Below are 115,343 nucleotides of genomic sequence, written 5' to 3'. Positions count from 1 at the left end.
CATTGGCAAAACTGCCCGCTAAAGATAATTCAGGAGTATTCAAAATCATATCCTCAATAATTACTCTGGCCATTTGTTCGTCATCTATAATAATACATTTCATAAATTAGGTTTTAAAGTTGGGAAGTAAAAATTAGCATCGATTTTAAGATTTTATCAAAATCGTTTTTTCTTTTTAAGTCAGAATTCCTTAGATCTTGCTCAAAAAGAACGGCAAGCTCATAGGATTTCTCTAAGCCTAACACACTAATTTTATGCTTCAATTTATGAACGTTTTCTGCACATTCTATATAGTTCTCCATAGAAATATTTTTTTTGTACACCTCTACTTCTGAGATCAGTTCATTCTTGATTACTAATATTAGTCTTTCTCTATAATTTAAATTATCCCCGCAAATTTTATTTATCTCGGTAACGGTAGGTTGTTCTTTCATACCTGTTAATTATTTCTAGGTAAGGTAAAGAAAAAGGTACTTCCAATATTTGGCTTACTCTCTAGCCATAACTTTCCATTATAAAAATCTATGATTTTTTTCACTATGGAAAGTCCTATTCCAGTTGCTGCTTGATCATTTTCTATTTTTTCAAAAATTTGAAAGATCTTTGTATGATACTCCTGAGGTATTCCTCTACCACTATCTTTTTTGGAAAATATCCAAAATGCACCATCTTCTACTACATCGATTTCTATTTCACCAAAAGGTTTATCAATACTTTTTATCGCATTTTGAATTAAATTTTGGAATAACTGCTGAAACCTAAATTTGTCTCCTTTAATAATAGGTAAGGTTTTATTTATAGTAACATTAATATGTTCGGGAATATGGAGTGTTTGAATGATATCTTTGGTTAAGATATTTAAATCTACAGGATAGCTGTCTATAACGGCTTGGTCTATTGTAGGGGAATTTAAGATCCCATCTATTTGGGCATCCATTTTTTCAACATTTTGCAATAAAAGCTTAAACTGTTCTTTACCTGCTAAATTAATCATTTCAACATTGTCTTGAAGTAACCAGTTGGCAAAAACCCAGGGATTTTTTAGTTCTATGTTAGCAGTGGTTAGGCAATTCCATTCCTTACTATTAAATTTTTGGGCTTGAACTATTTTCATTTTCTATTTTTTTAAACTGAAGTAGAATGTGGTTCCTTTTCCTAGCGTGCTTTCCAACCAAATATCACCTTTATATAAATCGACAATCTTCTTAACTATACTTAATCCTATACCTGTGGATTTATCGTGATTCCCTAATGATTTAAATATCGTAAAGATCTTTTTATGATCCTTTTCTGCAATTCCAATTCCGTTGTCTTTTATCGAAAAAATATAATGAGATTCATTTTCTAAATAATCTATCTCGATTAGCCCTTTTTCCTTATCAATATAATTTACCGCATTGCTAATTATATTTTGAAATAGTTGTTGCAGCCTTGTAAAATCTCCTTTAAGGATTGGCAGTTTTGAAATGATTTTAATTTCAATATGCTTTGGAATATATATAGAAGCTATAATATTATCTATGGTGTTATTTAAGTCGATATCATCATGTGAGAGTTCTATATTATTGGAAATGCTGGAATATTTTAAAATATTTTCTATCAAGTAATCCATTTTTTCTATTTGGTCTTGCATTAAATCAAGATTTTCCAAGCTTTCCTTTCCTAGTTTTTCATTCAAGTCTTCTTTTGTCCAAGTTAAAAGAGCAGAAATATTTCTTAATGGAGATTTTAAATCATGAGAAACTATGTGAGCATACTCATTTAATTGATCATTTTGTTGTTCTAAACTTTTTAATAGTTCTTCTTTTTGCAATTCTAGTTTTTTCTGATCGGTAATATCAAGATGGATTCCTATAGAGCCTATTACCTTCCCATGAACATCATAATTTGGAGCGCCACTTAATAGCCAATGCCTAAGTTCATTGGTTTTGGTTCGAACTGTGATCTCATAAGAATCGGAAATTCCCTTATTACGTTTATTAATAATATCTTGAGCTCTTTTTTGATCTTCAGGTAATAACATTAAACTGGTAGCTTTTTGATTTAGCAATTCTTCTTCAGAAAAACCACTAATTTCACAAAAGTTTTGATTTACATACCGAATTGAGCCTTCAGTATCAATTTCCATTAAGCCCAGTTTCATATTAGCAATAATATTGCTATATTTTTCCTTTTGAGCTTTAAGACTTTCTTTATAATTTTTCTGGATGGTCACATCTTCATAACTCCATAAATGCCCTTTATAAGCACCATTATTGTATATAGGAATATAATTACGTTCATAAATTTTCCCATTTACCAGTTCAAGTTCATCGCCAATAACGATCTCCTTTTTCTCCAACAACTCTTTTATCCTCTTTACAAATGATACCGGATTTTTAAAGAAGCGCTTTGAGTTTTCCGCTGCATTTGAACAATCACTTCCTATAAGATCATTTGGAGATGCATTAATGGAGAACATCTTGCAGAATTGTTTATTGGTAAGGGTTATTTTTCGATGCTCGTTTTCCAGTAAAACACCTACTTGTAGATTGCTAATTAAAGTTGAAAGCCTGTTTTCAGACTCCTTTAATTTTTCTTTTGCTACTTTTTCTTTGGTGATATCTTGTATAGTAGCTACTTGATATTCTATGTTTCCCTGTTCATCTCTAATTGCTGTCACAATTGTTTTAGCCCATATGACTTTATTGGTTTTTGTTATATATCTATTCTCTAAACTAAATGTATCTATTTCTCCGATAAATAACTTTCTCAGGAATTTTTCAAACTCCGTTTTGTCTTTGGAATGAGTAAGATCTTGGAGCCTAATATTTTTAAATTCTTCCTGAGAATATTCAAGTATGTTACAGAGTGCATGGTTGGCGATAAGCAATCCAAGTTGATGCTGAGAGGAAAGGGAAATTCCGATTGAAGAATTATCCATAATTAATTTTAGCTGCTTTTGCTGAGCTATCACCATCTCTTTAATGGCTGTTTCTTCTGTGATATCTCTTGCTATACCTTGTGCTGCTATTGGTTTGCCCTCACTATTATATATTAGACATGCATTTATTTGGACAATTTTTTCTTTTAGATCTTTGGTGATAATAACTGCTTGATAATTGGAATAAGATCCTAATTCCAGCAATTGTTTAAATGCACGTATAGTATAATTTTTATAACCTTTCTTTAGTAATTTAAAGAGGTTAATAGTTTCAAGTGTTATATTATAGCCTATTAAATTAATGGCAGCCTCATTCATTTTAATAACATTCCCTGTAAGATCCATTACTATATAGGCATCTATAATATTTACAAAAACCCCTTCAAGTTCAGATGATTTTTCATCAAGTAATTCCTTTAGTTGATTGTTGGATTGGGTCAAGGCATTGGAAATACTATAAAGTTCATTTGATTTTGCCTCAAGTATTTTTTCCGCTTCTTTACGAGCGACCTTTTCTCGATTAAGAGCTCTTTTTAATATTTCATTTCTTTCGGTCAAGTCCATGAGGTTATGAAATTAAAAATCTCACTTTAGTTCCATCTTCCTTTAATTTTATGTAGGTAATATTTGAATCCTGATCATAATGTTCAAATGTTTTATCCATTAATGCCTTGGCAAACATGTACATGGCATTATTGGAATGATAAATCATTTCCAGATAATCATCCTTGAATTTTATAACTTCAAAAGTTGGAAGATCTGCACCTGGATAGAGTTTTTTAACTTGAACATGAATATGATCTTGTACGGAGGCAAGCATAGTAAATGGCGAAGAGTAATGTTTAAATATATCTGGATGGATTCTTAAAAGGGTATTAAAAAAATAACAACCATAGGTATAAATTAAATCTTCTTTAGAAATATTTGTTTTTTCACTTAGATGTATAATTAATTGTTGCATTTCAAAAAAATCATACACTCCCACAGAAGTATATGCTCCTTGGGATTTTAATTTTGATTCGGTAATTATAAAGTCTACGGTTTCCAAACCAAATAAGGTTTCTACCATTTCTAAAAATTCTGTAAAAACAATTCCTTTCATTATTTATATTTTATCAATTCATTTATTGTCCAATAATCGAAGACCACTCTAATTTTTTCCACATAATCCTCATATTTTAGGGGCTTAACTATGTAACCTGATATCCCAATTTTATAACATTCCATTAAATCTTTGTGATTTCCAGAGGTAGTTAGGATGATTACAGGAATCTGTCTAAGGTCTGAGTTAGATTTTAACATTTCTAGAAACTCTATTCCATTTATTTTTGGCATATGTAAATCCAGTAAAATAATGTCGGGTAATTGATTGGTTTGCTGTAATGCCTCCATTGCTTCTTCTCCATTGGTCGCTTCAATAATATTATGTGGTAAATTGAGGCCTGTAATTGCCCTATTCATTTTCATAACCTCTATGAAATCGTCTTCAATAAGAAGAATATTTAATTTCATTTTCATTTTAATAAGAATAAGATATGTTATAAAAATCTTTCTTTAATAATAAGGCTCCTGTTTTTATCGCTGAAATTATTAATAAGCATCGATGAAAGTTCCTTCTCTATCGATGAATGTAATTTTTTTTTTTAGATAATTTTATTTAGTTGAAGTGTGTTAAAAAGAAAAACCTACGTAAATGATGTTTAACATTAGAATGATTAATTCAAAAATTGAATAAACTATATCTGTAAAGCCACTTAGATGTAATATTTGCCTAAACCTCAATATGGTCGTGGCAGTAAAATCAAATTCCTGGAAGACCACGTAGCAGACGGAGTAAAAAATGTCATGAAAAAATCGATTGACTATCAGCACCCCATGTGTTTACTCACCAAAGCACATCCTAGTTCGATATTGCAGATTATGTGGAACTGCGCATTCCCGAAAAATCAAACGAACAAACAACAAGGAAACACTTAAATGGGGACACATCGCAATACATAATACAAAAAGGAATCTCGTGGACACCTACCATAAGATCAGGAAAAACACCTGCAATTATACCTCAATTGTGATAGCAGGCATTACAGCGAGTGGATACTAAATAGATACCAATTATTTTCTCAATCAATTGGCAAAAAGCTGACTTGACACAATTAAATAAGAGAAAAAAAGGTTTATATTTAAACTTAGTGTGAAATACATAAAGTTATTTCAACGAATATTTATAATATGAGCCCTATTCGGTGACCTTTTAACACTATAATTATAATAAGTCTCTATTAACAAGGGATGACAGATTGGAGGTAACTTAACCTCCACTGTCAACGTTAGCTAGCTTATTCATTTACTAAAAACCTTATAAAGCTCGAATGGCATGTAATCCTTTTGCACCTAGACCTCCATAAAAATAAATTTGTCTATCCGTAAAGTATCATAAAATGATAAACAACGTCATTCTGTCCCAACCCTTTGGGAGTTCCAGAATCTCAAAACACTAAGAATCAATGTAATAAATTGAGACCATGAAATATCCCAACGCTACGGGAAAGGGTAACGAAACAACTACATGACAATAAACGGAGAGACATAAATAAAAAACACATGACTATCTGCCCTATACATTAGCTTTACATAAAAATGAAAGCAAAACAGCAACAGTAAATCCATTATAAGCTCTAAGGAAACCTTCTAACGAAAGACAATATTTAGAAGAAGAATTTGAAAAAATTGTTGGAAGAAAAACCCCTTTTATTAATGCAAGATTACGCAAATTGAGTATAAAATGTTTCTTACTTTTGATAAAACATTAGAAATGAACAAAGCCATCTATATTGCCACGACAGAACCCAACAGTGGCAAGTCTATTGTCTCTCTGGGATTGATGCAATCGCTATTGGGAAAGGCAGCAAGGGTAGGCTATTTTAGGCCCATTATTGACGATTTCGAGCCAGGAAAAATAGACAACCACATCAACACCGTCTCCACCTATTTTAATTTGGATATAAAGTTTGAAGATGCTTATGCTTATAGAAGAAGCGACGTTATTCGAAAAAAAAATGAAAACAAAGACGATGAGATTATCAGTAAGATAATTGAAAAGTATAAAGCCATTGAAGAGCGTTTTGATTTTGTCCTGGTAGAAGGCACCAGTTTTACGGGCGAAGGGTCTATTATAGAATTCGACATAAATGTACTAATTGCGAAAAATTTAGGAGTTCCCGCAATTATACTGGCTACAGGCACTGGCAAAACATTGGAAGAACTTGTAGGGAACTTGCAAATGGCTTTTGATTCTTTTAAAGAGAAAGGTGTGGAAGTTTTGTCTGTAATTGCCAACAAAGTTGAACCAAAAAACGTAGATCTGGTGGTTTCTGAACTGGAAACATACTTGCCTTCCGAAGTAATTGTAAGTGCAATTCCGTTAAATCCTATATTGGCAAATCCTTCCATCAAGGAAATTGTGGACACCTTGGATGCCAAGGTGCTTTTTGGCGAAACTTATATCAACAATCAAGCTGGTAATTTTAGTGTAGGTGCTATGCAACTGCGCAACTATCTCATCCATTTAAAAGAAAATGGCCTGGTAATTACACCTGGCGATAGGGCAGATATTATCTTGGGAGCTCTGCAAGCGCATGTTTCAGGCAACTACCCATCTATATCGGGGATTGTACTTACGGGGGGATTGATACCTGAAGATTCAATCATCAAACTTATTGAAGGACTTTCGGAAATTGTTCCAATTATTTCGGTAAAAGGAGGAACATTTTCAGTTACCAATTGTATTGGGAACATAAAATCGCAGATTTATGCTCAAAATACAGAAAAAATAAATACCTCCATCAATGACTTTGAAAGGTATGTTAAGGTAGATGCGCTGGTTGAACGCCTCATAAGGTTTAAATCCAACGGGATTACGCCCAGAATGTTTCAGTACAACTTATTAAAAAGGGCAAAATATAACAAAAAGCACATTGTTTTGCCCGAAGGATTGGACGAACGTGTTTTAAGGGCAACCAAGCAGCTAATAGATTTGGATGCCGTAAAAATCACATTGCTTGGAGATAAAAACCAGATAGAAGAAAAAATGGTATTGCTCGATATTGCTTTGGATTTGAACCGTATTAATATTATTAGCCCCATTGAATCTGTTCATTTTGAAGTATATGCAAAAACCCTTTATGAACTTAGGAAACACAAAAACGTTAACCTTGCCATGGCTAAAGATTTAATGGAAGACGTTTCCTATTTTGGATCGATGATGGTGTATATGGGAGATGCAGATGGGATGGTTTCTGGAGCCATTCATACTACGCAGCACACTATTCTCCCAGCACTTCAATTTATAAAAACAAAACCCGAAGCTTCCATCGTTTCTTCAGTGTTTTTTATGCTTTTGGAGGATCGCGTTTCAGTATATGGGGATTGTGCCATCAATCCGAATCCTACATCAGAGCAATTAGCGGAAATTGCCATTTCATCTGCAGCTACCAGTTTGGCTTTTGGAATAGAACCTAAAATAGCAATGCTCTCTTATTCTTCTGGCACTTCGGGGGTTGGAGAAGATGTGGAGAGGGTGAGAAAAGCAACAGAAATAGTTAAAAACAAAAGACCAGATCTCAAAGTTGAAGGCCCTATTCAATATGATGCGGCGGTAGATATAAAAGTGGGTAAACTAAAACTTCCAAATTCTGAAGTAGCAGGACAAGCCAATGTATTTATTTTTCCAGACCTTAACACGGGAAACAATACTTACAAAGCGGTTCAAAGAGAAACCAAAGCATTGGCCATTGGGCCCATTATTCAAGGTTTGAACAAACCCGTTAACGATTTAAGCCGAGGCTGTACCATAAATGATATTTTTAATACCGTTATCGTAACGGCTATACAGGCACAAGACGTTCAAAATAAAAAATAAGCATGAATATATTGATAATCAACGCTGGGAGCTCCTCCATAAAATTTCAGTTAATACAAATGCCTTCCGAAACATTGCTTTGTAGTGGATTGGTAGAACGTATTGGTCATAAAGATGCCATTCTAAATTATAAAACAAAAACTGCCCACCTTCAGGAAACAGATAACATAAAGACGCACAGCCAAGGGCTGCACAAAATTGTGGATTTATTGCTGGATGAGAAAAATGGAGTAATTCAGGATACCAGCGAAATCGAGGCAGTTGGTCACCGCGTGGTACATGGAGGAAATTCATTTTCAAATACCACTATAATAACTGCTGAAGTAAAGAAAAAAATTAAAGAATATGCTGCTTTGGCCCCATTGCACAATCCTGGTAATCTTGAAGGTATCCTAGTTGCTGAAGAATTTTTTCCTTCGGCACAACAAATTGCGGTTTTTGATACTGCTTTTCATCAAACCATTCCAGAGAAGGCTAAAAAGTACGCAATTCCAAACCATCTTTATCAAGAACAGGGCATACAGGTATATGGTTTCCATGGAACGAGCCACCAATATGTTTCTGAAAAGGCGATTGAATATTTGGGACTCAAAACATCCAAAATAATAAGCGTTCATTTGGGCAACGGCTGTAGTATGACGGCGGTTGTGAATGGAAAAAGCATAGATCACAGTTTGGGGTTCACTCCTTCCAATGGATTAATAATGGGAACCAGAAGTGGCGATATAGATCATGCCATCATTTTTCATTTGGTCAATAATTTGGGCTATGGTTTGGATGAGGTCAAAAACCTGCTCACTAATAAAAGTGGAATGTTGGGACTAACTGGACACGCAGATTTAAGGGAGATCGAGGCTGAAGCTGAAAAAGGTAATAGAAATTGCGTCCTAGCCCTAGCAATGAACGCTTATCGCATTAAAAAATATATTGGTGCTTATGTTGCCGCAATGAACGGTCTGGATGCCATTGTTTTTACTGCTGGAATTGGCGAGAATTCAAGTACGATTCGAAAACTGGTATGTACAGATATGGACTACTTTGAAATTGAATTGGATGAAGTTAAAAACGAAGTTAAATCCAAAGAGTGGCGGGAAATCCATACCCCTTCTTCCAAAGTTAAAATATTGGTTATCCCCACCAATGAGGAACTGGAAATTGCAAAACTATCCTTTGAGCTGCTAAATTAATTCCTTCTACTCCTAGTGCCACTGCTTATATTGGAGCTACCTCTTTTTGTATTGTTTTCATTATGGTAGTCCCGTATATTATCATTTCTATAACCCGTACATGTTTGCTACGGTCTAAATTTATATGGTGGAATTGGAGTGGCAGCACTTTAACACGCACCCAAATACCATTTTCCAAATACAAATAATTGCTCAGCGAAATCATAATAGATGGAGTGTTCTGGGAAGTACACATAACGCACCTCTTCTACCCTATTGGGATAAAACCATGGTAGTGGAGGATGGTTTGGTCTTGAGGTTACAACTATGGGACCACAACTTGCCATGATCAAAATAAATATTAATAGTAACTAAAGAAACTTAATATTTTTCCTGACAAATCATTTTATACTATAAAGAAAATGTATGGATAATCCATTGCAAATGACTTGGATCATTTTGAATGATGCTACTTTCAAATAATTTTGAAAATATATAATCTTGATTATTTTAAAATGAGCACAATAGCGCCTAAGCTTTTAAATCTTAAGACCTCATGAAGTTAGAGCCCGTTCAGAAGAAATTATGGAAACCATGGAGGTAGCTGTGATGATGGGAGGTGAGCCTGCCGTGGTATATGGTTGTGAGGCGATGGAAGCTTTCAATCAATTTATAGTATTGAAAAACTAATGAACAACAGCAACAAACCATTTGCTAATAAAACAAAGGACAAAAAACCCAAATCACCTTCAAAATAATTTTGGTTATACATGTTGTTCATTGTTGTCCTATTTGTTTTTTTACCGTTTTAAATTCTACATCGACTAAAGAAATAAGTTGGTCCTATTTAGAAAAAAGGGTTGTTGCCACAATGCGGGATTGAGAAAATAGCGATCGTAAATAAAGAAGAAGCAGAAATATATATCAAGAAAGAGCCACTTAAAAACCATTTTAACTAAGCTACCAAAACACAATCTTTATAAAATAAATGCTAAAGACACATTATAATGAAAACAAAAGTTTTATACGACGACAATATGCATTTTGAACACCAACAATGGAAAGGGGAACTCGATTTTTGGAAAGACGAGTTGAAATCTTTTAACAATAGGTTAAGTGAACTAGTAACACGTTGGGAAGATAAGCAAGTGCTAGCACAACTAGAGCACTATCAAAATCAATTTATCCTTCATGGAGGTGTTATTGAAGATTTAGAAGAAACCATTGAAAAACATGATATATATATTGCTGGAAGAAGCAAAACCGCTACAGATGCCCTAGATACACAATTGGCAAAACAACATATTGAGTTTAGAAATCACATAGAAACGCAAAGACATATTTATGCCGAACTTAAAAAGGAGTTTTTTAGGTTTCTTGAAAAGTACATGTAGCACCTCATTCTGGCTTTTACCAAAGGAAATTTTTAAAACCAAATGCAAACATACCCAGAACTCATTGCATTAATCGGTTCCTACATGCTTGGTGTTTTTAATTGGCACAGGCGTAGGGCTTATTATTGGTTTAGAACGAGAGTTTGATAAACTTAAAGAGAAAGGATTTGCAGGCATTCGCACCTTCCCTATTGTAACCATTCCAGGGTTTTCTTTGGGAAACCTCACAGCGCAATTTACTACTTGGTTGGTCATTATTGGCTTGGGCTGTTTTATTTTGTTTTTGGCCCTGTACCATTTTTCACAAAAACATGAAGAATATGGTCAAGGCCTCACCACCAATTTAGCATTAATAGCCATCTTTATATTGGGCGTAATGGTGGCCGCAGCATTCTATAGAGAGGCAGTAGCTACGGCTGTTGTTATAGTAACTTTACTTTCCCTTAAAACCAGATTTCATACGGTTATAAGTAATATTACTTCCGAAGAACTCTTTGCCTTTATAAAATTCTCAATAATTGCATTGCTGATACTTCTTTTTTTACCAAACAAAACTTTTGGCCCAAATGGTTTATTGAATTCTTTTGAAATAGGTTCCACCATCGTCATGGGTTCTCTTATAAATTTTATTGGCTACTTTTTGGTAAAATTTGAAGGTTCTAAAAAAGGCATTACAATAACAACCATTCTTGGCGGACTCATATCCATCACTTCAGTAGCGTGGCACTATGCCTCAAAAAAGCATGGAATCGCCAGAATTGGCTAATAAATATAGCACAGGTATAATTGTGGCCTCGGCAATTATGTTCCCAGACTTGCCCTTATATGAAATTTTAAAATATATAGCGATACCCTTTGGATTATTAACCTTGGCTTGTATAATAGCCACTTTACCATTAACTAGAAAGGATGATAATAAACCCGATATCAATATTAAGCTTGGCAATCGCTTAAACATACTAAATGCTATTGGGTTTGGTGCAATATATCTGCTTATTCTTTTTACGGTTTTCTATAGCAATCAATTTTTTGGAGAGCGTGGTTTGTACTATTCGGCATTCATTGCAGGCTTGGCAGATACCGATGCCATTACCATTAGTTTGGCAAAGTTTTCCTTGGATGGTGAAAAGCTGCAACTTGCTGCATCGGTTATCATACCTGCTACCATGAGCAATATGTTGGTTAAACTTGGTATAGTGATATTTATTAAAAAAAAACAGGCAAAATGGTGGGCTATGCTTTTGGAAGTGTTATTTTAATTGGCATACTATATATACTGGCTAGTACCTAGCATGCCCCATGCTATTTGATTTAAAAGTATCTTCCCCAAAAATTCGTCAACATACAACAAAAAATATCCTTTCTGATCCTGTCCAATAACAAATCAACTGTTTTTACAAGGATCCGATTTTGTGGATAAAACTTTCGATTCAAAATAATTGTACAAGAAAAATGGCAAATATGATCGTTGTAATATATATGGATTATGGGTCATCCCCATTTGCTCTTTCCTAAAGTCTTTTTTACAGTCAGTTCATATAATTTTTTTGGGCTATTTCTAAGTAAGGTCAAATTCAATTTATGCCAAGAGAAAGATTTAAATCTTAAACTCAGCTATAATTACGTATGTAAGCATGTAAAATGACCAGGGTCATTTACAATATTTTCATTACTTGATATATTTACGTGCAGAAATGTATGGAACAGGTAAAAGCGGGGTATTTCTGAAGAGATACCGTTGTTGTGGTTTCAATGAAGTGCAGAAACATGTGGAAGCCATAAAACATACAAGTACAAAAGGAGAACCGCAGTGTATGTTCGATGTCGTAAAACACTTATAAATAACTGAATATTAATAAATTAAGATGAATTATTAACTATAAAAATTATTAAAAAAATGAAAGCATTAGTTTATTATGGCGAACATAAAATCGCTTTAGAAGAAAGACCAAAACCAACAATTATTAAACAAACAGATGTAATTGTAAAAGTTTTAAAAACAACTATTTGTGGTACCGACCTAGGCATCTACAAAGGAAAAAACCCAGAAATTGAAAGTGGACGTATTCTTGGACATGAAGGGGTTGGAATTATTGAAGAAGTTGGAGATAGTGTCTCTCAATTTAAAAAAGGAGACAAAGTTTTGATTTCATGTATTACTTCCTGCGGTTCTTGTGAATATTGCAAGAAACAAATGTATTCACATTGTAAAAATGGGGGGTGGATTTTAGGATATATGATAGATGGAGTCCAAGCAGAATATGTTAGGATTCCCTATGCAGATAATAGTTTACATAGAATTCCCGAGAACATCGATGATGAAATAGCTGTTTTGTTAAGTGATATTCTACCAACAGGTCATGAAATTGGTGTCCAGTACGGAAATGTTAAACCCGGAGACGAAATTGCCATCATTGGAGCCGGTCCCGTTGGAATGTCTGTACTTTTAACAGCTCAATTCTATTCGCCTTCCAAAATAATCATGATCGATATGGATGAGAATAGATTGCAGTTGGCAAAAGAATTAGGAGCTACGCATACCATTAATTCTGGAACAACCAATGCAGAAGAAGCCGTTAAAAAGATTGTTGGCGCAGAGGGTGTGGATGTTGCAATTGAGGCGGTTGGAATTCCTGAGACTTGGAATATTTGCCAAAATATTGTGAAACCAGGTGGGCACCTTGCAAACGTAGGAGTACATGGCAAAAAGGTAGATTTTGAAATTCAAAAGTTATGGATTAAAAACCTTACCATTACCACCGGACTTGTAAACACAAATACAACTCCTATGCTTTTAAAAGCCACTTCTACCAATAGTTTGGATTTGAAAAAAATGATCACCCATCATTTCCCACTTAGTGATCTGGAACATGCTTATCAAGTGTTTTTAAATGGTGCAGAAGAAAAAGCTTTAAAAATCATTATTAACAATGAATAACTAATGTCAACATTGGTAACCGTTCGGCAAGCCTTAGAGGATAAAGCACCAGAACTTATTTTAAACCACGGTAAAAATTAGTTTCTGGTGTTTGGGCCCTCTTGAGGATCCAGGATTTGATGAAAAAATGATAAAATATGATAAGTCGAAAATCAAGAGCCTCGGAGCCGCAGGCCCATGAGGTATGTCCCGATAATTCTCGAGAGAAACTACTTTTAAAAAAATCGATGCAAGCCTCAGGAAATTAAGCCCCCAATGAGGGATTAAATGCCCACATGAGGACAGTAAAGTGGATATTGAAAAATCTGTATCTCGAGCAGGGGGTAAAGCTCAATTAAAGACATACCGAAAAATAGCTGGAAATTTAAAACCTGACTGTGCCCAATTTGAAGAACTAGAAACATTTGCTCGCCTTGGCATCCACCTAGCTAAGAAAACCTCGAAAAACAATTGAGCGTGGAAAAAGAATATGAGCAATTTTTTAACAGTCCCAAATACAACCTGTTTCTGTACCAGAACAACTGCTTGTCCCGCTTGCGCTAATAAATGGCCTTTTTGATTGTATTCCCCGCCATAAAATAACCGTGGCAGAAACCTATTCTTAATTGCATCTTCAAAATTAGTTTTGGAGCTCCCTAATATTTCAATCACTTTTAAAACAGGCATAACTTCTTGTTTTCATTATCAACATGAAGTAAAAATATAGTCAGTACAAACAACACAAAATGACCCCGGTCAGACAGTAAAATAATAAGGTACTGACAGGCATCATTTCAAACCTCTTGTACTAGAAGTACTTTTGGAACTATATAAACTGAAAGATCCAAAAAGATGAAGGCACAAATTAAAAAATTTGATGAGATTGGTATTAAGGATGTAGCTATGGTTGGGGGCAAAAATGCATCTTTGGGGGAAATGTACAATCAGTTAACTTCAAAAGGAGTTCGTATTCCCAATGGTTTTGCAACCACCTCGTTTGCATTCTGGGAATTCCTAAAAGAAAATGAAATTCAAACACGTATAGAAAATGTCTTGACCCAACTGGATCGGGAAGCGTATTCCAATCTTGAAGAAATAGGAAAAAAAGCACGTAAACTTATTTTAGGCGCAACCTTTTCAACAGTTTTTTCCGAAGAAATTTTCAATGCATATAGCATTTTATGCGGTGAAGATTTAAAAGAGGTTGCGGTAAGAAGCAGTGCCACGGCGGAAGACCTTCCCGAGGCAAGTTTTGCGGGACAGCACGACACCTATTTAAATATAAAAGGAAAAGAAGCCCTTCTGGAAGCGGTAAAAAACTGTTTTGCATCGTTATATACCAATCGCGCCATAAAATATCGGGAAGACAAAGGGTTTAAACATGATACTATTGCTTTATCAGTGGGGGTGCAAATCATGGTGCGCTCAGATAAAGGATGCTCGGGAGTAGGTTTTACCATCGATCCAGAATCAGGGTTTGAAAATATAATGCTGTTGTCCGGGATTTGGGGACTCGGCGAAAACATTGTTCAAGGGGTTGTTACCCCAGACGAGTTCTATGTTTTTAAACCGAGTTTGGCACAAGGGAAGTACCCCATTGTTCAGAAGAATTTGGGCGACAAAAAACTAACCATGGTGTATGCCGATAAAAAAGAAAATACAAGTATTGTAAATATAAAAACCCAAAAAGATAAACAGCGAGCATTTGTATTGTCTAACTATGAAGTAATCGCTTTAGCAAAATGGGCTATAATTATAGAGCGCCACTACCAAAAACCAATGGATATAGAATGGGCAAAAGACGGTATCACCAACGAATTGTTTATTATCCAGGCACGCCCGGAAACTGTGCACAACATAAGAAACAAGAACATTTTTATGGAGTACAAACTCTTGAAAAAAGGAAAAGTATTGTCCCAGGGAAATGCAGTGGGTTCCAAAATAACGCATGGAACGGCCCGTCTTCTTGATTCCCCAAAAAATGTAGGCCATTTGTCCCCAGATACGATTATTGTTACAGATACCGTAACCCCAGATTGGGACCCGTTACTAAAACAAGTTGCTGGTATTGTAACCAACAAAGGAGGCAGAACAAGCCACGCAGCCATTGTGGCGCGAGAATTAGGTGTTCCGGCAATTGTTGGTTGCGCAGATGCAACAACTACTATTAAGGAAAACGAGACGATTACCGTTTCCTGTGCAGAGGGGAAAACAGGGTATATCTATCAAGGAGAATGTGCCTTCACTAAAATCGAAATTGACTTTTCCAATATTAAAATGCCGGCGACGGAAGTAAAAATGATCCTTGCCGATCCTGATAATGCTTATCAATTGGCAGGGTACCCCAATAACGGGGTGGGGCTTCTCCGAATGGAATTCATTATTACCCATAAGGTTAAAGTGCATCCAATGGCATTGGTGAAATTCGATAAACTAAAAGAGGAGACGGTAAAGAAAGAAATTGAAAAAATTACTGAAGCATATCCAGATAAGGAGGACTATTTCGTGGATAAACTATCACAGGGCATAGCAACCATTGCCGCTGCGTTCTATCCAAAAGAAGTTATTGTAAGATTGAGTGATTTTAAAACCAATGAATATGCAAACCTTATTGGTGGAGAAGATTTTGAACCTATAGAAGAAAATCCGATGCTCGGGTTTAGGGGAGCATCCAGATATTATAATGATCTGTACAAAGAAGGTTTTGCATTGGAATGCAAAGCGATCAAACAAGTAAGGGACGAAATGGGCCTTACCAACCTTAAGGTGATGGTGCCATTTTGCAGAACTGTGGAAGAAGGTAAAAAAGTACTGGCTGTAATGGAAGAAAATGGCTTAAAACGAGGGAGCCATGCTTTGGAAGTATATACAATGATAGAAATTCCAAGTAACGTGATTTTAGCTGAAAAATTTTCCGGAATTTTTGATGGTTTCTCAATTGGTTCCAATGACCTCACACAGCTTACTCTTGGTATTGATAGGGATTCAGAATTAATGATGGATCTTTTTGATGAAAACAATGAAGCACCTAAACAGATGATCAAAATGGCCATACTCGCTGCTAAAAAAACCAATACTACAATTGGGTTGTGCGGACAAGCACCCAGTGACTATCCTGAATTTGCCTCTTTTTTGGTAAAAGAAGGGATTGATAGTATTTCCTTTAATCCAGACGCTTTGTTACAGGGTATTGAAAACATCAATAAAGCGGAAAACATAGGTGAATGATAAAAGCTTTGTCCCCAGTTTAGAAAAATAGATTTTTTTCCACAATAGATTATTATTAACATTTTAAATTTAAAAAAGATGAAATCACTAAAACTTATCACCTTGATACTGTTTGTAATTCTATTTTCATCCTGTGTTAGTATTCAAACCACACTTCGACAAGCCCGATAGCATCGGGAATGTGTGCCAAAAAACTACTTTTTGGTATGCCTTTTTTCCAGCACTTCAACAATATCTTTTAGACCAAAACCTTTGGCTTTTAATAATATCATATAATGAAAAAGTAAATCTGCACTTTCATTCAAGAAAAGATCATCATTATCATCCTTGGCCTCAATAACAGTTTCTATAGCCTCCTCACCCACTTTTTGGGCAATCTTGTTCATTCCATCATCAAAAAGGGAAACCACATAACTAGCATCCTCTTTTGCTCTCAATTCAAAAGCTATCTCACTTTTCTTCTTACGATCTGCTATAATTCCTTCCAGTTCAGAAAGAAATCCAAAATTGGAATTGTTCGTTTCTCCCCAGCAAGTATCTGTTCCTTTGTGGCAAGTTGGACCATGCGGAATCACAGAAATCAATAAAGTATCATTGTCGCAATCATTCTTGATATTCACTACTTCAAGAAAATTTCCACTTTCCTCCCCTTTCGTCCATAAGCGGTTTTTGGTCCTGCTGAAAAATGTAACTTTATTACCTTGATTGGTTTTTAAGTAGGCTTCCTCGTTCATATATCCCAGCATCAACACATTTTTCGTGTTATTATCCTGAATAATTACAGGTACCAGACCATCTTTATTTTTATTGAAATCTATTTCCATAGTTTTATATTTTCTTCTGAAAGTAAAATTTTTGTGTTCTAAATTCTTATAATATTAGTTTGCACTGAAACAAGTTACCATTGACGTATTTTCAAAAATTCACAAATTCTAGACCCTGAAACCAGTTCAGGGTGACGCTGAGAAATTGTCGTCATGCTGCCCCGATACTTCCTATCGTGTGGACACATCTTTATGAATCGTCCACCCTTCCATGGCCGCCTTAAAATATTTCAGTCCTATCCATAGGGTCGTTATGCCGGGATGCCTTTTGCTTTCATAGCCTTTCCATCCGCCAAGTCTAGCTATCGCCCAAACATATCTTTTTAGCCCTTTTTCCTTGTACGGGTTTTTTTGTTTCCCTGTCCTACCTTCCAGTCTTATTATCTGGTGCTCTAAAAACGCTTGCTCTTCTTCCGTGAAACAGCTATCGGCGCTCATCTCTCCTTCTGGTACTGCATACGCCAGCCGCATCAAGAACAGTTGGATGATGACCTCCATTATCAACAAGCTCAGTTTTCTTACCGATGACCCATGCTCCAGCTCTGACGCCTCGATATTGTAGCCCTCTTTTTTCAATATCTTGAACACCTCTTCTATCGTCCACCTCCACTTATACCATTCCACGCACATTTCTGCCATTTCCAGGGTCTCTATGGGCAGGCTTGTCAATAACCTCCAGCACACCCTGCCCGGCCCGGCCCGGTTAGCCTCTTTGGCCTCCACCAGATATAGTTTTATGCTGGGCGCCACTGCCTTGCTGGCCGCCCTGGTCCTTTTCAGTTCTACCTCTTTATATCTGATTTCAATTTTTGCGGTCCTTTTTTTCCTTCTGGTCTTTGCACAGGCATCCACCTGTACCTCATAGGACCCTTGACAGGGCTGGTCCGCCAGGCAGCTGAACAATTTTGACCCATCCGCCAAGGCCCTATCCGCACGGGCCCTTATCAATAGATCTGTTCGTGCATCTGGTATGCTTGCAAACTGTTCGTAGATATCCCCTTCCCTATCTTGTACGATCACCATTCCCGCTACCACGTCCCTTAGTGAGGCCTGTGTGTTTTTGGACACCTCTATCCACTTATAGGACTCTTTTTCTTCCATGGGCAGCTTGCCGTACTGTCTTTCATGCTTTGATTTGAAGTCCAAGGACCTGTTCCAGATCTTAATATCAGAATAGCCGTAGGGGGTGCCGCTCACGGCATCCAAGACCAAACTTGGGTGGACAAAGAACCCCAGTCCCTGGGAATTCTTCGCATTGGTCGTGCCCACAAAGCCATCTTTGTTGATCCTATTACCATGGCTGCTTAGGTTGACCTCCGTGGTATCTTGGATACAGACAACAAATTTGCCCGCACAAGCCATCTGGCAATTATGTACCAGGTTCTCTACTATATCTTCTTCACTGACCCTATCGTTCTGCAAAAAACGGTAAACGGCCTTTGCGTCTGATTCGTTCCTGCTGAGCTGACGGATCGAATGGACGCTCTTGCTGAACAGGTCCGATAAAATCTTGTTGCCCCGATAAACCAAACGTTTATCCCCTAAGCCTGTGAACCCCCTTCTCATTTTTTGAGTAAAATTAATGCTAATCCCTTAAACTAGTAAATAATTGTGTCCACACGATAGGATACTTCGGGGGTTTCAGCATCTCCTTTAAGAATTGAAAAATATCATCAATTTTATACGCTAAATACACTTTTTAATCAAACAGATGAATCCAATTAGATATTATTGTCAAATTTAAAGCCTTACTGGAATTCCGTTTTTCCTCAACTCTTCTTTTAAATCCTTTATTTCGATCTCCTTAAAGTGAAAAACACTCGCAGCCAGAGCAGCATCTGCCTTTCCTTCTATAAATGCATCACAAAAATGCTGCATATTTCCAGCTCCACCGGAAGCTATTATCGGGATATTCAATTCTGTAGATAATTTGGCAAGGGCTTCGTTTGCAAAGCCATTTTTTGTGCCATCATTGTTCATGGAGGTGAACAAAATTTCCCCCGCTCCACGTTCTTCAACTTCTTTAGCCCAATCGAAAAGGTTCAACTCTGTGGGCACCTTCCCTCCTACCAAATGCACGATCCATTCTCCCTCAATCAATTTCGCATCTATCGCCACAGTAATACACTGGCTCCCAAATTTAGCAGTTAATTGATTGATCAAATCCGGGTTTTTCACCGCAGAAGAATTAATGGAAACTTTATCTGCTCCATTTTGAAGTAAAATATCCACATCTTCAACAGAAGAAATCCCACCTCCAACCGTAAAAGGAATATTGATTTTTTCGGCAACCTTTAAAACCAAATTAGCCAAGGTTTTTCGTCGTTCTTCGGTAGCCGAGATATCCAAAAACACCAATTCGTCTGCTCCCGAAGCTGCATAAATAGCCGCTAATTCCACGGGATCTCCAGCATCCCTAAGATCTACAAAATTTACTCCTTTTACGGTTCTTCCATTTTTGATATCCAAACAAGGAATTATTCTCTTAGTTAACATAGGTTTTGAATTATTTAGAATTCAGAATAAAGGATTCCAATTGCTTCAAACTGATTTTGTTCTCATAGATAGCTTTACCAATAATAGTGCCTTCACAGCCCATTTCTGCAAGTCTTGGAAGTTCCTCAAAAGTTGAGATTCCGCCGGAAGCGATCAACTTAATCGTGTTTTTATTATCAGATGTTTCAGCAAGGATCTTCTCATAGAGATCAAAAGAAGGGCCTTCTAACATGCCATCCCTAGAAATATCGGTACAAATCACATACTGCAAGCCATCCTTTAAATAGGCCTCAATAAAAGGAACTAGTTCTTCTTTAGACTCTTCCAACCACCCACTGATTGCCACTTTTTCGTCTTTTGCATCGGCACCTAAAATTATTTTATCACTTCCATATTTCCCGATCCATGAAAGAAACAGGTTTCTATCCTTTACTGCGATGCTTCCTCCGGTAATTTGCTGTGCGCCACATTCAAAAGCGATTTCCAGATCTTTGTTGGATTTTAATCCACCTCCAAAATCAATTTTAAGATTGGTGTTGTTCGCAATTTGTTCCAAAACCTTATGATTCACGATATGGCTGGACTTCGCACCATCCAAATCTACAAGATGGAGGGATTCAATGCCATGGGCTTCAAACTCTTTGGCAACCTCTAATGGATTCTCATTATATATCTTTTTGGTATTGTAATCTCCCTTAGAGAGCCTCACGCATTTACCGTCTATGATATCTATTGCTGGAATAATTCTCATTTACTTTTAAATTATAGTTCTAAAAAATTCTTTAAAATCTGCTCTCCTGCATCACTGCTTTTTTCAGGATGAAACTGTACTCCATAAAAATTACCTTTTTTCAAGGCAGTACTATATTTCAATCCATACTCGGAAGTTGCAATTGTTTCTTCACATTCGGGTACGTAAAAGCTATGCACCAAATACACATATTCGAGTTCTTTAATATCCTTGAATAAAGGAGAATGCAAATCAGAAATTTGATTCCATCCAATTTGTGGCACCTTAACCGAATTGTTGAATTTTATAACGGGAACATCAAAAATGCCCAATCCGGTGGTATCTCCTTCTTCAGTTTTAGTGCACATTAATTGCATTCCCAAACAGATCCCCAATACAGGCTGCTTTAAAGTGGGAATAAGCAGATCCAATTTAGATTGCTTTAGCATTCTCATTGCACTGCTCGCCTCTCCCACTCCTGGAAATATCACTTTATCGGCAGTTTTAATTTCTTGCTCGTCACTGCTTAAAACTGCTTCAAAACCCAATCGCTGAATAGCAAACTTGATGCTTTGGATATTTCCTGCTCCGTAATCTATAATTACTATTTTCATTGTTGTTACTTGATCTAGGCTTCTCACCTATTAAAATTTATAGCATCTATTTCTGTCCTAATAGTTCTTTCGTTATCCTGAGACTCGTGATAAAAAATTTACCTAGCGTAGGTTTTTGACGTTATATTCAATTTTCTAATGAAATAGATGCTGAAACAAGTGCAGCATGACGACAATACCGCATCGTCACCCTGAACTGGTTTCAGGGTCTATTAATTGCAAATAAATAAAAATACATCAATGGTAATTCATTTCAGGGTCTCAATGTACTTTATGAGATTCTGAAACAAGTTCAGAATGACGTTATTTAGCACTTTATGATAGTTTACGGATATACATTTGATTATAACATTCCTTTTGTTGAAGGAAGGATCATCTTTTCGGTATCCCTTTTTACCGCCATTTTAATAGCCTTTGCAAATGCTTTAAAAATTGCTTCTATCTTATGATGTTCGTTGATGCCTTCTGCTTTGATATTCAGGTTTGCTTTAGCTCCATCTGCAAAGGATTTGAAAAAATGAAAAAACATCTCTGTTGGCATTTTCCCTATCATTTCCCTTTTGAATTCAGCATCCCAAACCAACCAGTTTCTTCCGCCAAAATCGATTGCTGCCTGGGCTAGACAATCATCCATTGGTAAACAGAAACCATAGCGTTCAATCCCAAGTTTGTTCCCTAGTGCCAAACTAAAAGCTTCTCCAAGAGCAATGGCAGTATCTTCGATCGTATGATGTTCATCTACTTCTAAATCCCCTTTCACTTTAATCTCCAAATCCATTTGGCCATGGCGGGAAATTTGATCCAGCATATGATCGAAGAAATCCAATCCGGTCGAAATGTTGGATTTTCCTGTCCCATCCAAATTAAGACGGATAAAAATATCCGTCTCATTGGTTTTTCGGGATATTTCCGAAGAGCGTTCTTTCAGTTTTAAAAATTCATAGATTTTTTCCCAACTGGAAGTTTTGAGGGCTATCGAATTATCGATTTGTTTCTGCCCATTTTTCAGCTCATCGGCGCCAAGTTTTTCATGCGTATCAATAAAGATCCCTTTCCCACCAAAATTAAGGGCAAATTCCATATCTGTCATTCGGTCTCCAATCATATACGATCCAGCAAGATCATAGGCATCGTTATTCAGATAATTTTCTTCCAATAAACCAGTATTGGGTTTTCTGGTTGGGGAATTGTCCTTTGCAAAAGTTCTATCCATGAGCACCTCATTAAAAACCACACCTTCATTTTCGAATGTTTTTAAAACGAAATTCTGAATGGGCCAAAAAGCGGTTTCCGGATAGGCGTCGGTGCCCAAACCATCTTGGTTCGTTACCATTACAAATTCGTAATCCAGTTCCTTTGCTATTTTGGACAAATAGAATAATGCCTGAGGATAGAATTCCAGCTTTTCTAAAGTGTCTATTTGATAATCTTCCGGCTCATGAATCAATGTCCCATCCCGATCTATAAAAAGTATTTTTTTCATGTTGTTTTCTTCTTGTTTTAAAATGATAAATTGAACTGTCACATCGAGCGGAGTCGAGATACTTTAAAACCCTTCGCCTACCCTCAGGGTGACAAAACGGACAATTTTAAAAATTTAATTCAAACTTTTCAAAACCTTAATCAATTTCAAATTTTCCTCTTTTGTTCCTATGGTAAATCGCAAGGTATTTTTACAAAGTGGTTGGGTAGTTCGGTTTCGAATCACCACTCCTTTTGCAAGAAGTTGATTATATCTTTTTAAAGCATCATCTACCTTAACAAGTAAAAAATTGGCATCAGATTTAAATATTTTCTCAATATATTTAACTTCAAGTAATGCTTTATATAAAACCTCTTTTTCTAGCTTTATATCAGCTACTTCCATATTTACTTCTGGGATATTTTGAAGCCGGTACAAAGCCCTGTTCTGAGTTAATTCATTTACATTGTATGGCGGCTTGATCTTGTTTAAAATTGCCATGATCTCTTCGGAAGCATAACAAATCCCCAATCTAATTCCTGCCATTCCGAATGCTTTGGATAGCGTTTGGGTAATAATCAAATTAGGATATTTATTTAGTTCTTCTATCCAACTAGCCTGTTCAGAAAAATCGATATAAGCTTCATCCAAAACTACAAGGCCTTCAAATTTTTCTACTATTGCAGTAATTTTATTTCTCCTAAAAGAGTTTCCGGTGGGGTTATTTGGGGAACATAAAAAGATCAATTTCGTATTTTCATTTACACTTTTAAAAATCTCATTTACGTTAGGCTGAAAATCTTCTGTGAGCAAAACTTCCCTGCTTTCCACATTATTGATCCCAGCTAAAACATTGTACATCCCATAAGTTGGGGGTAATGTGATTATATTGTCTATCCCAGGTTCACAAAAAGCCCTAAATATAAGGTCCAAAACCTCATCGCTACCATTTCCCAACAAAATATTATTTATAGGAATCTTTTTTATTTCTGAAAGCTTCGCTTTTAATTTCTTTTGCTGCGGATCTGGATACCTATTCACGCCCGTTTCATTCGGATTTTCATTGGCATCTAAAAAGATCATTTTTGATCCCTCAGCAGTATATTCATCCCTGGCTGAAGAATAGGCTTTTAAAGCCAAAACGTTAGGTCTCACCAACTTGTTTGTTTCGAAAACTTTTTCCATTATTCCTTCAGCTTGTTAAGTCTTAGGGTCACTGCATTTTTATGTGCCTGTAGCCCTTCGGCTTCGGCCATTATTTCTATTGAAGGACCAATATTCTTGATTCCTTCTTCAGATATTTTCTGAAAAGTCATGCTTTTCATAAAACTATCTAAGTTAACTCCGCTATATTGTTTAGCAAAACCATTGGTTGGTAAGGTATGGTTTGTTCCAGAAGCGTAATCCCCAGCGCTTTCCGGCGTATAATTCCCGATAAACACGGAACCTGCGTTTGAAATATTTTCAATATAAAATGCATTATCTGCGGTGCAAACAATAAGATGTTCTGGACCATATTCGTTGATTATTTCCATCGCCAGTTCTTTACTTTTTAAATAGATAAGTTTAGAATTCGCAATGGACTTTCGAGCCATGTCTTTTCTTGGTAATGCCTCTAACTGTATTTCCAGTTCCTGCTCCACAGCTTCCAACATTTTTTCTGAAGTAGAAATAAGGATTACTTGGCTATCTGCCCCATGTTCTGCTTGGCTAAGAAGGTCTGATGCAACAAAGGCAGCATCGGCACTATCGTCTGCCACCACAAGTAGCTCAGAAGGTCCTGCCGGCATATCTATCGCTACATGGAACTTCGTAGCCAATTGCTTTGCAACGGTCACAAACTGATTCCCGGGACCAAATATCTTATAAACCTTCGGAACAGTTTTTGTCCCAAATGTTAGAGCTGCAATAGCTTGGATCCCACCAATCTTGAAAATTTTATCTACTCCACAAAGTGTGGCGGTATACAGGATAACCGGATTTATCTCTCCATCCTTATCTGGCGGGGTACACAATACGATCTCTTTACAACCAGCGATGTTGGCAGGAGTAGCGAGCATTAAAATAGTTGAAAATAACGGTGCACTTCCACCAGGAATATAAAGCCCAACTTTTTGGATAGGCCGTTTTTCTTGCCAGCATTCTACTCCTTTGGTAGTGGTCACTTCAATTTTTGGAGTTTTTTGTGCCCTATGGAATTTTTCAATATTTGATTTTGCCAACTGAATTGCATTCTTCAATTCAGAACTTACAACGTTCTTGGCCCCCTCAATTTCTTCAGAAGAAACCTTAAAACCTTCCAACTTCACGCCGTCAAAAAGATCGGTGTACTTTGCAACGGCAACATCTCCTTTCGCCCTTACCTCAAAAAAAATATCATTTACGGTTTGCTCGATATCTTCCAAAGTTTGGGTTGGCCTTTTTAATAATTCCTCCCAAGCTTCTTTTTTAGGATTATATAATTTGTTCATGATCCTTTTAATTAATTATAATACCATTTTTTCAATTGGGGCTACCAAAATCCCTTCGGCTCCAAGCTCTTTTAGCTCATGTATAATTTCCCAGAATTTATTTTCCTGAATTACGGTATGGATGGAACTCCAGCCTTTTTCTGCTAAAGGAAGTACCGTAGGACTTCGCATTCCAGGCAGTAATTTAATGATCTCTGCTAATTTAGCATCTGGCGCGTTCAAAAGTATATATTTTGAAGTCCGCGCATTAAGCACCGATTTTAACCTAAATTGAAGTTTTGCTAAAATCTCTTTTCTTTCTTCCGAAATATTAGGAGCAACAGCAAGAACCGCTTCACTTTTCATCATTACCTCTACTTCTTTCAAATTGTTTTTGAACAAGGTATTTCCACTGGATACAATATCACAAATGGCATCTGCCAAGCCAATATTTGGCGCAATTTCTACAGAACCATTAATGATGTGCAGATCTGCCGTGATTCCTTTTTTCTTCAAGAATGAATTTAAGGTATTTGGATAGGAAGTAGCAATCCGCTTCCCCTCCAGATCTTCAATTCCATTATATTTCATAGATTTTGGTACTGCAATGGAAACCCTGCACTTAGAGAAACCTAATTTTTCTGCTTGGATAATATCATGGCCTTTTTCTTCCAATACGTTCTCGCCCAAAAAGGCAATATCCACAACTCCATCCCTAAGATATTGTGGAATATCCCCATTCCTTAGGTACAATACTTCTAAAGGGAAATTAGGGGAAGTAGCTTTAAGCTGTTCTTTTCCATTATCTATCGAGATTCCGGCATCTTTCAATATTTTCAGGGAATCTTCATTGAGCCTTCCTGCTTTTTGAATTGCAATTCTTAATTTTTCTTTGCTCATCTTTAAATTTTGAATAATTATTGATTTGAAAACCAAACAGGAAACAAAAAACCCGTTCGATTGCTCAAACGGGTTTTTATATATGTTGAATTTACTACATATCAAATCACCTCGCCAGAGCGCAGTAGTGAAAATGATGATGATGTAGTTGAATTGTTTTCATTTATAAACGCAAATCTAGCATATTTTATTAGAAACAAAAATTCGTTTCGAATATTTTATGATTTGATTACAGCAATCCTAGTTATTTCCTAATATTAAAGGCATTCCATCGCCACCAGATCCTATTACTACCACCTTGGCATTAGGCGATTTAGCTAACTCTACAGTTGCTTGGATCCCTTTTTCTCGTAAGATCTTGTCGTTCAACGAAGCACTTAGGATTTCATTGGCCTTGGCTTTTCCTTCAGCATCAATACGTTGTCTTTGTGCCTCTTGGGTAGCTTTGGTCAATCTAAACTCATATTCCAATGATTCTTGCTCTTGCCTCAACTTTCGCTCAATTGCTTCCTTAATGTTTTGTGGAAGGGAAACATCCCTTACCAACACCTCATTAACTTGCACATATTGATCTTTTAAAAGCAACCTGGTTTCATCCAAAATTTCCTTTTGAATCGCTTCACGCTTACTTGCATACAATTGTTCTGGAATATACCTACCAACTACGGCACGTGCTGCAGATCGAACAGCTGGTTGCAATACTCGCTGCACATAATTCTCTCCTTTATCTTGGTGCAATGCTCCTAGATCTTCATATAATGGTTGATACCAAACCGAAGCATCCAACTTAATTTCCAATCCATTAGAGGACAATACTTGCATATTCTCTTCTAAAGATTGTTGACGCACCTCATATACAAAAACCTTGTTCCAAGGGGCAACCACATGAAATCCTTCTCCCAATGGTGGTTGATCTGTTACAACTCCGCCTCCAAAGGTTTTATATAAAACACCAGCTTCACCGGAATTGATTGTAACTGTAGATTTAGCTATTAAAATAATTAAAAAAACTACAAAAATTAAAATTGGCAACCCAATCTTTGGTAATTTATCCATAAATAAAAATTTGTGATTACTAAATTAAACCGAAATACTTTCTTGTAAACCACTCGGCACTAAGGCTTAGCATCAATAGGATTAGTAAATATTTCCAATCGATTAAAGGTACGGTTTTTTCACGGCTTTTTTGCACAGAAACAAAGCGTTTATCTTGAATTAGGTTCGTAATTAAATCTTTTTGTTGATCTAGAAAATAAAGCTGACCTTGATTATTTTTAGCCAAGAAATCCAACTTAGTAAAATTAGCAGATGTGTGTTGCTGTTCCACATTAAATTCCAGTACAGTAAAACTTCCTTTTTTCTGGATTCCGGAGCTTCCTTCCCTTATGTTAAATTGATATTCTCCCGGTGCGAGATCTTTTATTTCCACACCATAGAAATTTGAGTTTGGCAACATTTGGGCTTCAAAACTCTTTTCTTCGGAAGGGTTATATATCTGAATGGTTAGATCAGCATCCGCATTAAAAACATAGTTTTCATCGAAATACTGGGCAGTAATAACTATTTGGTCATTTTCCAAATAAATGGGTTCCGATTCATACGTCAACCGATCGCGTTTTTTATTTGAAGATAAATACTGAATATACTTTCCCATAAATTCATCAAATTTTTCAAAACTTTGATGTGTTCTATAAATTGCTGATCGCCACTTCCATATATTCTCACCAAACAACACTCCTGTTTTTATGGTATTGTCCTGAAAAACACCTAATAAAGCTTGCTTTGTATTAACCCCTTCAATTTTTTGATATAGTAAGATATTGGAGTTTTCTGAATCTATATCTAAAGTTCCAAAAACATCTTCCAGGGGTGGCAATTTACCGAAGCCGAAATCTTCAAATTGAAATTGAAGATAGTTCCCATTATATATTGGAAACAAATCTTGGGTTTGATTGGAGGCACTTTTAGAAAAGTTCCGCTGAAGGGAATTAAGGAAAACCCAATCTGTTTGAGTACCCGTAACTATAAATTTGTTGATTTTTTGCTTATCTGCTTCAGTGATTAAGCTATTGAACTTATTGTTCGGCTGGTATAATATAATTAATTGAAAACCAGTTAATTCTAAAATATTAATATTATCTACATCTTTCAAAATCACCTCCCTTTGCTCATTCTTTTCGATGGATTTTTTTAGTGCTCCCAGATCGGGATGAGAAATATCGGACACCAGCAAGATCTTCGATTTTTCATCGATCACTTCAACCGCAAAACTCCTTTTATTATTAAAGCGGTTCTTTTCATTTTCCGAAGAAGAAATGGAAGCTTCATAAATTATGGTTCCAATTTGTTTTGCCGTTAAAGTTGTGGTAATAATTTCAGAAGAGCGGTCTTTATCAAAATCTACGGTTTTACTGAATAAAACATTTTTTCCCGCTTTTAGCTGAAAATCCCCTTTTAGGGTTTTATTTCCGGAGTAATTTAAAATTACCTCTACAGGGAACTTATTATTTAAAAATGCATATTTGTTCACATTGAGGCCAGCGATGTAAAGATCTAAGGTTGCTGTGGTGTCCCCAACTATAATGGGAAGGATTTTTATGCTTTCATTTGTTTTAAAAAATTCATAATCTTGCCCATAAGTAGAATTTCCATCGGAAAGAATTATCAATGCCGAGGGAGTGGATTTATGGAGCTTATTTAATTGATTGAGGGCATTATGGATATTTGTTTTCTTCTCATTAAATTGGTAATTATCTCCAGTATTTTGGTTTAATTCCTCCCCAAAGCCATATTCAGTAATATTGAATCGTTCAGCTAGTGCATCATTTTTTTTCAAAGACTCCACAAAAGAACCAACGCTATCTGCCTTTTCTAAATTTGCAATCGAGGCAGATTGATCTACTACCAGAATCAAATCTGGCTTTTCAATTTCAAATTCCAGTTGTTTTATTTGAGGGTTTATAAGCAATAATAACAATATAAAAAGCGTCAGAAACCGTGCAATGGCTAGAAAATAGGTTTGCTTACCGTTTTTTTTACTTCGGAAGAAATAGCTAAAAAAAACAAAACCCAGCGAAAAAATTGCAGCTAGGCTTATATATAAAATTGTCGCTATTGGCATTTATAAAAATTGAATTCAGCTAATAAATAATTTCATTTACCTGTCAAAAACCTAAATGCACATCCTTTGGTTCCAACAAGGCACTTTACAATTTCGTCACCCTGAACTGGTTTCAGGGTCTAAGCCCCGACTTATTGGGATGCTCAAACCCCCGAAGCATCGGGGCAGCATGACGACAATTCCGCATCGTCATTCTGAACTTGTTTCAGAATCTCATAACAGTATAAATCATTAAAACAAATTGAGACCCTGAATTAAATTCAGGGTGACGAGATAATTATTATGACAAAAAACGGATATACTTAAATTTTATTTACCAAAAAAACCAATTTTCTATATATTTCATGAGAATTGATTTATATTCTTAATATCACTAGGTAAGCATCCCACCATTTACGTGAATTACTTGGCCTGTCACATAACTACTAAGGTCACTTGCCAAGAAAACACATGCATTTGCAATATCCTCTGGAGTTCCACCCCTTTTTAACGGAATGGATTCCCTCCATCCTTGGACAGTTTTCTCATCCAATTTTTCGGTCATTTCTGTTTCTATAAACCCAGGAGCAATTACATTGGTCCTAATGTTTCGAGATCCTAACTCTAATGCCATGGATTTAGAAAACCCTATGATTCCTGCCTTAGAAGCTGCATAATTTGCCTGACCAGCATTTCCTTTAACCCCTACTACAGAACTCATATTGATGATACTTCCCGAACGTTGTTTTAACATGGTACGCTGCACTGCTTTGGTCATATTAAAAACCGACTTTAAATTCACTTCTATTACAGCGTCAAAATCCTCTTCGGTCATTCTCATCAATAAATTATCTTTGGTAATTCCTGCATTGTTGATCACGATATCTATCGCACCAAAATCCTCTGCAACATTTTTAATGAGCTCTTGAGCTTCTTCGTAGTTTGCTGCATTCGATTTATAACCCTTTGCTTTCACACCAAGGCCGTTTAATTCTTTCTCCAACTCATTCGCCGCGTTTATAGAAGAGGCATAGGTAAAAGCCACATTTGCTCCATGCTTTGCAAACACTTCGGCAATACCTTTCCCAATACCCCTACTACCTCCAGTGATAATAGCATTTTTACCTTCTAGTAACTTCATATAAAAATTTCTTTTTTAGTTGATTCAAATATAGTAAAACCCAAAAGCAATAAAATAAAAAAACCTCTTGAAATTACTCATTTAATGAGAAATCAAGAGGCTTTTTTAAAATATAGTGACGTTTACTTAATTATGCATTCACAGTTTTAAGTACTTCAGCAACTTTCTTTCCAATTTCAGCTGGAGAATCTACAACGTGGATTCCGTTTTCACGAAGAATCTCTTTTTTAGCCTGTGCAGTATCTTCACTACCACCCACTATTGCTCCTGCATGTCCCATGGTACGACCTGCTGGTGCAGTTTCTCCCGCGATAAATCCAATAACTGGTTTTCTGTTCCCATTGGCCTTGACCCATTGTGCAGCATCTGCTTCCAACTGACCACCAATTTCACCAATCATAACGATACACTCGGTCTCATCATCATTCATCAACAATTCCACTGCTTCTTTCGTAGTTGTTCCAATAATTGGATCCCCACCAATTCCAATTGCAGTAGAAATTCCCAAACCTTGTTTTACAACCTGATCTGCAGCTTCGTAAGTAAGAGTTCCAGATTTGGAAACAATTCCTACTTTTCCTTTTTTGAACACAAAACCAGGCATAATTCCAACTTTTGCTTCTCCTGGAGTAATTACCCCTGGACAGTTAGGCCCAACAAGTCTACATGACCTATTTTGAATATAATTATTTGCTTTGATCATATCTGAAACCGGAATACCTTCAGTAATTGTAATAATTACTTCAATCCCAGCATCTGCAGCTTCCATAATGGCATCTGCAGCAAAAGCTGGCGGCACAAAAATAATGGAAACATTGGCTCCCGTTTCTTTTACAGCTTGTGATACCGTATTGAAAACAGGCTTGTCCAAATGAGATTGTCCACCTTTTCCTGGAGTTACCCCTCCAACAACATTGGTTCCATACTCTATCATTTGTTCAGCATGAAATGTACCTTCACTTCCCGTGAAACCTTGAACTATTATCTTTGAATCTTTATTGACTAAAACGCTCATAATTGTTATAATTTTTTGCTTTGCAAAAGTATGTTTTTAAATAGAAACCTTAAAGCCTTTTTAAAAGTTTGTTCCCATAAAGGAACTAAGGTTTTCCGAAGAATCATCTGCTGGTTGGCTCATTTGGTATCCTTTGAACATTTTTCCGTCCTTAATTTCCCAGATAGCAACCATATGCGCTAAAGGAATTTCTTCGTCCGGATTCTCAATGGTTTGTGTAAAATAGGTAATCCTTATGGTAACCGTTTTATCATCTTGCAGCAAATGGCTGATTACAGGTCGTAAATATTCAAAAGATTTCGCCATTTCAGCACAAATTCCTTCCAGCTTTTTTACATTCATTTTATTAAAACCTGCACTGCTGTTCCAATATAATTCGGCATCGGTATGAAAATGCTTGGAAACTTGCGAGGGATCTTTATAAAATTCCGAAGTATAAAAAGATTCTACAAGTTGTTTTTCGCTCAAACCCATGATTTTCTATTTTAATTTATCTATGATTCCCGGAAGCATTTTTACGGCTGCCATCTGTCTTAATTTTGTCCTGAATTCCTGTGCTGGCGATCCCCAATAACTGGTATTTTCTTCAGTAGTTTTGGAAACCCCACATTGAGCCATAAGAACGCTGCCTTTTTTAATGGTAACATCGCTTCTAATTCCAACCTGTCCCCAAATACTTACTTCATCTTCCACTATAACACAACCGGCAATACCTGTTTGCGATGCAATAAGGCATTTTTTACCTATAATGGTATCATGACCTATTTGAACCTGATTATCCAGTTTGGTTCCAGCCCCTATGAAAGTATCTCCAGAAACACCTTTATCTATTGTACATAAAGCTCCAATTTCCACATCATGGTCTATAACCACGCGGCCTCCAGAAAGCAGTTTATCGTATCCGCTGGGCCTGCTTTTAAAATAGAACGCATCGGCCCCCAAAACAGTACCTGCATGAATAATTACATTATTGCCAATAATAGTGTTATCGTAAATACTTACATTGGAGTGAATCCTACAGTTATCACCTATTTTCACATCATTGCCTATAAAAACGTTAGGCTGAATAATGGTATTTTTTCCTATTTGAGCTGAATCTGCGATCTTAAAATCAGATTTTTCAAAAGGTTTAAAATATTCGGTGAGCTTATTAAAATCCCGAAAGGGATCCTCTGAGATAAGCAGCGCTTTTCCCGGAGGGCATTCCACTTCTTTATTGATCAAAATAATAGTTGCGGCAGAATTCAATGCCTTATCATAATATTTTGGATGATCTACAAAAACAATATCCCCCTCTGTAACTACATGGATCTCATTCATTCCAAACACCGGAAAATCAGATTCGCCAACATACGTAGCGGAGATGATTGTAGCTATTTGTTGAAGCGTATGCTTCTGAGGAAATTTCATATATTTTTATAGTTTATGTGATGTTGTGACGCAGTAACGTTGTGATGTTGTGACGCAGTAACGCTGTAACGTTAATTTGATCCATCTTTCCAGGTTCACTTTGCACTTTCTCTCTTCACTCTTCACTCTTCACTCCTTCACTCTTCACTCTTCACTCCTTCACTCTTCACTCCTTCACTCTTCACTCCTTCACTCTTTCACTCTTCACTCTTTTACCCGCTCCTTATAAGTTCCCTTATCTGTCTCTATTTTAATCTTGTCCCCTTCATTGATGAAAAGTGGCACATTTACCTCTGCCCCGGTTTCCACCGTTGCAGGTTTTGTAGCATTGGTAGCTGTATTTCCTTTTACTCCCGGTTCTGTATGGGTAACCTCAAGGACAACACTTGCCGGCATATCTACAGTAAGGGGCATGTTGTCTTCAGTATTGATCAATACGGTAACAACCTCACCTTCTTTAAGAAGTTTAGGCATATCCAGGGCAGTTTCCAATAAACGTATTTGTGTATAATCTTCAACGTTCATAAAATGATAAAATTCCCCATCGTGGTATAGGAACTGAAATTTATGAGTCTCAACTCGCACGTCTTCAATTTTATGCCCTGCAGAAAACGTATTGTCCAACACCTTTCCAGAGGTTACACTTTTTAATTTAGTTCTAACAAAAGCAGGTCCTTTCCCTGGTTTTACGTGTAAAAATTCTACTACCTTATAGATGTCATGATTATAACGGATACATAACCCATTTCTAATATCACTTGTACTTGCCATTGCTTTTTAATTTAATTTGATGAACTAAAATATCCTTTCATAATTCCACGTTGGGAGTTCTTGATAAATTCCAAGATCTCATCACGCTCCGCCGTTGCTTGCATCTCTGCTTCAATTATGGCAACTGCCTGAGAATTGTTATAATTTTTTTGATACAAGATCCTGTAGATATCTTGTATCTCCCTAATCTTTTCAACATTAAAACCACGGCGCCTTAGACCTATGGAATTTATACCTACATAAGAAAGTGGTTCCCGTCCTGCCTTCACGAAAGGCGGCACATCTTTTCTAACCATAGATCCACCAGTTACAAAAGCATGGTTTCCAATGCTACAATATTGCTGTATAGCAGCCATTCCTGCTAAAATCACATAGTCCCCAACATTAATATGTCCCGCTAATGTACTGTTATTGGAAAAAACGCAATTATCCCCTACCACACAGTCATGCGCAATGTGGCAATAAGCCATAATCCAACAGTTCTTACCAATCACGGTTTTCATTCTATCTGAAGTTCCACGGTTTATGGTCACACATTCCCGAATAGTTGTATTGTCCCCTATTTCGGTTGTGGTTTCCTCGTCATTGAATTTCTTGTCCTGTGGTACTGCGGAAATTACTGCTCCTGGAAAAATGCTGCAATTTTTCCCGATCCTGGCACCTTCCATAATAGTTACGTTAGAACCTATCCAGGTACCTTCCCCTATCACCACATTATTATGAATGGTGGTAAAAGGCTCTATCACCACATTTTTTGCGATTTTTGCTCCAGGATGTACATAAGCTAAAGGCTGATTCATACTGACTTATTTGTTTTTTACGATTTGAGCCATCAATATAGCTTCTGTTACTAATTTACCGTTTACATAGGCATATCCCTGCATTTGGCAAATTCCTCTTCTTATTGGCGCCAATAGTTCTAGTTTAAAGATCAATGTATCTCCAGGGACCACTTGCTGTTTAAATTTTACATTATCTATTTTCATGAAAAATGTAAGATAGTTTTCTGGGTCGGGAACAGATTTCAACGCCAGGATCCCACCTGTTTGCGCCATTGCCTCCACTTGTAAAACTCCTGGCATCACCGGTTTCCCCGGAAAATGTCCAACAAAAAATGGCTCGTTCATCGTAACGTTTTTCATCCCAATGACACAAGTTGGGGAAAGGGAATAAATTTTGTCCACCAACAAAAATGGCGGACGATGCGGCAAAATATTCATGATATCGTTAACATCCATCAAAGGAGCCTTGTCAAAATCTATTTTAGGTACATTGTTCCTGCGTTCGGTCTTTATTATCTTCGATAATTTCTTGGCGAACTGGGTATTGACTTCATGACCGGGTTTGGTAGCAATCACCTTTCCCCGGATACGGGTTCCAATTAAAGCCAGATCCCCAAGCACATCCAACAATTTATGTCTTGCTGCTTCATTTGGATAGTGCAAAGTAAGGTTATCCAGGATTCCATTGGGTTTTACAGAGATATTGTCCTTTTTAAAGGCATCCCTTAGTTTGGACATGGTTTCCGGGCTCAATTCTTTATCTACATAAACAATGGCATTATTTAGATCACCTCCCTTAATAAGGCCATGCTCCAATAATGTTTCAATTTCATGTAAAAAACTGAACGTACGTGCATCTGCAATCTCCGATTTAAAATCGGACAATTTATTTAGAGAAGCATTTTGGGTGCCTAGGACTTTGGTGCCAAAATCTACCATAGTGGTCACCTGATACGTATCTGATGGCATTACAATCAATTCACTGCCAGTAGCTTCGTCCTTATAAGAAATAACTTCACTTACAATAAATTCGTCCCGATCAGATTCCTGAGCAATTATTCCTGCTTCTTCCAAAGCTTCAACAAAAAATTTGGAAGAACCATCCATGATTGGAGGTTCAGATGCATCGAGCTCTATAATAATATTATCTATTTCCAGGCCTACACAAGCAGCAAGCACATGCTCTGAAGTTTGGATAGTTATTCCATCTTTTTCAAGATTGGTGCCGCGCTGTGTATTTACCACATAAATAACATCTGCATCGATGGTTGGTTGGTTATCCAAATCCATTCTTTTAAAAACATAGCCCGTGTTTTCAGGGGCAGGTTTAAAAGTAAGGGTTACTTCTTTTCCAGTATGAAGTCCAACTCCTTTTAGAGAGATCTCATTCTTTATAGTTTGCTGTTTTGAAATGATTTCAGCCATGCTATATTTTTTTTTCTATTTTATTCAATCTATTAACTATTTTGGGAAGGTTCTTAAAGTGGACATACGACTTGTTGAAATCTCCATATCCAAATGCGGGCGAGCCCTGTACAATTTCATCGTCGCCAATATTTCTTCCAATTCCAGACTGTGCCTGGATTTTTACTCTGTCCCCAATTGTTAAATGGCCTGCAAATCCAACTTGCCCACCAATCAAACAATTCTTGCCAATTTTCGTGGAACCAGCAATCCCCGTTTGTGCCGCAATCGCAGTATCATTTCCAATTTCCACGTTATGCGCAATCTGTATTTGGTTATCCAGCTTCACACCTTTTCTAATTATAGTAGAACCTAAAGTTGCCCTATCTATGGTTGTTCCTGCTCCAATGTCCACATTATCTTCTACAATAACATTTCCTATTTGAGGCACCTTATTGTACTCTCCATTATCACTGGGGCTAAAACCAAAACCATCGGCTCCCATCACAACCCCCGCATGGATCACACAAAATTTTCCTATAATAGTTTCAGAATAGATCTTAACTCCCGGAAAAATAACAGTATTATTTCCAATAACAACATTATCACCTATATAAGTGTTGGGAAATATTTTTACATCGTTTCCAATTTTCACGTTTTCACCTATATATGAAAAAGCTCCTAAGTAAATATTCTCACCATAAGTTGCAGATTCAGCAATAAAATGAGGTTGCTCTACCCCAATTTTAGTCAATTTCACCTGATTGTAATACTCGAGCAAGGTAGAAAATGCTTTATAAGGGTCTTTAACCCTGATCAATGTAGTATCGATTTCTTGATCTATGCTGAAATCATCACTAACTATGGCTATAGTTGCATTAGTAGAATAGATATAAGAGGTATACTTAGGGTTGCTTAAAAATGTTAGCGAACCTTCGGTACCTTCTTCAATTTTTGCCAACTTATCCACTTCTGCTTCCGGATCCCCCTCGACAGTACCATTTAATAACTCGGCTATTTGTGCTGCAGTAAATTTCATTCTGGCAAAAGTAAAAAAAATTGTTAATGTATGGTCTTAGGATAACAGATATAATATTTAGTGACTTCTGTGGACAGCGCGACCAGGTTTAATTGGTCTGAAGCCTTCGCCACATCACTGATTTTGCCATTTCTATGCAATATCTGAATATTATCATTCTCGCTGGAATAGGCCACATTGGAAATCTCCCCACTAAACACGAAATAACTTGCTTCCTCTTCGGTTATATTATATTTCTTCTGAAGTGGCAGTGCATACTTCTTGAGTTTCCCTGGATCGATCTTTTTCTTTTTCAATTTCACTTTTAGCAGATCCCTATTCAACAACATCTTACATAAATTGCTGAGTACAAAATCTTCATGTTCCATCCATTCTTTCATTGCTGAAACAATATCGTAGTCATCCAGTTTTGCAAATGTTCCTAAGGTATCTGAATCGAACTTATCTATAGTTACTTTATTATGTAAGAAAAAAGCCAGGGCGGGGCTACCAGCCAGGTTTTCTCCAAGATCGATCAATTCTTTCGCTCTTTTTAATACCCTTATCAGGAGTTGTTCCGCGGCAACCCCGGTTTTATGGAGATAGACCTGCCAGTACATAAGCCTTCTTGCCACCAAAAACTTCTCTACAGAATAAATCCCCTTTTCCTCGATAACCAAGTGATCGTCCACCACATTGAGCATAGTGATTATACGTTCGCTATTTATGTTCCCTTCGGGCACTCCCGTATAAAAACTATCCCTTTTTAGATAATCCAACCTATCCATATCCAATTGACTGGATACTAACTGATTCATGAACTTTCTGGAATAGCTACCTTTAAAAATTTCAATTGCCAAAGTTAAACTTTGGTTAAATTCAGCATTCATTTCCTCCATAAACAAGAGCGAAATACACTCATGCGAAACCCCTTCTACAATACTATGCTCCATTGCATGGGAGAAAGGTCCATGCCCAATATCATGCAACAAAATAGCTATTTGCAAAGCTTCTTCTTCCTCTTTATTGATCTCAACCCCCTTAAACCGAAGAATCTCTATTGCCTGCTGCATTAAATGCAAGCCTCCCAATGCATGGTGAAATCTAGTATGATGAGCTCCCGGGTACACCAAATACGACATTCCCATTTGCGAAATACGGCGCAATCTTTGAAAGTAGGGATGTGCAATAATCTTAAAGATCCGTTCCGATGGAATAGTAATAAAACCGTAAATTGGATCGTTAAATATTTTGAGTTTTGTTTTGTTGGCCAAGCTTAAAATTCTTTACAATTATAACAAATATACATATATGATGTCCAAAAAGGGCAGCTCCTAAACTAATAGCCAGATAACGGTAATTATATGAGAACCGTATTCGCTTATAAATTCAATTTAAATGAATAAAATAAAAATACTTTGGGCAGATGATGAAATCGACATGCTAAAGCCACATATCATCTTTTTAGAATCCAAGAATTACGAAGTAACTACATGTAAAAGTGGTACCGAAGCAATAGAACAAATAGATACCCAGAATTTTGACATTGTATTTTTGGATGAGAACATGCCTGGATTAACCGGCTTGGAAACCTTATCTGAAATAAAGGAAAAGCGTGCCGACGTCCCCATTGTGATGATCACCAAAAGTGAAGAAGAATATATCATGGAAGAAGCTATTGGCTCTAAAATAGCCGATTACCTTATAAAACCTGTAAACCCTAATCAGATTTTATTGAGCTTGAAGAAGAATCTCGACCACTCCCGGTTGATTACCGAAAAAACCACGTCCAACTATCAGCAGGAATTCCGTAAAATTTCCATGGATATGAACGATATAAACTCGTTTGAAGGTTGGGCAGAACTATACCAGCGTTTAATTTATTGGGAATTGGAATTGGAAACGATTGAAGATAGCGGGATGTTCGAAATCCTGGAGTCCCAAAAACTGGAAGCCAACAATCAATTTTGCAAGTTTGTGGATAAAAATTATCCACATTGGTTCGAAGAAAATGCCGATGCCCCCATCATGTCCCATAGGTTGTTCAAGGAAAAGATAGTTCCAGAAATCAGTAAAACCCAGCCTACCATACTTATAGTAATAGACAACATGAGGTACGATCAATGGAAGGCCTTCGAACCCACCATTAACCACTATTATAAAAAAGACCAGGAAACCACATTTTACAGCATCCTTCCCACCGCCACACAATACGCGAGAAATGCCATTTTTAGTGGCCTGATGCCAAGCGAAATGGAAAAGCAATTCCCTCAATATTGGTTAAACGATACAGAGGATGGCGGAAAAAACATGTTTGAAGCAGAGTTTTTGGAGGCTCAGCTAAAAAGATTGAGGTTGGATATAAAATCTGAATACCATAAAATTACCAGCCTTAAAGCCGGAAAACGTTTGGTAGAAAATTTCAAAACTCAAAAAGATAACGATTTAACGGTGGTGGTCTATAATTTTGTAGATATGCTTTCGCATTCCAAAACCGAAATGGAGGTCATCAAGGAATTGGCATCCAACGATAAATCCTACAGGTCCTTGACCCAAAGTTGGTTCAAGAACTCTCCTTTGCTCGAAATCATTCAGCAAGCACAACAATTGGGATTCAAATTGATCTTGACCACAGATCATGGAACCATCAATGTAAAGACCCCTTCTAAAGTAATAGGGGATAAAAATACCAGCCTCAACCTAAGGTATAAGACTGGAAAGAGCCTTACCTATGATAAAAAAGAGGTTTTGGAAGCAAAAGACCCCAAGAAAATCCACTTGCCAAGCATCAATATGAGCAGCTCATTTATTTTTGCAAAAGGCGACTCCTTTTTTGCCTACCCAAACAATTACAATTATTATGTTAACTATTTTCGAAATACCTACCAGCATGGAGGGGTTTCCATGGAGGAAATGATCATCCCGTTTGTGGTCTTATTGCCTAGATAAGAATAAATTACATATCTTTACAGAGCCTTAAATCTAATTTTGAATGACGTTAACCTACGAGCTATCAGAAATTGATAGAATAGCTATGCGATTACTTTCCGAAGTTAATAGCAAAACGCTGTTATTTTATGGGGACATGGGAGCGGGTAAAACTACTCTTATCAAAGCGCTTGTAAAAGCCCTTGGCGCGCCAGACTTGGCGTCCAGCCCTACTTTCTCACTAGTTAACGAATATCAAACAGATCAAGGAAAGATCTTTCATTTCGATTTTTATAGGATTGAGGACGAAATGGAAGCCCTGGACATGGGGATCGAGGATTATTTGAACCTCGACACCTGGAAATTTATTGAATGGCCTCAAAAAATAGAAAAACTATTGGATGGGGATGTTCAAAAATTGGAGGTTTTGATCCAAAACAATGGTGCCCGAACGTTAAAGTTTTGTTAATTAATTCGACAAGGCGTCGGAAACCTGCGTGAACAGTATTGTAAGAAAATTAATACAAAATGAGCCCGCAAAAAAGGTGGGATTTTAAAAATTTCGTAATTCAGCGAACGAGGGTGATTTTTAGCTTATTTTTGACAGGTAAAATTGTTGAAAATACAGGCTATTTTTGCCTCAAAAAAAGGTGCAAAGGTACGATTAATGCGGTTAGTGTAAGCATTTTATAAAATTATAGGTTTGTTTCAGAAATCAATACGAAACCAACATTTAAAACCTATAATTTATGAAAATTAAAGCTATCTTATTCGCCGCAGCCATTTTTGGCGCAACTTTTTTTGTAACTTCAACTACAGAAAACGATAATAGTAATAATGACACAATTCAAAAAGAAGCCGTTCTTAGGTCGAAAATCCGTATTCCTACTAACGGGTAGTTTAATTGGGTTTTCAATAGCTTTTTCACCTTATATCTTTTATTTATACGAAATTTTCCCAAGCGGTCCCGTTTGGGAAAATTCTTTTTTTACCTACGAAAGTAAGTATTATGAAGATGTAATGACCGCTATGTGGACCTATTTTGGCAAAATCACTCCATTATTCCTTCTTTTAATTTGGTTTTTCACCTGCAAGCATTGGTGGTATCATTCTATTTTGATCCCTATTTCAATGTATGTTTATCAAATTATAAGCACAGTTTATGATGATGTTTATAAGGTTAAAGATCCAATGGATATCGATGGTTTGATATATTTAGCTCCATTCTTTTTTGGGATTTTGGTTATTGTATATCTTGTTCGAATACAAATCTTCGATAGGATCTACGGGATAGATCTTAGTGAATTGAATGAAACCGATGTGACTATTTTTTCCAAATCGATGTCCACCAGGGAACAAAAGGAATTCGATGATGTAAAACATAAAGGTTTTAACTTTAGGCCCGAGCCCACAGAGGATTACTACCAAAAACTTTAACTAAAAATTCCTCCACGGCTCTAGCTCGGGGATGGTTGGTTTCAAGAAATTTTTTATTTAAAAACACCTCCTAAATTGCCCAAAAATGTTGTAATTTGAATCTTTTGTACAACCTTAGGCATGATAGAAAAACCAACTCCATTTACCAAAGAACAGTTAATTCCGCAGGAAGAAACCCTGGAAATCTATAAGAATAAAGGCGAGCTGTTTATTGGCATCCCAAAGGAAACTTCGTACCAGGAAAAAAGGGTTTGTTTAACTCCAGATGCCGTTGCGGCCATTACCGCACACGGGCATCGGGTGATCATAGAATCCAATGCCGGAAAATGGGCCCGGTTTAGCGATAAGGATTACTCCGATGCCGGTGCCGAGGTTACCAAAGATACAAAAAAAGTATTCTCCTGCCCTACCATTCTTAAAGTAGAGCCCCCTTCCAGCGAGGAACTGGAAATGATAAATACTCAAACCACCATAATTTCTGCCTTGCAGTTAAAGACCCAGTGCAAGGAATATTTCCAAAAACTGGCTGCCAAACGTATTACCGCATTGGGCTTCGAATTTATTAGGGACGAAGATGGATCGTACCCTGCGGTACGGGCTTTAAGCGAGATTGCCGGAACGGCTTCGGTATTGATCGCTTCAGAAATTATGAGCAACTATACCGAAGGAAATGGGTTGATGTTTGGAAACATCAGTGGGGTGCCTCCCGTAGAAGTGGTGATTTTGGGAGCGGGAACCGTGGGGGAGTTTGCTGCCCGATCTGCCGTAGGATTGGGAGCAAATGTAAAAGTTTTTGATAGCAGCCTTACCAAATTGAGGAATATCCAAACAAATATTGGCAGGACGCTTTACACATCTACCATTCAGCCTAAAAATTTAACGAAAGCTTTAAAACGTTGCGATGTATTAATTGGTGCTATTCGGGGCAAGAACCGCTCTCCTATTCTAATTTCAGAAGCAATGGTACAGAGCATGAAAAATGGCGCTGTAATTATTGATGTAAGTATAGATATGGGTGGCTGTGTGGAAACAAGTGAAATTACAACACACGACAAACCGATCTTTAAGAAACACGGAGTAATACACTATTGTGTGCCCAACATTCCATCCCGATATGCCAGAACTGCTTCAGTTTCAATAAGCAATATTTTTACGCCTTATCTTTTGCATATCGCAGAACAGGGTGGTCTTGAAAATACCTTGAGATATGATAAAGGTTTGCGAAATGGATTGTACTTTTACCACGGAATTTTAACCAACAAATCTATTGCAGACTGGTTTGATCTTTCTTACCGGGATATCAATTTACTTATATTTTAATTTATGAATTTTATTCAAAGACTTGGGTTTTTCTCTGTGGGTCTTATCATGGGAATTGGCATATTAATGTTTTTTCTTGGAGGAAAAAAGGCTTCTTGCGATTACTCTCCAAATGCCAGGACACTTAAAAACATCAGGAATAAAGAGCGTGTTTTTTCTGAAACTGTACTTACCTATTTCGCCAACCATAAATTGGACACTGCTGTTGTTTCAACCATCTTAAAAAGCGGAAACGTGGATTTTGGAAAAAGTGACACTAAAAAAGAACCCTGTAAGGTCTATTTCATTTCTGAAGAGCTGGAAATGGGGGAATTCGAGTTGGAAATTGAAAACTGTTTGGAGAAAGCAGTTATTAAATCTGTACAAAGAGTAAAGTAGGGATCCCTCCTTGTCATCCCCTCCTAAATCCTCCCCGAAGGGGAGGACTTAAAATCAATGCTATTTTTAAACAAAAACCTTAATATTTAAATGTCATTTCGAGCGGAGTCGAGAAATCTGCATCTTGAATTGTGGGAGTTCTCAATCGCTCAAAAAGCTCATTTCGAAATGACTTGGGTTGTCATTTCGAGCGGAGTCGAGAAATTTCAATGGAGCAGAAACTCTTTGAAAAGAGATCATGTGATTGTAACAAACTTCGACAGGCTCAGTTTGACAAATGAACAAAAATGTCATCCTGAAGGGAGCGCAGCGTACTGAAGGATCCCAACCCAGCAGAATCCTTTACATTGAGATCCCTCCTGACGGGATGACAACCAACAGTCATCCCCTCCTAAATCCTCCCCAAAGGAGAGGACTTAAAATCAATGCTATTTTTAAACAAAAACCTTAATATTTAAATGTCATTTCGAGCGGAGTCGAGAAATTTCAATGGAGCAGAAACTCTTTGAAAAGAGATCATGTGATTGTAACAAACTTCGACAGGCTCAGTTTGACAAATGAACAAAAATGTCATCCTGAAGGGAGCGCAGCGTACTGAAGGATCCCAACCCAGCAGAATCCTTTACATTGAGATCCCTCCTGACGGGATGACAACCAACAGTCATCCCCTCCTAAATCCTCCCCAAAGGAGAGGACTTAAAATCAATGCTATTTTTAAACAAAAACCTTAATATTTAAATGTCATTTCGAGCGGAGTCGAGAAATTTCAATGGAGCAGAATCTTTTTCTAAAGAGATCCCTCCTATCATCTGGATGACAAAGAACTATCATCCTCTCCTAAATCCTCCCCAAAGGAGAGGACTTAAATCAATACTATTTTTAAACGAAAACCTTAATATTTAAATGTCATTTCGAGCGGAGTCGAGAAATTTCAAAGGAGAAGAATCACAGAATATACCAGTTACAATATCTGCGCTGTATGGTCTTTGGTTTTAACTTTCGTAATAATATCCTCGATTACCCCTTTTTCATCAATGACAAACGTAGTTCTATGAATTCCATCGTATTCTTTTCCCATAAATTTCTTTGGTCCCCACACCCCATAGGCGTCAATCACTTTCTTGTCTTCATCGGCCAATAAAGGAAATGGCAAATCATATTTATTTTTGAAATTAGCCTGTCTTTTTTCGCTATCGGCACTTGCACCCAGAATTTGATAGCCTTTTTCCTGAAACTGTTCCCAATTATCCCTTAAATTACACGCCTCTGCCGTGCATCCAGGAGTGCTGGCTTTTGGATAGAAAAATAGGACAACTTTCTTGCCTAAATAATCTGAAAGCTTTATAACATTTCCATCCTGATCTTTTACTGAAAATCCCGGAGCCTTATCTCCTACTTTTAATTTTATCATTATTCTTATTTTAGCCATAAATTTAGGCATTATGAATAAACAAGAAAAGGTGCAGTTCGTTATAGATACGTTAAATGAAATTTATACTGAAGTTCCTATTCCTTTAGATCATAAAGGTCCTTACACATTATTGATTGCAGTGCTTATGTCTGCACAATCTACAGATGTAAAAGTGAACCAGATTACTCCATTGTTGTTTGCAAAGGCAGATAATCCCAATGCGATGATTAAACTTTCGGTGGAAGAAATTCGGGAAATCATAAAGCCTGTTGGTTTGTCTCCAATGAAAGCAAAAGGAATCTACGGGCTTTCCCATATTCTAATAGATAAATACAACGGAGAAGTCCCTATGAGCTTTGAGGCTTTGGAGTCTTTGCCCGCCGTTGGCCATAAGACCGCGAGTGTAGTGATGTCTCAAGCTTTCGGGATCCCGGCATTTCCAGTGGACACGCATATCCATAGATTGATGTACCGATGGAATTTAACCAATGGCAAAAATGTGGTTCAAACCGAAAAGGATGCAAAAAGATTATTTCCCAGGGCGCTCTGGAACAAGCTCCATCTTCAAATAATTTATTATGGTCGCCAATATTCCCCAGCTAGGGCATGGAATTTAGAAAAAGACATTATCACAAAAACTATTGGGAGAAAGCAAGTCCTTGATGAATATTACAAGAAGAAATAAAAGATATATATCTATTGTTTTAAGAAGGAGATCCTGCGATTTGTGACAAACTTCGACAGGCTCAGTTTGACAAATTAACAGAAATGCCATCCTGAAGGGAGCGCAGCGTATTGAAGGATCTCAAAGTAGCAGAATTGCCTCAAAAGAAGATAGCCCTCCTGAGATCGGGATGAAAATGAGGTGTCTTTTCGAGCGGAGTCGAGAAATCTCAATGAAGCAGAATCTTTTTCAAAAGAGATCCCAGCAATCGGGAGGTTAGGTTGACAACTAACTGTCATCCCCTCCTAAATCCTCCCCAAAGGGGAGGACTTAAAATCAATGCTATCTTTAAACGAAAACCTTAATATTTAAATGTCTTTTCGAGCGGAGTCGAGAAATCTCAATGAGCAGAATCTTTTTCATAAGAGATCCCTCCTAGCGTCGGGATGACAAAGAACTATCAAAAAGAGCATATGCGGTTTTTCACAAACTTCGATAGGCTCAGTTTGACAAATGAACAAAGATATCATCCTAAAGGGAGCGCAGCGTACTGAAGGATCTCATTGGAGCAGAATTGCCTCAAAAGAAGATAGCCCTCCTGAGATCGGGATGAAAATGAGGTGTCTTTTCGAGCGGAGTCGAGAAATCTCAATGAAGCAGAATCTTTTTCATAAGAGATCCCAGCAATCGGGAGGTTAGGTTGACAACTAACTGTCATCCCCTCCTAAATCCTCCCCAAAGGGGAGGACTTAAAATCAATGCTATCTTTAAACGAAAACCTTAATATTTAAATGTCTTTTCGAGCGGAGTCGAGAAATCTCAATGAAGCAGAATCTTTTTCATAAGAGATCCCTCCTATCGTCGGGATGACAAAGAACTATCAAAAAGAGCATATGCGGTTTTTCACAAACTTCGATAGGCTCAGTTTGACAAATGAACAAAGATGTCATCCTAAAGGGAGCGCAGCGTACTGAAGGATCTCATTGGAGCAGAATTGCCTCAAAAGAAGAGATCCCTTCAAGTTCGGGATGACATTTGAATAGAATTGTTCCAGCATCTCAATGAGTTGTTAAAAACCCTTAAACTCCTGATACCTCGCGACAGGGTACACCAGGCGGTAAAATGCTTTACTTGATGCAAAACTGGATATACATAAGAAATTTTAAAAGTATTTGGGAGTAAAGCATAAAAAAGACCTATTTAAAATAGGCCTTTTTTATGCTAATTTAAGATCGTATCGAAGCTCAACTGCTTGTATTTAGTGATTCGCAGGGCTTTAGAATAATTTAAAAGAAACTGAAGGGTTTCCTTTTTGGGGTTTAATTTGTTCAATTGTTCTTCTTTCGAAGATTTTGTGTAAAGGTGCTCCATTTGCTTAACTTTAAGTTAGTATAAATGAAGAACGTATTTAAAACAATCTTATTGTAAATTAATTTGTTAAAATGAGGTTATGTTTTTCAATTAATTTTCTCAAATTAATTAGGGCATAGCGCATTCTTCCCAAAGCAGTATTAATGCTTACTCCGGTACTCTCTGAAATCTCTTTGAAACTCATATCTTTATAGATCCGCATCGTTAAAACTTCCAATTGATCTTCTGGAAGCTCTTTGATCAATTCCTGAACATCGCATTCAATTTGATCTTTAATCAGCTGCTTTTCGATATTTAGATCATCATCGCTAAGTACCGAGAAAATATTAAAATCCCCGGTGTTCTGAAACTTGGGCATTCGCTTGTTCTTTCTAAAATGATCTATCACCAAATTATGTGCAATACGCATTACCCAAGGCAAAAACTTACCTTCTTCATTGTATTTTCCCCTTTTTAGGGTATTGATGACTTTTATAAAAGTATCCTGAAAAACATCTTCAGAAATATCCTTATCAAAAACCTTCGAATAGATGAAACTGTAAATACGTTGTTGATGTCTATTTATTAGAGTGGAAAGGGCATTTTCATTTCCTTGAATATACTCTTGCACTAGCGCAGCATCAGTTGCCTTAATGTAATCCATAATAGTTACTTTGTTATCGGGTATATAAGAATACCTTCAGGTTAGGTTTTTAACTTACAAAAGTAACTTTATGCAATAGGCAATAGATTTTTGGGATGTTCGTTGATGCTCCAAATATAGCAACATATATTTTACTTAAGCAAACTAAATGCCGATTATTTAACAAATCATATAGAATTTGTTCACTTTTTACACTGATTCTTATTGAGTACCTTTGCGTTTTATTTCGACAAAATAATTTCATGGCTGTAGATATTTCAAAGGTTAACCCCAAAGAAAACATAATAATCAAAGGTGCAAAACTTCATAATCTAAAAAATATTGATGTTGTAATACCGAGAAATAAATTAGTGGTAATCACCGGGCTTTCGGGTTCCGGGAAATCTAGTTTAGCTTTCGATACGCTGTATGCTGAAGGACAGCGCCGGTATGTAGAAAGTTTATCCTCTTACGCAAGACAGTTTCTTGGAAGATTGAACAAGCCAAAAGTAGATTATATAAAGGGAATTGCTCCTGCCATCGCTATTGAACAAAAAGTAAATTCAACGAATCCCCGTTCTACCGTTGGCACTTCTACAGAGATCTATGATTATTTTAAATTATTATTTGCTCGTATAGGCAAAACCTATTCCCCTGTTTCTGGGGATGAAGTTAAAAAAGACACCGTAACAGATGTTATAAATTATGTAAAGTCCTTTCCTGAAGGCGAAAAAATGCTGCTGCTCTCCCCTATCCATTTAGAAAATGGCAGGATACTGAAGGAGAAATTGAATGTCCTCTTACAACAAGGCTATAGCAGAATAAAGGTGAAGGAGAATGTGGTAAGAATAGATGAAACTACCCTGGATAATTTAAATGCTGAAGATGTTTCCTTGGTTGTAGACAGAATTGTAACCAAAGATGATGAAGATTTTCAGAATAGATTGGCTGATGCAACCCAAGCTGCATTTTTTGAAGGAAAAGGGGAAATCTACCTTCAAAGTCTATCTGATAATAAATTAAGGCATTTCAGCAATAAGTTCGAACTCGATGGAATCTTGTTTTTGGAGCCCAATGTGCATCTTTTCAGTTTTAATAATCCTTATGGTGCTTGTCCCAAATGTGAAGGTTATGGGGATGTCATAGGAATTGATGAAGATCTTGTTGTTCCAAATACAGCCCTGTCGGTATACGAAAATGCAATATTTCCCTGGAGAGGTGAAAGCATGAGTTGGTATCGGGATCAATTGGTGAACAATTCACATAAATTCAATTTCCCAATCCATAAACCCTATTTCGAATTAACTCAGGAGCAAAAAGATCTTATCTGGAATGGGAATTCCCATTTTGAAGGATTAAATACATTTTTCGAATTCCTGGAATCTAAAGCTTATAAGATTCAGAATAGAGTAATGTTATCCAGGTACAGGGGAAAAACCAGGTGCAGCGTTTGTAAAGGAAAGAGACTGAGGCCAGAGGTGAATTATGTAAAAGTTGGTGGGGCTACCATTACCGATCTTGTTGAAAAACCTATAGACAAGGTTCGGGAATTCTTTAGTGGGCTTCAGCTTAATGAGTATGATACCCAAATTGCAAAGCGCCTTTTAGCTGAAATTAATAATCGACTGCAATTTCTTTCGAATGTTGGATTGGATTATCTCACATTAAATAGAAAGTCAAATTCCCTCTCTGGAGGAGAATCGCAACGCATCAACTTGGCGACTTCTCTGGGAAGCAGCCTTGTAGGATCCATGTATATTCTAGATGAGCCATCTATTGGATTGCATCCAAGAGATACCAAGAAATTAATAGAAGTACTCAAAAATCTTAGGGATTTAGGGAATACAGTAATTGTGGTTGAACACGATGAGGATATCATGCGCGAAGCCGATGAAATAATTGATATAGGACCCGAAGCCGGAACGCATGGTGGTGAAGTGGTTGCAACTGGTTCCTTTGAGGATATATTAAAAGCTAATTCACTGACCTCTAAATACTTAAACAACACCATGCGGATTGAAGTGCCGAAGAAAAGGAGAACTTCCAAACAATTCGTGAAAATTATTGGAGCTAGGGAAAACAACCTTAAAAATATAGATGTAACATTTCCATTGGGAGTCTTTACTGCTGTTACTGGAGTTTCTGGAAGTGGTAAAAGTACCTTGGTTAAAAAAATACTGTATCCTGCATTGCAAAAAAGCATTGGGGGCTATGGTGAAAAAGCAGGACAATTTACAGATATCGAAGGGGAATATAAAAACACCAAATCTATAGAATTTGTAGATCAAAATCCTATAGGAAGATCTTCCAGATCCAATCCTGTTACCTATATCAAGGCTTACGATGATATCAGGAACCTTTTTGCCAATCAGAAACTATCTGTTATTCGCGGATTTAAGGCAAAACACTTTTCTTTTAATGTAGATGGAGGAAGATGCGAAACCTGTAAAGGAGAAGGAGAAGTGACCATAGAAATGCAATTTATGGCCGATGTTCATCTGGAATGTGAAACTTGTAAAGGAAAACGTTTTAAGAAGGAAGTATTAGAAGTTCAATTTGCAGACAAAAATATAGATGACATTCTAAAAATGACCATTAATGATGCTATTGACTTCTTTACTAACAACGATATTTCAAAAATCACTAAAAAGCTGCAGCCTCTGCAGGATGTTGGATTAGGATATGTGCAACTGGGTCAGAGTAGCTCTACCCTTTCTGGCGGGGAAGCCCAAAGAATAAAATTGGCTTCGTTTCTTGTTAAGGGAACAACCAAGGATAAAGCGCTCTTCATTTTTGATGAACCAACTACCGGTTTGCATTTTCATGATATTCAGAAATTATTGAAATCTTTTAATGCGCTTATCGAAAAGGGGCATTCCGTAATTGTAATAGAGCACAATATGGATCTGGTAAAATGTGCCGATCATATCATAGACCTCGGATTGGACGGTGGAGAAAATGGAGGATATCTAATTGCTGAAGGAACACCGGAAGAAATTGCCAAGAATAAGAAGTCCTATACTGCTCCTTTTCTAAAAGGGAAATTATAGAAATCAATCATTTAGTATCTGGTAAAGATTATAGATCGCTTGGCTATTAGAAACAAGAACAAAGACTTAATTGTAGCTAACTGATAATGCAATGAAATTTATATGATGATTTTTTTAATGTGTTCTAACCAAAATAGTATCAAAAGCATGCCCTTAAATACACCCGATGGAATGAGCTAGGGAAGCTGGTTAGCAGCTTCTAATCATTATCAATATTAGTTACTCGCAGATTTCCGAGATTTTTATCCGACGACACTCTTGGCTCTGCGAGATGGGCCTCGGAGGATCAAACCCTTAACTAGGGATTAAATCCATTAATATTTTGATTGAATTTATAACACAAGGGAAAATACCCATATTTTGGCACGTAGTTTGTAATAGTTGAAGCATCAACCACCAACTAAAATTAATCTGTTTAACCTAAAATCGCCCCTATGAAAAATATAGCACTTTTATTTTCGATGCTTTTCGTTGGATGGTCGGCTTCTGCCGGTGCTACTGATAATTCTAGTTCGATTCCATCTAACAACTATGGGGAGTCGTTTATTTTTGTTGAAGGCGGCGTTGAATTTGCAGTTTATCCAAATGGGGAATTCGATTTTTATTACGATCCGCAATTTTCAAGGAATGCAGGTCGGATCTCGCCCCCAAGAGGAAATATCAGTTATAATTCAGGTTATAACTACGACCCTTATGTACAGTATGATGATTATGGTGCTGTAATTCAAATTGAAAATGTGCCTGTATATTACGATTACTACGGAAGAATAATCCAAGCTGGTAATATCTTTATAGATTATAATAGATACGGAAATGTTTCTAGGATTGGAGGTTTAAATATTAGGTATAACAGCTTTCATAGACCTGTACATTACTCAGGATACATAAATGCATATAATTCCAGATATGTATACCAACCTTGGCATAAATATTATGCAAGGCCCCACAGTTCTTATAGAGTTGTATACTATGAGCCTTATAGGGCATATTATGAGCCAATAAGAGTTAATTATACACAGTATGTAACATATTATCAAAGCAATAATTATCAACATAAGAGCAAACAAGATTATTATAGACCAAGTAATAGTAATGTTGCGTATAACAATGGAAGAAGGACTTCAGAGGTAAGAAATATTCGTTCTACATCTGGTAGATCTTCGGTTGACGCAAGCAGTAGAAATAATTATGCCGCTTCAAGAAATAGTTCAGCTCGTTCTAGTAGAGGTGCAAGTAGCAACAAATTGAGGGAAAGAAGTTCTAATTCCAGAAGTACTTCCAGGAAAGAAATTTTCAATAATGAGCAACATGAAGCTGCGGTGAGATCCAATAGAAATTCCTCTGGTGTTGCAACTAGAGCTACCAGCACTATTAATGAAGGAAGAACTATTTCCACACAAAGAAGTTCTAACGGGCGTACGAATGTTGCCACAAGTAGACAGCAGGATTCACGAACAGTAAATAGCGCTCCTGAAACTAGAAAAAGCAACGCTGTAGCTACCCGAACAAGTTCCCCTAACAGAACGGTTACGGTACAAAGAGGAAGAACTTCAAGTGCTTCAAGAGCTGCCACAACCCGGCAGTCACAAAATAACAATAGACAGGAAAGCGTTCGAGAGAGTACAGACGCACAAACCTCAAGATCAGGAAGATCTTCTTCTTCCGGTGATGATGCACGAAGTTCTGTAAGAAAAAGATAAGTTTAAATTTTTTGGTTGGTTAGTTAGAAAATCCCTACGGATATTGAAAAATGTCGTGGGGATTTTCGTTTTGCCCTCATTGAGGGCTTTTTCAATCCAAATATCCTCTCAAGGTAAGGAAGGATTTTAAATAGAAAATTTCTATTCCTTTGAGATTCTTCACTATGTTCAGAATGACATTTGACTTTCTTTGTCATTCCAACAAAGGGGAAATTATATTTCTTGAAGTGCTTTTTTAATGCCACGAATTCACGAATATTTTAAAAAAAAGGTCATTTCGAGATCCGTGATAAAAAATTATCCAGCGTAGGAAATTGACGTGTTCTTTATATAAGCTGATGGGATGCTGAAACAGGTTCAGCATGACGACAATTCCCCATCGTCACCCTGAACTGGTTTCAGGGTCTTGGATTCACAAATAAATAAAAACACGTCAATGGTAGCGGAGTCGGGAACTATTTTTATAACGAATTGCTGCTTCATTTAGAACGACATTTCTCTCATTTGTCATCCCGACGCTAGGAGGGATCCCAGGGAAACCAATAACTCCGTTGAGGTCCTTCAGTGCGCTACGCTCCCTTCAGGATGACAGGGCTGCGTACATTGTTATTTCGACAAAGGAGGAATCTCAGGGAAAAACCAATAACTTCATTGAGATTCTTCACTGCGCTACGCTCCCTTCAGGATGACATATTATTGTCATTCCGACAAAGGAGGAATCCCTATTATATCGAAGTGTTTTTTTAATGCCACGAATTCACGAATATTTAAAAAAAAGGTCATTTCGAGATCCGTGATAAAAAATTATCCAGCGTAGGAAATTGACGTGTTTTTTATATAAGCTGATGGGATGCTGAAACAAGTTCAGCATGACGACAATTCCGCATCGTTACCCTGAACTGGTTTCAGGGTCTTGGATTCACAAATAAATAAAAACACGTCAATGGTAGCGGAGTCGGGAACTATTTTTATAACGAATTGCTGCTTCATTTAGGATGACGTTCCTCATTTGTCATTCCGACGAAGGAGGGATCCCAGGGAAACCAATAACTCCGTTGAGGTCCTTCAGTGCGCTACGCTCCCTTCAGGATGACATATTATTGTCATTCCGACAAAGGAGGAATCCCAGGGAAACCAATAACTCCGTTGAGATCCTTCAGTGCGCTACGCTCCCTTCAGGATGACAGGGCTGCGTACATTGTTATTTCGACAAAGGAGGAATCTCAGGGAAAAACCAATAACTTCATTGAGATTCTTCGCTACGTTCAGAATGACAAAAAATGTTAAACCGATGCGGCACTGAATGATGAGCGCATCAGGAACCTTTTAGATGAAATTTGCACACGCATATATTCTTACTTATTACCTATATATTTTCTTACCAACCGATTTATATCTTCAGAAAAACCAAATCTAAGCGCCACAAATCCATAAATAGCGGTTACTGATATAGATTTCAGAATGATATTTATGATTGGATGGAATTGAAATTCCCAAAAGTAGAAGGTGGCAGTTAAGACTGCTGTAAACAACAGGATATAAACTGTTTTTAAGGTAAAAGGTTGCATCTTAAATTTATTGAGAACAATCAATAATTTTGAAACATTATAAACTGAAAAAGCCAAAAAACTGGCAATTGCAGCACCAAGAATTCCATATGCCGGGATTAGAAGCAGGTTAAAAACAAATGCAACAATCGAGAGTATAATTCCAAATACAAGCACCAATCTGTAATAATCGGAATTAAAGAGAATACTGTTATTATTGCCCAGCATATTATCAAACAACTTCACAACCGCCAAAAGCAAAATAATCACCGTGCTTATTTGATATTCCTGGGGAATCAATAAATAAAGCTGATTGATATTTACAATGATCAGCACAAAAATTATTGCACTTATAACCAACAAGGTCAATGAACTTCGCTTGTATAAATTTTCCAATGACTTTTTATCGTTATTATTTAACAAACTTGCTGTAAGCGGATGAATAATTTGATGCATCGCCTTTTGGGGCACCGAAATCACCGTAGCAATATAAACTGCAATTCCGTAAATCGCCACATTTTCAATTGGTAGGTAATGTTCAATCATCACCTTGTCCAGATCCAGTAAAATTGTTGCCACAGATCCCGCAATTAAAATAAGGGCTGAATACTTCAAAACTGTAATTAAATTATTTGGAAGTGAGAAATTAAATTTCGGCTTGTATAAAGAGAAAGCATAGACTTGCATCGAAATCGCCCTTAATACGAATACCAAAACCATAGCATATATAAAATATTCCACTGTAATTATTGAGAAGTAAACCAAGAATAATAACAGAGTGATGCAAAGCCTATGAAATACTTCTTTCATAAAATTACCAAATACGCTCTGATAGTTAATTTTTGACCAAGCGAAGAAAACTTCGAAATAGGCAGTTGCAAAGGCTATGATAAAGATAAGCCAGATATAAGGCTGTACGAGCTGGTTACCCGCTTCAAAGTACGCCAACAACCATTTATAGCTAAAAACTCCTATAAGACCCAATAAAATTGAAACTCCACCAGGTAAAAGTAGTATCAGGTTTAATAATTTATCCTTTTCTTCTTTTGTTTTATAGGAGGTGTAAAATTTTACAAGGGTATTGTGAACTCCAAAAGCCATAAATGGCCAAACCAAGTTGGCTGCAGACAGCAAGAAGCTAACAAGTCCATAATATTCCTTTTCCAAAAAATAGGTGAACAAAAAGAGCGTATTTATCGCCCCGATCCCAAACCCAAAATAGGTGGTGATCATGTTTTTAAAAGACTGCTTAATTATAACTCCCATTGGTTAAATCTACTCTTTTAAAATTTTAGCCAATTCCCAGGCAAGCTTCTTTCGACTATATTTTTCAATGTTTACGGAGTTAACATTTAATTGCTGGGTTTTGTATAATTTATACATACTCAAAATATGGGCTTTTAAACCCGCTTCCTCCAGATACCCAAAATAAGTTCCCGCATTGGTTTCCTTCAATATGTTATTTACGTCCCAATCTTTTGGCCCCAATGCCAAAATAGGGCGTTTTGCGGCCATATACTCAAACAGCTTCCCCGGAATAATCCCTTTGGTTTCAGGACTATCAATTTCCATTAAAAGCAATACTTGTGATGTTTGCTGAATTCCATTGGCTTTTTTATGGGAAACATAACCCGGTAATTCTAAATAAGTCTCTAATCCATGAGCTTTAAGCGAAACTAAAACATCTTTACTTACCGTCCCCACTAATTTCAAAACAAAATCTTTTTTAAAATCTTTATTTTCTGAAGTCAGTTCTTGTAGAACTTTCCACAGGTTTTCAGGGTTTCTGCCAGAAAGTAAAGATCCTATGTGCGATAAAGTGAATTTTTGATCCAGTTCCGAAGAAACCCCAGTACTGGAATCATACCCATTAGTAATTACAGTTACCGGTGTATTGGTTTTTGATTTGAATTCTTTTTGGGTTGAAAAACTTGTGGTAATTATATGATCTGCGGAAGTTAAGACCTCCGTTTCCAAAGCAATATGTTTAGCTTTGGCTGAAGCAGATAATTTCAACTTTTTATGATATCCTATTTCTGTCCAAGGATCCCGAAAATCTGCGAACCATTTTAAACCTAACTTTTTCTTCAAACCAAGGCCAATAAGATGAAGACTATGTGGCGGCCCAGTGGTCACAATGGTATCTATATTATTTTCTGAAAGATAATTGGAAAGGTACTTTACCGATGGCTTGATCCAAAATTTCCGCGCATCCGGGATAAAGAAATTTCCACGGATATATAAAAACAGCTTTTGAAGAAAATTTTGAGTATTCTCTTCTTTAATTATCCCGCTGCTAATAGTGGAAGTCTCCTTTTTAGAGAAGAACTTGGCTAAAAAGTAGGGTTCAAAAATGGTTTTTTTTAGTATGGTTATCCCTTTTGGAACCTCTTCTAAAAGGCTTTTATCGAGAATTGGATAATCCGGGTTCTCCGGAATATAAACAATAGGTTCTATATCAAAATCTTGTAAATATTTTACAAATTTCAACCAGCGTTGCACCCCAGGACCTCCAGCCGGTGGCCAATAATAAGTTATAATTAAAACTTTTTTCATAGGGGAAGTTTAGATCGATCCTTTATAAAGATAAAGAGATACCTCTCTTTTGAGCTAAAAAGTTCTCGACTGCGCTCGAACTGACAAAACAACATAATTTAATTGTTTTAAAACCAATAGAATAAAAATCATAAATATTTATATACTGACTTCTAAAAATCAGTTACTCCTTCTTCCTAAAGGAAAGGAATATTCCGCCAAGAGTTAGGAGCCCAAGCAAAATTGAACTGGCAAGTGCAATACTGCTTCCCGTTTTAATAACCTGTGGCTCGAATTTAAAAGTAATTGTGTGCGCTCCAGCAGGAACTTGCATTCCCCTTAAAACATAATCTACATTATAATGGGGTGTTTCTTTTCCATCCACAAAAGCTTGCCAGCCATGCTCATAATACATTTCAGAAAACACTGCAAATTGGTCTTTTGAAGAAACAGATTCATAAACCAATTCATTTGGTTGTTGGGAGATCAACTTTATGCTGGCAGTGGAATCTTGTGCTTTGCTCACCTTAATTTCCGGCGTTTTAAATTCAGAATTAATGACCGCAGTAGATTTTAAATCGGTTTCTGCCAGGCTTAAAATCTCTTCATCTGGAGAATTCACCCATTTTATGTTTTCAACAAACCAAGCATTTCCAAAGGCATTGGGATTTTCTTGTGCAATGGGCCCTTCTTCTGTTGGCACTATAATATATGTGACATTAAGCATATTTAACACCGACATGTTGTTTTTCGAAATATAAAAATCGAACAAATCCTGCATTCTGCCAGGCTTAGCCGCATGATAGCCCCCAATGGAATTATGAAAATAGGAAGTCCTACCCGTATTAAAAGGGCTTTCCGCAAGATCGAAAACCCTATAATGGCCTTGATCTTCTAAAATCATATTATCTGCAGCAGTTTTCTGGAAAGGTTTGTTCATCACCCTTGCGGCAACAAAATCTTCGTTATTCACATATCTTCTGTCCACACCTACTAGATCGAATAAAATTAAAAAGGCAAAACCAAGGATAATTAAGTTCTTGTTCGCGAGCTTTTTTAAATAGGCGTATATAAAACCTGCAGCAATCAACACCAAAATAAGGGATCTAATGGCATCGGCAGTGAAAATGGCCATTCTATCTTCTTTCAAAGCCCGAACGAATTCTATTCCCATTTGCTCTATATAAACCGAGTCACTCCCTCCACTAAAACTAAATAATACCGACTTCAGAACAAGTAATACTAATGCTAAACCACCTGTGATTATAGTTGCCCATTTTAAAGCATGAAGTTTTTCTTCCTCATCTTCAAAATTATTGAAGAGTTTATGCAAACCAAAAACTGCAAGGATAGGAATACACAATTCGGCTATAACTTGAATGGAAGAAACCGCACGAAACTTATTATAAAGCGGTACAAAATCTATGAAGAACTCAGTTACAAAACCAAAATTCTTCCCCCAAGATAAGATGAGGGATAAAATCGTTCCTCCTACGATCCACCATTTTAATCTTCCTTTAATCAAGAATAATGCAAACACAAACAAGAAGATCACACTGGCCCCAATATAAGCCGGTGCTCCAACAAAAGGCTGTTTTCCCCAATAGGTTGGCGCATTCCCTGCAAAATCTTTTGCTTGGGCAGGGGAAGCTCCCATACGCAACAATTGTTTGTACATTTCGGAACCTTCCCCAAGCTTTTCAGAACTGGAACCACCCATAAACCTGGGAATAAAGAGATTCAGGGTTTCAGTTATTCCGTAGCTATATTCGGTGATATAATCATAAGTTAAACCGGCAGTTTCCTTTTGTTTTCCTTCCGCAGTAATACTTAAACCCGTATCGCCGCGGGTACTAAACTGAGTATATTCCTGAGTGGCCATTAAATTTGTGGCATTCGTTGCAATTGCCAATAAAACGGCAAGTGCCATTACCCCCAGTGCTTTAAAAAAATGTGGGAGTTGTTTTTTTCTGAAGGCATCAATTAGGTACACCAAGCCCAAGACCAAAACCAAGAGCAACAAGTAATAGGTCATCTGAAAGTGATTTGCACCAATTTCCAATGCCATGGCAAAAGATAAAAGCAGAAATCCACCGATATAGTTGTTTCTGAAACACAATAGAATTCCGGCCAGCACCATGGGCATATAGGCAATGGCATGTGCTTTCGCATTATGACCAACTCCAAGAATTATTATTAAATATGTTGAAAACCCGAAGGCCAAGGCTCCTAAAAAGGCGATCTTATAATCCAGTTTTAAGACCAATAAGAGAATATAGAAACCTATGAAATATAAAAAGAGGTAATCTGCCGGTCGAGGTAAAAAACGTAAAGCCGAATCCAACTTTTTAATATAATTATGAGGATAGTAAGCACCCAATTGATAGGTTGGCATACCACCAAAAGCAGCATCTGTCCAGTAAGGTTCTTCCCCGGTTTCGGCTCTAAAGTCATTTTGCTCCTTTGCCATCCCCGTATACTGAACGATATCACTTTGAAAAATCTCTTTTCCTTGGAGCACAGGACTAAAATAGGCTAGGGAAATAATGATAAAGCCAAAAACCACAAAAAGATGTGGTAGAAAACCTTTTAAGGATCTAATCATGGATAGAATTTAATAGGAACGAAAATTAATCAATTTCTTCGAAATCAATGTACTCCCCTACTTTTTTATTGGATTTACTTGTTTTTGGGATGTCTGAATTTATCTCAACTTTCCCCTTCTTTTGACTTTTTTGAGCAGTTGAACCATTAAATTGTTGTTGGAACTTTTGTCCAACGCGTTTCAGGAACCATTTTAAGATCAGTGGTCCAAACCATTTTATAAAAATTTTAAAACCGAAATATATCAACAAGATTATTAATACGGTTTTCAAAATACTTTCGAATGATGCTTCGTGCATTTGTATAAAGTTTATGCAAAATTACTATTCTGAGGAGACAAATAGGGTATCCATATCCATAAAAAAATAATAAAATCTTCTATATTTGACCAGACTAACAATAACCTATATGAAATACCTTCGAACCAATCTACTTACAATTCTTTTACTCATAACTTCTGGTTTTATAGCCAATGCTCAATATACCGAAACCATAAACTCCAATAGGCCAGGAGCTTCTCAGGGAGCATTTTCTGTGGGTACGGGAGTAATTCAATTGGAAGCCGGCGGATATTATGGGAATGATACCCACACCTTATTGCGCACAAGTACAGATATTTTAGGAGCCGATTATTCCCTGCGTTATGGATTGTTCTTTGAAGCTCTCGAGATCAGTTTAATTGGTTCTTTTGAGGATGATACAGAGTTTATAAGAATTGGTGCCAATGATGTAGAATTTAAGACCCGTAATTTTAAAACCAACACCTTTGGTGCAAAATACTTGATATTCGATCCTAGCAGAACTATAAAGCCAGACCAGCCAAATCTTTATAGCTGGAAAGCTAACCAAAAATTTAAATGGAAAACATTGATCCCTGCGGTATCTATTTATGCAGGAGCAAATTTTTCGCAATCCACCAATCCTTTTTTATATGAAGGGGAAAAAGCCATAACACCCAAAGTTGCTTTAATCACTCAAAACAACTGGAGGGGAAGCTGGGTATTGGTGATGAACCTTATTTTAGATAAATTAACTGAAGAATTTCCTACCTACACAGGAATTGTAACCCTTACACATGCTTTCACCCCAAAATTTGCAGGATTTATGGAGTATCAGGGGATTATAAGTGATGTTTATGCAGATGATATCGTAAGAACTGGAATGGCTTATTTGGTTTCAGATGATCTACAGTTTGATATTTCTGGATTGATTAACTTTAAAAACACACCAGACAGATGGCAATTAGCTGCCGGAGTTTCATACAGATTGGACCTACATAAGAAAGAGGAATACTTGGATGATTCTTATGAGGGTGATAGAAGAAGAAAACGAACAGAAAAGAGGCAAAATAAAGATAAAATAGAAGATATTCCGGAGGAAAATTAATAATAATTCCTGACAAAAAACCTCTCGACTCCGCTCGAGGAGACAATTAGTTGTCTGGTCGAGCGAAGTCGAGACCTCCGTGACCTTAATAATTGTTAACATTCAAAACAAGTAATAAAAACGTATGTAGTTATCTCCTGATCTCTGATTATAAAACAAAAAATCCACCTAAAAATTAGGTGGATTTTTTGTTTTACAATACTTGCACAACTATTCGCCTAACGATGCTGTAACCGCAGCAGATAATCTTTTATATGTTCCGTTCTCCAATCGTTCTCTAATCGCAGAGAAAGCAGTTAACGTAAGTTCTATGTCTTCCATAGTATGCGTAGCAGTTGGAATCATCCTTAAAAGGATCAATCCTTTTGGAATTACCGGATACACTACAATAGAACAGAAAATACCATGGTTTTCCCTAAGGTCTCTCACCAAAGCCATAGCTTCTGGAATACTACCTTTTAAATAAACCGGGGTTACACAACTTTGTGTAGTCCCTATATCGAAACCATTGTCTTTAAGACCCGTTTGTAGGGCATTTACATTCTCCCACAATTTTTCTTTAAGTTGTGGCATTGTCCTAAGCATATCCAAACGCTTTAAGGCACCTACAACTAATTGCATTTGTAAGGATTTTGCGAACATTTGGGAACGTAGATTATATTTTAAATAATCCATGATCTCTTTATCTCCGGCAATAAAAGCGCCTGTACTAGCTAAAGATTTCGCGAAAGTTGCAAAATACACATCTATATCATCTTGTACTCCCTGCTCCTCACCTGCTCCTGCTCCGGTTGCGCCAAGAGTACCAAATCCGTGCGCATCATCTACAAAAAGCCTGAAATTATACTTCTTTTTAAGCTCAACGATTTCTTTCAATTTACCTTGTTCTCCCCGCATTCCAAAAACACCTTCAGAGATAAGCAAGATTCCACCTCCTGTTTGCTCACATATTTTAGTAGCTCGTTGTAAATTCTTTTCGATACTTTCCATATCGTTATGCCTGTAGGTAAAACGCTGACCTAAATGCAATCTCACCCCATCTATAATACAAGCATGCGCATCTACATCGTAAACAATCACATCTGCTTTGGATACCAATGCATCAATGGTAGATACCATTCCTTGATACCCAAAGTTCAAAAGATAAGAAGCTTCTTTATTTACAAAGGAAGCAAGTTCATTCTGAAGCTTTTCATGCATATCTGTATGACCACTCATCATTCTGGCACCCATTGGATATGCAGAACCATATTCGGCAGCAGCCTCAGCATCCACTTTTCGCACTTCAGGATGGTTGGCAAGGCCCAAATAATCATTAATACTCCAAGTGATCACCTCTTTCCCACGAAATTTCATTCTATTGGAAATTGGTCCTTCCAGCTTGGGGAACACAAAATATCCTTCTGCTTGTTGCGCCCATTTTCCTAAAGGTCCTTTATCCTTATATATTTTATCAAATAAATCTTTCATAGATTCTTTTTATTTACAAGTTGCAAAAGTACTTAAATACAACTCAATTTTACAATATAATATTTAACCACCTGCTCCCGCTATTAAAACAAAAAGCATCCTTCTTATTAGGATGCTTTTTGTTTTAATAAGTGTATAAATATCGCATCCTTATTTTATTATTTCTATCGGCTGCGACTCTGCCTCTCTTTTAGCATCAAAAAAGCCTTGAGCCTCCATCCAGTCATCATTGTAAATTTTACTCATATACCTAGAGCCATGGTCAGGAAAAAGAACGACTACTTTACTATTTTCATCAAATTCTCCTTGTTCCTGCAATTGTTTTATCCCCTGCATTGCTGCTCCACTTGTATACCCAACGAACAATCCTTCGGTTCTTGCAAGCTCTCTGGCAGTATGGGCACTATCTTCATCTGTTACCTTAATAAACTCATCAATAATTTCGAAATCGGTTGCAGATGGAATTAGATTTTTACCCAAACCTTCAATTCTGTAAGGATATATTTCATCTTTATCGAGCGCTCCGGTCTCATGAAATTTCTTCAGCACAGATCCAAATGCATCTATTCCTATAACTCGAATATTAGGGTTTTGCTCTTTCAAAAATCGTGCGGCTCCAGAAATAGTACCACCAGTTCCACTACATGCAATTAAATGAGTTAATTTTCCCTCTGTTTGTTCCCAAAGTTCAGGACCTGTAGAATTGTAGTGAGCATCTATGTTAAGCTCATTAAAATATTGATTGATATATACCGAACCTTTATTTTCCAGATGCAATCTTTTAGCAACCTCATAATAAGAACGTGGGTCGTCTGCTGGAACGTGCGCAGGACACACATAAACTTTGGCCCCCATTGTTCTTAGCATATCTATTTTATCTGCAGAAGATTTAGAACTAACTGCAAGAATACATTTATATCCTTTTATAACGCTCACCATTGCAATACTAAATCCGGTATTTCCAGAAGTAGTTTCAATGATAGTATCTCCAGGTTTTAAAATACCTTTTCTTTCTGCCTCTTCAATAATAAATAAAGCAATTCTATCCTTGGAAGAATGCCCGGGATTAAAAGCTTCAATTTTTGCGAAAAAATCTCCGTTAAATTCTTTGGTAATGGAATTCAACCGAACCAAAGGTGTATCTCCTATTAATTGCAATATATTATCGTAAACCTTTTTCTTTTCTACCATAAAATAAAATTCTTTAACCAATTTAAGGATTAAAAATTTAGAATAAATTATTAATCCAATTTTAATCCTAAAAAACGCCCAAATTTAAGGCGAATTTTTTAATTACTGTGTAATATCTTCTAAGTCTAATAAAAAGGCATACTCCTCTGCTACTTCTTTTAATGCTTCAAATCTTCCAGATGAACCTCCATGCCCTGCATCCATATTTATATGAAACAGCAATTTATTGGTATCTGTTTTTAATTCCCTCAATTTAGCTACCCATTTTGCAGGCTCCCAATATTGAACCTGGGAATCATGTAATCCCGTTGTAACCAGCATATTGGGATAGTTATGCTTTTTAACATTATCATATGGCGAATAAGATAACATATACTTATAATACTCTTCCTTGTTTGGGTTTCCCCATTCGTCATATTCCCCAGTTGTAAGCGGAATGGAGTCATCCAACATGGTAGTCACCACATCTACAAAAGGAACTGCAGCAATGATTCCATTGTATAATTCTGGAGCAATATTCATTATAGCCCCCATCAACAAACCACCGGCAGAACCACCCATCGCATATAGATGTTTTTCGGAAGTATATTTTTGGTCTATTAAATATTTTGAAACATCTATAAAATCTGTGAAAGTATTCATCTTTTTAAGCAACTTCCCATCTTCGTACCAGGCTCTTCCCAAATATTCTCCCCCTCTAATATGAGCAATGGCATAAATAAAACCCCTGTCCAATAAACTCAATCGCACACTGGAAAAATAAGGGTCTATAGTAGAACCGTACGATCCATAGGCATATTGTAATAATGGATTGGAACCATCCTTCTTAAGATTTTTCCTGTAAACAAGAGAAATAGGGATTTTTGTCCCATCTTGGCTAGTGGCCCAAACACGCTCCGTGGTATAATTTTCTTTCTTGAATTTGCCTCCTACTACTTCTTGTTCTTTAAGTACCAATTTCTCTTTGGTAGTCATATTGAAATCTATGACCGAAGTTGGATTGTTTAAGGAATTGTATGTGTATCTAAGGATGTCCGTGTCGAAATCGGGATTGATACTGGTGTAAGCAGTATATGTTTCATTATCGAAGGGTAGATAATAGCTTTCATCTGAATGCCATTTGATAATTTTAATTTTATTCAAGCCTTCATTTCGCTCACTTATCACCAAATAGTGTTCGAAAATATCTATATCCTCCAGTAGGTAATCTTCCCTATGGGGAATTACCTCAACCCAATTTTCTTTGCCAGTCTTATCTACCGGCGTTTTCATTAATTTAAAATTGGTTGCGCCATCTTTATTGGTCAAAATATAAAATGAATCTTCAAAATGCGTAAATCCATATTCTAAACCTCTTTCCCTGGGTTGTACAATTCTGAATTCCCCATTTGGAGTATCTGCCTCCAATATTCTGAATTCACTGGTCAACGTACTATGACTGCCTATTACCAAGTATTTTTTCGACTTGGATTTGTAGATATAGGTATTGTATGTTTCATCTTCTTCTTCAAATACCAACTGACCATCCTTGGATTTGGTTCCCAATACATGTTTATAAATTTGATTGGAACGTAAAGTTTTCTCGTCTTTTTTGGTATAAAAAAGGGTTTTATTATCATTGGCCCAAGTGGAACCTCCGGTGGTGGTTTTAATCTTTTCGTTTAAAATTTCCCCTGTTTCAAGATTTTTTACCTGAATGGTATACTTTCTCCTACTTACCGTATCTACTCCAAAGGCAATCAGCTTATTATCCGGACTCACATTTAATCCACCTAAACTATAATATTCGTGACCTTCAGCCATTTTATTCACATCGAATAAAATTTCCTCTGGAGCATCCAGACTTTCTTTTTTTCTGGAATATATCGGGTAATCCTTCCCTTTTTCAAATCGTGTTAAATACCAATATCCATTCAACTTATAAGGAACAGATGAATCATCCTCTTTGATCCTAGCTTTCATTTCCTCAAAAAGATCCTCCTGAAACTGCTTGGTATGCGCAGTCATTTGCTCATTATATTCATTTTCCTTTTCGAGATAATTAATCACTTCCGGGTTCTCTCTGTCATTCAACCAGTAGTAATCGTCGATTCTCACATTATTATGAGCTTTTAATTCTTTGGCAATCTTTTTAGCCTTTGGAGGATAAATTTCAGTTTTCAATATAGGGTGATTTTGTGCTAATGTATTAGAATTTACAAAGGTAAGGCTTCCTAATAAAAAAAGTAAGAGTCTTTTCATTTTTAGTGTTATATCGTATTGTAAATTAATAAATTTGTATTTAATAATTTTAAAAAAGAAACTATGTTTGGAGATATGATGGGGATGATGAATAAAATCAAAGAAACCCAAGAGAAAGTGGAAGCTACAAAAGAGCGCCTTAAAACGGTATTGATAGATGAGCAATCCAGCGATGGCCTTTTAAAAGTAACTATTACGGCAACCAGGGAAATTAGAAATATTTCTATTGCAGATGAGTTGTTGGAAGATAAAGAGCAATTAGAGGACTACTTGGTTTTAACTTTGAACAAAGCAATTACCAAAGCATCAGACATTAATGAAGCTGAACTTGCAGCAGTTGCCAAAGATGGAATGCCGGATATTCCCGGATTGGATATGTTTAAATAAGAAAAGACTCCTATTGAAGTCCTTTAGAGTAGAATTAAACTGAGCCAAAACAAAAGCAACTTGCATTTTGTTTGGCTCAATTTATATGTTTTTTTTTGTACATCCGCTAATACGCCTGAAAGGCATAATGGAACTAAAAATGTCACGTCGAGCGCAGTCGAGACGTCTTTTTTTAACCCTTCGACTCCGCTAGGGAGACAAAACCTATTTTTAGGTGTGTAAACGGATAAGCATATGTTTTTCATTACAACTATTAAGCTTCTCCCCTAGCTGGATACTTTTCATTCAAAATAAATGTAATGGATTTTAAAAGCTCATCGAATTTTGGCCTTGCAAACGGCATACTCTGGATAGATGCGGCATACAAAGTATTATCTGGTTTTATTAAGAACAATCCCGGCTCAAAGAACCTTTCTGGCTCCTTTTCGTTGATACCTTCAGAAATATAAAGATCCCATTTTCTCGCATTTTCAATAGAAAAATCGAAACCTATAGTTAGCTTTTCGATATCCCATTTTGTTGCTGTTTTTTCAGCAAGCGAACCTGTATTGGAACTTATGCATATTACGTTTACACCTTTGTCCCTAAACCTTTCTATTTTAGAATTTAGTTCTTCCAAATAAGATTTACACACTGGGCAGTGCAAACCTCTATAGAAAACAACTAATGTAAAGTTCTTGGGTTGCTGGTCGCGAAGATTCCATGTCATCCCATTTACCGTATCTACAAGAAGTTCTGGAACTTCTTTTCTTGGTAATACATTCTTCATATTTCTGGCTAATTTTAATTTTTTGGGAAATTATATAAAATATGAGGGTTTAGGGTGCTCTTGGCTTATAATCTTCTGTTAAGCTTTTTTGGTCTATTTATAACTGAATGTTTTTCAGCACCTTTAGGAATTTCTGATGGAGCTCTTCTGTATAGTCCAAATGTGTAACTATCCGAAGCTTTCCTTGCCCCATATTGCTTATTCTAATATTTTCCTTCTGAAGCTGTTTCATGAAGCTTTCTTCGTTGAAAGCATCTTTTAAGTAGAAGATCGCGATATTGGTTTCTACAGCTTCTACCTTCAGTATATATGGCAAACCAGCTAGAGTATTTCCTATTTCTTTTGCCCGCTTATTGTCCTCGGCTAATCTTTCTACATGATTATCCAATGCATAGATACCCGCAGCTGCCATAAACCCAACTTGGCGCATTCCACCACCTAATACTTTTCTCACTCGAATGGCATTTTTCATAAGATCTGAATTCCCAATCAGCACAGAACCCATGGGGGTTCCTAATCCCTTGGAAAGGCAAATCGAAATAGTATCGAACAACTTCCCGTAATCTTTGGGGGATTCTCCCTTTGCAACCAGCGCATTAAACAATCTAGCCCCGTCCAAATGCAAACCTAGTCCGTGCGAATTACAAACCTTTCGAATTCTTTTGATCTCTTCCAGATCGTAACATGCACCTCCACCTTTATTTGTGGTATTCTCCAAGCAAACCAAGCTCGTTAAAGGACTATGGTAAAAATCTGGCGGATTGATATTCTCTTCTACTTGTGCCGCAGTGATCATCCCGCGATCTCCATCTACGAGTTTACAGGAAACGCCACTGTTAAATGAAACTCCTCCTCCTTCATAATTGTACACATGGGCCCATTTATCACAAATTAATTGCTCGGCTGGTTGGGTATGCAACTTTATTGCCGCCTGATTTGCCATACTCCCTGTTGGGAAAAACAAAGCTTCATCCATACCAAACATATCGGCTAACTTCTTTTCCAACTCATTTACAGAAGGATCTTCTTTATAAACATCGTCTCCCACCTTTGCCGAGATAATAGCTTGTAGCATTTCTTTTGTTGGACGGGTAACGGTATCGCTACGTAGATCTATTTCTTTCATATATTTTTTCTGAATTTATTTTATAAAATTTATTTATTCATTTATATCCACTTTTTGTACAGCCAGGAATTGATTAGCTCGTCATCCAGTCCGGACGCATCGGGAGGTGCAGGGTCTCCTCCTTGCCTATTGGGATGCTGAAACCAGTTCAGCATGATGAAAAGCCTAATTATTTCTAATTAAAACTTCCAATAGGTGAGCCATCCGGGATTTTTGGTACCTGAATAAGTGGCTTAAATAATTCTGGATGTTCTTTAAACTGTTCAATTTCAAATAAAAGTTGCGATCTAAACACCTCATTATTAGAATTGGATATTAACCAAGATTCTAAAGAAGTAATTGTCGAGTGGGTAACCGCTTTCACTTGAGGAATAGATTTCTTATTCACTGCCAAATTAAACAGGTGCTGTAAAACATTATAGTTTATAGTGTTTTGAACTTGCTGCAAATATGGATCTTTAAATGTTTTTTTAAGGGTGCTATTAGTTAATTCGACCAACATTTCATCTAATCCTAATTGTGAATGATTTAAAGCTTTTTGCTGAATCAATCTGGCAGCTCGTTCTGGATGAAGCAAATATTGCAAACTTAAATTACTGGCAGTTCCGGCTGCTCCCAAGGCATCGAAAGCAACACCTGTATTGCTTTTAAAGGATTCCCTACTTCTTCCAAATCCATAAGCTCTCGGCGGAAACAATTCCAATTTATCTTTCGGGATCGCTAAAACTTCGGCATCCAATGTTTTAAGGTATACCGAAAATGCCATTTTTTGATCTTCAGCAGAAATGGTCTTCACGGGGTTTGGCTCGTTCCCTTTTACCGCATACGAATAATCCAAACCTCCAATAACTTTTGAAACTGCTTCGGTTTGATATCTATGTAAAAAATACAAGGGAACAAACACATCTTCCAAAGTGGAATAGGATTCTCCTGCTCTTATATTATCTACAGAAAAATTAGCGATCGCTTTCTTTCTTATTTCTAACAAATCTTTTAAGCCTTCAGCAGGAGAACTTCCATTATCCCATAAATGCCCAAAAGCATTGGCTCCTCCAGAAGCCCTTGCATCACTATCGGTTATAAATCGAAGTTCTTTCTCGGATGCTTCCGCTAATACGGAATTTAAAAATTCCTTTTCTTTTACTTCAGAAGGCAGATCGGCATACGAATATTTTACGGTGATTTTATCCCATGCTCCAATTCCAGTACTGTAGGCATCAGCTACCACAATCTCATCATTCTCCAATTTGAATTGTGGATGCGGATAATCCATAACCGAAGCATTTTCATTGGTGCTCGCTGCAAAATTATGAGCAAATCCCAAGGTATGTCCCACTTCGTGTGCAGATAACTGCCTGATTCTGGCAATTGCCATTTCCATCATTTTAGAGGGGTTTTCGTCTCCTTCGACAAATGGTCTATTCAACAATGCTTGAGCTATGAGGAAATCCTGCCGAATTCTTAAGCTCCCCAAACTCACATGTCCTTTAATGATTTCCCCTGTTCTTGGATCTATAACGCTAGCTCCATAGCTCCAACCCCTAGTTGACCTATGCACCCATTGTATTACATTATATCTCACATCTAATGGATCTGCACCTTCTGGCAACATCTTAACCTGAAAGGCATCTTTATATCCAATAGCTTCATAAGCTTCATTCCACCAATTCGCACCATCTAAAAGAGCAGATTTCACAGGCTCTGGAGTTCCGGGATCCAAATAATATATAATAGGTGCTACCGCTTCACTTACATCCTTACTAGGATCTTTCTTTTCTAAACGGTGCCTGGTAATATATCGCTTTTCTATAGGTTCAAAAACCGGGGAGGAATAATCTAAATAAGAAATATAGATCGCTCCACTTCTGGGATCGAAAGCCCGCTTTTTATAATTATCATCGGGTAACTTCACGAAGGAATGATGTTGGGTAACCGTGATAGCATTATTATTGGGCAGTACTTCTTTAAGGGTTTGGCTTGTAGCTTCCCCATCAAAAGTCAATAAAGCCTCAAATTCCACATTTTCGGGAAATGCCTTGGTTCTTTCCAGAGACAGCACATTTTTGGATGTGTTCAAACTAAAATTTCCATGATTTCCCCGTTTGAGTTTCGTTGCAACGCCATGGGCATCTTCCATTAGGAAAGGAGTAAAATCTATGATATAGGTATTGCCTTTTTCCTCTTTGATTTCAAAACCATATAAAACAGAAGTTGCAAATGCTTCCTCCACACTCTTCTTCTCTAAAACATTTTCGGTAATCGCCCTATATTTTAGATTTGGCTGAATTAAAAGCAATTTATTACCTGCTTTTATAAATTTCACCACAGCTTCATTTCCAATTTGACCTCTGTCCAGTCCAACATCATTAGATCCAATTCCTGTGGTAAGGGAATGCACATATAAGAATTCAGTATCCAAATCTTTTACTTCTAAAAAGATCTTATCCTCTTTCCCGGAATATTCAAAATTGAAAAAACCCTTATATTTCTGAAGATTTTCTTTTTCTGAAGAAGTTTGGCCGTAAAAAGGGCTTGTGATACTGAGGTACAGGAAAATAGCTAAAAATGGCTTCATAGGCTAATATTAAAAGTTGCCTAAAACTATAAAATTATTGTAAAATAGTTTTAAGAACCTGTGTTTAATTCTATTTTTACTGAAATTAAAAACAGATATGATCACTTCAGAACATATAAAAGATCTTAAAGATCGCCTGGTAGCGTTAAGGAGGTATCTTTGACGTTGATGCCAAACAAATAGAAATCTCCAATTTAGAGGAGAAGACATACGCCCCAGATTTTTGGGACAATCCTAAAAAAGCCGAAGCCCTAATGCGTGATCTTAACGCTGAAAAAAAATGGGTAGACGATTATTTAGTCGGGGAAACGCTTGTTGAAGATCTCGAGGTCATATACGAATTCTACAAGGAAGACGAAGCCAGTGAAGAAGATGTAGAAAATCGGCATGAAAAGGCCCTAGGATTAATTGAAGACCTTGAGTTTAAAAATATGCTTTCTGAAGAAGGTGATAGTTTAAGCGCAGTTTTACAGATTACAGCCGGAGCCGGTGGTACAGAAAGTTGCGATTGGGCAGAGATGCTTATGAGAATGTACCTTCGTTGGGCCGAAGCTAAAGGATTTAAGCTTAAAGAATTGAATTATCAAGGTGGGGAATCTGCTGGTATTAAAACGGTGACAATAGAAATTGAAGGAGAATATGCTTTTGGTTGGTTAAAAGGTGAGAATGGCGTACATAGATTGGTACGTATTTCCCCTTTTGATAGTAACGCCAAAAGACATACTTCTTTTGCCTCGGTTTATGTGTACCCTCTTGTAGATGATAGCATAGAAATAGATGTAAATCCATCGGAGATCTCTTGGGAGACCATGCGCTCTTCTGGTGCAGGTGGACAAAACGTAAATAAGGTGGAAACTGCTGTTAGGTTACGCCACGCCCCCACTGGGATTGTGATAGAAAATTCTGAAACCCGTTCGCAATTGGAGAACAAAACAAAGGCGATGCAGCTGCTTAAAAGTCAACTTTATGAGATTGAACTTCAAAAACAACAGGCACAGCGTAGAGAGATAGAAGATTCCAAGATGAAAATAGAATGGGGCTCTCAAATAAGAAATTATGTGATGCATCCTTATAAATTGGTAAAAGATGTGCGAACCGCAGAAGAAACAGGAAATGTGGATGCCGTTATGGACGGCGCGCTAGACCCTTTTTTGAAGGCATACCTCATGATGATGGGCCAACGGCATGAAGATTGATATTATGCTATCTTTTAAAGGAAAAAGTAATAATAATTCCGTATTTTAAATTTAAATAATGATTACAGTTTATCACAACCCCAGATGCAGTAAGTCCCGAGAAGGATTGGCATTGGTCCAAAGTTCAGGAAAAGATTTCTATGTTAGGGAATATTTAAAAATTCCCTTATCTGAAGAGGAATTGGAGAATTTGATCGAAAAGCTTGGAATGACTCCTCTTGAATTGGTGAGAGCAAAAGAAGAAATTTGGAAAAAGGAATTTAAGCATAAGGAATTAAGTAGCGAGGATATTATGTTGGCATTGATAAAATATCCAAAACTAATTGAAAGGCCTATTGTCGAAAATGACGAAAAAGCAGTTGTAGGAAGGCCTACCTCAAAAATAAGTAAGCTATTATCCTAAATGGGATTTTATATAATTATTTAAAATGGTGAATATGAAAGTTAAAAATAGAATTCAACTACTAGGTCTTTCGACTATTTTGGTCGGAGGTTTTGTTTTTGCACATGTATATACCCACAATAAACACTCTAAGGAGATCAAAGAAATCGCTGCTGAAATTTCTTCGGAATGGACCGGAAAATTAGGCCTGACTCCAGAACAAACTAAAAAACTGGAGGCGACCATCATTGAATTTACAATTTTGAAAAATGAGATTATCAACTCTAAAAGATCCCAAAAATTTGTTATTAGGGATCTCCAGACAACTCAGCAAAGGGAACATAAAAAATTGGAAAAATTCTTAACTAATGCCCAATTTGCTGCCTATGTGGGAATTAACAAAAAAATTCCAAATGAGCTGATGGATGCATAAAATTATTTTGGAGGTTTAAGTGATTTTTAACAAAGATCATTTAAACCTTCCTTTATTTTATGGGTCTAACAACAAAAGTTTGTTATGACCTTCAGAAAATTCCTAGTTTTCAGCTTTGTGCTGATTTTTTTTATTTCCAGCTCCTATTCGGGCTACTCTCAATCCAAAGAATTTACAATTTCAGGTAAGGTAATGGACGATGCATTAAATGTTCCACTGGAATATGCAACCGTAGCAATCACGAGACCAAGTGATCCCAAATTCCTTGATGGAGGCGTTACCGATATTAAAGGCGAGTTTGCCATAAAAGTTCCCCCAGGAGTTTATAACATTACTATAGAGTTTATATCCTATACTCCAAAAAGCTTTAAAAATCGAACAATAGAATCAGATCTAGACCTTGGAACTATCAAATTAGGGATAAGTTCTTCCAGTTTAGATGAAGTGATTGTACGTGCCGAAACTACACAAGTAGAAGTTAGGTTGGATAAAAAGATCTATAATATTGGAAAAGATCTTACTACCAAAGGCGGTACCGTAAGCGATGCATTAAGTAATGTTCCTTCGGTATCCGTAGATGTGGAAGGCGCAATTAGCCTTAGGGGAAATGAAAATGTTCGTGTTTTAATTAACGGAAAACCTTCTGCAATGGCAGGATTTGGTTCCACCAATGTTTTGGGACAATTGCCCGCGGAAGCCATAGACCGTGTAGAAGTAATCACTTCTCCTTCTGCAAGATATGATGCCGAAGGTACCGCTGGAATCCTGAATATTATCCTAAGAAAAGAGAAAACGCTAGGTTTTAACGGCTCTCTAACCGCCAATGCGGGAACTCCAGCTGATTACGGCCTTAGCGCGAATGCCAACTTAAGAAAAGACAAATTCAATCTTTTTAACACCACTAGCTTAAACTACCGTAATGGGCCTGGAAATGCCTTTTTTGATACTCGATATTTTAATGGAACGTTCGACAGGGTTGTGGAAGACAGGGATTATAATAGGCTAAGAAGAAGTTTTAACACAAATCTTGGTATAGAATATTATATTACAGAAATGTCTTCACTTACGGCAAGTGCATTTTACAGATTGGGGAATAATAATGATTTAACTGAAAATTATACAAACAGATTTATAGATAATGACTTCGCGGTGCAAACACTTAGGCGGGAATTTGTAACCGAAGATGGTAACAGCTATCAATTTGCCTTGAACTACAGCAATAAGTTTGATGAAGAAGGGCATGAATTAACTGCCGATTTTCAATATGAATATGATAAAAATGAACAACCTTCACTTATTTCTGAAGATGTCCTTTTTAGCGATTCGTCGCAAGAAATAGGATTTCTTGCAGACGAAGAAACAACCTCAATAGAAAAGCAAAATGAATTCCTTATCCAAGTAGATTATGTTCGACCAATTGGGGAAGATTCCCAATTTGAAGCCGGGTATCGAGGAAGCTTTGAAAATGATGTTACAGATTATACCTTAAAGCAACAAGATCCTGAAAGCCTTCAACTTTTGGTAAATGATACGCTAACGAATGTATTCGATTATACCGAAAATGTAAATGCAGTTTACACACAATACGGGACAAAATTTGGTGACTTTTCTTTCCTTTTGGGACTCAGGCTAGAGAACACACAATTAAAGGGAACTATAGATTCCAAATTAAGCGAGGAGGAAATCACGGCATCTTTTGGTTTCCCAATAGATGTTAACTTTGATAATAATTATTTGGGACTCTTTCCTACCGTTAATTTGATTTATGAAATAGCAGAGAACGAAAATATTACGCTGGGCTATAATAGAAGGATCAACAGGCCTAGAGGTTGGTTTATAAATCCATTTCCATCCAGATCCAGTAGAACAAATGTCTTTCAAGGAAACCCCAACTTGGCTCCCGCCTATGCAAGTGCTTTCGATCTTGGCTATTTAAAGCGGTGGAAAAAAATAACGCTTACCTCTTCAATTTATTATCAATATGAAACTGATGCTTTTGAACGCGTTCAGCAAGGTACCGGGGAATTTATTGATGGAATAGAGATTATTAGAACCATTCCCATAAATTTAGGAACCAATGAACGTATTGGTGCAGAGGCCGGCATATTGTACAATCCAGCCAAATGGTTACGTCTTAATGGGAGCATCAATTTCTTTCAGTTTAAAAAAGAAGGAGACTTCAATGGAGTAGATTTTGGATCGAAAAACGAAAGCTTTTTTGCAAGGTTTAGCTCTAAAGTAAGCTTGCCTGCAAAAATTGAATGGCAAACAAATGCATTTTATTTTGGTCCTTCAGAAAATTCACAAACAAAATCTGATGGGATTTTTAGCATCGATGTCGCTTTAAGCAAAGAGATCCTTAAGGACAATGCCACTTTATCCTTAAACGCACGTGACCTTTTAAATACAAGAAAACGTTCTTCGGTAACAACTACAGATAGATTTATTCAGGAAAGTGAATTTCAATGGAGAGAAAGGCAAATTACCTTATCGTTGATCTATAGGTTCAATCAAAAGAAAAATCAGCAACGTAAAAGAGAGAGCACTAACGGTGATGATGGAGGAGAGTTTGAAGGATAATTTCCAATATCGATTAACAAATAGAGGTTGCCAAATGGCAACCTCTATTTGTTTGTATAAAAAAGATGAGTAGCACAAGCTACGGTATTGTATAGATTAAAAAGTAAAAGCTAAATACTACGCTTTTAGCTCCTTTTCTTTTTTCCTTTTTTCGCGCATTTCTTTAAGCATTTCAGTAACAGATCCACCAATCCAATATGGAACTATTGCTACTAAAAATATCATCAACCAAAATCCCATGGTTAAAATAACTAAAAATGCTAAGAAGCCTAAATATTGATCAAATTCAAACATATTTTCTGGAGATTTTTAAATCGAAGCAAAGATAGGAAGTCTTAGGGCGTTTTGCCAAATAAAAATCGATTTTTTAGTATAAAAGTCGATTTTTTGGTAAAAACATGCCATATAAAATATTCAGCAGAAAAACTTCAAAAATTTGTAGGAAAATTAAAGAAATAAAAATCTTGAAACTGTAAATTTGTAACCTAATTTAAAAAAACTATGGACTACAGAATAGAGAAAGACACGATGGGAGAGGTTAAAGTGCCTTCAGATAAGTTATGGGGAGCACAAACCGAGCGTTCTAAAAACAACTTTAAAATTGGTGCCCCGGGAAGCATGCCGTTGGAAATAGTGTATGGTTTTGCATATCTTAAAAAAGCAGCTGCCTTTACCAATTGCGAACTTGGAGTCCTACCTGTAGAAAAAAGAGATTATATAGCACAAGTTTGTGAGGAGATCCTTGCCGGAAAACACGACGATCAATTTCCTTTGGTGATATGGCAAACTGGAAGTGGTACCCAAAGCAATATGAATTTAAACGAAGTGATCGCTAACCGCGCACATCAACTTGCTGGAAAAATTATTGGAGAGGGGGAAAAAACCCTTCAACCAAACGACGATGTAAATAAATCCCAATCTTCCAACGATACATTTCCCACTGGAATGCACATTGCTGCATATAAAAAGGTGAGTGAAGTTACTTTACCGGGAGTTACAAAATTAAGGAACACGCTTAAAAAGAAATCTGAAGAATTCAAGGATGTGGTCAAGATTGGCCGTACCCATTTTATGGATGCCACTCCCCTAACCCTGGGACAGGAATTTAGCGGGTATGTTGCGCAATTGGACCATGGGATAAAAGCTTTAGAAAACACATTGCCACATTTAGCAGAGTTGGCGCTAGGTGGAACGGCGGTAGGGACCGGCTTAAATACTCCAAAAGGATATTCCAAACGCGTAGCTGAATTTATAGCAAAATTCACAGGACTCCCTTTTGTGACTGCTCCCAATAAGTTTGAAGCTTTGGCGGCTCATGATGCATTCGTGGAGTCCCACGGTGCTTTAAAACAATTGGCAGTTTCCCTAAATAAGATTGCCAATGACATTAGAATGCTTTCCTCTGGGCCTAGAAGTGGAATTGGGGAAATAAGTATTCCTGCAAACGAACCTGGATCTTCTATTATGCCTGGAAAAGTGAATCCAACGCAATGTGAAGCATTAACCATGGTTTGCGCACAGGTAATGGGGAACGATGTTGCTATAAGCGTAGGCGGTATGCAAGGGCAGTTTGAATTGAACGTTTTTAAACCTGTAATGGCTGCCAACTTCTTACAAAGCGCACAACTAATTGGAGATGCTTGCACTTCTTTTGATGAAAATTGTGCTAAAGGTATTGAACCAAATAAGAAAAGGATCAAGGAACTTTTGGATAATTCGTTGATGTTGGTCACTGCTTTAAACACCAAGATTGGATATTATAAAGCAGCTGAAATCGCAAACACAGCTCATGCCAATGGTACTACCTTAAAACAGGAAGCTGTAAATTTAGGGTATGTTACAGAAAAAGAGTTTGACGAGTGGGTAAAACCAAATGATATGGTTGGAGGCTTGAAATAATTTAATCCCTCAATGAGGGTTTAATGTCCCGAGGTTCTTGATTTTTTAAATTTTCAACAACACCAAAGCTGCCTTGAGAGAGGTGGCTTTTTTGTTTTCCAATAGAAACTTCGATAGGCTCAGTTTGACAATCCAATTTTAATTTGTTGTCATTCCGACGCAGGAGGAATCTCAGGGAACCCTATTAACATTAATTAAGTCAAAATTAAATGAGATTCTTCAATCCGCTTCGCTCCTTTCAGAATGAGAACTTAAATAAATGTCAGGCTGAGCCTGTCGAAGCCTCTTAAGAACTACGACCACAATTCGACAATCCCGATAATTAACTATCGGACCAGTGTGATAAATGAAAAAGCCTGCTTCCAAAAATTGAAGCAGGCTTTTTTTTATTAATTTTCAAAAACTACTTTGCATAATGCTTTTTATATTTCCAGTAAGAAACGGCTCCTAACAAAGCTACTCCGGCAATAGTGTAATAAATAAATGTTGGGGTGATCACTTTATCTCCACTTGCATAGGAATGTAGCCCTGCCAAGTAGAAGTTTACACCAAAATACGTCATCATAATACTCGAAAAAGCAACGATTGCCATTAAATTAAAGAACCATCTACTTCGCAATCCCGGTACCAATCGCATATGAATTACAAAAGCGTATACCATAATACTCACCAATGCCCAAGTTTCTTTTGGATCCCAACCCCAATATCGCCCCCAGCTTTCATTTGCCCATTGTCCACCTAAAAAGTTTCCAATGGTTAACATTACCAATCCAACGGTCAAGGCCATTTCAGTAATAATAGTAATTTCTTTGATATTTAAACTCATTTTCTCCTTATTCTTATCGGTAGTGAAGATCATGAGCATAAGAGATACTGCTCCTAGAATCATTCCCAAAGTAAAAGGACCATAACTTCCCACAATAACCGATACGTGGATCATTAACCAATAAGAATCCAATACAGGAACCAAATTAGCTATTGCAGGATCCATCCAATTCCAATGGGCGATCATTAAGATCATGGCCGTTACAAAAGAGGTGGATGCGATGGTTAAAAAACTTTTTCTTCCAAAGGCCAGACCAAAGAACATGGTGGCCCAAGCAACATAGATCATAGATTCATAAGCATCGCTCCAAGGGGCATGACCAGAGATATACCATCTTGCAGCAAGGCCCAAAGTATGTACAATGAATAACAGCAAAACCACAATAGCACTGGTCTTGATCAAGATTCTAATGATTTTGGAATCTTTAAAGATTTGCGCAACCACTATTACAAGCATGATAAGGCCTGCAAACATGTACCACTTATAGAGGCTACGGAAAATATCATATTTATTATAAAGCACCTCTGCATTTATCTTTTCTTCTGAAGGCATTACCTCAGCTCCAAATTTTTTCTGGTACCCGCTAATGCTTCCAAGTAATTCTTCAGAATTTGTATAGTCTCCGGTAGCTTTGGATTCCTGAAGGGCATTCATATAAATTGGCAAGATCTGTCTTGCATACACAGAATCCATCCCGGTCAAATTAGATTCAGGCACCTCAGGAAAGGAGATCCACTTGTTGTTTTCGTCACCTGGAATTGGGAAAATCCGTAATACTTTGCCTTGTAAAGCATTAAATAGTAAATTCACTTTTCTATCGGTTTCTATGAAATCTTTCTGAAACTGGTTTGGCACACTTGCCTTATAAGCACCTTCCAAATAAGGAGAAAGTTTATAGGAACCCTTAGCATCAAAGAAATTTGTTAGCGCAATATATTTATCATCTTCACTCACCCCTGCAATATGCCTGATACTATCGTTGTTTGGTTTTACGTAAATCAATGGGACATTATACCACAAAACCGGATTCTCGGTCATGGAGATCAAGATCTGGTCGGCATTTAAACCTTCATAAGAATCTTTTTTACTGATTTTTCGAAGTAGTTCTGAAGAAAATGTATTTGCCGGCTTCATTCTTCCACCTGCATCCTGGATAACCAATTTCCCGAATTTTGCCGCATGCCCTGCATCTACGGCAGAAGATTGGATCAGTGAGTCTACCATGGCCTTGTTAGAGGCAATGTGAGCAGGATTGTCCTCTTCTTGAGCATTGGTCTGGGCAAATCCATAACTAATACTCAAAAACAATGCAGCTGCTAAGCTAAGTGCTGCTTTCTTTTCCTTCACTTTATCCAACATCACCTTTAATTTACCAAACCTACTTCCTTTATCGAACAAGATCAACATAAGGCCTAAATACAATAAAAAATATCCAATATAAGTGATCCATGTTCCCCAAAAATCATGATTTACAGAGAGTACAGTTCCCTTTTCATCTGGATCGAACGAGGCCTGAAAGAACCTATATCCTTCTTTATCCAATACATGGTTCATAAAGATCTCGTATGGTTCAGATCCATTATCATCAATTACTTCTACCTTACTTTTAAACGCGGCATAACTTGGAGTAGGATTACTCTCTGTACCGGGAAATTTATCGGCAATAAAATCGTTTAACTTGATAGAAAACGGCAATTGCATTTCTTTAGAGCCATAATTAAGATAAATATCCAATCCACCAACTTTTAAATTTTTGGGAGCGTTCACAACACCTTTGGTACCAAGCATGGTAATATTTTTGGATTCCCCTCCAGTAGTTACTTTTAGGGTAACCGCATTAAGTTGGTTTGGTGCTTTTTCTTCGGTAGGGATAATATCGTAATTCCCCCTGGCCATTGGTTCTGGAACCACAAACTGCACCCCACCAATATTATATAAAGACCTTAACATTAAAATTTGTGTACTATCTGCTATTACCTCGCCTTTTAACTGATCTGCCATTCTCATGAAATCTCCTTCAAAAGGAGTTCTTAATAGATAGGTTCCCTCCTCTTCACTTACCTCAATGTTAATGGCACCATCGGTAGGTTTATTTAGGGCAAACAAGGTATTATGTATATTGGCTATTTCACCTTCCTTTAAATAATGCTCATGCCTGCTGCCATCTCCAGCTTCAACAATTTTCAAATAATTGTCTCCATTTTCTGCCAGTATCAAGCCTTCTTCTGCTCCATGGATAAAATTGATTACCTCGATAGTAACATCTTGACCGTTAAAATCGGTGTTGATGGTGATATCATTTTCTGTTTCGGGAGCTAAAAGAACTGCTTCCTCCACTACTCTTCTACGTGGCTCCCCGTCTATTTCTCCATCCAAATAGGTGGTTAAATAGGTTCTTTCCGAAAGAAATGAACTGGTAGTTTCTCCTTCACGAATTGGCATTATACCTTCGTAACTAATATATCTGGTAACAAAAGCTCCAATTAATATTAAAATAAACGAAAGGTGAATTAATAAAGAGGACCATTTTTCGCGTTTATGCATTCCATATCTAATGATATTTCCGCAGAAGTTGATAACAAAGAACAACATGATTCCCTCGAACCACCACGTATTATAAATTAACACGCGAGCGGTTTCTATGGTGTACCAACTTTCTATAAAAGTTCCCAGAGCCATTGCGATGGCGAAGACAATGAACAAGACTGCCATTATTCGGGTAGAAAATAAGACAGACGTTATTTTATTTTGCATTTAAAACTATTTTAAAACGTTGCAAATTTAACTAAATTTAAATACTTAGCGGGCTATAAACACAAGCATTTCCCATCGTTATATGTTAATTTTAAACCCAGAAATTTTGGTATTTTAGCCAAATGAAACGCATTGTACTTTTTGGGACTGGAAATGTAGCCACTCATTTATTTGAGGCGTATAATAATTCAGCTAATTATAAGATCATTCAGGTTTATAACCATGCTTCAACAAGCCTTCAACATTTTAAAGATGAAGTTGAAATTACTACAGATCTTGATGAAATCACTCCCGCCGATATCTATATTCTTGCCCTAAAAGACGATATATTGGCTAAAGTAAGTCAAAAAATGAAAGAAACGGACGCTTTGGTTTTACATACTGCGGGTGCCGTTTCTATCGAAGTACTCAATAAGTTCAAAAATCATGGGGTGTTTTACCCGCTTCAAACCTTTTCCAAGCATAAAAAAGTCAATTTTACCAAAATCCCCATCTGCATTGAAACCAACACTATTGCAAATACAATCATTCTAAAAGAATTGGCTTCAGAAATTTCAGGAAAAGTATTTGAGATCTCTTCAGAACAAAGAAAATCCCTACATGTTGCCGCGGTTTTTGTGAGCAATTTTGTAAACTTTCTATATACCGAAGGCGAAAAAATCTGTAATAACAATCAAGTCCCTTTTGAAATTTTGCATCCTTTGATACTTGAAACCGCTTCAAAAGCAATAAATATGGGCCCAAAAGACGCACAAACAGGTCCTGCAAAGAGGGAAGATCAAGAAGTTATCAATTCTCATTTAGAATTTCTGAACGAGGAACAACAAAATATATATTCACTTTTAACCTTATCTATTCAAAACCTCCATGGAAAAGAATTATAAAGAATATTTGAATCATGTTAGCACGTTCATTTTCGACGTGGATGGCGTGCTTACCGATGGCAGCATTCAAGTAAATACTGCGGGAGAATTGCTTCGAACCATGAACATTAAAGATGGTTACGCACTAAAAACCGCTGAATTGGCCGGGTACAATGTGTGCATAATATCTGGAGGTAAAAATGAAGGCGTTAGAAAACGATTGAGGGATCTTGGAATTACCAACATTTTTCTAGGAGTGTCCGATAAGGTGGAGCAATTGAAGGAATTTATGGATATCTATGATATAAACCCAGCGCACGTTCTTTATATGGGCGATGATATTCCGGACCTATATGTGATGAAACTCGTAGGAATGCCGTGTTGCCCTCAAGACGCCGCCGCAGAGATCAAAGATATTAGTCGCTATGTTTCTCATAAAAAGGGCGGAAAAGGCTGTGTGCGAGACGTAATAGAGCAGGTCCTAAAAGTGCAGGGGAAATGGCTTCAAAATCTTGATGCTTCCAAAAGCTAGAAGATTTTAACTATCAATATAAAATCGGTTCAATATAAATAGTCCTATGCTATTAGCAGTTTTGAAATTGGTGAGGGTTCCAAATCTAGCAATGATCCTTCTCACACAAGTCCTAATTAAATATGGCTTGTTGGATAGTTTTGGCATAAGCATCACCCTAAGTGGCTTGGGTTTTTCTTTGCTAGCAATCGCAACTATCTGCATCGCTGCTGCAGGAAATATTATTAACGATATCCATGATCTGGAAACCGATAGCATCAATAAACCCGAAAAAGTGCTAGTAGGCACCAAAATCCCATTCAATTTAGCGTATATACTTTATATTCTATTAAGTATCGTGGGAGTTGGAATTGGGTTTTTTATCTCCAATCTTATAGGAAAACCGGGCTTTTCATCAATATTCATCACTATTTCTGCGCTGCTATATCTCTACGCTACCTATCTAAAACATATTATAATTGTAGGGAATCTGGCAATTAGTATGTTGGTTGCCTTCAGTATTATCATTGTGGGACTTTATGATCTATTACCGGTCATTACCCCAGAAAACCAGCAAACCCAATCCATAATATTTTCCATTATTTTAGATTACTCGCTATTTGCTTTATTACTGAACTGGCTTCGGGAAATGGTGAAAGATCAGGAGGATATCAAGGGGGATTACAATGCTGGAAGAAATACGCTTCCTATAGCGATCGGGGAAAAACGAACGAACTTGGTGATATTTCTTATTGGCCTGTTACCGCTCATTGCGGTTGTCTATTACCTTTATAATTACTTGTTCGAGAATTTATGGGCGGTCTTGTATGCCTTATTTCTTATCGTGGCCCCTTTGCTTTATTTCATGATACATATTTGGACTGCGGAAAACAAAAGGGATTATACCAAACTCAGTCTGCTCTTAAAAATAATCATGCTTCTCGGGATCATCTCCCTGGGACTTTATAAATTCATATTACGTTAAGCTATGCTGAAGGAAAAATTAAAAAATCATCGAATTATATTGGCCTCTGGTTCTCCAAGAAGGCATCAGTTTTTAAAGGACCTAAATATCCCATTTATCATCAATGTGAAAAAAGTAAAAGAGGTTTACCCTGGGCGATTAAAGCATTCCGGAATAACCGATTACCTATCTGAACTTAAAGCAGGGGTATTTAGACATGAACTAAGAAAAGAGGATATTTTAATTACCAGCGATACCATTGTTTGGCATGAAAATGAGGCTCTTGGAAAACCGGAAACCACCAAGCAAGCATTTGAAATGTTACGATCCATGTCTGGGAAAACCCATGAAGTAATCACTTCGGTCACCTTTACAACTTCAACCTTTCAGAGCACGGTAAATGCCACCACAAAAGTCACTTTTAAGGAATTAAGCAAAGAAGAAATAGACTATTATATTCTAAATTATCATCCTTTGGATAAAGCTGGCGCCTACGGAATTCAAGAATGGATAGGTTTAATTGGGATCACAAACGTGGAAGGCAGCTATTTTAATGTTGTTGGACTCCCTACACATTTGGTTTATGAAACCTTATTGGAGATAGCTTCGCTATAAATTTTTCGTAATTTTAGATAAAAGTAAATTTATGAGCTCTAAATTTCAGCCTCTCCTTTTTGGAACATTTCTATTGTTCCTTTTATCTGGATGTGAAGAAAATACTTCTACTGAAGAAGTCTTGCTTCCCGAACGAAAACTTTCAGAAAAATTCAAATCCTATTGGTTCAATGGGGAAGCAGAGATCACTTCGTATAAATTAGATCAATCCAGGTATGGCGAACCTAGGGAAGGAACTGCCGTGCTGATGTATGTTACCGAAGAATTCCTGCCGGAAGCTCAGGTAAAGGCCAACACCAAGAGCGACAAGACGATCCCTGTACTTAAACTAAATGCCACAAAGAATTTTAATACAGGGATTTATCCGTATTCCATCATGCAGAGCACTTTTTATCCTTTAGAAGGAAGGTCGCATGCGTTAAAAGTTTCCGCCTCTATCCAAGAATGGTGCGGTCATGTATATATTCAGCTAAATAACAGGGACAATTTTAAGATAGATTCGCACTCTTATTTTGAAGGGGAAGCAGATAAAGAATCGGAATTATCTAAAACATATTTGGAAAATGAAGTTTGGACACAATTAAGAATTAATCCCGATCTTTTGCCAACCGGAGATATTCACATGGTTCCATCTTTCGAAACTTTGAGACTTGCACACAAAGAAACAAAGGCATACGATGCAATGGCCGAATTCTATCAGGATGGGGAATGGAGCGTGTATAAAATAAGTTACCAAGAACTTAAAAGAGATCTAAAAATCTATTATTCCAATATCGCTCCCTTCAAAATTGAAAAATGGCAAGAAGATTCAGAAGTGGATGGGAAACTATACACTACTACTGCCACAAAAATGAAAGAGATAAAATCTGATTACTGGACCAAAAAATCCAATAAAGATTTACATTTGCGGGAGCAACTGAATTTAAATTAATGATGGCTATCTTCTACACGTACCAAAATCAAATAATTTATACCACCATCATCGTGGTTTCGCTACTTATCATTCAGTTTACCATGAAAAAAGCAGCACATCGGGTTGGAAAGCAAAGTGAAATCCATATTACCAGGACCCGGTTAATGTTCAAATATATCAACATCCTTATTTTCTTGGTATCGGTATTCTTGTTGTCCCTTGCATGGGGAGTAGGAGTAAAAGATCTTTCAATATATTTCTCCTCTATATTCGCTGTTATTGGTGTGGCATTATTTGCTATTTGGTCCATTCTTAGCAATATCACTTCAGGGATTATCCTATTCTTCTCTTTTCCGTATAAAATTGGAGATAAAATAAAGATCCATGATAAAGACGCTCCTATTGAAGGAATTATAGATGATATAAAAGCATTTCATATCCATCTTATAAATGACCAAGGAGAACTAGTGACCTATCCAAACAATCTAATTTTACAAAAGGCGGTTTCCCTAATCAAAAAAGATGTCTATCTGGATGAAGGGAAAGACAGCCTTTAGATTCTCCCTATATAAAACCTTGGAACCCCTTGGAAATTTATATATTTGAAATTATTGAACCAATATTTTCCGATGCGCAAAATTCTTCCATTTATCTTGGTTTTGTTCTTTATTACAGCACAAGGACAAGCTCCTAAAAAATTAAATTCCGTAGAAATAGATCAAGCTCTTAAAAAATTGAATTTTTTAGGCTCTGTACTTTACATAGCTGCGCATCCCGATGATGAAAATACCCGGCTAATTTCCTATTTGTCCAGTGAAGTAAATGCAAGAACAGGTTATTTATCCATCACTCGTGGAGATGGTGGGCAAAACCTAATTGGGCCCGAGCTAAAGGAGCTATTAGGAGTTATTAGAACCCAGGAACTTCTAGCTGCAAGAAGAATAGATGGTGGCAAGCAACGTTTTACGAGGGCAATCGATTTTGGCTATACCAAAACTCCCGAAGAAACTTTACAAATATGGGATAAAGAAGTGGTACTGGGAGACGTGGTTTGGGCGATCCGGACTTTTAAACCAGATATAATTATTAATAGGTTCAACCATCGTACATCAGGAGAAACCCATGGGCAACATACCGCTTCTGCTTTGTTAAGCGTAGAAGCATTTAAGCTTGCGAATGACAAGAATGCCTACCCGGAGCAATTAAAACATACCGAGGTATTTTCCCCTACCCGTCTTTATTTCAATACGTCTCCTTGGTTCTACGAAAGTCAGGATGCGTTCGACAAAGCCGATAAATCCAATTTTATACAATTCGATACCGGCGTTTATTTCCCTTGGAACGGATTATCCAATCCAGAAATTGCAGCTTTAAGCCGAAGTCAGCATAGATCTCAGGGTTTTGGCAGTAGCGGAAGCCGTGGTAGCCAGCTTGAATATTTGGAATTAATTGATGGCGAAGTACCGGAAACAAAAGGTGATCTTTTCGCAGGAATCGATACTTCTTGGAACCGGTTAAAAGGAGGTGCAGCTATTGGAAAAATTTTAATGGAAGTAGAAGAAAATTATAACTTCAGGGATCCTTCGGAAAGCCTGCCCAAATTGGTGGAAGCTTATAAGTTGATCAATGTTCTTGAGGATGGGTATTGGAAAACCATTAAAACTTCTGAAATAAAAGAGATTATATTAGCCAGTAGCGGAATTTATTTAGAAGCTATAAGTAACACACCTTATGCTACTTTATATCAATCTGTTGAGGTTGAATTTGAAGCGATAAATAGAAGTGATGTTTCCGTGGAACTAGTCTCGATAAATGTTGTTTCTGGAAGCTCTTCCGCAGAGCCTAAAAAAACACTTAACAACAATGAGGCCTGGAGGGAAAAACTAATTTACACCATCCCAAAAGATGCAAAATACACATCTCCCTATTGGTTAGGTGAAAATCCGAATTTAGGAACTTATGTGGTGGAAGATCCAAAACTGGTTGGTTTGCCGGAAGCTCCAAGAATGACGAAAGTTATCTTTAACCTGAAATTTTACGGGGAAACTATCCCTTTCGAAAAAGAACTTGTCTATAAAACTACAGATCCTGTAAAAGGGGAAATATACCAGCCCTTTGAGATTATTCCTCCTGTATCAGCATCCTTTAATGATAAGGTGCTTATTTATACGAATGGGGCAGCCAAGCAAATAAATTTAACTGTGACTGCTCAAAAGGAGAATACAAAAGGTAAAGTTAGCTTAAAGGCTTCTAAATCTTGGAAAATTGAACCAAAAGAGGCAAATTTTGATATAAAGAACAATGGCGGAACCGCCACACTTGTTTTTACGGTAACTCCCCCAAAAGAACAAAACGAAGCGAATTTAATTCCTGAGATCACTTTTGAAGGCCGGGTGTATTCAGATGAAGTTTTAAGGATAGATTATGAGCATATTCCTTTACAAACATTGGCGCTACCAGCTGGTACTAAATTGGTGAAGTTGAACATCAAGAAAAAAGGAGGGCTGGTTGGTTATATTGAAGGCGCAGGAGATGTAATTCCAGAGAGCTTGGAACAAATTGGATATAAGGTTGTTAAAATAGTCCCTGAGGAAATTGATGCTGCTGCTTTGGCAAAATTTGATGCGATCGTATTAGGGATCCGGGCATACAATACCTTGGATATCCTAAAGTTCAAACAAGGGGAGTTATTAAAATATGTTGAAAATGGTGGCACCCTGATCTCTCAATACAATACCAACCGCGGTTTGGTTCTGGATAATATAGCACCTTATAAATTGGAACTTTCCAGGGATAGGGTTACCGAAGAAGATGCAAAAGTGGAATTTTTGGATCCGCAACATCCTGTTTTAAATAGCCCAAACAAGATCACTCCAAAAGATTTTGAAAACTGGGTACAGGAACGTGGTTTGTATTTTTCAGATTCTTGGGCTCCAGAATTTACTCCGATCTTTGCAATGAAAGATACAAATGAAACTAGCAGCAAAGGAAGCTTGCTTATCGCTAAGTATGGAAAAGGCCATTATATCTATACCGGGTTAAGCTTTTTTAGACAGTTCCCAGAGGCAGTACCAGGAGCTTTTAGATTATTTGCCAACCTAATCTCAATCGGTAAATAAATGGAAACTCCTAAAAAATATATTTGGAAAAAATCATATACTATAGTACTTCTAGCAAATTTGGCATATATAATCTTGTTCTATTTTTTAATGAACCTATTCTCCTAATATGCAATTAATAGATTGGATCATTTTAATAGGAACCCTAGCGTTTATAGTTATTTATGGGGTCTACAAAACAAAGGGGAGCCACAGCGTAAAAGATTATATTGGGGGCGGGAAGGATTCCCAATGGTGGACTATCGGACTTTCTGTTATGGCAACCCAGGCAAGCGCGATTACATTTTTATCTACCCCAGGCCAAGCCTATCACGATGGGATGGGTTTTGTTCAATTCTATTTTGGTTTGCCAATTGCCATGGTAATAATATGCATGGTATTTATTCCCATTTATCATAGGTTAAAGGTTTATACCGCTTACGAATTTTTGGAATCCAGATTCGATCTTAAAACCAGGACTTTAACGGCATTGTTGTTTTTAATTCAGCGGGGACTATCTGCCGGAATCACCATTTTTGCACCGGCTATTATTTTATCGGCAGTCTTGGGATGGAACCTTACAACACTCAACATTATTATTGGGGTGTTGGTTATTATCTATACCGTTTCTGGTGGCACCAAGGCAGTTAATGTTACCCAAAAGCAGCAAATGGCAGTAATCTTTGCCGGGATGTTCGCTGCATTTTTCTTGATAATTCAATACCTACCTGCAGATATAAGTTTCTCCAATGCGTTGGATATTGCCGGAGCCAGCGGAAAGCTCGATATTTTGGATTTTTCATTCGATCTGGATAATAGATACACGGTTTGGAGCGGAGTGATTGGTGGGAGTTTTCTAGCCTTATCTTATTTTGGAACAGATCAAAGTCAGGTGCAGCGTTATTTAACCGGGAGATCGGTACGGGAAATGCAATTGGGACTTATCTTCAATGGAATCCTAAAAGTGCCAATGCAATTCTTCATTCTTTTGGTGGGGGTTATGGTATTTGTGTTCTATCAATTCAATCTGGCACCCTTAAATTTTAATCCGGCAGCTCAAAAAGCGGTGTTGGAGTCTGAATATTCGGAAGAGTACCGGCAATTGATGGTTAAGAATGAGGATATTCAGCAAAAAAGAAAAGAAACCAGTATACGTTTTGGCAATGGCCTGGAGACCGTTTCCGCAAGAGAACTCAACCAATATAAAACCGAACTTTTAGAACTCGACTCCCTAGAAGAAGCCAATCGGGAAGAAGCAAAAGCCATGATAAGCAACGTAAGCGAGGATTTGGAAACAAATGACAAAGATTATGTGTTTATCCATTTTATTCTGAACAACCTGCCAAGAGGCCTCATAGGGCTGCTACTAGCAGTAATACTATCGGCAGCGATGTCCTCCACCGCTTCAGAATTGAATGCTTTGGCTTCCACCACCACCATAGATCTTTATAAAAGAAATGTTTCTAAGGAGAAATCTGATGAACATTATGTGAAAATGTCCAAGTGGTTCACTTTGGGCTGGGGCTTGTTGGCCATACTTTTTGCCAGTTTTGCCAGTTTGTTCGACAATCTCATTCAGTTGGTGAATATTATTGGCTCTATTTTCTACGGAAATGTACTGGGAATATTCTTGCTGGCATTCTTTATAAAACATGTAAACAGCAATGCAGTGTTTATTGCCGCCCTTATTACCCAGGCTTTAATTATTTTAATCTACAAATTAGGGGTACTCCCTTATTTGTGGCTTAATCTAGTGGGATGTGCTTTGGTTATGTTGCTAGCACTTGTCCTGCAGAGCGTAATTCATTCACCAGATAAACTTAAAAACAATGCAGACTAAAACTTATAATTGGGGAATACTGGGTGCAGGGAAAATTGCCAAAAAATTTTCCGAAGATCTCTTATCGGTACCAGGAGCAAATCTTTACGCAGTGGCAAGTAGATCGCTAAATAAAGCTGAAGAATTTGCTGAAAATTTAAACATTGCAGTTTCTTACGGGAGTTATTTAGAACTGGTTGAAGACGAAAAAGTAGATATTGTTTATATAGCTACTCCACATACATTTCATTTCGAGCATTCCCTACTGTGTCTTCAGCATAAAAAAGCAGTACTCTGCGAAAAACCTTTAGGGATAAATTTAGATCAAGTAGAAACCATGATCACCGAGGCTCGAAAAGAGAAGGTGTTTTTAATGGAGGCTTTGTGGACCCAATTTCTTCCACATTTTAATTATGTTCTAGACTTGGTCGAATCCAAGAAATATGGAGAACTAGTAGGTCTCGAAGCAGATTTTGGATTTAACGCCCCCTTCGATCCAGAAAAACGCATTTACAATAAAAAACTTGGCGGGGGGAGCTTGATGGATGTGGGTATCTATCCTGTATTCTTGGCTTTAAGCTTATTAGGAAAACCTCGAGAGATAAAAGCGAACGCAAAAATCGGAAAAACGGGCGTGGATGAAAATTGCACTATCGAATTTTCTTACTCCAATGGTGTAAAGGCTCATCTTTACAGTGCTATAGATGAAACTACTCCAACCATGGCCACTTTAAAATTTGAAGAGGCAGAGGTAGTTTTAAATACCAGATTTCATGAACCTTCCTCTATAACAATCCAGTTGGATGGGAATGAAGAAACCATCGAATTTCCGGTAACTACTCATGGCTATAATTTTGAGGCAACACATCTTCAAACTATGCTAGCAGAGGGCAAAAAAGAAAGCACTAAAATGACTTTCGCCAAAAGCCTCGATCTAATTGAATTATTGGATGCAATTAGAAAAGAAATTGGTTTGGTTTATCAATAAAGTTATATCCATTTTTCGATCGCTATACCGGCCTTCCGATGAAGGAGGAACCTCAAAGCAAATGTATGGCTTCATTGAGATCCTTCAATTTGTTTCACTTCTTTCAGAATGACAAAAAACGCTGTACTGTCATTCCGACGAAGGAGGAATCTCTAGGATAGTAATAAACAGTATTATTACAACATAGGAGATCCTTCAATTCGCTGTGCTACTTTCAGAATGATCAATTAGATCTTGATAATTATCGTGACAGAACGACATTTAAATACTAAGTTATGGTTGGGAAGCAATAGAAGGCTTCTCGTCTACGCTACCATTGACGTGTTTTTATTTATTTGTGAATCCAAGACCCTGAAACCAGTTCAGGGTGACGATGCGCAATTGTCGTCATGCTGAACTTGTTTCAGCATCCCATCAGCTTATATAAAAAACACGTCAATTTCCTACGCTGGATAATTTTTTTATCACGGATCTCGAAATGACATTGTAGTACCAACTTGTTATCCTGACGGAGGAAGGATCTATTTTTAAAAACATGATTGCTGTTTCTTAGAGATCCTTCAATCCGCTGTGCTACTTTTAGGATGACAAACATATAAATTAAAAAAGCCTGCTTTTCAGCAGGCTCTTTAATGTGGTAATTTAAAATTACATAGCGCCCCATTCTTTTAGAGAGTCCTTGTTCATTTTAACATAATCTGCATTTTTAGCTTTTTCTGCCATCGCCAATGATTTTTGTGCACTGGAAATAGCTTCCTTTTTCATACCTAGTTCAGCTTCGATAAGTGATCTTTTTCTCCACATCCAGAAGGCATCTTCCTGCATTGCAGTTGCTTTCTTGATCCATTCATGCGCTTTTTTAAGATCTTTCCCACTTTCCTGATAAAAACTAGCTGCCGCAAAAAAATCGTTGGCTCCCGGACCATTCATAACTTTTTCTATGCTTGCCATGGTCTTGGCATCTGTTGGTACTGTAAATGGCAAAGAAGCTGCGGTATTGGACCATACAAAATCCAAAACGGCACCATCATTCTTAATTTCATTTACGAAGATCCCAAAAGATTCCATAGAGAAAGGCATGGATTCTACCTTTGCCGTTGCTTTTAAAGCCACTTTAGCTTCATCCCATTCTTGTGGAACTCCCGAATTGTTGGCATCCTTGTAAAACACTACTTCCCAAGAATCTTTATTTGGAATTGTATATATAGCATAAGTTCCTTTTGCCAGCTTCTTTCCTCCAATTTCTACATCATCACTAAAAGTGATTTTTGTGTTTGCATTGGCTCCTGTTCGCCATACTTTCCCAAAAGGAACCAGGCTTCCAAAGATTTCACGACCACGAACTGCCGGACGGGAATATTCCAAGGTTACATCTGTAAGACCTACTTTTTGCTCAATTTTTGCCAAAGGACTTGGTTGAGGGGCTTCAATTTGTGCAGAGGCTCCTAATGAGATTAATCCTGCGCACATGAATAAAAAAACTTTTTTCATAATATTTAGTTTGTTGATTTTTTCAAAGATACGCATTCCAATGTTTCTAAACCTTTACCAACAAAGAGATCAAAATTAAACTTTGTTTAACAATAATCATTTTAAGCTAAACAATTAATACCCTAAATTTGTCCCGAAATTAAAAACCATGAAATTCCACACTTTACATACCACATCGAAGTTGCCCATTTCAGCAAATGAAGCTTGGGAATTTTTACCTGATCCCAAAAATTACTCTCCAATGATGAAAAACGAGTAAAAATGGGAGAACGCCATCCTGTAAAAAGAGCTGGGACTCCAGAAGATGGCAAATGCAGTAGATTTTTTACTATCCGAACAAAGCAGTTGGATGACAGGGCAAATACTAGGAATAGACGGAGGAGTTTCCACTTTAAATGTACATTGATGAATAAAAAAATATCGATATTTTGGTTTCGAAGAGATCTTAGGTTAGATGATAATGTTGGATTGTTGGAGGCTTTAAAAGGTGATTTTCCAGTGCTTCCCATTTTTATTTTCGACACTGAGATCTTGGAGGATCTTCCTAAAAATGATGCCCGTGTTAGTTTTATATACAATACGCTTCAAAAAATGCGAAAAGAGCTTCAAGCAAAAGGAAGTTCTCTTGCTATGTATTCTGGTAAACCACTAGCTGTTTTCAAGGAGCTTTTTGAGCAGTATGATATTCAGCAAATCTATACAAACAGAGATTATGAGCCTTATGCAAAACAACGGGACGAAGGGATCGACAAATTAGCCAAAACTAATGATTCAGAACTTCTAACCTTTAAAGATCAGGTGATCTTCGAAAAAAATGAAATTGTAAAAAGCAATGGAGATCCCTATATGGTGTATACTCCTTACATGAAATTATGGAAGGCGGAATTCAAAAAAAATGATCTTGAAATAAAATACACTTCCCCATACTTGGATAATCTAATTCAAAATTCAAGGTTGCCCAATTTAAGTCTTAGCGAGCTTGGTTTTGAACCCTCAAGCCAAAAAGTGCCAGATTTCGAGGTCACCCCTAGCCTGATACAAGATTATGAAGCTAAGAGAAATTATCCTGCAAAAGATGCCACTTCCCATATCGGGCCACATCTTAGATTTGGCACTGTGGGGATCCGGAAGATAATGAAAAAGGCTATTTCTGAAAAGAATGAGGTATTCTGGCAAGAACTTATATGGCGAGAGTTTTTTATGCAGATATTATATCACTTTCCCGATACGTCGACGAATGCTTTTAAAAAGAAATATGATCGGATAGCATGGCGGAATAATATAGAAGAATTCGAAAAATGGAAATCGGGAAAAACCGGTTATCCTATGGTGGATGCAGGAATGCGACAATTAAATGAATCTGGTTTTATGCACAATCGAGTGAGGATGTTGGTTGGCAGCTTTCTGTGCAAACACTTGTTAATAGATTGGCGCTGGGGAGAAGCCTACTTTGCTGAAAAATTGTTGGATTATGAAATGTCCTCCAACGTGGGTAATTGGCAATGGGTAGCTGGTAGCGGCGTAGATGCAGCTCCCTATTTTAGGATTTTTAATCCTTCAACTCAAACAAAAGATTACGACAAAGACCTGGAATATATCAAAAAATGGATTCCTGAGTATGGTACAGCAGATTATCCAGAAGAAATAGTGGATCATAAAGAAGCTCGTGAAAGGGCGCTGAGCGTTTATAAAAAGGCCGTTTCAGCATAATTAATCGGAAGGGAATAATTTTCGTGCTTTTTCAAGATCTTCTGGAGTATCTATACCAATGCCTTTAAAATTGGTTTCTACCATTTTTATGCTTTTTCCATACTCCAAATACCTGATACATTCAATTTTTTCAGTAGCTTCCAATTCCAGCATCGGCAAACTGTAAAAGTCCATAAGTGCCTCTTTTCTGAAAGCATATACCCCGATATGTTTGAAATATGTGACTCCAGAGTTGGTATCTCTTGGATAAGGCAGCGGAAACCTGGAGAAATAAAGTGCAAGATTATCCTTATTGGTGATCACCTTCACATTGTTTGGATTGGTGATCTCATCAGAATCCATCATGGGCGTTTTAAGCGATGCCAAATCTATGGTCTTTTCAGGATCGTTAGTAAAAACCCCTAGTAGTTTGCGCAAACTTTCTTCATCTATAAGTGGCTCATCCCCTTGTATATTTACAACGATATCCACATCCATGTTCATTACAACCTCCGCAATCCTATCGCTTCCGCATTCATGTTCTTTAGTGCTCTTGATGCTCTTGCCATTATTGCTTATTATTTCATCGTGAATAAGATCGCTATCGGTCACCACATAAACTTCATCAAATAAATGGGTATTTAGGGCAGCTTCATAGGTTCTTCTAATAACCGTTTTTCCATTAAGATCTTCCATTAATTTTCCCGGAAAGCGGGAAGCTTCAAATCTTGCAGGAATCATTGCTATTATTCGTAATGGCTTGGTATTTTTCATTGTCAAAAATTCTAAATTTATTTGCTCTTTTTATAAAGGATAATCTTGCTAAACATCTCGACTCCGCTCGATGTGACAATAGATTTGTTTTAATTTTCAGTAAAAAAATCGTCTTTAAAGCCTATCAAATAAAGCTTATCACTGGCTCTCGTTACGGCGGTGTAAAGCCATCTAAGATACTCTTTATCCACCCCATTAGGCAAATATGGCTGCTCTATAAAAACAGTATGCCACTGCCCTCCCTGGGATTTATGACAGGTCATTGCATAAGAGAACTTAATTTGAAGCGCATTAAAAAACTTGTTGTTTTTCACCTTTAAGAATTTCTTGTATTTTGAAGTTTCATCTTCATAGTCTTTCATCACTTCTTGATAGAGTCTATTGCTGTCGTCATAAGTTAAAGAAGGCGTATTGCTTTCTAAAGTATCCAAGATCACAACAGTTTCAAAAGGAGCCATTTTTGGATAGTCCACCATTTGCACTTTTACTTCAGCAAAACGAAAGCCGTACAGCTCTTTAATAGCAAATATCTCCAGCACCTTTACAATATCCCCATTGGCTATAAAACCAGCTTCAGAAGAGGGTTTTACCCAAAAATAGTTATTCTTTACCACCATTAAATAATCCCCGGAAGAGATTTCTTCTTCCTGAAACAATATCCTGGCTCGTATTTGCTGGTTGTATTGATTGGCCCGTTTATTAGATCGCACAATGATACTTGTGTCCTCATGACCCAAATTATCATACGAATCCTGAATGGCATCCAAAATCTCATCTCCATCCATTAATCGAACCAGATCTGCCTTTTGAGTCAACTTAAATTTGAAAGATTCATAAAATTCTTCAGCCAAAGCTTCCCGAATTCTTGTAGCATTTAAAAGGATATCACTCTCTTCGCTCTGCCTTACCACTTCATCCAGCTCTATATGGATCACTTCCTTATCATAATCCCGAGCTAAAGACTGCTCCATCAGTGCAGGACTTAAATCTAACTTCACTGGAGGTAATTGGGCGGTATCCCCAATAAATATCAACTGGCAATTTTGCCCGGAATCTACATATTGAATGAGGTCTGAAAGCAATCCTTTATTTTCGAACAACTTGGAATCCAGATCCTCATCTGGGATCATCGATGCTTCATCTACAATAAACACTGCATTCTTATGTCTATTTGGTTGTAATACGAATGTGACCCCGGCTCCACCTGTCTTCTTCGGAAAATAAATTTTCTTATGAATGGTCTGTGCTTCTTGATTGGAATACAACGAAATTACTTTTGCAGCTCTACCTGTTGGAGCCAATAAAATACCCGCTCTTTTTAACTTCCAAAGATTTTTTACTAGGGAACTTATGATGGTAGTTTTACCGGTTCCTGCGAATCCTTTTAGTAAAAACAACGAATTTGGAGTAGGATTTACCACATAAGAAGCTAATTGTTGCAATGCAATATCTTGTTTTGCTTTCGCCTTAAAGCCTAACTCGTTGATTAGCAGATCGTAAAATTTATTGGTAGTAATCGTTTCCATGGGCTATCTTGCAATTCTCAAAGATAGCAATGGATTTTTAGGGCAGAAACTTTTACGAATAAAAAAAAATTGTAGATTTGCGAGGAACTCTAATAACTAAAAAAGTCAACCGCATGAAACTTGTCATTCAATTACTCCTTTGGATTGTGATCATCTTCTTGGGATACATGGTGTTTAACGCAGTGTATGAGCCCATTAAATTCAATAAAGTTAAAGAGAAACGTTACGCTAAAGTAATCGATCGGCTTAAGGATATTCGTGCTGCACAATTGGCACACCAAGAAATCACAGGAAGTTTCGAAAAAGATTTCGACAAATTAGTGAGGTTTATTGATACTGCGGAATATACTTTAACACAAAGAAGGGATTCTACAGTTTTAGATGAAGAATACAAAAAAACTTATGGGGTAGATCAATATAAAGATATTGTGATCGTAGATACTTTAGGTACTGCATCTGTAAAAGATTCTTTATTCAAGAATTCTACTCGTTATAAAGATATGATGAAAGTTCCTGTAGATGGTGTAGATGCCCAATTTACGATGGATGCTGGCACTATCCTTAAAAATGAAATTAAAATCCCTGTATTTGAAGCTAAGGTTGCTAAAAAAGTTGTTTTATTTGACCAAGACAAAGATCTTATCATGACAGAGAATCAAGTAGTTTCTGTAGATGATGTAAATGGTCCATTTATTAGTGTTGGTTCCATGACCGAGGTTAGTACTAGTGGTAATGGATTTGATAACTATGGTGGAGACAAAGACAATTACTAAAAATACTATAAGTAATATGAAAATGTCCATTCAGGTTCGCCTGAATGGATTTTCTTTTTGTATTCTAAATTGCAGCAACAACGAGATAGCTTGGTACAAAAAGATCGATCTTGGCAAAGAGCATAGCCCTATTCAAATTTTAAAGGAAATAGAAAAGCTTTATACCGAAGAAATCAATCTTGAAAATGAATTCCAGGAAGTAATTGTACTTTTCTCCAATAATTTATACACCGTAGTCCCAGGGGCTTTTTTTATCGAAGAAGAAGCTTCAACCTATTTAAAATTCAATACCAAGATCTTAAAAACCGATATCGTAGCACATGATATGTTAGCTCACGATCTGGTAAATGTTTATATCCCGTATACCAATATCAATAATTACTTCTTTGATAAGTATGGAGAATTCGAATTTAAGCATAATATCTCTGTTCTACTTGAAGCGGTTCTGGCAAAAAATAACGAGGGTAAAAATGCGCAGGTTTATTTAAATGATTATTCCGGTTATTATGATCTTGTTATCGTAAAGGACAATAAATTACTGCTGGCAAATACTTTTCAATACGATACTAAAGAAGATTTTATTTATTATTTGCTGTTTACGGCAGAACAATTACAAATAGATCCTTCAGAATTCAACCTTTGGTTATTAGGGGATATTTCAAAAGATTCAGATAACTTCAGCATCGCATATACGTATGTTAAAAATATGGATTTCTTGATCCCAGATTTTAACTTTACTTCCAAATTGGAACAATCCAAAACATTTCATAGAGAAGCTTTTTCTCTTTTAAAAACCCTTACATGCGAATAATATCTGGCCAACATAAAGGAAGAAGAATTACGGCCCCTAAAAAACTGCCCGTAAGACCAACCACCGATATGGCCAAGGAAGGTTTGTTTAATATTTTGAACAACAACTTTCATTTTAATAAATTACACGTATTGGAATTATTCTCAGGTTCTGGAAATATTTCTTACGAGTTTGCCTCTAGGGGTGCGGTTTCTGTAACTTCCGTAGATGAAAATATGGACTGTGTAAAATTCATAAAGAAGACAAGCCTGGAATTGGAAATGGATATCACTCCGATTAAAAGTGATGTTTTTAAATATTTGGAAAGAGCCCCAATAAAAGCAGATATTATTTTTGCAGATCCTCCTTACAATTTCGAAGATAATCAGTTCAAAAATATAGTAGATCTTGTTTTCGACAAAGAACTATTGAATAAAGAGGGCATGCTTATAATCGAGCATTCCAAATATTCAAAGCTTTCTGGTTTTCAAAATTTTGATGTGGACAGAAGGTATGGAAATTCAGTTTTCAGCTTTTTTAAAATCAAAATTAAAGAATGAACAGGCTATTAAAAACAGTTGAATTGAGTTTTACTTCGCTTGAATTTTATGAATGTTGTGTTGTATCTACAATGCACGAAGGGATGGTTTTTAATAAAGATTTATGCCAGATAATGATAGACGTTTGTTTAGAGAACTTCCCCGATACACCATTCATCTATGTTGCAAACAGGAAAAATGACTATAATGTAGTTCCCACCATTTATTTGGGGTTAGGCAATTATCCCAATTTTAAGGGAATTGCAATTGTAGATAAAGTAAAGTCTACTACAGATATGCCACAATTCGAGAAAAAATTCACAAACTATCCTTTTGAAGTTTTTGCTGAGCTGGAAGAAGCATTTAACTGGGCAGAAAACATAATAAAAAAGTAGGCCTATAAGCCGGATTCTGTCTCCCGATCAAGATCGGGATCCTTATCATTTATCTACGATCCTTGTTGCCAAGAACCTCTAGCTGCCTACCCTCCAGCAACGGGCGAGTAACCCTTAAATGCCGGTATACATGGCATTGCACCGCATAGAGTTTACCTGGTTTCACTACAGCTTCACCTGTACATACTTTCTGTTGCACTTGTCCTAATCTCACGATTGGTGGGTGTTACCCACTATGCTGCTCTATGGTGTCCGGACTTTCCTCCACACCGGGGGTGTGGCGATAAGGTAGCCTACTTTGCTGCAAAGGTACTGTAGCATTTTAAATCTAGCATTATCAAAGCACTATAGAATTTCAGAAAAATCGGGTAAATATTATTGATAAAAAACCGGCAATAGGTTTACATCTTCGGGATGGTATTTCTATATTTGTTTTTCAAAATTTATCTATGGAGCATTTTGTTGTATCGGCGCGTAAATATCGCCCACAAACATTTAAAGATGTGGTGGGACAACAAGCTATTACCAACACGCTTTTAAATGCCATAGAACACAATCACTTAGCCCAGGCTCTATTATTTACGGGCCCACGAGGAGTAGGAAAAACCACCTGTGCACGTATCCTTGCCAAAATGATCAATCATGATGGCACTCAACAACCAGATGAGGATTTTGCCTTTAATATTTTTGAACTCGATGCGGCTTCCAATAACTCTGTAGATGATATTCGGAATCTGATAGATCAGGTTAGGATCCCACCGCAGGTTGGAAAATATAAGGTTTATATTATAGATGAAGTGCACATGTTATCTGCTTCAGCTTTTAATGCTTTTTTAAAGACATTGGAAGAACCGCCAAAACATGCCATTTTCATCCTTGCCACTACCGAAAAGCATAAAATTATCCCAACGATCCTTTCCCGTTGCCAGATATTCGATTTTAAAAGGATCACGGTAAAAGATGCGAGAAAATATCTTGGTTACATTGCAGAACAGCAGGGAGTTGAAGCTGAAGAGGAAGCTTTGCACATCATTGCTCAAAAAGCCGATGGTGCCATGCGTGACGCTCTTTCTATTTACGATAGGGTCGTAAGTTTTACCGGTGCAAAACTAACCAGGCAGGCAGTTACAGAAAACCTTAATGTACTGGATTATGAAACGTACCTAAATATTACCCAGCTAATAATAGAAAATGATATCCCACAATTATTGGTAGATTTCAATACCATATTATCTCATGGATTCGATGGCCATCACTTTATATCGGGAATAGCTTCTCATTTTAGGGATCTTTTGGTGTGTAAAGATCAAAAAACAATAGACCTTCTTGAAGTTGGAGAAACCGCCAAGGCGAATTATTTTAAACAATCCCAGCAAACTTCTCATTCCTTTTTATTGAAGGGAATAGAAATGGCCAACGATTGTGATCTTAAATACAAAGCAAGTCGAAATCAGCGGTTGTTGGTGGAATTATGCCTTATGCAGCTTGCCTCTATCAATTTTGATGGAGAAAAAAAAAAGCCTGAGCCATTCATAATTTCTCCAAGTCATTTTAAAAATACCAAAGTTGCTCCTGTTTCAATCCCTACGGAAGCAAAAAAAGTGATTTCCGAAAATGAATTTTCTGAAAATGCGGAAAACTCAGATTCTTCGACAATCATTCCTTCAGAAAAAAAAGAAGGGAAAACTGAAGCTTCTACCAAGATTGAACGAAAAGAAACTTCTTCAGAAAACACAGTTATATCTGCTTCAGAAAAAAAAGAAGATCTAAAAGAACATATTTCAACAAATACTCAAGAAAAAACTGAAGCAACTTCACCTAAAAAAGTTTCTGGACTATCATTAAAAAGTATCAGACAGAAAAAAGAGATCCTTGCCAAAAAACATGGAGAAAAAGCTCCTGTAAGCGAAGTTTTAGATGAGCCTATCAACGAGACCCAATTGCATGCCGCTTGGGATGAATACATACATAGATTAAAGAATAAAGGGGAAAAAATTCTGGCTTCTATCATGGAAACCGATATGCCGAAGCTAACCGGGAAAGTGATTTCTATAGAGTTACCCGCAGATACCATGAAAAATGAATTAGAGAGACATACCCATCCTTTGATGAGCTTTCTAAAAAAGAAACTTCAAAACACACTTATAACACTGGAAATTCATGTGAACGAGCAGGTGGCGAAGAAATATGCATTTACCGATATGGAAAAATTCAATAAGTTGAAAGAGCAAAACCCATTATTGGAAAAGCTCCGTAAAACTTTTGATCTAGATATATAAATATGCTTGGCTTAAAACTACCTACAGATCCGCGTTGGGCTTCTATTGCGGAGAAAAACCTGGAAGAAATCCTTACAGATCATGCCTATTGCGAGCAAAAAGCGGCTTCTACGGCAATTTCTTTAATTGTTTCTTTTCCAGAATATTCACGGCTGGTTTCAGAAATGACCGCTTTGGCGAGGGAAGAAATGGGACATTTTAAAATGGTACATGATAAATTGCTGAAAAGAGGCTATATCATGGGGCGTGATCGTAAGGACGAATATGTCCTGCAATTGCTGAAATTCTTCCCAAAAGGAGGCTCCCGTGTTACACAATTAGTACATAGATTATTGATAGCAGCGCTTATTGAAGCCAGAAGCTGTGAACGCTTTAGAATACTTTCAGAAAAATTAGAGGAAGAAGAATTAAGGGATTTCTATAGGCACTTAATGGTAAGTGAGGCGAATCATTACACCTTATTTTTAAACTTTGCCAGAGAATATGGAGACCGTAAAGAAGTTGATCAAAAATGGGAGGAATTATTGGAATTTGAAGCGGAAATCATGAAAGGTTTAAGTAAAAACCAAAGCATTCACGGATAGCAAATCAAGAACCTCAGGGCAAGCCCACGAGGTGTATGTCCAGATAATTATCGGGAGGAAAAATATTTATAAAATCGAGGCTGAGCCACAGGGAATGAGATCCTCAATGAGGAATTAAATTTTTTCCTGATACAATGATTTTATAATCCCATCTGCCAATCCTATCTTAGGTACATATATGCGTCTTGCTTTGGTCCATTTCATGGCAGAGAGATAAATGCGCGTTGCAGGAATAATAACATCGGCGCGGTCATCGTTTAAATTCAATTCTGTAATTCGCTCTTCATAAGTAAAGGAATTCAATAATTGATAATAAGAACTTAAATATAGAAAACTAAGGGGTTTACCAATTGCTTTTCCACTGCTCTTAAAAATATTGTTGATGTTCCCTCCAGAGCCCACCAGATCTATTCTATGATAATTTTTGGTTACGGTTTTTATCCATGTTTCCACCTCTTGCCAAATATCAGGGTCCACTATATTCTTGAGCAATCGAACCGTTCCTAATTTAAAAGATTTTGAGGTGATGTTTTCTCCATTGGAATATAAAGTGAATTCTGTACTACCACCCCCAACATCTACATAGAGATATGTTTTGTCGTTTTGAAGCAGCAGGTTTAGGTCTGTAGTGGCAATAATCGCTGCCTCATGGCTGCCATCGATAATCTCAATTTCGATCCCTGTTTTTTCCAAAACTTCTTCGGCAACGAGAACCCCATTTTCTGCTTCCCTCATTGCTGAAGTTGCACAGGCTTTATATTTTTCGATCTTATGGGATTTCATTAATAGTTGAAATGCTTTCATCGTATCTATCATTCTGATCTTATTTTCTTTAGAAATCATGCTAGTGATAAAAACATCGGCCCCCAAACGAATAGGAACTCGTACCAATGAGGTTTTTTTGAAAATAGGCTCTTTTCCTTCCTGCTCTGTTATTGTGGAAATCAATAACCGAACCGCATTGGAACCTATATCTATAGCTGCATATTTGTGTTGTGTGATCAAACTTTTACTTCTTCTAATTTTTGTTCGTAATAATCGTATAATGCATATTGGGACCGGATGGAAGGAAGCTGCTTTTTCCTGTAAGCATTCTCCTGGTTTGCACTTAAAACACGAGCTTTTACATTGTCCTTCCAACTAATCATGAACGTATCCAATATCTCTTTTTTTATATCCTCGTCATATATAGGACAGGAAACCTCAACCCGGTAATCCATATTTCGAGACATCCAATCGGCAGATGATATATAGACCTTGGGATTGCCAGTATTTTCGAAGATAAAAACCCTTGGATGTTCCAGGAATTTATCCACTATACTAATTGCTTCAATATTATGGCTCATTCCAGGTACTCCTGGAATTAAGGAACATATTCCCCTCACGATGAGTTGAATTTTCACCCCCGCCCTACTGGCATCGTACAATTTATCTATCAAAGCAAAATCTGACAGGCTATTAAGCTTCAGTTTGATTCCCGATTCTTTGCCGTTTTGGGCATTCTCGATCTCCTTAGAAATAAGTTTGATCAATGCCATTCTGGTATAATGTGGAGAAACCAATAAATGCTTGTACCTACTTACCTTATAATTAATTTCAAAAAAATCGAACACCTTGTTTATTTCTTTAAGTACCTCTTGATTTCCTGTAAATAAAGTATAGTCTGTATAAATTTTAGAAGTAGACTCGTTAAAATTTCCGGTACTTATAAAGCCGTATTTATGTAATTTTCCCTTTTCCTCCCGCTCGATAATACAAGTTTTGCAATGTACTTTTAAGCCCGTAACACCAAAGATCAACTTCACGCCTTCCTTCTGCATTTGCTCGGCGTATTTAATATTTGCAACTTCATCGAACCTCGCCCTTAACTCAATTTGTACAGCCACTTTTTTACCGTTCTTCACAGCATTAATAAGGGAACTGGCAATATGTGAGACCTTGGCAAGCCTATAAATAGTTATTTTAATAGTTCTCACTTTAGGGTCTAAGGCGGCCTCCCTTAGAAATTTCACCACATAAGCAAAGGTTTGATAAGGAGCATAAAGCAAATAATCCTTTTTAGCAATCATTCCCAATAAACTCCCTTGGAGTACCAATCCTTTTATTGGAAGTGGCTCTATAGCAGGATAAAGTAATTTATCATTGCCGAGGTTTGGGAAGTTCATATAATCCCTTCTATTATGGTATCTACCTCCCGGAATAATACTATCTGTAGAGTCAATTCCCATTTTTCCCAATAAAAAGGCAAGCGTATCCTCTCCTATATTCATATCGTACACAAACCGAACGGGATCGCCCTTTAATCTATGTTGAACACTCAAAGTTATTTTTTCAATAAAACTCTTGCTTAAATCACTATCTATATCCAGTTCGGCATCCCTGGTAATTTTTATCATGTGGGCTGTAATGCTTTCATATTCAAAAATATTGAAGATCGTTTTAAGATTAAATCTAATAAGATCATCCAGTAGAATTATATATTGTTTCCCATCCTCTGTGGGAAGTACTACAAACCTGTCTATACTTCTTGGGATTTCAATTAAAACATATTTCTTATCGTGGATATGACGATTCAATAATTTTGAAATCCCTTGCTGTGGGATCTCCTCTTCCATCACCATTTTTACCGCTAAATATGCAGCGCTATCTTTTAAGCTGGGAATATCCACCAAATCGTTCAAAATGATGGTCACCAGGGCAGGACTCACTTTGGATAGAAAATAATTCTTTATAAATGCTTCTTGAGATCCTGAAACCTGTTTTTCATTGATGATATAAATATCATGGTCCTTCAGTTTTTCTTGAATACTGTGGAGCACCTCTAGGCTTTCTGACTGTTGCTCTATTACAATTTGGGTGATCTCTTCTAAAAGCTTACTTGCTTTTATTCCCCCTAAAATACTCTTTGCACTTTTACCCGCCAGATCTATTCGTTTAATGGTAGCATATCTAACTTTAAAGAATTCATCCAAGTTATTGGAAAAAATCCCTAAAAATCGCAGTCTTTCAATCAGTGGAACAGATTCATCTTCTGCTTCTTGAAGAACACGCGCATTAAACTGAAGCCAACTTAGCTCTCTATTGATGTATTGGTTGTTACCCATTAATATTATCGTAAATTTTTAGGGAATAAACTTAGAATAGTTTTTCCGTTTTTGAGGTTTTCCCAACTATCTGTTTTAAAATCTATTACTGTTAATCCTGTGGTAGGCACATTGTCTACGTAGGAATCGCCAAGATTATTTACAAGATTTGTCATTGCAGGATTATGCCCGAAGACCATTAAATAATCTATTTCTGAATCACAACCCTGAATTTGCGAATATAGATCTCCACTGTTAAATGTGTATAGGGAAGGTTTAATATTAAAATGTTGGTCTTCTATACCCAATTCATTTTTGAAAATTTTTGCGGTAGACAGAGCCCTAACAGCTGGGCTGGACCAAACTGTTACAGGTTTCTGAAAAAATGCTGAAAAAGACCGAGCTATAAGCAACCCATCTTTTTCTCCTCTTTTTTTTAGAGGCCTCTTTTCGTCTGGCAGATTTTGATCCCAAGCAGATTTTCCATGTCTAATTAATATAAGCCTTTTCATATTTATGGTGCTAAGCGTTTAAAACTCCAATTTTTGCCCTCTTTTGTATATAAAATACGGTCATGCAATCTATTTGGCCTTCCCTGCCAAAATTCAAAGTCTACTGGTTTCACTAGAAAACCGCCCCAAAAATCGGGTTTTGGAATGGGTTTATCATGAAATTCCAAGGTTAATTCCCTTAGTGTCTTATCTAAAACTGCTCTTGAAGCAATTTCAGCGCTTTGATGGGATGCCCAAGCTCCCAGCTGACTTTCCCTTGGGCGGGAATTAAAATAAGCAATCGCCATGGCTTCTGAAGCTTTCTCGGCAATTCCCTTAATAATTACCTGCCTTTCCAGTTCTGGCCAAAAAAAGGATAAACACGTATTGGGATTTTCCATAAGTGCTTTTGCCTTATCTGAACCAAAATTGGTATAAAAAATAAAACCTTCCTCATTAAACTCTTTCAAAAGAACAATCCTGTTTTTAGGAAACCCATCCGAACCAATACTGGAAACATTCATGGCATTAATTTCCGAAGGGGTTTTTAAAGCTTCCATTTCTTCAAACCAACTTCTGAATTGAACAAAAGGATCTTTAGAGACATATTCCTCCAACAACTCCATTTTACTATAGTCCTTACGGTAATTTGCTAAATTTTTACTCATTGAATTGTCTTTATTGCAATTTAGTGATTTGCACAGAATTTGAGTACCCTATATTAAAATAATACTATCTGAAATTATACAAATCAAATCAAGAATTGTTAATAACTTTTTAATAAATCAAGTCGTATTTAACTTCGATTTAACATGTTGTATTTTGTCTATTTTTTCGATGATTACGTCTAAAATTTTGATTATTAATGTTTTGTAAGCATTGATTCCTCTATGTTTGTCCCAGATCAAAGTTTTCCCAAAAGATTTTGCTCTTTTAACCTACGATTAAAAAAATTTAAAAATTTTTAAAGTAGTCCCCCTATGTTAAAATTGAGCGACGCTAATTTAGGCTTGCCTAAATTGTTCACCCCTTCTTCTTTTGTAAAATTCATTTTAATTTCATTTTCTTTCTTTTTAATAACAAGTTGTTCTGTGCCTGGTATGCTTGATGCCGATAACTATGGTAGAAATCATACCGTGTATGCTGTGGATTTTAACCCAAAAGATCTTAATAGCTTCGCCCTATATAAAATGGACGAAGGTAATTGGGACGATATGGGAAAGTTCAAAAACAATGCAACTGCAAAATTCCAAATTAGTTTAGAAGGGGATTTTTTAACCGTACAAGCCAACGAAAAGGTGATGGATGTTCCAACCTATCAAACCTGGTTAAACTATGCAAGGCAAGAATTGGGATATACAGAGGAATCTGAGTATGATGTTTTCAATACTGTAGAAGACGGATGGATTTATGAAATAGATTTAAAAAAGTTCCCTTTGATCGAAGGAGATTCCCATAGATTATTAATGTACGAAAGAAGATAGTTCAACTTAAAATACATGTTAAATGCTATCCAATTTGGGTAGCATTTTTCGTTTGATTATTTCAAAAAAACAGGAAGAAAATTTCCTGTATATTCATATTCTTGCTCCATTGCCTTTATTTCTCACAAAATTGTTGTGAACCTGGTGGAAATTAGTGATTTATGCAACTAATTACTGTATTTAATATTATAAGTTTTAGTCCTAATAATTGAAGATTTCTTTAGCTATATAATAAACTGCCTTGATGCAAGCATACAAGGTATTTATTGGAAGAAGAGGTTTTTAAACTTTCCCCTTCGTACAATGCAAGCATCAGGGAATCATATTCTCACAAATTAAACCCTCAAGGAGGTATTAATTGACTAATCTAATTAATAATAATTGGGGTAAATAGAACTATTATCTTCTCATAAAGATATTGGTAAAATAGTTCTTACCATTTTTATCTTTACCTACAGAAATTCCAAAATGTGTATAATCACCTTCAATATTAACACGGTGACTTTCACTGGCAATCCAGGCATTTACTACAGCATCTGCACTACCATAACCAACAGCAACATTCTCTGCTACTGCCTTAGCTCCAACACCCGTTACTAAGTTGCTATAACGTACATTAAAATTATCATGATTTACCACTTCATTATCTGTCATATATGCTGTATGATCATCGGCCTGAAAAGTAACTTCATCCGCTCCAACGAGTGTATTTAAACTTTTACTTTCCCTGTACTTATTTATAGCCTTTAGAATATCGGATTCTATTGCCGAATATGCTATAGAGTTTATTAGCTCTACAGATTGTAATTGTACTTCATTTTCTGAAATTGTACTGTCTTTTGAGCAGGACACAAGTGTAATAATGCACACTATAGCAATACAAAATTGCTTTGTAGAAGTTAACATAAGTAAGTAGGTTTAATGATTTGGCAAAGCCAAAATACAAATATATCCGACTAAATACAGTATTAATAATGCGGTTAAGCGATTTTATTAATATTTTTAACAATAAATAGTGCTAAAACCTACATATATTGGTTTATAGCATAAATTTCTTATGGGATTTTGTAGAAAAATGCATTAAAAAATAAATATTTTGCCATCATCGGCTAAGTCTACATTTGGAAAAACGGTAAGTGCTTCTTCTTTAAACAATTGAATACTTGAATATCTCGTAGAAAAGTGACCAAGGATCAATTTATTGACCTTGGCTTCCTTGGCAATTAAAGCGGCTTGTATGGCTGTAGCATGTTTTGTAGGTGTTGCCAGCTCCTTGTTGATTTCGAGAAAAGTAGATTCATGATATAAAACCGTAGTATTCATGATCTGGGATACCATTTCAGGATAATAAGCAGTATCACTACAAAAGGCATAACTCATAGGATCCTCGGGAGGTCCGGTTACCAAATGATTTGGAATTATTTCCCCATCATTGGATTCTACATCCTTGCCCATTTTTACACTCTGGTATAATGAAACATCAATATTATATTTCATGACCTCATTGATCAACAGTTTTCTAGGACCGGGTTTCTCTTTAAATAAAAAGCCATTTGTATATATTCTGTGATTTAATGGAATCGTTTCAACGGTAACTTTCTCATCTTCAAAAAGTAATTGAGGATTTTTACTTTCTAGCTCATGAAAAAGCAAAGGATAGTTTGTCCAAGATTTAGACAACTTGAGCTGTAAGGTTATTATCTCCTTTATCCCCTTTGGTCCATATACATGAAGCTCGGATTCCCTATTTAACAATCTAAAAGTCGAAATAAGGCCTACCAATCCAAAACAATGATCCCCATGTAAATGCGATATGAAGATGTGCTTGATGCGGGAAAATTTGATCTTATTTCTACGCAATTCAACTTGAGTGCCTTCTCCACAATCTATTAAAAATAAATGATTGTTTATTTCGAGTACCTGGGAGGTAGGATTGGTAAAGGTTCTTGGGGTCGCCGCATAACAACCTAGTATTGTTAATTTCATGCCTATGTTTTTATGGTCTTGCGCCAAAACAAGAAAGCCCATAATATATTGCTTCTTAAAACCCTAGTTCTCTCTCCAGATCATCCATTTTAATAATATCTCCTGCTTCCTGAAGACTGGGAACCACAATTAATTCGTCTGGAATAACATCTATAGAGAGATTTGAATTTACAATTACAAACGATTTGTTTTCTGCACGATGTATGTTGGAAATTTCTAAAAAAAGAAGCGCATCTTTCAAATCAAAATTTTGATTGTTAAGAAGATTTACTACCACATTATCATTTCTATATTCCGAATAGTTTTCAGTGATCCTCTCTGCAAAATCTATAAGGTTATTTTTATTATCCTCTAGAACAATAAATTCTTTTTTTCGTGTAATTTTCATTTTTGACCTTTTAATCTACTATAAACTTATCGATTTATTTTTGAAGCTAAAAGATAAATTACTGCCATTCTAACAGCTACCCCATTTTGAACCTGCTCTAGAATAATCGCCTGTTTAGAATCGGCTACATCACTTGTTATTTCCACTCCCCTATTTATTGGACCAGGGTGCATTACCACTATTTGTTTATCAAGAGCATCTAAAATTTGCTTATTTAAACCAAATTGCTGTGTGTATTCCCTGGTGGTTGGGAAATAGCTGATTTCCATTCGTTCATTCTGAACTCTTAACATATTGGCAACATCGCACCATTCCAAAGCTTTGATAAGATTGGTTTCTACGGTTACCCCTAAAGATTCTATATATTTTGGGATTAAAGTTTTGGGCCCACATACTTTTACCTCTGCTCCCTGTAATTTTAAAGCAAAAATATTGGATAATGCTACCCTACTATGTTTTATATCTCCTACTATTAAAATTTTCTTGCCTTTCACTTCACCTAGTTTCTCCCGAATGGAATAACTGTCCAATAATGCTTGGGTTGGGTGCTCATGTGTTCCGTCCCCCGCATTTATAATACTTGCATCTACATGTTTGGAAAGGAAAATTCCTGCCCCGGGATTGGGATGCCTTATCACCACCATATCCACTTTCATGGCAAGGATATTATTTACGGTATCTATTAAGGTTTCCCCTTTTTTTACTGAAGAGGAAGCTGCAGAGAAGTTAATAACATCTGCGCTCAATCTTTTTTCAGCTAACTCAAACGATAATCTGGTACGGGTACTGTTTTCGAAGAATAAATTGGCAATGGTAATATCACGTAAAGAAGGAACCTTTTTGATGGGCCTATTGATCACTTCCTTAAAATGATCGGCGGTTTTAAAGATCAGGTCGATATCTTCTTTTTTAAGATATTTAATTCCCAATAAGTGATTTACACTTAATTCGCTCATTTAGTATCCTTTTTCTGCGGAATCGCTTCCTGTTCTATTTTCGAAGTTGGCAAAAGATAAACGGCATCTTCCCCATGTATTTCTTTCCAGTGCACTTTTACCTGCTCATTGTTGATTGCATCTACCTGCCTCCCATTATAATCTGGTTGGATAGGCAAATGCCTGCTGAATCTTCTATCGATAAGCGTAAGCAATTCGATTTCTTTTGGTCTGCCAAAAGACTGAATCGCAGTTAATGCCGAACGTATGCTACGTCCTGTATAAAGAACATCATCTATAAAAATCACCTGTTTATCTTCAACAATAAAATCGATCTTGGTTTTGTTTGCTTCTAAAGGCTTTGTACTTCTTCTAAAATCATCCCTATAAAAGGTAATATCCAATTGTCCCGATTCTATATCCCTAAGACCGTATTCCTCTTCTAATAATTGAAGAATTCTATTGGCCAAAAAGACACCACGAGGCTGAATTCCTATGATTACGGTGTTTTCAAAATTAGGATGGTTTTCTACCAACTGGCAAGCCAAACGACGAAGAATAATGTTGATCTCTTTGGAATTAAGCAACATTTTTTGGCTCATAATAGAAACTGATGATGTTCGGGAAACAAAAGTAAGTTTTTTTTGATTAAAGAAAGTATAGTTTATATTCGATCTCCTGTTTAAAATTCACTTTTACTTCAAATTCATATTCATGCAAGTATGTGAAATGTACTTCTAGTTAAAATGATACATTTACTACCAATCTTTTTTGTACTGAATGAAAAAAAATAGATTTACTGTTTTTATAATTGTATTGGCTCAATTTTGTTCCACTTCGCTTTGGTTTGCCACAAATGCCGTTTTAGGTGATCTCATCTTAACTTTTGAGTTAGATTCCAAGGCCCTAGAACATTTAACTTCTGCGGTACAATTTGGTTTTATCCTGGGAACCCTTCTTTTTGCACTCTTTTCTGTAGCCGATAGGTTCTCCCCTTCCAAGGTTTTTTTTATTTGTGCAATGCTGGGTGCGGGAATCAATCTTGCTACTATCCTAGATACAAATAGTTTCTTCAGTTTACTTTTAATACGATTTTCAAGTGGCTTCTTTCTTGCCGGCATTTATCCGGTTGGAATGAAAATAGCTTCGGACTACAGGGAAAAAGGTTTAGGAAAAGCCCTTGGTTTTTTGGTTGGGGCATTAGTATTGGGAACGGCATTTCCTCATTTATTGAATGGAACGATTTTCAAGATCTCATGGCAAGCTGTAATAATAGCTACTTCAACAATTGCATTGTTTGGTGGCCTTTTAATTTTATTATTTGTTCCCAACGGTCCTTATAGGAAAAGGAACTATAAACCGGCGTTTAAGACTGGAATGGTGATTTTTAAAAATCCCGAATTAAGAACCGCCGCATTTGGTTATTTTGGCCATATGTGGGAACTCTATACATTTTGGGCTTTTGTGCCAATAATCTTGACAACCTATTTGGGGTTCCATAATTCTGCACCTCTAAATATATCCTTATTTTCCTTTATCGTTATTGGAGTGGGTGGCATTTCATGTGTGCTAGGAGGCTTTTTAAGTAGCAAGTATGGCGAAAAAAGAGTAGCACGAACAGCACTTTTATTATCTGGCTGTTGTTGTTTTTTATCTCCTTTATTGTTTTATACGGAATCAGAAATTCTATTTATTGGTTTTCTTGTTTTTTGGGGGATGGCCGTGGTAGCCGATTCTCCCTTATTTTCGACCTTAGTGGCAAAAAATACACCTGCTGAATACCGGGCCACATCATTAACTTTAGTAAACAGTATCGGTTTCACAATAACCATCGTAAGCATTCAATTCATTTCTTTCATCAGCAATTATCTAGATCCAAAATTTCTATATTTAATATTGGGAATTGGGCCAATACTAGGGGTCATTGCTTTATTTCAGGAAAAAAAATCAATACAGTAATAACTACGGATTTGGAAGAAGTTAAAACTGAAATTCCTTGATAACTCAATTTTGAATAAATAAAAAATGTATATCCGTAAAGTATCCTAAAATGATAAATAACGTCATTCTGAACTTGGTTCAGAATCTTATAGCACTAGGAATCAATATAGTAAATTGAGACCCTGAAATAAATTCAGGGTGACCAAACAACTATAGGACATAAAGCGTATATAGAAAATAAAAACATACTATATGAAGGTTGCCAGTATTAAAGAACTTAAAGATGAACTTAAGCATAGGTCCAAAGAGGAACTGTTAAATTATTGCTTACAGCTTTCAAAATTCAAAAAAGAGAACAAGGAATTGCTTACGTACATCTTATTTGAGTCTATTGATCAAGAAGAGTTCATCGCTCAAATAAAAAAGGAAGTGGAAAATCAGTTTGATCTTATAAACAGGAAGAATTTTTATCTCATCAAGAAAAGTGTGAGGAAAATTCTAAAAACGATAAAAAAGTATATTCGATACTCTAAAAAAAAGGAAACCGAAGTTGAACTATTGCTCTTTTTTTGTGCGCAGTTATCCGATTTTTCCCCTTCAATTAAAAGGAACACGACCCTATTGAATTTGTATAATAGACAGGTAGTGTTAGTTAAAAAAGGAATTACAATGCTACATGAAGATCTACAATATGATTATGAACTCGAACTGGAAAACTTAATGTAATTGTCCCATTTCTATAGGAAAATAAAAAAATTATTGAAACCGACTATCCCCCGACGCAAGCCGTAGGGGGTATTTCGCTATCCGATAGCTATATCGGGGTCATTTTGGTGGCAGGGACCAAAAACCATCCCGAAAGCTTTCGGGATTATATTTTCCATCATCCGGAACTGCAGAAAAAGAAGTTTCGACCCTTTGCATTCCTCTCGCTTTGCTCGTTGGATGCATAAGGAGTGGTGAAACGGAAACCCCGGCGCAGAGCCATCGCGGAATTTTGAGATTACCCCTTTAATGACGGATTGAAATTAATTGATAATATTTTTGAACAAATAAAATTATGGGTGTTATTAAAAATAATATTTTTTGCAATTATATTTTTTCAATATAGATTGGATCTTTCTACTAAAATTCAATCAAATTAATTAAATTGGCTCTAATCATTTACTATTGTCAATAACAAACAAAATTAGTTTTAATTCTGTGCCACCAGAGTTTTAGTGTTTTTATTGTAAAATATTCACTTTATGAAGAAAAAATTAAACTGTATCCTACTTGTTGATGATGATTTACCCACAAATTTCATCCACGAAAGAGTTTTAAGAAAAATAGATTGTACCGAGAAGATAATTGCCGTTCAAGGTGGTTTTGAAGCCTTGGAATATTTAAAATCCACCGATAAAGAAACACATCCCCAACCAGATCTCATTTTATTGGACATTAATATGCCCGGGATGAATGGGTGGGAATTTCTTGAAAACTACAATCAATTGGAAAAAAAACAAAAAAGCAAAGCTATTGTGGTGATGCTTACCACTTCATTAAATCCAGATGAAAGGAATAAAGCAAATCAAATTCCTCAAATCTCGGCATTTCTTAATAAGCCATTATTGGCAGATGGAATTCGGGAAATCCTGGTACAGAAATTTCCGGAATATGTTTAATGAACGCTAGTGCATAGATGTAAGATATACTATCTTATTTTGTTATAAACGATGTTTACAACCCCTACATTAATGTCTGTATTAAAAAAATCCCTTTATACTATTATTCAAGCAGAAGAATCAGTTTTTAATTTTATTCAGGATTTTGCAATAAATGGGTATTGGTTCTTGGAATTGGAAAAACCCAATGATATTTATATAGATCCAAAGCTCCTAAATTCCTTGGGCTTTGATTCCGAAACAGGTAAACCTAAAACGCTCTTTACCAACAACATATTAAAGCCCCAGGAACTCGAAAGGGTATTGCGCGCCATAAAAAGCCATTTCAAGGATTTTTCACATCCCGTTAAATTACAAGTTTCCTATACTCTGCAAACAGGACATAATTTTAGCTTTAACTGTAATGCAATTGGAATACGGAATTCAGAAAATATTTTAACAGCGGTTATAGTAGCTAATACTTCCTGTGCAAATGGATCTGAAAACCTGAAAGCAAGGCAAGAAAATATAAAACGCCTTAAGCATATTATTGATGGTACCAACATTGGTACTTGGGAATGGAATGTGCAAACGGGTGAAACTATATTCAACGAAAAATGGGCAAATATTTTGGGCTATACCTTGGCAGAGATCCAACCAATCACTTCGGATACCTGGGAGAAATTCGCACACCCGGACGATCATGATAGATCCAATAAACTATTACAAGAACATTTTCTAGGTAATACGGAATATTATGAGATAGAATCAAGATTCAAAAACAAAGCCGGAGAATGGATTTGGGTAAAGGACAGCGGGAAAGTAGTTAGCTGGACCGAGGATGACAAACCAGAATGGATGACGGGTAGCCACCAAGACATTACAAAGCGCAAAGAACATGAACTGCTTTTAGAAAAATACCAAGATCTGTTAGATAGATCCAACCGTGCCGCAATGATTGGGACATGGGAGGTGGATCTTATAAAAAATAAAGTTACATGGAGTGATGTAACTAAAGAAATTCATGAAGTTTCAGAAGACTTTTCTCCCATATTAGCAGAGGCATTAAATTTTTACCCAAAGGGAAAACACAGGGATCTTTTAGAAAATTCCGTGAAAAATGCAATGGTTAAAGGTGAAGATTATGATATAGAAGTTGAAATTATCACAGCAAAAGGAAACCTTAAATGGGTACGAGCCATCGGCATATCTGAATTTCAAAATGGAAAATGTAAACGCTTATATGGTCTTTTTCAAGATATTCAAAAAAGGAAAGAAGCAGAGAGATTAAACCATGAACGGCAAACCTTACTCGAAACTATTTTAAATACGATAGAGGTTGGGGTGGTTTCCTGTGATCGCGAAGGAAATCTCACCTTATTCAATAATGCTACCAAAGAATGGCATGGCTTACCGGCTAAACCGATTCCTTCGTCAGAGTTTTCCAATCATTATGGGCTATTTCATGTAGATGGGAAAACCCCATTAAAAATGGAAGAAATCCCATTAATTCAAGCATTATATACCGGAGAGGTAACCAATAAAGAATTTATAATTGCTCCAACAAAGGGAAGTAACCGTAGTATTATAGCTACTGGATCCCAACTTGTGGGGGAAGATGGAAATGTATTTGGCGCAGTGGTAGCAATGCAAGACGTCACCAATATTAAGAAGACCGAACAAAAACTTAAAATAAGTGAAGCTGCCTTTCGTGGTAATTTTGAAAATGCAGCTATTGGTATGGCAATCCTTAATGAACATACCGCATGGATGGAAGTAAATGATCAGCTCAGCAAAATAGTTGGTTACACAAAAGAGGAATTACTTGGCTTAAATGTATTTGATATTACTCATAAAGATGATATTGCCAAGAATGTACTTTTATTAAAAGAATTTATATCAGGTAATAAATCCTATTTACATAATGAGCATAGATTTATTCATAAAAATGGATCTTTTGTCCATGTAATTATGTCTGTTTCGGTAGTTAAAAATGATGATGGAAGCCCTTTATATTTTATTGGTCAAATTACCGACATTACCCCGAGGAAAATAGCCGCTCAAAAACTTCAAGAAACACTAGCCAAACTAGAAGCAATTTTAGATTCCAGTACACACGTAAGTATTATAGGAACAGATATTGAAGGGACAATAACCACTTTTAATAGAGGAGCTGAGAATTTATTAGGGTATTCGAAAGAAGAAATGATTGGAAAGGAATCGCCAGTTAAAGTCCACTTGAAAAAAGAGATCATAAAAAGAGGAAAGGAGCTTTCTGAAGAATTAAATGAAAACATTGAGAATTTTGAGATTTTCACTGCCTTAGCCAATAGAGGTCGTCATGATACCAGGGAATGGACATATGTACGAAAAGATGGGATGCATTTTCCAGTGCAGCTTACTGTGACGCCGGTGAAAGATAAGGATACTATAATTGGATATTTAGGAGTTGCAGCGGAGATCACAGAAATTAAGAGGGCAGAAAAGGAAATAAAATCATTATTGGCAGTAACCAGTGATCAAAATGAACGATTAAAGAATTTTGCACATATCGTCTCTCATAATTTAAGATCTCATTCAGGGAATTTCGATATGCTCTTAATGCTATTCCTACAAGATTATCCAGATGCGAATGAGAATGAAATCATGAGTATGCTGAAAATGGCTTCAGATAATCTAAAAGAGACAATTGCACATCTTAATGAAGTGGTTTTAATAAATACAAATATAGATGAAAGTTTAATCCCTATCAATATCTATAAAACCACTGTTCAATCCATCCGTAACGTTGCAGGAATTGCTAATGAAGCTGAGGTAGAGATTATAAACAATATAGATCCCGAGCATAATGTATTGGGTTTACAAGCCTATCTAGATAGCATTGTTCTAAATTTCTTGACCAATGGGATTAAATATAGATCTCTTGAAAGGGACTCTTTTGTAAAGTTAGATTCCAAAATTGAAGAAGAATATGTAGTGATAAGTATTGAAGATAATGGACTGGGCATCGATTTAAAAAAGCACAAAGCAAAAATCTTTGGGATGTACAAAACCTTTCATAAAAACAAGGACTCTAGAGGGATTGGCTTATTTATCACCAAAAATCAGATAGAATCCATTGGCGGCAGAATCAAGTTGGAAAGTGAAGTAGACAAAGGAACCCTATTTAAATTATATTTGAAACATGAAGAAAATTGATATAGCCTGCATCATAGACGATGATCCCGTTTTTGTATTTGGGGCGAAGAAGATTATGCAATATGCAGATTTTTGTACAGCTTTTATGATATTCCACAATGGAGAAGAAGCTCTTACAAATCTTAAATCCATAATAAA

100 protein-coding genes, 1 other RNA gene and 1 pseudogene (2 of these 102 running past the window's edge) are annotated in these 115,343 nt (G+C 36.7%); 47 read left to right on the top strand and 55 right to left on the bottom strand.

Features of this window, described 5'->3' with window-relative positions; all coding sequences use genetic code 11:
* The 6 genes in view from JM83_RS14035 to JM83_RS14010 are tightly spaced (at most 10 nt apart) and all read right to left on the bottom strand, a layout consistent with a single transcriptional unit that may run on beyond the window.
* Nucleotides 1-103, bottom strand: partial view of a LytR/AlgR family response regulator transcription factor gene (locus JM83_RS14035; protein WP_144962796.1) — the beginning only. The gene continues 605 nt to the left of window position 1, outside the view; only the first 103 of its 708 coding nucleotides appear in the window; it begins with the start codon at nucleotides 101-103; the stop codon falls past the left edge of the window.
* Nucleotides 104-113: 10 nt separating this feature from the next.
* Complete coding sequence (locus JM83_RS14030; protein ID WP_144962795.1) at nucleotides 114-434, bottom strand: Hpt domain-containing protein; 321 nt, start codon at nucleotides 432-434, stop codon at nucleotides 114-116.
* Nucleotides 435-439: 5 nt separating this feature from the next.
* Entirely contained in the window at nucleotides 440-1,114 is a 675-nt protein-coding gene (locus JM83_RS14025; RefSeq protein ID WP_144962794.1) for a sensor histidine kinase, read from the bottom strand.
* 3 nt (nucleotides 1,115-1,117) lie between these two features.
* On the bottom strand, nucleotides 1,118-3,487 hold the full coding sequence (locus JM83_RS14020; protein ID WP_144962793.1) for a PAS domain S-box protein: 2,370 nt from the start codon (nucleotides 3,485-3,487) through the stop codon (nucleotides 1,118-1,120).
* 4 nt (nucleotides 3,488-3,491) lie between these two features.
* Nucleotides 3,492-4,025: a heme NO-binding domain-containing protein gene (locus tag JM83_RS14015; RefSeq protein WP_144962792.1), complete on the bottom strand. Its 534-nt coding sequence runs from the start codon at nucleotides 4,023-4,025 to the stop codon at nucleotides 3,492-3,494.
* Nucleotides 4,025-4,441, bottom strand: coding sequence for a response regulator (locus JM83_RS14010; protein ID WP_144962791.1), 417 nt, complete (start codon nucleotides 4,439-4,441; stop codon nucleotides 4,025-4,027). Before JM83_RS14010 ends, JM83_RS14015 begins: the two co-directional genes overlap by 1 nt.
* A 1,294-nt stretch (nucleotides 4,442-5,735) precedes the next feature.
* Here JM83_RS14010 and pta point away from each other — a divergent pair.
* From pta to JM83_RS19510, 8 genes are all read left to right on the top strand, one after another.
* Nucleotides 5,736-7,841, top strand: a complete 2,106-nt coding sequence (pta, locus tag JM83_RS14000) for a phosphate acetyltransferase (protein ID WP_144962790.1) — start codon at nucleotides 5,736-5,738, stop codon at nucleotides 7,839-7,841.
* Nucleotides 7,842-7,843: 2 nt separating this feature from the next.
* On the top strand, nucleotides 7,844-9,028 hold the full coding sequence (locus JM83_RS13995; protein WP_144962789.1) for an acetate/propionate family kinase: 1,185 nt from the start codon (nucleotides 7,844-7,846) through the stop codon (nucleotides 9,026-9,028).
* A 124-nt stretch (nucleotides 9,029-9,152) separates the two neighbouring features.
* Nucleotides 9,153-9,356 carry a hypothetical protein gene (locus tag JM83_RS13990; RefSeq protein ID WP_144962788.1) on the top strand — a complete coding sequence of 68 codons (204 nt, stop codon included), beginning with the start codon at nucleotides 9,153-9,155 and terminating at the stop codon, nucleotides 9,354-9,356.
* Nucleotides 9,357-10,014: 658 nt separating this feature from the next.
* On the top strand, nucleotides 10,015-10,401 hold the full coding sequence (locus tag JM83_RS13980) for a hypothetical protein (RefSeq protein ID WP_144962787.1): 387 nt from the start codon (nucleotides 10,015-10,017) through the stop codon (nucleotides 10,399-10,401).
* A 91-nt stretch (nucleotides 10,402-10,492) separates the two neighbouring features.
* The gene (locus tag JM83_RS19520) at nucleotides 10,493-11,167 is read left to right on the top strand and encodes an MgtC/SapB family protein (protein WP_261376900.1); all 675 of its coding nucleotides are present in this window, start codon (nucleotides 10,493-10,495) and stop codon (nucleotides 11,165-11,167) included.
* On the top strand, nucleotides 11,145-11,660 hold the full coding sequence (locus JM83_RS19515; RefSeq protein ID WP_261376474.1) for a DUF4010 domain-containing protein: 516 nt from the start codon (nucleotides 11,145-11,147) through the stop codon (nucleotides 11,658-11,660). Before JM83_RS19520 ends, JM83_RS19515 begins: the two co-directional genes overlap by 23 nt.
* Before the next feature lie 638 nt (nucleotides 11,661-12,298).
* On the top strand, nucleotides 12,299-13,339 hold the full coding sequence (locus JM83_RS13970) for a zinc-dependent alcohol dehydrogenase family protein (RefSeq protein WP_144962786.1): 1,041 nt from the start codon (nucleotides 12,299-12,301) through the stop codon (nucleotides 13,337-13,339).
* Nucleotides 13,340-13,628: 289 nt separating this feature from the next.
* Nucleotides 13,629-13,793 (top strand): hypothetical protein, encoded by a 165-nt coding sequence (locus JM83_RS19510; RefSeq protein ID WP_261376472.1) that lies wholly within the window; start codon nucleotides 13,629-13,631, stop codon nucleotides 13,791-13,793.
* A 146-nt stretch (nucleotides 13,794-13,939) separates the two neighbouring features.
* Here the strand turns inward: JM83_RS19510 and JM83_RS19505 are convergent.
* Nucleotides 13,940-14,005 (bottom strand): annotated as a pseudogene (locus tag JM83_RS19505) (dodecin domain-containing protein); the annotation flags it as partial.
* Between the two features lie 165 nt (nucleotides 14,006-14,170).
* Here JM83_RS19505 and ppsA point away from each other — a divergent pair.
* A complete protein-coding gene (ppsA, locus tag JM83_RS13955; protein WP_144962785.1) occupies nucleotides 14,171-16,546 on the top strand; it encodes a phosphoenolpyruvate synthase in 2,376 nt (791 codons plus the stop codon).
* A gap of 194 nt (nucleotides 16,547-16,740) precedes the next feature.
* Here ppsA and hisIE read toward each other — a convergent pair whose 3' ends face one another.
* The 20 genes from hisIE to JM83_RS13855 form a co-directional block, all read right to left on the bottom strand.
* Complete coding sequence (hisIE, locus tag JM83_RS13950) at nucleotides 16,741-17,370, bottom strand: bifunctional phosphoribosyl-AMP cyclohydrolase/phosphoribosyl-ATP diphosphatase HisIE (RefSeq protein WP_144962784.1); 630 nt, start codon at nucleotides 17,368-17,370, stop codon at nucleotides 16,741-16,743.
* Between the two features lie 171 nt (nucleotides 17,371-17,541).
* Nucleotides 17,542-18,936: an IS4 family transposase gene (locus JM83_RS13945; protein WP_144962783.1), complete on the bottom strand. Its 1,395-nt coding sequence runs from the start codon at nucleotides 18,934-18,936 to the stop codon at nucleotides 17,542-17,544.
* Nucleotides 18,937-19,110: 174 nt separating this feature from the next.
* Complete coding sequence (gene hisF, locus JM83_RS13940) at nucleotides 19,111-19,866, bottom strand: imidazole glycerol phosphate synthase subunit HisF (protein ID WP_144962782.1); 756 nt, start codon at nucleotides 19,864-19,866, stop codon at nucleotides 19,111-19,113.
* Between the two features lie 10 nt (nucleotides 19,867-19,876).
* Complete coding sequence (gene hisA / locus JM83_RS13935) at nucleotides 19,877-20,617, bottom strand: 1-(5-phosphoribosyl)-5-[(5-phosphoribosylamino)methylideneamino]imidazole-4-carboxamide isomerase (protein WP_144962781.1); 741 nt, start codon at nucleotides 20,615-20,617, stop codon at nucleotides 19,877-19,879.
* 11 nt (nucleotides 20,618-20,628) lie between these two features.
* Nucleotides 20,629-21,210 (bottom strand): imidazole glycerol phosphate synthase subunit HisH, encoded by a 582-nt coding sequence (gene hisH, locus JM83_RS13930; protein WP_144962780.1) that lies wholly within the window; start codon nucleotides 21,208-21,210, stop codon nucleotides 20,629-20,631.
* Between the two features lie 343 nt (nucleotides 21,211-21,553).
* Entirely contained in the window at nucleotides 21,554-22,693 is a 1,140-nt protein-coding gene (gene hisB / locus JM83_RS13925) for a bifunctional histidinol-phosphatase/imidazoleglycerol-phosphate dehydratase HisB (protein WP_144962779.1), read from the bottom strand.
* A 114-nt stretch (nucleotides 22,694-22,807) separates the two neighbouring features.
* The gene (gene hisC, locus JM83_RS13920; RefSeq protein ID WP_144962778.1) at nucleotides 22,808-23,857 is read right to left on the bottom strand and encodes a histidinol-phosphate transaminase; all 1,050 of its coding nucleotides are present in this window, start codon (nucleotides 23,855-23,857) and stop codon (nucleotides 22,808-22,810) included.
* On the bottom strand, nucleotides 23,857-25,143 hold the full coding sequence (gene hisD / locus JM83_RS13915; protein ID WP_144962777.1) for a histidinol dehydrogenase: 1,287 nt from the start codon (nucleotides 25,141-25,143) through the stop codon (nucleotides 23,857-23,859). The genes hisC and hisD overlap by 1 nt, the downstream gene beginning before the upstream one ends.
* 15 nt (nucleotides 25,144-25,158) lie before the next feature.
* On the bottom strand, nucleotides 25,159-26,022 hold the full coding sequence (hisG, locus tag JM83_RS13910) for an ATP phosphoribosyltransferase (RefSeq protein ID WP_144962776.1): 864 nt from the start codon (nucleotides 26,020-26,022) through the stop codon (nucleotides 25,159-25,161).
* 240 nt (nucleotides 26,023-26,262) lie between these two features.
* Complete coding sequence (locus JM83_RS13905) at nucleotides 26,263-27,078, bottom strand: prohibitin family protein (protein WP_144962775.1); 816 nt, start codon at nucleotides 27,076-27,078, stop codon at nucleotides 26,263-26,265.
* A 19-nt stretch (nucleotides 27,079-27,097) separates the two neighbouring features.
* Complete coding sequence (locus JM83_RS13900) at nucleotides 27,098-29,143, bottom strand: vWA domain-containing protein (RefSeq protein WP_144962774.1); 2,046 nt, start codon at nucleotides 29,141-29,143, stop codon at nucleotides 27,098-27,100.
* 373 nt (nucleotides 29,144-29,516) lie between these two features.
* The gene (gene fabG / locus JM83_RS13895; RefSeq protein WP_144962773.1) at nucleotides 29,517-30,263 is read right to left on the bottom strand and encodes a 3-oxoacyl-[acyl-carrier-protein] reductase; all 747 of its coding nucleotides are present in this window, start codon (nucleotides 30,261-30,263) and stop codon (nucleotides 29,517-29,519) included.
* A 130-nt stretch (nucleotides 30,264-30,393) separates the two neighbouring features.
* A complete protein-coding gene (sucD, locus tag JM83_RS13890) occupies nucleotides 30,394-31,278 on the bottom strand; it encodes a succinate--CoA ligase subunit alpha (protein WP_144962772.1) in 885 nt (294 codons plus the stop codon).
* A 60-nt stretch (nucleotides 31,279-31,338) separates the two neighbouring features.
* Nucleotides 31,339-31,752, bottom strand: coding sequence for a nuclear transport factor 2 family protein (locus tag JM83_RS13885; protein ID WP_144962771.1), 414 nt, complete (start codon nucleotides 31,750-31,752; stop codon nucleotides 31,339-31,341).
* 6 nt (nucleotides 31,753-31,758) lie between these two features.
* Nucleotides 31,759-32,688 carry a UDP-3-O-(3-hydroxymyristoyl)glucosamine N-acyltransferase gene (locus tag JM83_RS13880; protein ID WP_144962770.1) on the bottom strand — a complete coding sequence of 310 codons (930 nt, stop codon included), beginning with the start codon at nucleotides 32,686-32,688 and terminating at the stop codon, nucleotides 31,759-31,761.
* A 204-nt stretch (nucleotides 32,689-32,892) separates the two neighbouring features.
* The gene (gene efp, locus JM83_RS13875) at nucleotides 32,893-33,459 is read right to left on the bottom strand and encodes an elongation factor P (RefSeq protein ID WP_144962769.1); all 567 of its coding nucleotides are present in this window, start codon (nucleotides 33,457-33,459) and stop codon (nucleotides 32,893-32,895) included.
* Nucleotides 33,460-33,470: 11 nt separating this feature from the next.
* Nucleotides 33,471-34,259 carry an acyl-ACP--UDP-N-acetylglucosamine O-acyltransferase gene (lpxA, locus tag JM83_RS13870; RefSeq protein WP_144962768.1) on the bottom strand — a complete coding sequence of 263 codons (789 nt, stop codon included), beginning with the start codon at nucleotides 34,257-34,259 and terminating at the stop codon, nucleotides 33,471-33,473.
* Between the two features lie 6 nt (nucleotides 34,260-34,265).
* A complete protein-coding gene (locus JM83_RS13865; RefSeq protein WP_144962767.1) occupies nucleotides 34,266-35,666 on the bottom strand; it encodes a bifunctional UDP-3-O-[3-hydroxymyristoyl] N-acetylglucosamine deacetylase/3-hydroxyacyl-ACP dehydratase in 1,401 nt (466 codons plus the stop codon).
* A gap of 1 nt (nucleotide 35,667) precedes the next feature.
* On the bottom strand, nucleotides 35,668-36,684 hold the full coding sequence (lpxD, locus tag JM83_RS13860) for a UDP-3-O-(3-hydroxymyristoyl)glucosamine N-acyltransferase (protein WP_144962766.1): 1,017 nt from the start codon (nucleotides 36,682-36,684) through the stop codon (nucleotides 35,668-35,670).
* A gap of 23 nt (nucleotides 36,685-36,707) precedes the next feature.
* Complete coding sequence (locus JM83_RS13855) at nucleotides 36,708-37,937, bottom strand: HD domain-containing protein (RefSeq protein ID WP_144962765.1); 1,230 nt, start codon at nucleotides 37,935-37,937, stop codon at nucleotides 36,708-36,710.
* A 124-nt stretch (nucleotides 37,938-38,061) separates the two neighbouring features.
* Between JM83_RS13855 and JM83_RS13850 the strand changes: the two genes are divergently transcribed.
* From JM83_RS13850 to JM83_RS13830, 5 genes are all read left to right on the top strand, one after another.
* Nucleotides 38,062-39,612 carry a bifunctional response regulator/alkaline phosphatase family protein gene (locus tag JM83_RS13850; protein WP_144962764.1) on the top strand — a complete coding sequence of 517 codons (1,551 nt, stop codon included), beginning with the start codon at nucleotides 38,062-38,064 and terminating at the stop codon, nucleotides 39,610-39,612.
* A 43-nt stretch (nucleotides 39,613-39,655) separates the two neighbouring features.
* Nucleotides 39,656-40,060 (top strand): tRNA (adenosine(37)-N6)-threonylcarbamoyltransferase complex ATPase subunit type 1 TsaE, encoded by a 405-nt coding sequence (gene tsaE, locus JM83_RS13845; protein WP_144962763.1) that lies wholly within the window; start codon nucleotides 39,656-39,658, stop codon nucleotides 40,058-40,060.
* A 368-nt stretch (nucleotides 40,061-40,428) separates the two neighbouring features.
* Nucleotides 40,429-41,028 carry a hypothetical protein gene (locus tag JM83_RS13840; RefSeq protein WP_144962762.1) on the top strand — a complete coding sequence of 200 codons (600 nt, stop codon included), beginning with the start codon at nucleotides 40,429-40,431 and terminating at the stop codon, nucleotides 41,026-41,028.
* Nucleotides 41,029-41,148: 120 nt separating this feature from the next.
* Complete coding sequence (locus JM83_RS13835; RefSeq protein WP_144962761.1) at nucleotides 41,149-42,348, top strand: alanine dehydrogenase; 1,200 nt, start codon at nucleotides 41,149-41,151, stop codon at nucleotides 42,346-42,348.
* A 3-nt stretch (nucleotides 42,349-42,351) separates the two neighbouring features.
* A complete protein-coding gene (locus JM83_RS13830; RefSeq protein ID WP_144962760.1) occupies nucleotides 42,352-42,726 on the top strand; it encodes a hypothetical protein in 375 nt (124 codons plus the stop codon).
* 961 nt (nucleotides 42,727-43,687) lie between these two features.
* On the opposite strand, the gene bcp is transcribed toward JM83_RS13830, so the two are convergent.
* The gene (gene bcp / locus JM83_RS13825; RefSeq protein WP_144962759.1) at nucleotides 43,688-44,137 is read right to left on the bottom strand and encodes a thioredoxin-dependent thiol peroxidase; all 450 of its coding nucleotides are present in this window, start codon (nucleotides 44,135-44,137) and stop codon (nucleotides 43,688-43,690) included.
* Between the two features lie 31 nt (nucleotides 44,138-44,168).
* Here bcp and nth point away from each other — a divergent pair, with 31 nt between their 5' ends.
* Entirely contained in the window at nucleotides 44,169-44,822 is a 654-nt protein-coding gene (gene nth / locus JM83_RS13820) for an endonuclease III domain-containing protein (protein ID WP_144962758.1), read from the top strand.
* A gap of 1,200 nt (nucleotides 44,823-46,022) precedes the next feature.
* Here nth and JM83_RS19185 read toward each other — a convergent pair.
* Both JM83_RS19185 and JM83_RS13815 read right to left on the bottom strand, forming a co-directional pair.
* Nucleotides 46,023-46,172: a hypothetical protein gene (locus JM83_RS19185; RefSeq protein ID WP_186435002.1), complete on the bottom strand. Its 150-nt coding sequence runs from the start codon at nucleotides 46,170-46,172 to the stop codon at nucleotides 46,023-46,025.
* A 58-nt stretch (nucleotides 46,173-46,230) separates the two neighbouring features.
* The gene (locus JM83_RS13815; protein WP_144962757.1) at nucleotides 46,231-46,815 is read right to left on the bottom strand and encodes an RNA polymerase sigma factor; all 585 of its coding nucleotides are present in this window, start codon (nucleotides 46,813-46,815) and stop codon (nucleotides 46,231-46,233) included.
* A 242-nt stretch (nucleotides 46,816-47,057) separates the two neighbouring features.
* On the opposite strand from JM83_RS13815, the gene uvrA reads away from it, so the two are divergent.
* Together uvrA and JM83_RS13805 are read left to right on the top strand one after the other, a co-directional pair.
* Entirely contained in the window at nucleotides 47,058-49,844 is a 2,787-nt protein-coding gene (gene uvrA, locus JM83_RS13810; RefSeq protein ID WP_144962756.1) for an excinuclease ABC subunit UvrA, read from the top strand.
* Nucleotides 49,845-50,278: 434 nt separating this feature from the next.
* Nucleotides 50,279-51,544: a hypothetical protein gene (locus JM83_RS13805; protein ID WP_144962755.1), complete on the top strand. Its 1,266-nt coding sequence runs from the start codon at nucleotides 50,279-50,281 to the stop codon at nucleotides 51,542-51,544.
* A gap of 1,355 nt (nucleotides 51,545-52,899) precedes the next feature.
* Here the strand turns inward: JM83_RS13805 and JM83_RS13800 are convergent.
* The 4 genes from JM83_RS13800 to JM83_RS13785 form a co-directional block, all read right to left on the bottom strand.
* Nucleotides 52,900-54,357 carry a lipopolysaccharide biosynthesis protein gene (locus JM83_RS13800; protein ID WP_144962754.1) on the bottom strand — a complete coding sequence of 486 codons (1,458 nt, stop codon included), beginning with the start codon at nucleotides 54,355-54,357 and terminating at the stop codon, nucleotides 52,900-52,902.
* Between the two features lie 9 nt (nucleotides 54,358-54,366).
* Nucleotides 54,367-55,647 carry a glycosyltransferase family 4 protein gene (locus tag JM83_RS13795; RefSeq protein ID WP_144962753.1) on the bottom strand — a complete coding sequence of 427 codons (1,281 nt, stop codon included), beginning with the start codon at nucleotides 55,645-55,647 and terminating at the stop codon, nucleotides 54,367-54,369.
* Between the two features lie 163 nt (nucleotides 55,648-55,810).
* A complete protein-coding gene (locus JM83_RS13790) occupies nucleotides 55,811-58,231 on the bottom strand; it encodes a YfhO family protein (RefSeq protein WP_144962752.1) in 2,421 nt (806 codons plus the stop codon).
* 25 nt (nucleotides 58,232-58,256) lie between these two features.
* A complete protein-coding gene (locus JM83_RS13785; protein ID WP_144962751.1) occupies nucleotides 58,257-58,529 on the bottom strand; it encodes a DUF4834 family protein in 273 nt (90 codons plus the stop codon).
* A 109-nt stretch (nucleotides 58,530-58,638) separates the two neighbouring features.
* Here JM83_RS13785 and JM83_RS13780 point away from each other — a divergent pair, with 109 nt between their 5' ends.
* Nucleotides 58,639-59,616, top strand: coding sequence for a transporter (locus JM83_RS13780; RefSeq protein ID WP_144962750.1), 978 nt, complete (start codon nucleotides 58,639-58,641; stop codon nucleotides 59,614-59,616).
* Between the two features lie 210 nt (nucleotides 59,617-59,826).
* On the opposite strand, the gene JM83_RS13775 is transcribed toward JM83_RS13780, so the two are convergent.
* The 3 genes from JM83_RS13775 to JM83_RS13765 form a co-directional block, all read right to left on the bottom strand.
* On the bottom strand, nucleotides 59,827-61,086 hold the full coding sequence (locus tag JM83_RS13775) for an aminotransferase class I/II-fold pyridoxal phosphate-dependent enzyme (protein WP_144962749.1): 1,260 nt from the start codon (nucleotides 61,084-61,086) through the stop codon (nucleotides 59,827-59,829).
* Nucleotides 61,087-61,236: 150 nt separating this feature from the next.
* Nucleotides 61,237-62,277: a PLP-dependent cysteine synthase family protein gene (locus JM83_RS13770; RefSeq protein WP_144962748.1), complete on the bottom strand. Its 1,041-nt coding sequence runs from the start codon at nucleotides 62,275-62,277 to the stop codon at nucleotides 61,237-61,239.
* Nucleotides 62,278-62,379: 102 nt separating this feature from the next.
* Nucleotides 62,380-64,518, bottom strand: coding sequence for a S9 family peptidase (locus JM83_RS13765; protein WP_144962747.1), 2,139 nt, complete (start codon nucleotides 64,516-64,518; stop codon nucleotides 62,380-62,382).
* A gap of 63 nt (nucleotides 64,519-64,581) precedes the next feature.
* Between JM83_RS13765 and JM83_RS13760 the strand changes: the two genes are divergently transcribed.
* Nucleotides 64,582-64,905: a YbaB/EbfC family nucleoid-associated protein gene (locus tag JM83_RS13760; RefSeq protein ID WP_034925583.1), complete on the top strand. Its 324-nt coding sequence runs from the start codon at nucleotides 64,582-64,584 to the stop codon at nucleotides 64,903-64,905.
* A gap of 253 nt (nucleotides 64,906-65,158) precedes the next feature.
* On the opposite strand, the gene JM83_RS13755 is transcribed toward JM83_RS13760, so the two are convergent.
* From JM83_RS13755 to JM83_RS13745, 3 genes are all read right to left on the bottom strand, one after another.
* The gene (locus tag JM83_RS13755; protein WP_144962746.1) at nucleotides 65,159-65,674 is read right to left on the bottom strand and encodes a peroxiredoxin-like family protein; all 516 of its coding nucleotides are present in this window, start codon (nucleotides 65,672-65,674) and stop codon (nucleotides 65,159-65,161) included.
* 97 nt (nucleotides 65,675-65,771) lie between these two features.
* Complete coding sequence (locus JM83_RS13750; protein WP_144962745.1) at nucleotides 65,772-66,800, bottom strand: threonine aldolase family protein; 1,029 nt, start codon at nucleotides 66,798-66,800, stop codon at nucleotides 65,772-65,774.
* Between the two features lie 175 nt (nucleotides 66,801-66,975).
* The gene (locus JM83_RS13745) at nucleotides 66,976-69,375 is read right to left on the bottom strand and encodes a zinc-dependent metalloprotease (protein WP_144962744.1); all 2,400 of its coding nucleotides are present in this window, start codon (nucleotides 69,373-69,375) and stop codon (nucleotides 66,976-66,978) included.
* A gap of 97 nt (nucleotides 69,376-69,472) precedes the next feature.
* Here JM83_RS13745 and prfB point away from each other — a divergent pair.
* The 4 genes from prfB to JM83_RS13725 all read left to right on the top strand — a co-directional run bounded on the left by prfB (nucleotide 69,473) and on the right by JM83_RS13725 (nucleotide 73,966).
* Nucleotides 69,473-70,571 (top strand): peptide chain release factor 2 gene (gene prfB / locus JM83_RS13740; protein WP_144962743.1). Its coding sequence is split into 2 segments (ribosomal slippage): nucleotides 69,473-69,535 and nucleotides 69,537-70,571, totalling 1,098 coding nucleotides; the frame shifts between segments, so codons are not numbered across the junction.
* A gap of 58 nt (nucleotides 70,572-70,629) precedes the next feature.
* Entirely contained in the window at nucleotides 70,630-70,974 is a 345-nt protein-coding gene (arsC, locus tag JM83_RS13735) for an arsenate reductase (glutaredoxin) (RefSeq protein WP_144962742.1), read from the top strand.
* Nucleotides 70,975-71,008: 34 nt separating this feature from the next.
* Entirely contained in the window at nucleotides 71,009-71,386 is a 378-nt protein-coding gene (locus tag JM83_RS13730; RefSeq protein ID WP_144962741.1) for a hypothetical protein, read from the top strand.
* Between the two features lie 84 nt (nucleotides 71,387-71,470).
* Nucleotides 71,471-73,966: an outer membrane beta-barrel protein gene (locus JM83_RS13725; RefSeq protein ID WP_144962740.1), complete on the top strand. Its 2,496-nt coding sequence runs from the start codon at nucleotides 71,471-71,473 to the stop codon at nucleotides 73,964-73,966.
* A gap of 117 nt (nucleotides 73,967-74,083) precedes the next feature.
* On the opposite strand, the gene JM83_RS19180 is transcribed toward JM83_RS13725, so the two are convergent.
* The gene (locus JM83_RS19180) at nucleotides 74,084-74,260 is read right to left on the bottom strand and encodes a hypothetical protein (protein ID WP_186435001.1); all 177 of its coding nucleotides are present in this window, start codon (nucleotides 74,258-74,260) and stop codon (nucleotides 74,084-74,086) included.
* 207 nt (nucleotides 74,261-74,467) lie between these two features.
* On the opposite strand from JM83_RS19180, the gene fumC reads away from it, so the two are divergent.
* Nucleotides 74,468-75,865, top strand: a complete 1,398-nt coding sequence (gene fumC / locus JM83_RS13720; RefSeq protein ID WP_144962739.1) for a class II fumarate hydratase — start codon at nucleotides 74,468-74,470, stop codon at nucleotides 75,863-75,865.
* Nucleotides 75,866-76,268: 403 nt separating this feature from the next.
* Here fumC and ccsA read toward each other — a convergent pair whose 3' ends face one another.
* Complete coding sequence (gene ccsA / locus JM83_RS13715; RefSeq protein ID WP_144962738.1) at nucleotides 76,269-79,445, bottom strand: cytochrome c biogenesis protein CcsA; 3,177 nt, start codon at nucleotides 79,443-79,445, stop codon at nucleotides 76,269-76,271.
* 122 nt (nucleotides 79,446-79,567) lie between these two features.
* Here ccsA and JM83_RS13710 point away from each other — a divergent pair, with 122 nt between their 5' ends.
* From JM83_RS13710 to JM83_RS13670, 9 genes are all read left to right on the top strand, one after another.
* Nucleotides 79,568-80,329: a Rossmann-like and DUF2520 domain-containing protein gene (locus JM83_RS13710; protein WP_144962737.1), complete on the top strand. Its 762-nt coding sequence runs from the start codon at nucleotides 79,568-79,570 to the stop codon at nucleotides 80,327-80,329.
* Nucleotides 80,313-80,840 (top strand): KdsC family phosphatase, encoded by a 528-nt coding sequence (locus JM83_RS13705; RefSeq protein ID WP_144962736.1) that lies wholly within the window; start codon nucleotides 80,313-80,315, stop codon nucleotides 80,838-80,840. Before JM83_RS13710 ends, JM83_RS13705 begins: the two co-directional genes overlap by 17 nt.
* Before the next feature lie 46 nt (nucleotides 80,841-80,886).
* On the top strand, nucleotides 80,887-81,804 hold the full coding sequence (locus JM83_RS13700) for a geranylgeranylglycerol-phosphate geranylgeranyltransferase (protein WP_144962735.1): 918 nt from the start codon (nucleotides 80,887-80,889) through the stop codon (nucleotides 81,802-81,804).
* Nucleotides 81,805-81,807: 3 nt separating this feature from the next.
* Nucleotides 81,808-82,398 (top strand): Maf family nucleotide pyrophosphatase, encoded by a 591-nt coding sequence (locus tag JM83_RS13695; RefSeq protein WP_144962734.1) that lies wholly within the window; start codon nucleotides 81,808-81,810, stop codon nucleotides 82,396-82,398.
* A 31-nt stretch (nucleotides 82,399-82,429) separates the two neighbouring features.
* Nucleotides 82,430-83,329, top strand: coding sequence for a septum formation inhibitor Maf (locus JM83_RS13690; RefSeq protein WP_144962733.1), 900 nt, complete (start codon nucleotides 82,430-82,432; stop codon nucleotides 83,327-83,329).
* On the top strand, nucleotides 83,329-83,868 hold the full coding sequence (locus JM83_RS13685; protein ID WP_144962732.1) for a mechanosensitive ion channel domain-containing protein: 540 nt from the start codon (nucleotides 83,329-83,331) through the stop codon (nucleotides 83,866-83,868). The genes JM83_RS13690 and JM83_RS13685 overlap by 1 nt, the downstream gene beginning before the upstream one ends.
* A gap of 72 nt (nucleotides 83,869-83,940) precedes the next feature.
* Nucleotides 83,941-86,430, top strand: a complete 2,490-nt coding sequence (locus JM83_RS13680) for a PIG-L family deacetylase (protein ID WP_144962731.1) — start codon at nucleotides 83,941-83,943, stop codon at nucleotides 86,428-86,430.
* Nucleotides 86,431-86,539: 109 nt separating this feature from the next.
* Nucleotides 86,540-88,249, top strand: coding sequence for a sodium:solute symporter (locus JM83_RS13675; protein WP_144962730.1), 1,710 nt, complete (start codon nucleotides 86,540-86,542; stop codon nucleotides 88,247-88,249).
* Entirely contained in the window at nucleotides 88,239-89,216 is a 978-nt protein-coding gene (locus tag JM83_RS13670; protein WP_144962729.1) for a Gfo/Idh/MocA family protein, read from the top strand. Before JM83_RS13675 ends, JM83_RS13670 begins: the two co-directional genes overlap by 11 nt.
* Nucleotides 89,217-89,864: 648 nt before the next feature.
* Here JM83_RS13670 and JM83_RS13665 read toward each other — a convergent pair.
* Nucleotides 89,865-90,707 (bottom strand): DUF2911 domain-containing protein, encoded by an 843-nt coding sequence (locus tag JM83_RS13665; RefSeq protein WP_144962728.1) that lies wholly within the window; start codon nucleotides 90,705-90,707, stop codon nucleotides 89,865-89,867.
* Nucleotides 90,708-91,011: 304 nt separating this feature from the next.
* Here JM83_RS13665 and JM83_RS13655 point away from each other — a divergent pair, with 304 nt between their 5' ends.
* Nucleotides 91,012-91,113 carry a hypothetical protein gene (locus JM83_RS13655; protein WP_261376470.1) on the top strand — a complete coding sequence of 34 codons (102 nt, stop codon included), beginning with the start codon at nucleotides 91,012-91,014 and terminating at the stop codon, nucleotides 91,111-91,113.
* Nucleotides 91,113-92,417 (top strand): cryptochrome/photolyase family protein, encoded by a 1,305-nt coding sequence (locus tag JM83_RS13650; protein ID WP_144962727.1) that lies wholly within the window; start codon nucleotides 91,113-91,115, stop codon nucleotides 92,415-92,417. Before JM83_RS13655 ends, JM83_RS13650 begins: the two co-directional genes overlap by 1 nt.
* On the opposite strand, the gene kdsB is transcribed toward JM83_RS13650, so the two are convergent.
* Complete coding sequence (gene kdsB / locus JM83_RS13645) at nucleotides 92,418-93,170, bottom strand: 3-deoxy-manno-octulosonate cytidylyltransferase (RefSeq protein WP_144962726.1); 753 nt, start codon at nucleotides 93,168-93,170, stop codon at nucleotides 92,418-92,420.
* Between the two features lie 89 nt (nucleotides 93,171-93,259).
* Nucleotides 93,260-94,696: an ATP-dependent RecD-like DNA helicase gene (locus tag JM83_RS13640; protein WP_186435000.1), complete on the bottom strand. Its 1,437-nt coding sequence runs from the start codon at nucleotides 94,694-94,696 to the stop codon at nucleotides 93,260-93,262.
* 113 nt (nucleotides 94,697-94,809) lie between these two features.
* Between JM83_RS13640 and JM83_RS13635 the strand changes: the two genes are divergently transcribed.
* The 4 genes from JM83_RS13635 to JM83_RS13620 are packed head-to-tail and all read left to right on the top strand — an operon-like array spanning nucleotide 94,810 to nucleotide 97,193.
* Entirely contained in the window at nucleotides 94,810-95,469 is a 660-nt protein-coding gene (locus JM83_RS13635) for a hypothetical protein (protein WP_144962725.1), read from the top strand.
* A gap of 16 nt (nucleotides 95,470-95,485) precedes the next feature.
* Nucleotides 95,486-96,280 carry a DUF3822 family protein gene (locus JM83_RS13630; RefSeq protein WP_261376469.1) on the top strand — a complete coding sequence of 265 codons (795 nt, stop codon included), beginning with the start codon at nucleotides 95,486-95,488 and terminating at the stop codon, nucleotides 96,278-96,280.
* Nucleotides 96,271-96,819, top strand: a complete 549-nt coding sequence (locus JM83_RS13625) for an RsmD family RNA methyltransferase (protein WP_144962723.1) — start codon at nucleotides 96,271-96,273, stop codon at nucleotides 96,817-96,819. The genes JM83_RS13630 and JM83_RS13625 overlap by 10 nt, the downstream gene beginning before the upstream one ends.
* Complete coding sequence (locus JM83_RS13620; RefSeq protein WP_144962722.1) at nucleotides 96,816-97,193, top strand: STAS/SEC14 domain-containing protein; 378 nt, start codon at nucleotides 96,816-96,818, stop codon at nucleotides 97,191-97,193. The genes JM83_RS13625 and JM83_RS13620 overlap by 4 nt, the downstream gene beginning before the upstream one ends.
* Here the strand turns inward: JM83_RS13620 and rnpB are convergent.
* Nucleotides 97,183-97,493: RNase P RNA component class A (rnpB, locus tag JM83_RS13615), an RNA gene on the bottom strand. The genes JM83_RS13620 and rnpB overlap by 11 nt on opposite strands.
* Before the next feature lie 149 nt (nucleotides 97,494-97,642).
* On the opposite strand from rnpB, the gene JM83_RS13610 reads away from it, so the two are divergent.
* The gene (locus JM83_RS13610; protein WP_144962721.1) at nucleotides 97,643-99,472 is read left to right on the top strand and encodes a DNA polymerase III subunit gamma/tau; all 1,830 of its coding nucleotides are present in this window, start codon (nucleotides 97,643-97,645) and stop codon (nucleotides 99,470-99,472) included.
* A gap of 2 nt (nucleotides 99,473-99,474) precedes the next feature.
* Nucleotides 99,475-100,056 (top strand): tRNA-(ms[2]io[6]A)-hydroxylase, encoded by a 582-nt coding sequence (locus JM83_RS13605; RefSeq protein ID WP_144962720.1) that lies wholly within the window; start codon nucleotides 99,475-99,477, stop codon nucleotides 100,054-100,056.
* Between the two features lie 114 nt (nucleotides 100,057-100,170).
* On the opposite strand, the gene JM83_RS13600 is transcribed toward JM83_RS13605, so the two are convergent.
* From JM83_RS13600 to pdxH, 4 genes are read right to left on the bottom strand one after another with little or no spacing between them, the layout of a single operon-like run.
* Nucleotides 100,171-101,061: an exopolyphosphatase gene (locus tag JM83_RS13600; protein ID WP_144962719.1), complete on the bottom strand. Its 891-nt coding sequence runs from the start codon at nucleotides 101,059-101,061 to the stop codon at nucleotides 100,171-100,173.
* Nucleotides 101,058-103,160, bottom strand: a complete 2,103-nt coding sequence (gene ppk1 / locus JM83_RS13595) for a polyphosphate kinase 1 (RefSeq protein ID WP_144962718.1) — start codon at nucleotides 103,158-103,160, stop codon at nucleotides 101,058-101,060. Before ppk1 ends, JM83_RS13600 begins: the two co-directional genes overlap by 4 nt.
* 5 nt (nucleotides 103,161-103,165) lie before the next feature.
* Entirely contained in the window at nucleotides 103,166-103,651 is a 486-nt protein-coding gene (locus JM83_RS13590; protein WP_144962717.1) for a SixA phosphatase family protein, read from the bottom strand.
* A 2-nt stretch (nucleotides 103,652-103,653) separates the two neighbouring features.
* Nucleotides 103,654-104,298 (bottom strand): pyridoxamine 5'-phosphate oxidase, encoded by a 645-nt coding sequence (gene pdxH / locus JM83_RS13585; protein ID WP_144962716.1) that lies wholly within the window; start codon nucleotides 104,296-104,298, stop codon nucleotides 103,654-103,656.
* A 312-nt stretch (nucleotides 104,299-104,610) separates the two neighbouring features.
* On the opposite strand from pdxH, the gene JM83_RS13580 reads away from it, so the two are divergent.
* Entirely contained in the window at nucleotides 104,611-105,114 is a 504-nt protein-coding gene (locus tag JM83_RS13580; protein WP_144962715.1) for a hypothetical protein, read from the top strand.
* A gap of 399 nt (nucleotides 105,115-105,513) precedes the next feature.
* On the opposite strand, the gene JM83_RS13575 is transcribed toward JM83_RS13580, so the two are convergent.
* From JM83_RS13575 to pyrR, 5 genes are all read right to left on the bottom strand, one after another.
* Nucleotides 105,514-105,966 (bottom strand): CAP domain-containing protein, encoded by a 453-nt coding sequence (locus tag JM83_RS13575; protein ID WP_261376468.1) that lies wholly within the window; start codon nucleotides 105,964-105,966, stop codon nucleotides 105,514-105,516.
* 228 nt (nucleotides 105,967-106,194) lie between these two features.
* The gene (locus tag JM83_RS13570) at nucleotides 106,195-107,100 is read right to left on the bottom strand and encodes a ribonuclease Z (protein WP_144962713.1); all 906 of its coding nucleotides are present in this window, start codon (nucleotides 107,098-107,100) and stop codon (nucleotides 106,195-106,197) included.
* Nucleotides 107,101-107,155: 55 nt separating this feature from the next.
* A complete protein-coding gene (locus JM83_RS13565; RefSeq protein WP_144962712.1) occupies nucleotides 107,156-107,488 on the bottom strand; it encodes a ribonuclease Z in 333 nt (110 codons plus the stop codon).
* Between the two features lie 26 nt (nucleotides 107,489-107,514).
* The gene (locus JM83_RS13560; RefSeq protein WP_144962711.1) at nucleotides 107,515-108,444 is read right to left on the bottom strand and encodes an aspartate carbamoyltransferase catalytic subunit; all 930 of its coding nucleotides are present in this window, start codon (nucleotides 108,442-108,444) and stop codon (nucleotides 107,515-107,517) included.
* Nucleotides 108,441-109,025 (bottom strand): bifunctional pyr operon transcriptional regulator/uracil phosphoribosyltransferase PyrR, encoded by a 585-nt coding sequence (pyrR, locus tag JM83_RS13555; protein WP_144962710.1) that lies wholly within the window; start codon nucleotides 109,023-109,025, stop codon nucleotides 108,441-108,443. Before pyrR ends, JM83_RS13560 begins: the two co-directional genes overlap by 4 nt.
* A gap of 178 nt (nucleotides 109,026-109,203) precedes the next feature.
* Between pyrR and JM83_RS13550 the strand changes: the two genes are divergently transcribed.
* The 5 genes from JM83_RS13550 to JM83_RS13530 form a co-directional block, all read left to right on the top strand.
* Nucleotides 109,204-110,382 (top strand): MFS transporter, encoded by a 1,179-nt coding sequence (locus tag JM83_RS13550; RefSeq protein WP_144962709.1) that lies wholly within the window; start codon nucleotides 109,204-109,206, stop codon nucleotides 110,380-110,382.
* Between the two features lie 234 nt (nucleotides 110,383-110,616).
* The gene (locus JM83_RS13545; protein WP_144962708.1) at nucleotides 110,617-111,090 is read left to right on the top strand and encodes a hypothetical protein; all 474 of its coding nucleotides are present in this window, start codon (nucleotides 110,617-110,619) and stop codon (nucleotides 111,088-111,090) included.
* A 521-nt stretch (nucleotides 111,091-111,611) separates the two neighbouring features.
* The gene (locus JM83_RS13540; RefSeq protein ID WP_144962707.1) at nucleotides 111,612-112,028 is read left to right on the top strand and encodes a response regulator; all 417 of its coding nucleotides are present in this window, start codon (nucleotides 111,612-111,614) and stop codon (nucleotides 112,026-112,028) included.
* Nucleotides 112,029-112,100: 72 nt separating this feature from the next.
* Nucleotides 112,101-115,205, top strand: coding sequence for a PAS domain S-box protein (locus tag JM83_RS13535; protein WP_186434999.1), 3,105 nt, complete (start codon nucleotides 112,101-112,103; stop codon nucleotides 115,203-115,205).
* Nucleotides 115,192-115,343, top strand: partial view of a response regulator gene (locus tag JM83_RS13530; protein WP_144962705.1) — the 5' portion only. 247 nt of this gene lie beyond the right edge of the window; only the first 152 of its 399 coding nucleotides appear in the window; it begins with the start codon at nucleotides 115,192-115,194; the stop codon falls past the right edge of the window. The genes JM83_RS13535 and JM83_RS13530 overlap by 14 nt, the downstream gene beginning before the upstream one ends.

It is taken from the genome of Gillisia sp. Hel_I_86, assembly GCF_007827275.1.
Classification (GTDB): Bacteria; Bacteroidota; Bacteroidia; order Flavobacteriales; family Flavobacteriaceae; genus Gillisia.
This window is presented reverse-complemented; position numbering and strand designations above follow the sequence as displayed.

What these genes read in the sequence shown, in the direction of transcription:
- hisH (WP_144962780.1), bottom strand. Translation starts at nt 21,210, where the DNA reads ATGAAAATAGTAATTATAGATTACGGAGCAGGAAATATCCAAAGCATC.
- JM83_RS13805 (WP_144962755.1), top strand. Translation starts at nt 50,279, where the DNA reads ATGAAAAATATAGCACTTTTATTTTCGATGCTTTTCGTTGGATGGTCG.
- JM83_RS13970 (WP_144962786.1), top strand. Translation starts at nt 12,299, where the DNA reads ATGAAAGCATTAGTTTATTATGGCGAACATAAAATCGCTTTAGAAGAA.
- JM83_RS13885 (WP_144962771.1), bottom strand. Translation starts at nt 31,752, where the DNA reads ATGGGTTTGAGCGAAAAACAACTTGTAGAATCTTTTTATACTTCGGAA.
- JM83_RS14015 (WP_144962792.1), bottom strand. Translation starts at nt 4,025, where the DNA reads ATGAAAGGAATTGTTTTTACAGAATTTTTAGAAATGGTAGAAACCTTA.
- JM83_RS13725 (WP_144962740.1), top strand. Translation starts at nt 71,471, where the DNA reads ATGACCTTCAGAAAATTCCTAGTTTTCAGCTTTGTGCTGATTTTTTTT.
- JM83_RS13780 (WP_144962750.1), top strand. Translation starts at nt 58,639, where the DNA reads ATGAAATACCTTCGAACCAATCTACTTACAATTCTTTTACTCATAACT.
- lpxD (WP_144962766.1), bottom strand. Translation starts at nt 36,684, where the DNA reads ATGAAATTTACTGCAGCACAAATAGCCGAGTTATTAAATGGTACTGTC.
- uvrA (WP_144962756.1), top strand. Translation starts at nt 47,058, where the DNA reads ATGGCTGTAGATATTTCAAAGGTTAACCCCAAAGAAAACATAATAATC.
- hisA (WP_144962781.1), bottom strand. Translation starts at nt 20,617, where the DNA reads ATGAGAATTATTCCAGCAATAGATATCATAGACGGTAAATGCGTGAGG.
- JM83_RS13605 (WP_144962720.1), top strand. Translation starts at nt 99,475, where the DNA reads ATGCTTGGCTTAAAACTACCTACAGATCCGCGTTGGGCTTCTATTGCG.
- hisD (WP_144962777.1), bottom strand. Translation starts at nt 25,143, where the DNA reads ATGAACAAATTATATAATCCTAAAAAAGAAGCTTGGGAGGAATTATTA.
- JM83_RS13570 (WP_144962713.1), bottom strand. Translation starts at nt 107,100, where the DNA reads ATGAAATTAACAATACTAGGTTGTTATGCGGCGACCCCAAGAACCTTT.
- pyrR (WP_144962710.1), bottom strand. Translation starts at nt 109,025, where the DNA reads ATGAGCCAAAAAATGTTGCTTAATTCCAAAGAGATCAACATTATTCTT.
- ppsA (WP_144962785.1), top strand. Translation starts at nt 14,171, where the DNA reads ATGAAGGCACAAATTAAAAAATTTGATGAGATTGGTATTAAGGATGTA.
- JM83_RS13580 (WP_144962715.1), top strand. Translation starts at nt 104,611, where the DNA reads ATGTTAAAATTGAGCGACGCTAATTTAGGCTTGCCTAAATTGTTCACC.
- JM83_RS14025 (WP_144962794.1), bottom strand. Translation starts at nt 1,114, where the DNA reads ATGAAAATAGTTCAAGCCCAAAAATTTAATAGTAAGGAATGGAATTGC.
- JM83_RS13830 (WP_144962760.1), top strand. Translation starts at nt 42,352, where the DNA reads ATGAATTTTATTCAAAGACTTGGGTTTTTCTCTGTGGGTCTTATCATG.
- ccsA (WP_144962738.1), bottom strand. Translation starts at nt 79,445, where the DNA reads ATGCAAAATAAAATAACGTCTGTCTTATTTTCTACCCGAATAATGGCA.
- JM83_RS13540 (WP_144962707.1), top strand. Translation starts at nt 111,612, where the DNA reads ATGAAGAAAAAATTAAACTGTATCCTACTTGTTGATGATGATTTACCC.
- JM83_RS13685 (WP_144962732.1), top strand. Translation starts at nt 83,329, where the DNA reads ATGATGGCTATCTTCTACACGTACCAAAATCAAATAATTTATACCACC.
- efp (WP_144962769.1), bottom strand. Translation starts at nt 33,459, where the DNA reads ATGGCAAGTACAAGTGATATTAGAAATGGGTTATGTATCCGTTATAAT.
- hisB (WP_144962779.1), bottom strand. Translation starts at nt 22,693, where the DNA reads ATGAAAAAAATACTTTTTATAGATCGGGATGGGACATTGATTCATGAG.
- JM83_RS13900 (WP_144962774.1), bottom strand. Translation starts at nt 29,143, where the DNA reads ATGCCAATAGCGACAATTTTATATATAAGCCTAGCTGCAATTTTTTCG.
- sucD (WP_144962772.1), bottom strand. Translation starts at nt 31,278, where the DNA reads ATGAGCGTTTTAGTCAATAAAGATTCAAAGATAATAGTTCAAGGTTTC.
- JM83_RS13840 (WP_144962762.1), top strand. Translation starts at nt 40,429, where the DNA reads ATGACACAATTCAAAAAGAAGCCGTTCTTAGGTCGAAAATCCGTATTC.
- JM83_RS13640 (WP_186435000.1), bottom strand. Translation starts at nt 94,696, where the DNA reads ATGGAAACGATTACTACCAATAAATTTTACGATCTGCTAATCAACGAG.
- JM83_RS14030 (WP_144962795.1), bottom strand. Translation starts at nt 434, where the DNA reads ATGAAAGAACAACCTACCGTTACCGAGATAAATAAAATTTGCGGGGAT.
- JM83_RS13770 (WP_144962748.1), bottom strand. Translation starts at nt 62,277, where the DNA reads ATGGTAGAAAAGAAAAAGGTTTACGATAATATATTGCAATTAATAGGA.
- hisG (WP_144962776.1), bottom strand. Translation starts at nt 26,022, where the DNA reads ATGAGCAAAGAAAAATTAAGAATTGCAATTCAAAAAGCAGGAAGGCTC.
- JM83_RS13790 (WP_144962752.1), bottom strand. Translation starts at nt 58,231, where the DNA reads ATGATTAGATCCTTAAAAGGTTTTCTACCACATCTTTTTGTGGTTTTT.
- JM83_RS13695 (WP_144962734.1), top strand. Translation starts at nt 81,808, where the DNA reads ATGCTGAAGGAAAAATTAAAAAATCATCGAATTATATTGGCCTCTGGT.
- JM83_RS13800 (WP_144962754.1), bottom strand. Translation starts at nt 54,357, where the DNA reads ATGGGAGTTATAATTAAGCAGTCTTTTAAAAACATGATCACCACCTAT.
- JM83_RS13655 (WP_261376470.1), top strand. Translation starts at nt 91,012, where the DNA reads ATGGCAAATGCAGTAGATTTTTTACTATCCGAACAAAGCAGTTGGATG.
- JM83_RS13995 (WP_144962789.1), top strand. Translation starts at nt 7,844, where the DNA reads ATGAATATATTGATAATCAACGCTGGGAGCTCCTCCATAAAATTTCAG.
- JM83_RS19185 (WP_186435002.1), bottom strand. Translation starts at nt 46,172, where the DNA reads ATGGAGCACCTTTACACAAAATCTTCGAAAGAAGAACAATTGAACAAA.
- JM83_RS13730 (WP_144962741.1), top strand. Translation starts at nt 71,009, where the DNA reads ATGAAAGTTAAAAATAGAATTCAACTACTAGGTCTTTCGACTATTTTG.
- JM83_RS13610 (WP_144962721.1), top strand. Translation starts at nt 97,643, where the DNA reads ATGGAGCATTTTGTTGTATCGGCGCGTAAATATCGCCCACAAACATTT.
- JM83_RS13905 (WP_144962775.1), bottom strand. Translation starts at nt 27,078, where the DNA reads ATGGATAAATTACCAAAGATTGGGTTGCCAATTTTAATTTTTGTAGTT.
- lpxA (WP_144962768.1), bottom strand. Translation starts at nt 34,259, where the DNA reads ATGAATCAGCCTTTAGCTTATGTACATCCTGGAGCAAAAATCGCAAAA.
- JM83_RS13690 (WP_144962733.1), top strand. Translation starts at nt 82,430, where the DNA reads ATGAGCTCTAAATTTCAGCCTCTCCTTTTTGGAACATTTCTATTGTTC.
- fumC (WP_144962739.1), top strand. Translation starts at nt 74,468, where the DNA reads ATGGACTACAGAATAGAGAAAGACACGATGGGAGAGGTTAAAGTGCCT.
- JM83_RS14010 (WP_144962791.1), bottom strand. Translation starts at nt 4,441, where the DNA reads ATGAAAATGAAATTAAATATTCTTCTTATTGAAGACGATTTCATAGAG.
- JM83_RS13815 (WP_144962757.1), bottom strand. Translation starts at nt 46,815, where the DNA reads ATGGATTACATTAAGGCAACTGATGCTGCGCTAGTGCAAGAGTATATT.
- JM83_RS13550 (WP_144962709.1), top strand. Translation starts at nt 109,204, where the DNA reads ATGAAAAAAAATAGATTTACTGTTTTTATAATTGTATTGGCTCAATTT.
- JM83_RS13765 (WP_144962747.1), bottom strand. Translation starts at nt 64,518, where the DNA reads ATGAAAAGACTCTTACTTTTTTTATTAGGAAGCCTTACCTTTGTAAAT.
- hisC (WP_144962778.1), bottom strand. Translation starts at nt 23,857, where the DNA reads ATGGAAAAAGTTTTCGAAACAAACAAGTTGGTGAGACCTAACGTTTTG.
- JM83_RS13865 (WP_144962767.1), bottom strand. Translation starts at nt 35,666, where the DNA reads ATGGCTGAAATCATTTCAAAACAGCAAACTATAAAGAATGAGATCTCT.
- JM83_RS13880 (WP_144962770.1), bottom strand. Translation starts at nt 32,688, where the DNA reads ATGAAATTTCCTCAGAAGCATACGCTTCAACAAATAGCTACAATCATC.
- JM83_RS14020 (WP_144962793.1), bottom strand. Translation starts at nt 3,487, where the DNA reads ATGGACTTGACCGAAAGAAATGAAATATTAAAAAGAGCTCTTAATCGA.
- JM83_RS13545 (WP_144962708.1), top strand. Translation starts at nt 110,617, where the DNA reads ATGAAGGTTGCCAGTATTAAAGAACTTAAAGATGAACTTAAGCATAGG.
- JM83_RS13670 (WP_144962729.1), top strand. Translation starts at nt 88,239, where the DNA reads ATGCAGACTAAAACTTATAATTGGGGAATACTGGGTGCAGGGAAAATT.
- JM83_RS13700 (WP_144962735.1), top strand. Translation starts at nt 80,887, where the DNA reads ATGCTATTAGCAGTTTTGAAATTGGTGAGGGTTCCAAATCTAGCAATG.
- JM83_RS13635 (WP_144962725.1), top strand. Translation starts at nt 94,810, where the DNA reads ATGAAACTTGTCATTCAATTACTCCTTTGGATTGTGATCATCTTCTTG.
- JM83_RS13980 (WP_144962787.1), top strand. Translation starts at nt 10,015, where the DNA reads ATGAAAACAAAAGTTTTATACGACGACAATATGCATTTTGAACACCAA.
- JM83_RS13625 (WP_144962723.1), top strand. Translation starts at nt 96,271, where the DNA reads ATGCGAATAATATCTGGCCAACATAAAGGAAGAAGAATTACGGCCCCT.
- JM83_RS13590 (WP_144962717.1), bottom strand. Translation starts at nt 103,651, where the DNA reads ATGAAAAGGCTTATATTAATTAGACATGGAAAATCTGCTTGGGATCAA.
- nth (WP_144962758.1), top strand. Translation starts at nt 44,169, where the DNA reads ATGAATAAACAAGAAAAGGTGCAGTTCGTTATAGATACGTTAAATGAA.
- JM83_RS13680 (WP_144962731.1), top strand. Translation starts at nt 83,941, where the DNA reads ATGCGCAAAATTCTTCCATTTATCTTGGTTTTGTTCTTTATTACAGCA.
- JM83_RS13565 (WP_144962712.1), bottom strand. Translation starts at nt 107,488, where the DNA reads ATGAAAATTACACGAAAAAAAGAATTTATTGTTCTAGAGGATAATAAA.
- JM83_RS13650 (WP_144962727.1), top strand. Translation starts at nt 91,113, where the DNA reads ATGAATAAAAAAATATCGATATTTTGGTTTCGAAGAGATCTTAGGTTA.
- JM83_RS13750 (WP_144962745.1), bottom strand. Translation starts at nt 66,800, where the DNA reads ATGAAAGAAATAGATCTACGTAGCGATACCGTTACCCGTCCAACAAAA.
- JM83_RS13850 (WP_144962764.1), top strand. Translation starts at nt 38,062, where the DNA reads ATGAATAAAATAAAAATACTTTGGGCAGATGATGAAATCGACATGCTA.
- ppk1 (WP_144962718.1), bottom strand. Translation starts at nt 103,160, where the DNA reads ATGGGTAACAACCAATACATCAATAGAGAGCTAAGTTGGCTTCAGTTT.
- JM83_RS13775 (WP_144962749.1), bottom strand. Translation starts at nt 61,086, where the DNA reads ATGAAAGATTTATTTGATAAAATATATAAGGATAAAGGACCTTTAGGA.
- JM83_RS19515 (WP_261376474.1), top strand. Translation starts at nt 11,145, where the DNA reads ATGGAATCGCCAGAATTGGCTAATAAATATAGCACAGGTATAATTGTG.
- hisIE (WP_144962784.1), bottom strand. Translation starts at nt 17,370, where the DNA reads ATGGAAATAGATTTCAATAAAAATAAAGATGGTCTGGTACCTGTAATT.
- JM83_RS13760 (WP_034925583.1), top strand. Translation starts at nt 64,582, where the DNA reads ATGTTTGGAGATATGATGGGGATGATGAATAAAATCAAAGAAACCCAA.
- JM83_RS13630 (WP_261376469.1), top strand. Translation starts at nt 95,486, where the DNA reads ATGAAAATGTCCATTCAGGTTCGCCTGAATGGATTTTCTTTTTGTATT.
- JM83_RS13835 (WP_144962761.1), top strand. Translation starts at nt 41,149, where the DNA reads ATGATAGAAAAACCAACTCCATTTACCAAAGAACAGTTAATTCCGCAG.
- JM83_RS13745 (WP_144962744.1), bottom strand. Translation starts at nt 69,375, where the DNA reads ATGAAGCCATTTTTAGCTATTTTCCTGTACCTCAGTATCACAAGCCCT.
- pta (WP_144962790.1), top strand. Translation starts at nt 5,736, where the DNA reads ATGAACAAAGCCATCTATATTGCCACGACAGAACCCAACAGTGGCAAG.
- JM83_RS13705 (WP_144962736.1), top strand. Translation starts at nt 80,313, where the DNA reads ATGGAAAAGAATTATAAAGAATATTTGAATCATGTTAGCACGTTCATT.
- pdxH (WP_144962716.1), bottom strand. Translation starts at nt 104,298, where the DNA reads ATGAGTAAAAATTTAGCAAATTACCGTAAGGACTATAGTAAAATGGAG.
- JM83_RS19180 (WP_186435001.1), bottom strand. Translation starts at nt 74,260, where the DNA reads ATGTTTGAATTTGATCAATATTTAGGCTTCTTAGCATTTTTAGTTATT.
- JM83_RS13795 (WP_144962753.1), bottom strand. Translation starts at nt 55,647, where the DNA reads ATGAAAAAAGTTTTAATTATAACTTATTATTGGCCACCGGCTGGAGGT.
- bcp (WP_144962759.1), bottom strand. Translation starts at nt 44,137, where the DNA reads ATGATAAAATTAAAAGTAGGAGATAAGGCTCCGGGATTTTCAGTAAAA.
- fabG (WP_144962773.1), bottom strand. Translation starts at nt 30,263, where the DNA reads ATGAAGTTACTAGAAGGTAAAAATGCTATTATCACTGGAGGTAGTAGG.
- arsC (WP_144962742.1), top strand. Translation starts at nt 70,630, where the DNA reads ATGATTACAGTTTATCACAACCCCAGATGCAGTAAGTCCCGAGAAGGA.
- tsaE (WP_144962763.1), top strand. Translation starts at nt 39,656, where the DNA reads ATGACGTTAACCTACGAGCTATCAGAAATTGATAGAATAGCTATGCGA.
- JM83_RS13945 (WP_144962783.1), bottom strand. Translation starts at nt 18,936, where the DNA reads ATGAGAAGGGGGTTCACAGGCTTAGGGGATAAACGTTTGGTTTATCGG.
- JM83_RS13665 (WP_144962728.1), bottom strand. Translation starts at nt 90,707, where the DNA reads ATGAAAAAAGTTTTTTTATTCATGTGCGCAGGATTAATCTCATTAGGA.
- JM83_RS13710 (WP_144962737.1), top strand. Translation starts at nt 79,568, where the DNA reads ATGAAACGCATTGTACTTTTTGGGACTGGAAATGTAGCCACTCATTTA.
- JM83_RS13675 (WP_144962730.1), top strand. Translation starts at nt 86,540, where the DNA reads ATGCAATTAATAGATTGGATCATTTTAATAGGAACCCTAGCGTTTATA.
- hisF (WP_144962782.1), bottom strand. Translation starts at nt 19,866, where the DNA reads ATGTTAACTAAGAGAATAATTCCTTGTTTGGATATCAAAAATGGAAGA.
- JM83_RS13990 (WP_144962788.1), top strand. Translation starts at nt 9,153, where the DNA reads ATGGTGGAATTGGAGTGGCAGCACTTTAACACGCACCCAAATACCATT.
- JM83_RS13620 (WP_144962722.1), top strand. Translation starts at nt 96,816, where the DNA reads ATGAACAGGCTATTAAAAACAGTTGAATTGAGTTTTACTTCGCTTGAA.
- JM83_RS13755 (WP_144962746.1), bottom strand. Translation starts at nt 65,674, where the DNA reads ATGAAGAATGTATTACCAAGAAAAGAAGTTCCAGAACTTCTTGTAGAT.
- JM83_RS13785 (WP_144962751.1), bottom strand. Translation starts at nt 58,529, where the DNA reads ATGCACGAAGCATCATTCGAAAGTATTTTGAAAACCGTATTAATAATC.
- JM83_RS13560 (WP_144962711.1), bottom strand. Translation starts at nt 108,444, where the DNA reads ATGAGCGAATTAAGTGTAAATCACTTATTGGGAATTAAATATCTTAAA.
- kdsB (WP_144962726.1), bottom strand. Translation starts at nt 93,170, where the DNA reads ATGAAAAATACCAAGCCATTACGAATAATAGCAATGATTCCTGCAAGA.
- JM83_RS13535 (WP_186434999.1), top strand. Translation starts at nt 112,101, where the DNA reads ATGTCTGTATTAAAAAAATCCCTTTATACTATTATTCAAGCAGAAGAA.